Source organism: Paenibacillus ottowii (assembly GCF_006874425.1).
In the GTDB taxonomy this organism is placed as follows: domain Bacteria; phylum Bacillota; class Bacilli; order Paenibacillales; family Paenibacillaceae; genus Paenibacillus; species Paenibacillus ottowii.
Window position 1 is genome coordinate 57,672 of sequence record NZ_VIJZ01000004.1, and the last position, 115,343, is coordinate 173,014.

Consider the following 115,343-nt stretch of genomic DNA (forward strand, 5'->3'; position numbering starts at 1 on the left):
TTGAACTGGGTCAACGGCTTTGGGGTGGTCTGGGTACTTTTTGCGTTACTTGTCATCGGAGCGAACCTGCATTTTTTGCTGGGTGTGGATGAGGAAAAACGCAAAACGCTGGAGCGTGTGCGACGGGCCAAAATGCAGCAGTGGCAGATGAAATGGGATAATAAAGCTGATAAGGGAAATACGCTGTAAGATATTCTTTCAGTTTGCCTGAAGCTTATGCTCTTAAATTTCAAATCAACCTAGTTATGAAGCGGTCCCTTGTAACAAGAGGGGTCGCTTTTTTGCTATTTCCAAGCAAAAGATATCTTAATGACGAGGGTCTAAAACAAAGGGATTTTGTGGTATAATAGATACAGAATGATACAGATTGAACGTTGGGGGTGTAACAGAGTTGGACGGGCTAGATGAAACAGTTACGAAGCATGAGCAGTTATTGCGTCATATCGAGCAGTTGAAAATAGGCTCCAAAATTTCTGTACGCAGGTTGGCTAGAGAAATGAGCGTAAGCGAAGGCACGGCCTATCGGGCTGTGAAAGAAGCAGAAAATTTGGGAATTGTCATAACCAAGGAACGGATCGGAACAGTACGCGTGGAGAAGCGTCCACGCGGCTTGTCTGAGCAACTGACCTTTGCGGATGTAGTGAATATTGTAGAGGGACATGTGCTGGGCGGAAGCGAGGGACTGGAGAAACCGTTGCACAAGTATGTGATCGGGGCGATGCGTGAAGAAGCGATGGCTCGTTATATTGACGCAGGCAGTTTGCTGATCGTAGGTAACCGGGAGGATGCACATTCGCTTGCACTGGAGCAGGGAGCAGGTGTGCTGATTACCGGGGGGTTCGGTACGAGTCGGGAGGTTAAGCAGCTTGCAGACCAGATTAGTCTGCCGATTATTTCTTCGCGCCATGATACTTTTACGGTGGCTTCTATGATTAATAGAGCGATATTTGATCGCCTGATCAAAAAGAAGATTATGTTGGTTGAAGACATTGCGGCAAGCAAACCGAAGACGCTGACCTTGAAAATCAACAGCACGCTTACCGAATTTGAGGAGCTATCGGCGACTACTGGACATCATCATTTTGCCATAGTGGATGAATGGAATCGTTTGATAGGGATCGTCAGCCGTAAAGACGTGGAAGGGCTTCAACCTGAACATACGATGGATAAATGTATGATCCGTAACCCAATCACGGTCACTTACCAGACCTCGCTGGCTTCTGCCGCTCAAATGATGGCGTGGGAAGGTGTAGATTACTTGCCAGTCGTGGACCGCAACCGTAAGCTGCTCGGGTCCGTTACACGGCGTGAGGTGCTGGAAGCACTGCGTAACGCGCAAAAGCAGCCGCAGCTGGGCGAAACGTTCGACCAGTTGATCTGGAACGGATTTGCTGAGGAGCGCAATGAGGACGGATCATTATTCTTTCGCGGTTTTATCATTCCACAGATGGCTACTAATTTAGGGACGATCTCGGAAGGCGTACTGGTCAACGTGATGACACAAGCGGGTTACCGGGCAGCTAGAGATATGAGCGGCAAGGATTATGTGCTGGATAATTTGACGACTTATTTTATTCGACCGGTACAGATTGAGGATGCTGTCGTTCTTCGTCCATTGCTACTTGAGATGAGTCGCCGCACCTGCAAGCTGGAAATTGCGATTTCTCGGGAAAATCATTTGGTGTGCAAAGCTGTGATGACGCTTCAATCTATTGAACACGGTTAATCTACCTCTGGTTGAAGCAGGAAGTGAAGCTAAGTAAGATCGACTTAGTGGCTTTGAGGCAGTCTTTCTTTGGCCTCAAGCCAAATTTGCAGCACGCCTTCCATGACAAGCATCGTTTTGACCTGGATTGTATACTCCTTGTCACGAACGGTGTATTTTTTTTGGTTCAGCAGCATACGTACCAGCTTGCTGTCAGAATCAATCTCGAACATATCTCTGCCCCGCAGCACCTCCAGATCACGACTGACGCGGCGAAGAAGCTCTTTCAGGTTAATCGCATCAATTTTTTCAGCCGAAGCTTCCTCCGCGATCAGTTTAATCTCTTTGACAACCGTTTGACGCTTGCTGTATTTACGCAATGTTTTGTTGTCCTCTTCGGCTTGCTGAAGCTTAAATTGCAGGTCCTGGTTGTTCGTCCACAGCTGGTTAAAGCTGGCATGCCAGATCGCATTATAGATCATTCCTCCCGTAATCATACCGAGGACAAAAACGGAGGATAATTGCATAAAAGGGCGCAGGCGCTCAAAGGGGGGAACTCTCATAGTCGTTTCACCTCACGACCGTCCATTGCCGCATACCCACTTGACCAGCTCTGCACCCATATGAGCGCCTAAAAAAGCGAAAATCAAATACAATATCTGCTTGATGGCAGGTGACAAATTACCATCCAACATATTGCTCTCAATGACCCGGATCGGGTCCATCGTTCCCCCTACAGCGGCGGCAAGCGCCCATATTTTAATCCTGCCGGCAACCTCCAGCATCGTCTGGGTAGGTGGCTGAAGCGATACGACAGCTCCCATTCCTCCGAGCATGGCTCCTCCGAGCACGATGCCGAAGGCAATGAAGAAGTCGAGAATCGCTTTGGATATAAAAGTGCTCATGCTCTTTTCCTCCTTAAGTATACGAATCAGGACCGCGCTTGTCCGCCCGGGTCTGTACTTTTATTCTATGGGCGCTACTAACGCGGATATGATAAAATAGTTTGAAGAAAATCAAGCGGTGAAGGGAAGAGAAGCGCATGAGTTCATTTGTGCATTTGCATGTTCACAGCGAGTACAGCCTGCTGGACGGCGCGGCTCGTACCGCGGAATTGGTCAAACAGGCATCAGCTTACGGAATGAAGGCGCTGGCCCTTACAGATCATGGGGTCATGTACGGTGCCATTCCTTTTTATAGAGCATGTGTAGAGAACGGCATTAAGCCGATTATCGGGTGTGAGGCTTATATGACGGCAGGGTCGCGCAAGGAGCGTGGCAGCCGGAAGGATCAGCCCATATATCATTTAATTTTGCTCGCCAAAAATAAAACAGGCTATCAAAATCTGATGAAGCTGTGCTCCATGGGTCATTTGGAGGGCTTTCACTATAAGCCGCGCATCGACATGGACGCTTTGGCTGCCCATCATGAAGGCATCATATGCCTGAGCGCATGCTTGGGCGGTGAAGTGCCGCAGCTTTTGCTGCATGGACGGGAAGCCGAGGCACGACGTGCAGCGGAACGATACCGCAGCATTTTTGGCGATGATTTTTATCTGGAGCTTCAGGATCATGGTCTGTCGGAACAAAAACGCGTAAATCCTCAATTGATCGCATTGGCGAAGGAGCTGGATATTCCGCTAGTGGCGACGAATGACGTACATTACTTAACTGAGCCGGATGCTGACGTCCAAGATGTCCTGATCTGTATCGGGACAGGGAAAACCGTTGACGATGAGGAGCGCTTGCGGATACCAACACGCCAGTTGTATCTGAAAAATCAGGAGGAAATGGCTCGTTTATTTCCACATGTAGCAGAAGCCATCGCCAATACGGTGCGTATTGCTGAGAAATGCGAGCTGGAGCTGGAATTCGGTCAATCTATTTTGCCTGAATATCGCCCTTTGCCGGAAGGCATGACATCTTCGTCCTATTTGCGCAGTCTGTGCGTGCAAGGGCTGGAACATCGCTACAGAAGCGATCCTGCATGGGAGCAGCCGGAGGAGCGGGAAAGACTGGACCAGCGGCTGAGCTACGAATTGAATACGATTGACAGCATGGGCTTCAGCGATTACTTCCTGATTGTATGGGATTTTATTGCTTTTGCTCATAAGCATAAAATTGCAACAGGACCGGGGCGGGGGTCCTCAGCAGGGAGTTTGGTTGCCTATGTGCTTAATATCACGAATGTCGATCCGATGAAATACAATCTACTATTTGAACGGTTCCTCAACCCTGAACGGATCAGTATGCCGGATATAGATATTGATTTTAGCGATGAACGCCGCGATGAGGTTATCGACTATGTAGTACAGAAGTACGGAAATGAGCATGTAGCGCAAATTATTACCTTTGGTACGTTAGCAGCTAGAGCCGCAGTCCGGGATGTGGGCCGAGCATTGAATGTACCGTATGGCGAGGTGGACAAAGCGGCCAAGTTGATTCCAGCTCAGCTTGGCATTAATATCCGGCATGCGTTGGAGATCACCCCCGAGTTGAAGGCACTGTATGACACGAAGCCCAAGACACGTGAATTGCTGGATATGGCGATCAAAGTAGAAGGAATGCCTCGTCATGCTTCGACACATGCGGCAGGTGTCGTCATCTCGCGGACTCCATTGACTGATGCAGTTCCGCTGCAAGAGGGGAGTGAAGGGGTTCCTCTGACGCAATACTCGATGGAAAATCTGGAGCGCATTGGGTTGCTGAAAATGGATTTCCTCGGACTGCGTACACTCTCCATTATAGAACGGTGTATGCGCTGGATTGCAGAACAACATGGAGAAACACCTGATTTTGACTGTGTTCCCGATAATGACCCGCATACCTATGAATTACTGGGTAAAGGGGATACAGGAGGTGTGTTTCAGCTGGAGTCGGCTGGTATACGCCGGGTGCTCAAGGATTTGAAACCAAATGTTTTCGAAGATATCATTTCTGTCGTGGCTTTGTATCGTCCGGGTCCGATGGGCTTTATTCCTAACTTTATACAGGCGAAGCACGGACAGATCGAGATTTCTTATCCGCATCCTGATCTTGAACCGATCTTAAAGGACACCTACGGTATTATTGTGTACCAGGAGCAGATCATGCAGATTGCTTCACGTATGGCTGGCTTTTCCCTGGGAGAAGCTGATCTGCTGCGTCGCGCGGTGTCCAAGAAAAAGCGTGAGGTGCTGGATCGGGAACGTGGCCATTTTGTCGATGGCAGTATCAAGCAGGGCTACACGGAGGAGGAAGCTGGAAGGGTTTACGATATGATCGTCCGTTTTGCCGACTACGGTTTTCCGCGTGCCCATGCCGCTGCTTATGGTGTGCTAGCATTCCAGACGGCTTATCTTAAGGCTCACTATCCGGTACAATTCATGGCTTCCATGCTGACAGCCGTAATGGGAAGTCACCGAAAAGTGGCTGAATATGTTGTCGAATGCCGTCGCATGAATATTGCAGTGTTGCCGCCTGATGTGAATGAGAGTGGAGTGCTGTTTACCCCATTACAGCAGGGGGATATCCGTTTTGGACTAGCTGCAATTAAAAATGTTGGTACACAAGCAATGGAAAGCATTCTTACTGTTCGCAAAGAGCGCCCTTTTGACAGTTTGCTCGATTTTTGTCGACGCGTCGATTTGAGAGTATGCAATAAGAGAGTAATTGAATCGCTTATTCAGGCAGGGGCATTTGATTCATTGACAGGTCATCGGTCACAGCTGCTTGCTATGTTGGATGAGACGGTAGATGCAGCTGCCAAATGGCGTAAAGAACGTGACGATTTGCAAATTGATATGTTTGGGTTTGTAGAAATGCCCAATTGGGACATCGAATATCCGAATGTACCCCCATTTAGTTCCAGCCAGCAATTAGAGATGGAACGCGAATTGCTGGGACTGTATTTGTCCGGGCATCCGTTAGATGATTTTGAGTCGCTGCTGGAAAGCAGTCAGGCGGATCGTCTGATGGAGCTGAGCGATGTCCCAGATGAAACGGTTATTGTGACCGCAGGCATGGTGGTGTCACTCAAGACGATTACGACCAAGCAGGGAAAGGCCATGGCTTTCATTGAACTGGAGGATCAGATTGAGCGCTGTGAGGTTGTGCTGTTCCCTGAAGTTTGGAAGCGAAGCCAGCAGTGGATTGAAAAGGGAGCCTTGCTTGCACTTCGTGCCAAGATGCAGCAGCAGGACGAGCACTTCAAGCTGCTGGCAGATGAGGCAGCTCCGCTAGCGGAAGATACGCTGGCACGGCTCCTCCAGCGCCGGCGTGCCAGTGCGCGTTCATCCGCAGCCACTGGAGCTTCCGTGCCCGCTGCTGGCAGCCCAGGCGGCAGAGCACCGCGTGTGTCGCCCTCGGCTTCGGCAGTCGCTACATCAGTGTCGCCGCAGCAGAAGGCAGCTCGTCCTGTGTCGACTCCTTCCCAACGCGGAGGCGAAGCGGCTCATGTTGAGCAGGCTTCGTCCTCGCGCGGTTCGGAATCGCCCGCCCGTCAGCGGGTGTTTGTCAAAATCACCCGCCAAGCCGAGGAGGACGCCAGCTTGCTGGTCAGCCTCAAGGCGCTGCTGCAGGAGCACCCCGGTGCTGTGCCAACCGTACTCTTTTACGAGAGCAGCCAGCGACTGCTAGCGTTGAGCGATGCCTACAGCATTAAGCCCTCACCTCAGCTGTTTGACCAAATGGAGTCGATGTTAGGTATAGGCACGGTGAAAGTCAAATGATCGGGCCACAGCAATTGGCCCTTGTTGTAACGGTTTTATGAACATTTCCCTCCCCTTTCGCATACACTTGGAAAACTGGCGGAACAGGGGATTCAACACGTACCCTGCACCTTAAGGTCCCGCACGGTGGAAGAATAGAACTGCATGGTGAAAGCGGGGGGATATGATGTCCTATGAATATGCAGAAGCCTTGTTAAATCGCAGAGGCATCCGTATCGAGTCCATTGCGGACATTGTTTATCAGCTTCAGCTAAAATATTATCCTCGTTTGACTATGGAAGAATGTGTAGACAGTGTCAAAGCGGTTTTGCAAAAGCGTGAGGTTCAATATACGTTGCTCACAGGTATTGCACTTGATGAACTAGCCGAGAAGAAACTTCTCCCCCAGCCCCTGCAAGCTATCATGGAGGCAGACGAACCGTTGTACGGAGTAGACGAGACGATGGCTCTTGGCATTACGAGTGTGTACGGCATGATCGGCTTAACCAGCTTTGGGTATTTAGACAAGGAAAAGATTGGGATTATAGAAAAGTTGAACCAAAAAGGCAGTGGCATTCATGTGTTTTTAGATGATCTTGTCGCTGGACTGGCTGCCGCAGCTTCTTCGCGTATTGCTCATCGGAGCCTTCATGCCAAGCATTATCCTGCGTCATTGGATGCTTAATTGACCTATGTAACAGAGTTGAAGATTGTCTAGGCCCTCCGACGGAACTTGAATGATCAGGAGGGCTTTTGTTGCGGGAAAAAAGTAAGGTATGTTATCATGAGTCTATTATATGGGCTCAAAACTTGAGGCTTAGGGGGTAGAAACAAGGCATGTGGACGGTGATATATATTGCACCGACGGCCAGACTGGCTGACATGATTAAGCTCAAACTGTCTGAAGAAGGTTTTATGGTGCAGACCCGGGCCATCAGTGCATCCAAGCAACAGTTTGAGATACTTGTGCCTTCGGGTGAAGTCGAAGAAATACAGGAAGTGCTTAATTCGATTTTGCGCCCTTGAGTCCGGAACGGCGGAAGTGATACAACAGCATGAATGGAACAAAGGATGCACGATCGGCGGTAATGTTGTATGAACAGGCGTTGACGTGTGTATGAACATAATGCTTAGAGGTGCCGCATCGACGGCAGAGGAGCTTGTATCGGTTACGGCTGACAAATAAACGGCTGGAGAGGTGTAGTTGTGTTTAAAGATTTATTCCAAAAGAAGCGTAAATACGCGACCATCCCTTCGGAACGGGCGCTGAGCGGCGATCAAGCGGACATGCCGGATCGTCCCAAACGGGAAATTCCCGAAGGTCTTATGACCAAATGTGGCAAGTGCGGAAGCATTCAATACAGCAAAGAGTTGGAGAAAAATTTAAAAGTGTGTCCGGTGTGCGGATACCATATGCGTTTGAATGCGATGGATCGCATTCGCATGGTGCTCGACGAAGACACGTTTACGGAATATGATGCCGATATGATTTCGGTGGACCCGCTGGATTTTCCGGGATATGCAAGTAAGTTGGAGCAACAGACCCTGAAATCTGGCCTGCGCGAGGCTGTCGTTACGGGCGACGGCCTTATTCATGGGATTCCTGTTGTCGTAGCGGTGATGAGCTTTGACTTTTTTACAGGCAGCATGGGCTCGGTCGTAGGAGAGAAAATTACTCGCGCCATCGAGCAGGCGATTGAGAAGCGCTTGCCGCTTATTATCTTCTCTACATCCGGTGGAGCACGTATGCAGGAGAGTATTTTGAGCCTGATGCAGATGGCCAAAACAAGTGCTGCTCTCGCTCGCTTGGACGAGCAGGGATTACTTTATATTTCTGTGATCACTGATCCGACTACAGGTGGAGTCTCCGCCAGCTTTGCTATGCTTGGAGATATTATTATCGCAGAGCCAGGTGCTGTGTTCGGTTTTGCAGGGCGTATTGTAATTGAGCAGACCATCAGACAGAAGCTGCCGGATGATTTCCAAACTTCCGAATTTAATTTGCAGCACGGACAATTGGATATGGTTGTACACCGCAAGGAGCTGCGTGATACCCTTGGGCAATTGCTTGATCTGCACAGTGTGAAAGGGGAGGAATAAATGGCTGGCGAATTGCCTTATGAAAAGCCCCTGGTCGAGATGCGACAGAAGATCGAAGAACTCAAGCAATTCGGACAGGATAAGCAAATTGATTTTACAGATGAAATTAACCGCCTGGAAGAACGTTATCTCCAGATGGAAGAAGAGATATATACGAACATTACAGCATCGCAAAAGATGCATCTGGCCCGCCATCATCAAAGGCCAACATCCCTTGATTTGATCGAACAGGTGTTTACGGACTTTATTGAATTGCATGGCGACCGCTTGTTCGGTGACGATCTGGCGGTTGTAGGCGGGATTGCCAAGCTAAATGGTATTCCGGTGACCGTCATTGGCCAGCAGCGTGGTAAGGATACGAAAGATAATATTGCTCGTTTTTTTGGTAGTGCACATCCGGAAGGATTCCGTAAAGGCTTGCGTCTGATGCAGCAGGCTGAAAAATTTAAACGTCCTATTATTACATTTATTGATACGAAGGGCGCTTATCCGGGTAATACAGCAGAGGAGAGAGGTCAATCGGAAGCGATTGCCCGCAATTTGCGGGAGATGGCAAAGCTTTCGGTGCCTGTTATTTGTGTGGTCATCGGCGAGGGTGGAAGCGGCGGTGCGCTTGCATTTGCAGTGGGTAACCGTGTGCTGATGCTGGAACATGCCATTTATTCGGCCATTTCTCCAAACGGCGCAGCTTCAATTCTATGGAAAGATGCTTCCAAGGCGGATCAGGCGGCTGAAGCCATGAAAATCACCGCTAATGATCTCCTGCGCATGGAGATTATCGAGGATATTGTGCCAGAGCCGAAAGGGGGCGCACATCGTAACTATGAAGTGACTGCTGCCGCAATCAAGGAGTTACTGGAACGTCATTTGGCAGACCTGGCGAATATGAGCTGCGATGAATTGAGAGAAGACAGATATCAAAAATTCCGGAAAATAGGCCAATACACCTTATTAAAGCCCTCGGAATCTGAGCCTATGTTGTAATACGCTGGAAACGGGTAACAATAAATATGACGAACTTCCTATACAAATAGGAAAAAGTGTAGTAGATTTAATTGTTGGAAAAAGATATAAAGAGTAGCACCTTTGAAAACGGAGGAAAAACCCAAATGCGCAAAACTAAGATTGTATGTACCATCGGTCCTTCCAGTGAATCATTGGAAAATGTGAAGAAACTGATTATGGCTGGTATGAACGTAGCCCGCCTGAATTTCTCTCACGGTGATTTCGAGGAGCATGGCAACCGGATTAAAAACATCCGTCAAGCTTGTAAGGAGCTTAACAAAAATGTTGCTATTTTGCTCGATACGAAGGGGCCGGAAATCCGGACAGGAAAGCTCGAAGTTGAACCTATCGAGCTTGTTCAGGACGAGTTCATTACGCTGACAACGGAAGAAATTCTCGGTACGAAAGATCGTATCTCCATTACGTACAAGGATCTTCCCTCGGACGTGGAGCCCGGCTCCACCATTCTGATCGACGATGGTCTGATCGGACTCACCGTTATTGAAGTATCAGGCACTGAAATCAAATGCCGCATTGTCAATGGCGGAACGATCAAAAGCAAGAAGGGCGTTAACGTTCCAGGCGTTGCTATCTCATTGCCTGGTATTACGGAGAAAGATGCGAATGATATCATTTTTGGTATTGAGCAGGACATTGATTTCATCGCAGCTTCTTTTGTTCGTAAAGCAAGTGATGTACTGGAAATCCGTGAATTGTTGGCGAAGCACAATGCAAGTCACATTCAAATCATTTCCAAAATTGAAAATCAGCAAGGTGTTGACAACCTGGATGAGATTTTGGAGGCTTCCGATGGCCTGATGGTTGCCCGTGGTGACCTCGGTGTGGAAATTCCTGCTGAAGAAGTGCCTCTGGCGCAAAAATTGATGATTAACAAATGTAATGTAGCTGGCAAACCTGTTATTACGGCAACACAAATGCTGGATTCCATGCAACGTAACCCGCGTCCGACTCGTGCGGAAGCAAGTGACGTAGCCAATGCTATTTTCGACGGCACAGATGCAATTATGCTGTCTGGCGAAACTGCTGCGGGTAAATACCCGGTAGAATCTGTATTGACGATGTCCCGTATTGCAGAAAAAGCTGAATCTTCTCTGAACTACCGTGATTTGTTCAAAAAACAAAGAACGGCTCAAGAGATTAGTATTACAGAAGCAATCAGCCAATCCGTTTCTATTTCGGCACTTGATCTGCATGCCAAAGCAATCCTGACATCCACTCAAAGCGGTACAACGGCGCGTATGATTTCTAAATACCGTCCGGAAGCTCCGATTATCGCTGTGACAACACAGGAAAGAACTGTTCGCCGCTTGGCTCTAATCTGGGGCGTACATGCAGTGCAAGGCAGACCAATCGTTGATACAACAGACAGTCTGTTTGACAATGCGCTGGAAGGCGGTCGCAAATCTGGCCTCGTTAAAGAGGGCGATTTGGTTGTAATCACAGCAGGCGTACCTCTTGGTGATTCCGGTTCCACGAACCTGATCAAAATCAGTTGCGTTCCAGCACAAGCGTAATTGTAGTCCCCCCGAAGTAATACAGGGTCGGTATCTACTCGTTGCAATAAGTAAAAGAGCATTCAGGTCTTATAAGACTTGGATGCTCTTTTTTTGTTAGCTAATTCTCATTTCTCCTCGCCGTATAAAATCAAGGAATGCCTGTTGCATTTTGCTCATGTGCATATCTTGTGAGTACACCATGTTTATTTGATAGTGGCTCTTATTGCTGTCAGCTTCGGGATAAGGAAGCCATTCCACTGAGAGGGCAGTATGATCCTCGCTACGAATTCCGCAGGCAGGAAAGAAGGCAAGCGCTTCTCCGCCACCGACCACTTGCTTTACTACTTCCCAAGAATTGATTTCCAGATGGGAACTAACTAGCGAGGAATAGGAATCTACCACAGATGCTCCGCTATATTTTACCCACATGTGCTTGTCCAGCGTATCGGTCCCATTGATATCCAGCGACTTGGATGTCTTTGCTGATGCCGCTCGGATAATCCCCACCTGATCTGAAGCCACTGGTTCTGCGACCGTGTTCTCCAGGAGAGATTCTCGATCATCGAGAAAAGCAAAATCAATGTCTCCCTCTTTCAGTAGCTGCTTGATTACATCCGGAGATTGGATCTCTAGCTGAATACGACATTTTGGATACTGCTGAGCAAATTCAGCCACGATGGCCGGGAGAAGATACATGCCCGAAATCGACTCTGCACCCAAATGTAGTTGACCCTGTGATTGTTCTGTCAGCTCATCTACAGCTTGTCTGGCGTCTTGCTCTAGAGAGAGAATCTGCTTTGCGTATGGGAGCATTTTTTTACCAGCCTCGGTCAGCATAATTCTACCTTGTTGAAGAGAGAACAAAGTTGCACCCATTTCCTTTTCCAGACTTTTCATATGAAAGCTGACGGTGGGCTGTTTGATCTGCAAAGTTTCAGCTACTTCCGTCGCTTTATGAAACTTGTCGATCAGCACTAAGATGCGCAATTTTAATATATTCATAGAATTGAACAGCTCTCCTTATTTGATATTCATGCGTGAATTTACACTATAGATTAATTATATACCGAAAAATAATTTATCTATCAATATTTTATATTTGTTTTACAAAACCAAGTCGTTCGTCTAACATTCCAAGCCTACAATGTAAAAGTGTTGATGGTCATAAATAAAAAACCGTCACTTAAATAAGGGGAGGACAATAAAAAATGTTGAAAAAATGGCCGTTCATTCTGATGACTCTCACCATGGTATTTGCACTTGCAGCTTGCGGATCAGGTAACAATGCTGCACCACAAGGAGATGCTGCTGCAGGAACAGACAATAAAGCAGCTGCTGAACTGACAGGTAACATTCTGGCTGTTGGCTCCACTGCGCTTCAACCATTGGTAGAGCAAGCGGGACAAAAATTTATGGCTGTCGATAAATATAAAGGCATTGCAGTTCAAGTGCAGGGCGGCGGTAGCGGTACTGGCTTGACTCAGGTTTCCGGCGGACAAGCGGATATCGGTAACTCTGACGTGTTTGCAAAAGAAAAACTGGAGAGCGGCGCAGAAGAACTGGTCGATCACCAAGTAGCTGTTGTAGCTATGTCAGCGGTAGCGAATCCTAAAGTAGGCGTTACAGACCTGAAGAAAGATCAACTGGTCCAAATCTTTACAGGTAAAATTACGAACTGGAAAGAAGTTGGCGGTGCAGATCAAAAGATCGTAATTGTGAACCGTCCAAGCAGCTCCGGTACTCGTGCTACCTTTGAAAAATACGCACTGGGACAAAAAACAGAAGATCTGCCAGGCTCCATTCAAGAAGATTCCTCTGGTACTGTGAAAAAGCTGATTGCTGAAACACCTGGTGCGATTGGTTACCTGGCTTTGTCCTACATCGACAACACAGTTACTGCTTTGAAATACGACGGTGTGGAAGCTAACGTTGAAAATGTAGAACAAGGCAAATATCCAGTGTGGGCATATGAGCATATGTACACCAAGGGTGAGCCAAAAGAGCATGTAAAAGCATTTCTGGACTACATTCTGTCTGATGAAATCCAAAAAACAGACGTTGTAGATTTGGGATACATTCCAGTATCAGGTATGCAAGTGAAACGTGATGCTGACGGCAATATCACGAAATAAGGAGAGGTTAGCTCCTGTTCGGATGAACACAGCTAACGCGAGTATATTCACGAAGAAGAGGCGGACTAGCGTCCGGCCTCTATTCTTCGGTTAAAGGAGTTACAGTATGGAACCAATTGAAGGGAAGGCATACATGGAACAGAATAAACGATCCCGAGTTATGAAAGAAAGACATTACTGGGAAGAATGGACCGGCCGCATCTATACGTCGGTTTGTGTCGTTTTTTTAGTTGCAGTCATTGTCTCCATTGTATATTTTGTTGCCTCCAAAGGTGTAGCTACATTTGCGGTGAATGGAGTCAGTCTGCAAGAATTTTTCTTTGGTACCAAATGGAGCCCGGATGGCGAGCCCAATTCCTTCGGCGCGCTGCCGTTCATTACAGGTTCTTTTGCCGTAACCATATTAGCGGCCTTAATTGCCAGTCCGCTTAGCTTGTGCGCAGCTTTATTTATGACGGAAATCGTGCCGAAATCGGGTAAACGGATCCTTCAGCCTGCCATTGAATTATTATCCGGCATTCCATCGGTTGTTTATGGCTTTGTCGGTCTGACTGTAATCGTTCCGTTGCTGCGAAACGTGTTCGGGGGACAAGGCATCGGCATTCTCGCAGGTTGCCTGGTGCTGTCGGTTATGATTTTGCCGACGATTACGAGTATTATGGCAGATGCGTTGTCTTCCTTGCCAGGGGGTCTGCGTGAATCCTCTTATGCGTTGGGGGCTACCCGCTGGCAGACGATTGCCCGTGTTATTATTCCGACGCTGCTACCTGCTCTTTTAACAGGAGTTATTCTCGGTATGGCTCGTGCCTTCGGAGAAGCGTTGGCTGTACAGATGGTTATTGGGAATGCACCGCACATACCGCATTCCTTGCTGGAATCCGCTTCGACCTTGACCAGCGTCATTACACTTAGCATGGGCAATACAGCGATGGGCTCCATTCATAACAATGCACTCTGGAGCATGGCGCTTGTCCTTTTGCTTATGACATTTATTTTCGTACTGCTAGTAAGGCTGCTTGAAAGGAGAAACCGGGTTTGATAAAAGCTAAAACGACCGATAAGATCGCTACATTTGTAATCTGTTTCTTCGCCTTGTTCATTGTTGCACTTTTGGTAGGATTACTGGGCTTCATTTTGGCCCGCGGAGTCAGTCATATTTCTTTTGACTTTCTAACCAGTGCTCCCCAAACGTTACGCGCAGGTGGCGGGATTGGCCCGCAATTATTTAATTCTGTATTTTTGCTAATTTTAACTTTGATTATCACCATTCCAATCGGCTGGGGCGCTGGTATTTACATGGCGCAATATGCAAAGCCGGGGAAAATTACGGACTTCATCCGACTTGTCGTCGAGGTATTGTCCTCGTTCCCGTCGATTGTGATTGGATTGTTTGGACTATTACTTATCGTCAATACGTTTGATTTTGGTTTTTCCCTTTTGTCTGGGGCTCTGGCTTTGGCCGTATTCAATCTGCCGCTGATGGTTCGCACAACGGAGCAGGCTTTCCGTGCAGTGCCAAAAGAGCAAAAGGAAGCGGGACTTGCGCTTGGGTTGTCCAAATGGAAAATCATCACCTCCATTTTGTTGCCAGCTGCGCTGCCGAGCTTGATTACGGGGACCATCTTGGCCGCAGGCCGCATTTTCGGGGAAGCCGCCGCGTTGCTGTTTACAGCAGGGATGAGTACGCCGCCGCTTGATTTTACCGATTGGAATCCATTGCATGCCAGATCACCTATTAATCCGATGCGGCCTGCTGAAACATTGGCTGTTCATATTTGGAAGGTCAACAGTGAAGGTATTGCTCCTGACTCCAAGGATATCGCCGCAGGCGCTTCCGCAGTGTTGGTACTGCTCGTACTGGTCTTTAACCTGAGTGCAAGATGGTTCGGAAGAGTCGTCTATCGCCGTCTGACAGCAGCCAAACGTATGGACTAGAGAGGGGATGGAGAATAATGGAACATGTGATTACACGAACGGCAAAAACCGCCTCACCAGCAACATCCGTTCAGTCTACGCATTCAAAACAACTTGCGGAACAGCATCCGCACCCGTTTAGTACCGAGGATTTGAGTATTTATTACGGAAGCTTTGAGGCTGTGAAAAAAGTAAACTTAGCCTTTCCAGAGCAGACCGTGACCGCCTTGATTGGGCCCTCCGGCTGCGGTAAATCGACCTTTTTGCGTTCCCTTAACCGAATGAATGATGAAATTGCATCTTCATCAACAACCGGACATATTTGGATGGATGGACAGGATTTGACTGCGCCGGAGACAGACGTGATCAAGCTGCGTCAGCAAATTGGCATGGTATGGCAGCGGCCGAATCCTTTTTACAAATCGATTTATAATAACATTGCCTTTGGCCCCAAATATCGCGGAGTGCGCAAAAAGAAGCAGCTTGATGAAATCGTCGAAAGCAGCCTGCGCAAGGCGGCATTATGGGATGAGGTCAAGGATCGTCTTCACGATTCTGCTCTCGCTCTGTCTGGTGGGCAACAGCAACGGCTTTGTATTGCACGTGCCCTTTCCGTAGAGCCGAAAATTCTATTGCTTGACGAACCGGCTTCCGCGCTGGACCCTGTGTCTACAGGCAAGGTGGAAGAGCTTATTACCGAATTGAAAAAAGAGCTGCGAATTGTGATTGTAACGCACAATATGCAGCAGGCTGCACGGATTTCCGATTATACTGCTTATTTTTATGTCGGAAGCTTGGTTGAACATGGGAAAACGAACGATATATTCACAAATCCTGAAAACGAGCTGACTCAAGAGTACATCATGGGTCGCTTTGGATAAGCCGCACAGTTTGACGATTTGTTATAAATATGAAGCAGGATAAAACATCTTACTAAGCTAGTATTAGTAAGATGTTTTTTTATTAGTTTAATAAACTCTTATATTTGTATATAATAAAATATATTGATTATTTGGCTATATTTTCATATAATACATGTGTTTAATAGTTCTTGAATCACCACAATCCAATTAAAAGGAGAGACTTGGAATGAGGTTTAACGTTAAAAAAACTGTCAAATGGATCGCCTTTTCTGGCATGGCTATTACCTTAACATCGGGACTTATTAACCCTTCATGGGCAGCAGCAGAGCAGGATATGACTGATGCGGGCACTAGTGTTACCCAAGCCGTATATAACGATGCAAACGTTTACAAAAATGCTATTGTTCCAATGGCCACTGTGAATGTGAGTAGTTTGCTGGACAAGTATCGTGATTTTAGTAAATTTTCCACTGGGAATACATCCAAGGACACTACGCTTGCCTTGAATATTGTATCGTGGCAATTGCCGCATGGCGGATTTTTCAAAGCGATGGAAAAGAATTATAAATCCAAATGGGTTGGCAAGGCAGCGCGCTCTACATGGAAGAGCAAGGATGGTGTTGAACTTGGAACGTTTGATAACGAGGCCACGACAACTGAGATTCGCTTTTTAGCGGATGTATACAAAAAAACTAAAAATAAAGACATTAAGAATAGTGTTCAAAAGGCAATTGACTTCGTACTAACCTCTCAATATTCCTCGGGTGCTTGGCCACAGGTATACCCTAAACGCGGTAATTATTCTGATGCTGCAACCTACAACGATGATGCAATGGTTAGAGTGATGGTACTGGCAGATGACATTGTGAATAAAAGGCAGCCGTTTGATAGCGATATTCTTGATAATACATATCGCTCCAGACTCCAGCAGGCTCTGAATAAAGGTGTACAATATACACTTAAAGCTCAAATTGTAAACAATGGCACGCCAACGATTTGGGGAGCACAGCATGATCCGTTTACTTATGAATCTGTACCTGCGCGAGCATTCGAGCTTGCTTCCAAAACAACTACGGAATCGGTAGGTATTACGGCCTTCTTGATGTCTCAACCGCAGACAGCTGAGGTGAAAAAAGCAGCTCAGAGTGCCTTGAAATGGTTTGACACGAATCGGATCGACGGTATGAAATACAATCGTCAAGGTCCGGAGTTTTTCCAAAAGGATGCATCAAGCGTGATGTGGTATCGTTTCTACAATGTGGAGGACAATAAGTATTTCTTCTCGGACCGAGATGGCAAAAAGTATACGGACATTATGAAAATAAGTGAAGAAAGACGACTTGGTTATGCTTGGGCGGGAAGTCAGGCGAAGAGCTTGCTGAAACTGGCTTCGGAAAGTGGATATTACAAACTGTCCAAGCCGTTGCCGCAATAATAAAGTCATCATATTAATGTTATGTGAGGGTGGAACCGATTGGGTTCGGCCCTCTTTTTGTTCCCAGGCGGTAAATATGGTTTAATGGAGAGAGGGCAAAATAGAGATAAAGATGCACAAAGATAGGAGAGCTTGTATGACTCAAGAGGAGAAACAAACGCAATTACGATGGTATGGAGCGCCTCTACGTGTCCGTTATCAGGAAAGCGACCAGATGGGGGTCGTGTATCATGCGAATTACTTAAACTGGTTTGAGATCGGGCGTACGGAAATGATCCGACAGGCGGGTTTTAACTATCGGAGTATGGAAGATCGAGGCGTTATGCTGCCAGTTATTGAAATCAATGCGAAATATGCGAGTCCTGCTCGATATGATGATTTAATTACGGTTTATACTGCTATCACGGACTTCTCCAGACTACGTTTGAACTACACCTATGAGGTTCGACGGGTAACGGATGAGGAGCACCAAAGGAATGTGGGAAAGGTATGGACAGAGGGTGATACACTACCAGGAGAACTGCTGGTCACGGGAACGACACGACACGTGTGGCTGAACACCGACTGGAAGCCCGTTCGGCTCGATCAGGCACTGCCTGAGCTGTACACTGCGTTAAGGTCTGCTTTTACAGGCGGGGAGGGACAGGAGCCGTGATGATGCGTAAACGTCTGTGGCTGTTGCTGCTGCTCATTCCGTTGGCGGAGCTGTACGGGTTTATATGGGTAAGTCACTGGATCGGAGCGGGCAAGACCATTCTGCTCATTATTCTGACGACGTTGATTGGCGCTGCCATGATGCAATTTGAAGGGCGCAAGGTGATTGCCGATGCCAAAAATGAAATGAACCGGGGGCAAATGCCTGGCCGTAAAATGCTGGATGGATTATGTGTGTTTTTCGGCGGGAGTTTGCTGCTTATCCCCGGATTTTTAACAGATATTATTGGCTTTACATTGGTGTTTCCTTTGACACGAGTATTGTACCGTCGTTTCTTATTGAAATGGCTGGAGAAGAAAATGAAAAACGGCAGTATTACGTTTCGACGCTTTTAACTGCCGCCGCCGCTATCCCCAATCTCTGACCTAACGGACTCTTCCGGCAAGAATATAGTTGCGCAAGTCCTGAATGACATTCGCGCGATTCAGTGCATCAAGAACGATGAGTGATACAGGTCCAATAATGAGTCCTAAAACGCCAAACAGCTTGAGCCCGATGAACATCCCGATGAGGGTGGGAAGCGGGTTCAATCCCACGCTGCTGGCCAGCACCTTAGGCTCCACGATCTGCCGTCCAATCAATAGGATGGCGTATAGGATTGACAATCCAACCCCTAGTGCCAAATTACCTGACATATATGCATACAGTGTCCACGGAATCATCACAATGCCAACCCCTAAATAAGGTAACAAGTCCACCAGCCCGATCATCAAACCGATGGTAAAGGCTGATTCCACACGCAAAATGAACAACCCAATGATGACCGTTAATGCCGTTATGGAAATGACAATAAACTGGGCACGCAAATAGCCGTATAATGCTTTACGCAGATCGTGCCAAATATCTGACAACGGTTTGCGGATCGTATCAGGAACCGTATTCGAAAGTAATCGACTATGTCGGTCCCAATCCTTACTGATAAAAAAGGCCGCTAATACAATAACCATTAGCACCGCTCCCATATTAGGCAGAGAGGTTAGCAGATTCAAAACCCCATTAAAAAATTGACCGACTAGTGTAGTAACAGCCGAACTGACGGTTTGAGTCGTTTTATCAATATTGCTGTTAATGGTGTGTTGGTAATCTGGATTATCCCGAATAAAATGGTTGATTTCAATAATTATATTTTGGATCAAATCACTTTGAGTCCAATCTATGAACAGGCTTTTGAAACGCTCGATATGCCCGTCAAAAGTCATGGCCAGCTTAATCACTTCTCGAACTATGCGGGTGATTGCAGCAGACAGGATGATCGCGATTCCGCCTAAATATACAAATAATGAGACCGTGACAGCCGCCCAACGTGGCATCCGAGCCTTGTTGCGCAAAAAAACGACCAGTGGATTCATAGCATAGGCCACAAGCCAGGCGAATAGAAAAGGATAAACGAGAGGGAATAGCACATATATGCCCAGCAACAGAGCTACAATCACGATTACGACCCATAGAGCACGAAATATGCGATTCAGGATTAATCGGCTCAAGCTCCCACGCCTCCTTTCTTTTCGATGGTATCCCTTAAGATCTGTGCTCTACTATACTTATGCGGGAAGAGGGTAAGACAAGACCTGTGTAAAAAAGTGCAAATGAGCTCATATATTTTGTAAGGGGTTTCAAAAATTTCTTTATTGATGCGATAAAACATTTGAATGTGTTGGAATAGCCCTCAATGTTCACATAAACGACAAAATCCAGTATAGTGAAAGAAGGTTTAAATATTGACATATGGCGTTAACATTACTCAGCTATTTAAAAGGCATATCTTACTTTTGAAAATGTTTACATTGCAAGTCCGTTCACAATGTTTTTACAAAGGAGAGATGTAACGATGACAGCGACTAAAGGTCTGGAAGGGATCGTAGCGACCACTTCCTCCATAAGCTCTATCGTAGATGGCGTTCTCACGTACCGGGGTTATAACATTGATGATTTGGCTGTTAACGCCGATTTTGAAGAGGTAGCTTATTTGTTGTGGTTTGGGAAGTTACCTGACCAAGAGCAATTGCAGGAGCTTCGCAGCCAGTTAAGCGAATATGCTGCTATTCCGGATGAAATTATTACTCAGTTAAAGTTATACCCGAAAGAATTGAGCACGATGGCTGCCTTGAGATCAGCTGTATCGTCTCTAGCTTTGTATGACCCAGAGGCGGATGATATGTCAAGGGAGTCCAATGTGACAAAAACCGTCAAGCTTCAGGCGCAATTGCCCACAATTGTGGCAGCCATAGCACGTATACGTGAAGGCTTGGAACCAATTGCGCCTAAAAAAAATGTTTCCATTGCTGAAAACTTTCTGTATCAGCTGACTGGCAAGGATCCGGAGGAGACGGCTATTAAAGCGTTCAATCAAGCTCTCGTGCTGCATGCCGATCATGAATTGAATGCTTCGACCTTTGCTGCGCGTGTAACGGTAGCCACTTTATCAGATATTTATTCTGGGATCACATCTGCCATCGGGGCTTTAAAAGGACCGTTGCATGGTGGAGCCAATGAGGCTGTTGCCAAAACGCTGGAGGAGATTGGCGGTTTGGATCAGGTGGACTCTTATATTCAGGCCAAACTGGATAACCGCGAAAAAATCATGGGTTTCGGACATCGTGTTTATAAAAACGGTGATCCACGTGCCAAGCATTTGCACAAAATGTCTCGTGAGCTGGGAGAAATGAATGGCGACACTACGTTGTTTGATATGTCAGTTCGAATTGAAAGTATTGTAACAGGGCAAAAAGGCTTGAAACCGAATGTGGATTTTTATTCTGCTTCCGTGTATACCCAGCTGGGTGTTAAGAGAGATCTGTTTACTCCTATCTTTGCTATGAGCCGTGTATCGGGGTGGACTGCACACATTTTGGAGCAGTATGAAAATAACCGTTTGATTCGTCCGCGTGCCGAATACACAGGTCCAATAGATCAAAAATATGTGTCACCAGAGCTGCGCTAACCTTTGGAGGAAGATTGAGGTTGTATACCCTGAATTTAAAAAATAAGGTACAATAGAAGGGTCGGCGAGAGATGTACGTTTTTGTCTGTGATAAAGATCATGTCTTTCGCCCTGTACCCATTCATATCTGAGGAGGAAAAGGAACTTATGGCGAAATTTGAAAAGTTTGAGCTCCCAACTGAAGGCGAAAAAATTACGATTGATAACGGTCAACTGCAGGTTCCGAACCATCCGGTCATTCCGTTTATCGAAGGTGACGGCACAGGTCGCGATATCTGGAAAGCTTCCAAGCGCGTACTGGACGCGGCTGTAGAAAAAGCATATAACGGCACGAAAAAAATTGCCTGGTATGAAGTATTCGCTGGTGAGAAAGCTTTCAATACATACGGCGAGTGGCTCCCTAACGATACGTTGGAAGCCATCCGTGAGTATATTGTAGCCATTAAAGGTCCACTTACGACACCTATTGGCGGTGGTATCCGTTCATTGAATGTGGCATTGCGCCAGGAACTGGATTTATACGTGTGCCTGCGTCCTGTTCGTTACTTTAACGGTGTCCCATCTCCAGTAAAACGCCCTGAGCTGGTAGATATGGTCATTTTCCGTGAGAACACAGAAGATATCTATGCAGGGATCGAATATGCCGAAGGGTCCGAAGAGGTGAAAAAGGTGATTCAGTTCCTTCAGCAAGAGCTGGGCGTGAATAAAATCCGTTTCCCTGAAACTTCAGGAATTGGGATTAAGCCAGTCTCTTCCGAGGGTTCAAAGCGTCTGGTACGGGCAGCTATTCAGTATGCTGTTGACCACGGACGCAAGAGTGTAACGCTTGTACACAAAGGTAACATTATGAAATTTACCGAGGGTGCCTTCAAAAACTGGGGTTATGAAGTAGCCGAGCAGGAGTTTGCAGATAAAGTATTTACTTGGGCCCAGTACGATGTCATTAAGGAAAAAGAGGGTGAGGATGCGGCAAATGCAGCTCAAAAAGCAGCTGAAGATGCAGGCAAAATCATCATCAAGGATGCGATTGCTGATATTGCACTTCAGCAGGTGCTGACTCGTCCTTCTGAATTTGATGTCATTGCAACGCTGAACCTGAACGGGGATTATCTGTCCGATGCTCTTGCTGCTCAAGTTGGTGGAATTGGGATCGCGCCAGGTGCGAACATTAACTATGTAACCGGGCATGCTATCTTTGAAGCTACACATGGTACAGCTCCAAAATATGCCGACAAAGACGTGGTGAACCCTGGTTCCGTAATTCTGTCCGGCGTCATGCTGCTTGAACACTTGGGTTGGAAAGAAGCAGCTGACCTGATTTACAAAGGACTGGAGACGTCCATTAATAAAAAGATCGTAACTTATGACTTTGCCCGTCTGATGGATGGCGCTACACAGGTGAAATGCTCCGAGTTTGCGGACACCATTATTAGTAACCTGTAAGGAAGGGGAATACTACTTGACCATTCAACGCAAAAAAATATCCATTGTTGGCGCCGGTTTTACCGGTGCCACTACCGCATTGCTGCTGGCTCAAAAGGAGTTAGGTGATATCGTACTCATCGATATTCCGCAACTAGAGAATCCGACTAAAGGCAAAGCGCTTGACATTTTGGAAGCTGGTCCAGTGCAAGGGTTTGACACCCAAATCATGGGCACTTCTAATTATGAGGATGCAGCCAATTCGGATATCGTCATTATTACAGCCGGGATCGCGCGCAAGCCGGGGATGAGCCGTGATGATTTGGTCAACACGAACGCAGGAATTGTAAAATCCGTATGTGAGAATGTGAAGAAGTATGCGCCCGATTCAATCGTCATTATTCTGAGTAATCCGGTCGATGCTATGACCTATACTGCATACCAAACGCTTGATTTCCCGAAAAATCGGGTTATTGGTCAATCCGGTGTGCTGGATACGGCTCGCTACTGTACCTTTATTGCACAGGAACTGAATGTTTCGGTTGAAGACGTGCGCGGCTTCGTTATGGGAGGTCACGGTGATGATATGGTACCGCTCGTACGCTATTCCAGCGTAGGAGGCATACCTATTGAAAACCTGATTTCTCGAGAGCGTATTGAAGCGATTGTACAACGTACACGGGTAGGTGGCGGAGAGATCGTTAACCTACTGGGCAATGGCAGCGCATATTATGCTCCGGCAGCCTCGCTTGCGCAAATGACAGAAGCGATTGTAAAAGATAAAAAACGGATTATTCCAGTCATTGCTTATCTGGAAGGAGAGTATGGCTATCAGGACCTGTTCCTCGGCGTACCTACACTTCTTGGCGGTAATGGCATCGAAAAAGTGTTTGAGCTGGAATTAACAGCCGAGGAAAAAGCGGCGCTCGATCAATCCGCTGAAGCGGTTCGCAATGTGACCAAAATAGTCAACGTATAGATACGATTTTCTACTAATACGGTACTTTTACTTGAAGAGGTGTCCTCAAGCCATCACTATGGCTTGAGGACACCTCTTTTATTTACAGCGATGGTAGCAACGTTCTGTTCGCGAAGCCTCTCCCCAACACCACCCAAGTTGAAACATTCACGTCGTTTTCCTTTGCTTTGCCCCAATTCCCCGGTATAATAGAGTTCATATGCATTACTAGTTACATAGAAAAGCATGTCCCAAAACCTTGCAAAGATGCTAGTCATTCATTGGAATATGATCGTTCTATGGAAAAACGTTTTTGTATGAAAATGTAAGAAGACAAAGAATAGGAGGTTGTAAAAAATGTTCTTTATTCACATTATTGGGTCACTGGCGATGGGCTTTTATTTATTGCTTCCCTTCGTCGTAGGCAAAATCGACAAATTGGCTCCAAGCGCGCAGGAAGGGACGATATCAGCTGTGCAGCTATTGAACCGTTTGGCTCAATTTGCACTGATTCTTGTGCTTGTTAGCGGCGTCTATATGATCTTTGCTTGGGATTCTTATTCGGTAGCATGGATCGTTGTCGTGTTGGTGTTGTTTCTTGCCATTTCCGGTATCGCTGGGGCTATGGGTAAGCCATTACGGTTGTCACTGGAAGCGGTTCGCAACCAACAGCCGATTACGCAATACGCTGGGAAAATGCGGATGTTCAGTACGCTGCTGGCTGTCTTCATGATTTTAATTACGATTTTAATGGTATACAGCCATATTATTTAACGAACCACTTGAGTTAGCTGCAAATGAAATAATGGTAAACGCTAGGTTTGAATAAAGCGGTCTGTGCAGAAAAAGCACAGGCCGCTTTTTTGTATGCTCACATAGCTGGATTTTCCTTTTTTTCGTTTAACGGATAAGTTTGTGTGGTAAATCAGGAGTAGAGTGGATGCAAATGTTGCATCCTAAAAAATATCTGATTTTGAAGGGAGAATATATAATGGCTAAAAGCAACCAACCTCAGCAAACCTTACCCCCACAGCATCAGGAACAGCAACCGGGAATTGAGTCCAAAATGACACCTGCACCGCAATTTGAAAAACCAACTTACAAAGCGGCCGGCAAGCTCACTGGCAAAGTTGCTCTGATTACTGGTGGAGACAGTGGAATTGGACGGGCTGTAGCTGTCACATATGCCAAAGAAGGTGCGGATGTAGCCATCGTCTACTTGAATGAGCATAAGGATGCGGAAGAAACCAAACGTCAAGTCGAACAGGAAGGACGCAAATGCGTGTTGATTCCTGGTGATATCGGTGATGACCAATTTGCCAAAAAAGCGGTGCAACAGACGGTGAATGAATTGGGCAAGCTCGACATTCTCGTGAACAATGCAGCCGAGCAGCATCCACAGCAAAAGCTGGAGGATATCACGAAAGAACAGTTGGAGCGCACGTTCCGTACGAATATCTTCGGGATGTTTTTCCTGACACAAGCGGCATTGCCGCATTTGAAGAAAGGTAGTGCGATCGTCAATACAACGTCGATTACCGCGTACGCGGGGAATAAGACACTCATTGATTATTCCTCCACCAAAGGGGCAATCACATCATTCACACGCTCCCTTTCGCTCAATTTGGCGGAACAAGGGATTCGGGTGAACGCTGTTGCCCCAGGGCCGATCTGGACGCCGTTAATCCCATCCACATTTGATGCCAAGACGGTTAGCGAATTTGGAGGAACACAGCCTATGAAGCGCCCGGGTCAGCCGGAGGAATTGGCGCCAGCTTATGTATACCTTGCTTCAGACGATTCGTCTTATGTAAGCGGGCAGGTTATTCATATCAATGGCGGTGAAGTTGTAAACGGATAAGAGGCTGGAAAAGGTTGGGGCAGTATTACGCTCCAGCCTTTTTTCTTTTCACAGTGGAACATAATGCAGGTAGCCTGTAGAATGAACTTAACTTACATATAAGGATGGGCTTATTTTATGAAATCATTTCGTTTCAGGCTTACCCTGATCATGCTGATTTTGATTGGCGTATCTGTCCTGGCTGCCGGAATCACGATGGGACAAATTTTTAAAAATTCGAATATGAAGGTGCTAGAGGAGAACATGGGCCGAGAGATCGACCTGCTGCGCGCTACCTTCCCGTTTGTGAATGCTGATGCCCTATCCAGTACGGATTATGTCTCCTATTATTCTCAGAAGGCGAAGGAAATTGCCCGTTTGACCGATTCGCGAGTGACCTTCATTCGTAAGGACGGTACGGTGGTAGGGGATTCGTTAAGCGATCCACGCAAGATGGAAAACCATGCATCACGTGAAGAAATACGGCAAGCTGCGTCGGAGGGAATCGGTCGGACGATACGTTACAGCGAAACGTTGCAACGAAACATGCTATACGTCGCTGAGCCTGTCGTATCGGACAAGGGCTTTGACGGATATATCCGTTTGTCCATGAGTCTGAAAGCGGTGGAGGAAGGAATGCAGCGAGGCTGGACGGCGATCGGGATTGGTCTTGTGTTGCTCTTTATCGCGGCTGGTCTGGTGAGCTATCGTATTGCTCGCAGCCTTACCTCGCCCATTGAACATATCACAGGGGTAGCCAACCGTATTTCAGGTTTGGATTATGACGCAAGGGTCGGTATACAGCGTCGGGATGAGGTAGGGCAACTTGGTGAAGCCATTAATCGCATGGCCGACAGTCTCCAAAACCAAATGAAAACGATACGCGACAATGAGGATCTCCTTCAGAGTGTCATGAGTAATATGACAGGCGGGATTCTGATGATTGATGCTCGTGAGTGTATTGCGCTCGTAAACCGTGAGTCTGAACGAATGCTCGGCGTTGTAGGCAAGCGGGTGACGGACAAGCCGTACCATGAGCTGAAAAAGCACTATGAGCTCACAAAGCTAATTGAGGGCAGTATACAAAGCCGAGAAAGACTGCATGGTGAGGTGCATTTGTACAATCCTGAGGAACGACTCGTGTTGCTGGATGGTGTCCCTATGTATGAGGATGAAGGGGGATACCGGGGGATGTTGTTCCTTTTGCAGGATATTACAGCGATTCGGCGGCTGGAAAATATGCGAAGCGAATTTGTGGCAAACGTTTCTCATGAGTTAAAAACACCGATTGCCGCAGTCAAGGGTTTTGCCGAGACCTTGCTTGGTGGCGGGGTTAAAGATGAGGAAACAGCCCGTTCCTTTTTACAAATTATATATGATGAAAGCGAACGACTGAATCGACTGATCGGCGATATTTTGGAGCTTTCCAAAATCGAGTCCAAGCGGTCCCCGCTGGATTGCTCTCCGATTCATATCTCGTCTTTCATAGAATCGCTGCTGGAAAAACTGAACAATGTAGCTGCCAAAAAAAGAATTACCCTGCACATGGATATCCCGGATGAACTGTTTATGGAGGCAGATGAAGATAAGCTTCAGCAGATTTTCCTGAACCTTTTGTCGAATGGCATTAACTATACTCTTGATGGCGGTAAAGTAAAGATCAAAGTTATAACGTTGCAGCGGGACAATGAGACGGAAAAGGTCGTATTTACAGTCAGTGATACGGGCATTGGAATACCGAAGAAGGATTTGCCACGTATCTTTGAGCGCTTTTACCGGGTGGACAAAGGACGCTCTCGCAACTCGGGCGGAACGGGGTTGGGATTATCGATCGTCAAGCACTTGGTCGATTTGCATCATGGGACACTCTCAGTGGAAAGCGAGCTTGGTCTAGGCACTACATTTACAGTTGAATTACCGTTATTGCAACAGGAAGAATGAACTATAACATTTTTTACATTGTGTTAACAATGCCGTGATAAAATAAACGGGTATCGCATGAGTATGGAAAAGATTTGAGGATTTTGACCAATGCGCCTTTAACAGGTAAACAGGAGATGAAGTTATTAATGGGACAACGTTTGCTGGTTATTGAGGATGAACCCACGCTTGCCAGATTGCTATCTTACAATTTAATACAAGAAGGTTTCGAAGTGGATACCGAGGATCATGGCACTGCTGGATTTGAAAGAGCCTCCAGAGAATCCTACGATTTGATCCTGCTGGATCTGATGCTGCCGGGAATGAACGGACTGGACATTCTGAGCAGACTTCGCCATCAGGGTCTGACGACACCTATCATTATTCTAACCGCTAAAAACGGAGAGGCTGAGGTTGTCCAAGGCTTGAAGTCAGGTGCTGATGACTACATTACCAAACCTTTTGGCGTTTCTGAGCTGCTGGCCCGCGTAACGGCTGTGCTGCGAAGAACATCCGGAGGGGATGAGGGAGTGTTGACTGAACAGAAGGATGGCTCCAAAATCCAACTGGGCGAGCTGGAAATCTACCCTGAGAAATATGAAGTTATTCTTGGAGGTCAATCCATTAGCTTAAGACCGAAGGAATTTGAGGTATTACTTTATTTGTCCCGCAAGCCGGGTGTGGTCCTGACTCGGGATGATCTCATGAATGCCGTGTGGGGCTTTGACTACATTGGCGGTCAACGAACTGTGGATGTACACGTCAGTTCCTTACGCAAAAAACTGGAGCTTGATCCCGATTCAGTTCATATTGATTCGATCCGCGGAGTGGGATACAAGCTGGTTGTAAATAAAAAAAGAAGCGCTTCTCATTTGTTATAAATGAGGAGCGTTTTTCTTTTTCCCAGCAGTATCAGCGACTTTTATGTCCATTTTGTGATTTTACATTCTGTTAACGAAAATAACCGTTAAAATCAACAAATGACCGATATGATGTTCCCGTCACTTCAAGTAGTAAAAAAAAGGGGACTGCAGAACGATGATAACGGAACCAAAGACCCAGATGAGTTCCACTGCCGTGATTGAACGTGAAGCGTTCAAACCGATTACCACCTATGTGCCATATCGGGAGGTGCCGATCATTGGCACGGATATGTCTTGCAAAGAGCTGCTAGCGCTCATGAAAGCACAGGAAGATATCCCCTGTGTCATCGTCGTGGATAAAAATGATTTTCCTTTGGGCATTATCATGAGAGATGCATATAACCGTCATTTTACAGGCAGGTTTGCGGCGGCGTTGTTTTATGACAGACCGGCTTCCCTATTTGCCGATCCCAATACATTAATTGTGGATCTGAAAAGTCCGGCGGCGGAAATTGTGGAACAGGCGATGATGCGTGAAGATCAGCGTTTTTATGATTGTTTATTGATTAAGGAAGGGACAAGATTACTCGGTGTACTCACCATCCGGGATATCCTATCTGTTGTTCAGCGTATGCAAAGAGAAGCAGACGAAGACCGAACCGATGTAATTCGGCATAGCTATGACGGAGTTCAGCGCATTCGGACGACAGTTCTGGATGCAGCGAAAGAGGCTGATGACAGTATGCAGCTAACCCGCTCAATGAGTGAATTATCCCGCCGTGGTAAAGGGGAGCTGGAGGATGTTCTGCTTTCTTATCATGCAGTGACGGAACAAATGAAGCGCCAGCATGAGCAGATGACGGCGCTAACCCAATCGCTGAATGATATAGCGGGGATGGCTTCATCCATTCGTGCACTGGCGGATCACAGTGGACTGCTGGCGATCAACGCCTCCATTGAAGCGGCCCATGCTGGCGAACACGGGCGTAGTTTTCAGATTGTGTCTCAAGAAGTTCGAAATATGTCACTCCAGACGAAAGCTTTTTCTGTACAGATTACAAGCTTACTCACTCATATCGAGCAAATGCTGCGTGACACCGCTGAACTGACAGATACGAGTTTGCAGCAGATTCACATAGGCTCTAAATATATATCTGCTGGAACTCAAACATTTGCCAAGTTATTACAGGCAGTTGGCGAAATAGAGGCTAAGAACAGCGAAATGTCTCGTTCTGCAGCAGAAGCAGCCTTGAATGCAGCCGGAATTGCACAGGAGCTTGAGCTTATGCTGAGTTCTTGATCATTTTACATACCGTTTACAAATCCACCACACTGAATTTACACACAGCTTATATAATCTTCATATTGTGCAAATCAGGTGCAATGCTTGAGGACCATAACTGCAACACGAAGGAGATCATAAATCCATGAATGATTCCGTAATCCGGATTGATAAGCTGAATTTGTATTATGAAAAATTCCACGCGCTGAAACATATAAACCTGGATATTCCTGAAAAAACAGTAACAGCCTTCATCGGCCCCTCCGGCTGCGGCAAATCAACTTTGCTGCGTACCCTGAACCGGATGAATGACATGATACCGGGAACGCGTATTGAAGGCACTGTGAGCATCGCAGGTCAGGATATATATGGCGATACCATGGAAGTAGAAATGCTGCGTAAACAGGTGGGCATGGTCTTTCAACAGCCTAACCCGTTTCCCAAATCCATTTATGATAACGTGGCCTACGGCCCGCGTTTGCATGGAATTCGGCAAAAGGACAAGTTAGATGAGCTGGTGGAGCAAAGTCTGCGGCAAGCAGCACTGTGGGAAGAGGTTAAAAATTTCCTGAAGCGTTCTGCTCTCAGCTTGTCCGGCGGACAGCAACAACGACTATGCATTGCCCGGGCGCTTGCTGTACAGCCTGACATTTTACTTATGGACGAGGCGACATCTGCGCTGGACCCGATTTCAACAATGAAGATTGAAGAACTGGTTCAAGAATTAAGAGACACGTATACCATCGTTATGGTGACGCATAACATGCATCAGGCAGCGCGTGTGTCCGGTCGAACTGCGTTCTTTTTGAATGGGGTTGTAGTGGAGTCAGCGGATACAGAGACGATGTTTTCCACGCCACAAGACTCACGTACGGAAGATTATATTTCCGGCCGTTTTGGCTAAAGCCAACCTGATGATTATGAGGAGAAGGGGTGACTTCGAAATGATTCGTAGAAAAGGTTTTGATGAAGGATTAGAAGAACTGAGAGCCGTACTGCGCGAAATGGGTGCACACGTTTCGAAGGCGCTCGATCAGGCTATTGAATGTTTGCAAACCAAAAATACAGAAATGGCCCAGCAGGTGGTCAAAAATGATGCATCCCTTAATACAATGGAAGAAAATATTCTGGATATGGGCTCCAAGCTCATTATTACCCAGCAGCCAGTAGCGAAGGATTTACGCCGGATCATTGTTGCATTTAAAATTTCCAGTGATTTGGAACGTATGGGCGATCTGGCACTCGATATTGCCAAGGTCACACTTCGCTTGGAAGGACAGCAGATGATCAAGCCGCTGGTCGATATTCCACACATGGCTTCCATTGTTAAAGAAATGATTGACGATGCGATCAAATCCTATTTGGATGAAAATACGGATCTGGCTTACAAAATGGCCAAAGAGGATGATCGTGTGGATTCCATGTACAGCCATATGATCAGTGATCTATACGCTTTTATGGTAGAAAAGCCAGCAGAGGCTTCACAGGCCATGCTGCAATTGCTTGTAGGACGATACATTGAACGTATTGGCGACCATGCTACGAATATCGGTGAAAGCACTGTATATCTCGTGACCGGAGAGAGACCAGATTTAAACCAGTAGAGCTATGGGTATATAGCGGTTGTTTCCAACCCAGACTTGTCTTTGAGTAAAAGGCAAATTGGGCCAGGAAACAGCCGTTTTTTTCTGAAAAAGAGTCTTGTATGTTAAGATAGGAAGAGGAATGTGTAAAACGTAAGAACGTTACGAATGCATTGATGAACTTGCGAGGTGCGAAATGGATAAACTCATGCTTATAGATGGTAACAGTATTATATACCGGGCGTTTTTTGCTATGCCGCCGTTGACGAATTCAAGCGGACAACAGACGAACGCGGTGTATGGATTTACGACGATGTTATTACGGCTGTTGGAGGAGCACAAACCAACTCATATTTTGGTTGCCTTTGATGCTGGTAAAATTACGTTTCGCCATCAAGGATACGAGGATTACAAAGGTGGACGGGAGAAAACACCGCCGGAGCTGTCCCAGCAATTTCCGCTGCTGAAAGAGCTATTGACCGCCTTTGGTATTGCCCAATTTGAACTGGATGGCTATGAGGCAGACGATATTATAGGCACCCTGTCCAAAACAGCGGACGAAGCGGGCTTCAATGTGCTGGTTGTGACTGGCGACAAGGATATGCTTCAATTGGCTTCAGATCATGTCACGGTCGGCTTGACCCGCAAAGGGGTTACCGAGGTGGAAACGTATGGACCTGAACAAATTCAGGAACGTTACGGGTTGAAGCCGCTACAAATCATCGACCTTAAGGGTCTGATGGGCGATACGTCGGATAACATTCCTGGTATTCCGGGCGTGGGTGAGAAAACAGCGCTCAAGCTGCTGCATCAATATGGTTCAGTCGAAGAGGTGCTGGCGCACACGGATGAGCTGAAGGGTAAAATGAAAGAACGCGTGGAGACACATGCTGACGATGCGCGAATGAGCAAGGAATTGGCGACAATTTATCGGGATGTAACGTTGGACAAGCAGCTGAAAGATGTGGTCTTCAGCGGACTGCAGGCAGAGACGGCGGGACCTGCTCTGGCGAAGCTGGAGTTCAAATCCCTGCTGGATCGTTTATCCTTATCGGGCGAAGTCGGCAGTACTGGAGTCGGCGTAGAGGAAGCCGCAGCAGATGTGACTGTGCTGGATGAAGAGCGGATTAGCGAATTGGTAGAAGTGCTGAATAACGTAGATGTGCTGCATGTGGAGACGCATGGTGATAACCCGCATCATGCTGAAATTGTAGGTCTGGTATTTGCTGCAACGGGACGACAGTTTTTTATTACACTGGATGTTCTGCAAAGCGATGCAGCTATCCCAATTCGCGCATGGCTTGCAGATTCTGAACGCAAAAAACGCGGTCATGATCTGCATCGTACGGACTTGGCTTTACACTGGCATGGAATTGAGTTTGCGGGCGCCGAGTTTGATGTGCAATTGGCCGGATACTTACTCGACCCGACAGATGCGAATCAGACATTGAGTGGGCTGGCAGCCAAGTATGGCTTGTCTTCAATTCGTCCAGACGACGAAGTGTTCGGCAAAGGAGCTAAATATAAAGTTCCTGACGTGGATGTACTATCCGATCATGTAGCGCGTAAGGCAGCGGTGATCGAAGCATTGGTACCTGTGCAGCAGGCGGAGCTGGAAAAGACGGAAATGCACAAGCTGTTCCATGAGCTGGAGATGCCTTTATCCCGCATTCTGGCGGATATGGAGAAGCAGGGTATTTTGGTGAATGTAGAGGAACTGCGCGCTTTGGGTAAAGAATTCGAAGCCCAGATTGCAACCTTGGTGGGTGAGATTTACAGCATTGCAGGGGTAGAGTTCAATCTTAATTCGCCTAAGCAGTTGGGTGAGATTTTGTTCGATAAACTGGGTTTGCCTGTTATTAAAAAGACAAAAACCGGTTATTCGACTGATGCAGAGGTGCTGGAAAAGCTTGCTCCATATCATGATATTGTGCAAAACATTTTGCAGTACCGCACCATTGCCAAACTCCAATCGACGTATGTCGAAGGATTGCTTAAAGAAATCTCGGAAAAGACAGGTAAAGTGCATACGTATTTCCGGCAGACGGTTGCGGCCACTGGACGCTTGAGCAGTCAATTTCCAAATTTGCAGAATATCCCGATTCGCCTTGAAGAAGGACGAAAAATCCGTAAAGTATTTGTGCCCTCGGAACCAGGCTGGTCGATTTTGGCGGCAGACTATTCACAAATCGAGCTGCGTGTGCTGGCTGATATTTCGGATGATGAGCGTTTGAAAGAGGCTTTTGTCCATGACATGGACATCCATACCAAGACTGCATCCGATGTGTTTGGTGTACCGGCTGAAGAGGTAGACTCCAATATGCGACGCTCTGCCAAGGCGGTCAACTTTGGGATTGTTTACGGGATTAGCGACTATGGTCTATCGCAAAATTTGAATATTACGCGGAAGGAAGCAGCTCGCTTTATCGATCAGTATTTCGACGTGTTCCAAGGTGTGCGTCGTTACATGGATGATATCGTGAAGGATGCGAAGAGAGATGGATACGTAAAAACGCTGCTGGAGCGCAGACGATATTTGCCAGAGATTAACGCTAGCAATTTCAACCAGCGCTCGTTCGCCGAGCGTACTGCGATGAATACGCCGATTCAAGGAACCGCAGCCGATATTATCAAGTTGGCCATGGTGCAGATGGATGCAGCGCTGCGTGAACGCAATCTTCGAAGCCGTATGCTGCTGCAAGTGCATGATGAGCTTGTATTCGAGGTTCCGCCAGAGGAAATGGAAACGATGAAAGAACTTGTCCCGGCTACCATGGAGGCTGCATTAAAGCTGGCTGTGCCGCTTAAAGCGGAGGTAAGCTATGGCAGCAATTGGTATGAGGCCAAGTAAGATATTTCAATAAGCAGTTAGTCCCAATTTGACGTTGCTTCCGTTATAATATAGGGTGAGGTGAAGACATCATGCCGGAATTACCGGAAGTAGAAACTATTAAACGAACACTAAACGAGCTTATCGTAGATAAACATATAGATCATGTAACCGTAAATTTGCCGCGTATTATCCAACGTCCTGATGATATCAACGCTTTTGCAATGGAATTGGCTGGCCACCGGATTACGGGAGTGGAAAGACGCGGTAAGTTTCTGCGGATTTTGCTGGACGGGCTGGTGCTTGTCTCCCATCTTCGGATGGAAGGACGCTATGGATTGTATTCACAAGATGATCCTGTAGAAAAGCATACCCATGTCATCTTTCATTTTAAAGATGGTACAGAACTGCGCTATCAGGATGTACGCCAGTTTGGCACGATGCACTTATTTCCGGCAGGCCAGGATTTGCTGGAAAAGCCGCTGAACAAGCTCGGTTTGGAACCCATGGACGAGGCATTTACACCTGAAATGTTGCGTGCTGCTGTTGGTACTCGTTCGACTTCGATCAAGGCAGCGCTGTTAAACCAGTCATATGTGGTAGGCATCGGGAATATTTATGTAGATGAATCGTTATTTAAGGCAGGAATTCATCCTGCACAGCCAGCCAAAAGCCTAACGGAGAGTCAATTTAATGTACTGCATGAAGCTATTGTCTCCACGTTGGGCGCGTCGATTCAGGTTGGCGGCTCGTCTATCAAATCATTCGTTAATGGACAAGGTAAAACAGGCGACTTCCAGCACCAATTGCAAATCTATGGACGTAACGCGAAGCCTTGTATTAACTGTGGTACATTGATCGAAAAATCCGTCGTAGCCGGACGTGGCACACATCATTGCCCGATCTGCCAGCCTTTGCGCTAAACAGGCATAGTCACCCCAAGCCCATCCCTCTCATATATTGTACCAAGTACCAATACTGCGATGGGAGTCAGCTGCTGTAAGGCTCAGCCTTCGCAATGGGAGGGAATTGGAGTGGCTAATCATTGGGGAGCCCTGCTGTTATTAGCATTTGCACTAAGTTTGGACAGTTTCGGAGTCGGTGTTACATATGGTCTGCGCAAAATGAAAATTCCATTGTTGTCGATTGCGATCATCTCCGTTTGTTCAGGTTTGGTGATCGGCATATCTATGCAGCTCGGTGAATTACTATCCCGTGTCCTGTCTCCTGTATATACGACTGCTTTCGGTGCTGTTATTCTGATCTGCATCGGCTGCTACTCTTTAATTCAGGCTCTGTATCGCAAGGAAGATTTGACGGAAGAAGCAGCGGAAGTCCCTGGGAATCTGCGCTTTACGGAACAGGCTGATCCAGGGAATATATCTGCTCTTGCGGGGAAAAAAAGTGCTGAGGATGCGGATACAGAGTCTATACTCAGCTCTGGAAAAGGCCTATCGACAGAAACTTCTCTGGAGTTACAGCAGGAGGAGCGAACGTTATTTTCGCTGGAGTTCCGCAAATGGGGGCTTGTGATTCGGATTCTTCGAAGCCCGTCTGCAGCGGATATGGACCGTTCCGGCAGTATATCTGCAACCGAAGCGGTTTGGCTAGGTATTGCATTATCGGTCGATGCGTTTGGAGCGGGACTAGGTGCAGCCATGCTTGGTTTTCACCCTCTATATACTGCGCTGGCAATTACGTTGTTCAGTGGTGTATTTTTGATTGCTGGTATGAAGGCAGGGTTTTTCCTGTCAGCATTTCGATTTATGAAGGCGCTCGGTGTATTGCCGGCATTATTATTGATTATGATGGGCATATTGAAGCTGTTATGAGGTGAAAAGCATGAATATCGGATTAACCGGAGGGATCGCTACCGGAAAAAGCACCGTATCGGCTCTTTTGGTTGCCAAGGGTGCGCTGCTGATCGACGCAGATGCCATTGCCCGGGAAGTCATGCTTCCGGGGCATCCGGTGCTGGCGGCGGTCATACAGCATTTTGGACAAGCAATAGTGAATAATGACGGAACCCTGCACCGTAAAAAACTGGCAGATATTGTATTTGGAGATCCTGTACAGCGACAGGCACTTAACGATATTACACATCCTGCGATTCGTGAGGAAATGCGTCTGCGCATGGAAGCTTATGAACGGGAGCAGCCGGACAAGCTTGTTTTGGCCGATATCCCGTTAATGTATGAATCTGGACTGGAGAACCTGTACGAGGAAATTATGGTTGTATATGTTCCGCGTGATGTTCAGCTCCGGCGCCTGATGCTCAGAGATGGTTTAACAGAAGAGCAGGCCGAACTTCGCTTGTCGGCACAAATGGATATCGAGCAGAAAAAAAGTTTGGCTGATATTGTTATTGACAATAGCGGAACACAGGCTAAGACAAAGCGGCAAATTGATCAGTTTTGGCAACGAAAGGGACTTGCATGAACATTTTACGTAAGAAAAGAGTCCTGCTGACATTGTTTGTCGGATTTGTCCTGATTCTGTTCCTCAATTCCAATTGGATGTCATGGTTTTACCCGATTCAATATAAGGATGAGATTCGGCAGTATTCACAGACATATGAAGTGGACCCGTTTTTGGTGGCGTCTATTATCCGCGTAGAAACAAACTTTAAAACCAGCAAACAGTCACACAAGGGTGCGCTCGGGCTTATGCAGATTATGCCAAATACCGCTAATTGGATCATGGACAGTGCCCAGATTCAAAAGGTGCCGCTGGAAAGTGTCAAGCACGAGCCTGGCACCAACATTGAGCTGGGAACCTGGTATTTGCATAGCCTGTCTATGAAGTTTCAGGATAATCCTGTGGTCATCATAGCTGCTTATAATGCCGGTCCAGGTAAAGTTCAGGAATGGCTGGATCAGGGAGTGTGGGATGGCAAAGAAGAGTCCATCAAGCAAATCCCTTTTGGCGAGACGCGGCATTATGTACAGCGAGTCATCTACTACTACAGGCAATATACAAAAATTTATGGCCAGTTTTAGGTGACAAGTTAATGACAATATGAACCTTTTCGCATTAAAATGAAAAAAGCGCAGGACAGGCTGTTTTTAGCAGCCTATCCCTACACTTTTTCGTATTACTTCTGCATTATTACCGAGATTATTGATATTGACCTGCCAATTGTTGTTCGGCGATCGTTACGAGGCGTTTGGTGATGTAGCCCCCGATCGAACCGTTCTCATAGGAAGTCATGTTACCTTGGTATCCATCTTGAGGAATGCTGATACCCAGCTCTTGAGCGATTTCATATTTCATTTGCTCCAGAGCACCGGAGGATCTGCTGACTACCAGGTTGTTGGAGTTGCCATTGTTTCCTTGTGCCATTGTTGTTCACCTCCTCGCGACGTGGTAAACATATTATGATCCGTTTCGACAAAATTATTACTTAAAAGCTTCGGGAATTTATTGGAAAAAGGAAGTGATGAGATTATGAAATGTCCGTATTGTGCTTACAATGGCACGAAAGTGTTGGATTCGCGTCCAGCAAATGATAATAAGTCCATCCGACGTCGTCGTGAATGCGAACAGTGTGCCAGGCGCTTTACCACCTTTGAGATGGTGGAAGAGACTCCACTGATGGTCATCAAAAAAGATGGTAGCCGTGAAGAGTTTAGCCGTGATAAAATGCTGCGTGGTCTCATTCGAGCCTGTGAGAAGCGTCCAGTGTCTGTTGAGCAGCTCGATCTGATCGTATCCCAGGTGGAAAACGCCATCCGCAACACAGCGGCCACAGAGGTGGATAGCCAGCAGATCGGTGAGCTGGTCATGGAACAACTCTATCCTGTGGATGAAGTCGCCTACGTTCGCTTTGCGTCCGTCTATCGGCAATTCAAAGACATCAATATGTTTATGAAAGAGCTGAAAACACTGTTATCCAAAGATACAGACAGCGACTGATCGCTGACTGTATCTTTTAGGGCCGTGGTGAGAAAAAAATATATTTTTTTTATAAAACTATTGACACAGGGTCAAATATTTTATATGATATAGAAGTCGCTTGAAACGTTAAATAACTTGCTTGTGACGGGGCCTTAGCTCAGCTGGGAGAGCGCATCGCTGGCAGCGATGAGGTCAGGGGTTCGATCCCCCTAGGCTCCACCAAATTTTATTATGGACTCTTAGCTCAGTTGGTAGAGCAGTTGACTCTTAATCAATTGGTCCAGGGTTCGAGTCCCTGAGAGTCCATCCTTTAGAAAAAACGGCAGAGATGCCGTTTTTTTGTTGTTTATATATCTATTTTTGGTCTAACCAAGGACAGATATGGGTGAATGCGCGATTTGCTCATTCATCATAGAATGGTCGGCTTCCGGGATATGAATGACAGACAGCAGCTCTGAAGGGATCTTTTTGCGATATACTTGCTCGGTGTTTTACATCTACGTTAATATCTTTTCCCGCTAAAACTAAAAGTACAGGTGAATTAAGGTAGCTTAATTCTTCAGTAGAATCAGAACGAAAATTTTTGCCTATAAAGCTCCATCTTTCTGTGGGGATGATATCGTCAGGATCCGCTATGCTTAGGTATTCTTCATAGTAAGTCTGATTTTCATCTGTGTATAACGGATACAGGATAGATAATTGGAATAACTTCACTATAAACCTTAGGTCAGACCTAAGGTCAATAGAAAATATCCGCAGAGTTTACCTCTCGTTCATAACCCGTTATAATCATTAGATTAGTGAGCATAAACCAAATGTTCAGGATGAAGGTTAGAATGGGGAAATTATGTTGAAGACATTTAAAAAGGTATACATTGAGATCACAAGCATTTGCAATCTCGCCTGCAGTTTTTGCCCTCAGACACAACGGGTCAAAAAATTTATTGATCCGGAAGTCTTTCGGAATGTGCTTGATCAGGTCAAGCCGCATACGGATTACATTTATCTGCATGTCAAAGGAGAGCCTTTGCTCCATCCCAAAATTGACCTTTTGTTGGAGAGTGCGCATGAGAAAGGCTTAAAGGTCAACATTACGACCAATGGTACTTTGCTGCCGAAAACTGGGCATAAGCTGCTTGGTCAGCCGGCGTTACGGCAGATGAATTTTTCTCTTCATAGTTTTGATGGACATGAAGGTTCTGTGGATCGAGAAGGTTATTTGGGTCATATTTTTACGTTTGTCAGAGAAGCTGTGAAGCATAATGTCATTATTTCATTCCGTCTCTGGAACCTGAATCAAGATAATTTGACGAATGTGCAGCGTCAGCGCAACCGGGAGACACTGGAACAATTGGAGCAAGAGTTTGGACTGGACTATCGGATTGAAGAAAAAGTAATTCCGGGCAGTGGAGTTAAAATTGCTCCTAATGTATATTTGAATCAGGATTACGAATTTGAATGGCCTAGCCTGAGTGCTCCGGAAGATGACGGAAAAGGTTTTTGCCATGCGCTTCGTAGTCAGGCGGCGGTATTGGTGGACGGAACAGTGGTCCCTTGCTGTCTAGATGGAGAAGGCGTCATTAATTTAGGTAATGTACATGAGCAATCATTTTCCGAGATCGTGGAAGGTGAGCGTGCAAATCGTTTGTACTTTGGATTCTCCAAAAGAAAAGCAGTGGAAGAGTTGTGCCGAAAATGCGGGTATCGCAAACGGTTTGGAACCTAATACATAGAGGTGGAACTTCAAGCGACAACAGAATAGATTTCAAGAGAAATAGCCCTAGTCCTTTTATAGGGCTTTTTCTTATGTTTGGACAGGGGCTGAGCGCTACAGAATCAGTGAAATTTTTGACAAGCAGAGAAGAAGCTGAGCGATAGATGTCACATAGAAAAAATCCGCTTACACAAAGATTCCTAAGTGCTTGGCGGATTTTGTCATGTCTATATCTCTATTTCTCTGTATGTTTTGAAATACCGTTGAAATTCAGATTTCTGACTATCGTAATAATCAGCTCTCGTACAAAAAATAATTTGAGAGAATGAGTCGGTATGTTCAAAAAAGGTGATTAAATACATAATTTTTACTTTATCGTTCTCTACCCATACTTCGTATTGTAAACCTTTTCCAGCCCTTTTGAGTACTAATTGAGCTGAAAACTCAGCGTAATCTTTTAATGTAATCATTGAGGATTTCTCATACGGCAGTTCGGATTTCCAATCCTTGATGATCGCCATGTATGCATCGTTTTTTTCATACCAGGCTTGAATTAGCGCATCCGGATTAAGAATTAAACCAGTCTTCCATACATAAGGAAGACGGATTTGTTGCTGGGCATCTTCACTTTTAAAAGTTTTAAAAATAGTTGTCGAGCGAAGGTCTGACTTAACTTGTGAGTCGCTTAATATTTTCAAGGAGCTGGCTATAGTTGCAAATTCGTGATGTTTTTCTACTGCAAGAGCCTCCCCTTGAATAGATTAATACTTGAAAGTAGTGCTGTTTACTCTCTAACATGGCACTGAAGTAATAGACCTGTTGGCCATTGAATTTCCCACAATAATCGGCTGTTCTGGCTGTTGTGGAATCAATCTGGATTGGGGTAGTTTCCACAGCCCTAAAGTTTTCAAGGCCCAGTGTGGAGACTTCTTCGCGTTGCTGTACAAATTCATCAAGCGTCATGTTACTTGCATAGGCTGATTTGGGGATACGAAAAACTAGGCCTACATTCTTATTTCCTTTGTCAGCAACACTTAGCACTGCGTCCAGTTGTCCCTGTTTAAATTTGCGCCAGCCAGCAGGGATTGTAAGAGCCACAAGATCCTTTTCCGAGGTAACCGTATAAGCCTGTGACTGTGTGATGGGTAGGACAGTCCGACTTTTTTTATCTACACCCGTTGTATTACGAGTCGCATTGCCTACACTAGAATGTGTTTGGGCTGTAGTTGCTGGATTTTTAGAGGTGCAACTGGTAAGCATGAGCACTGCGATCAGTGCAAGAACATAAAATCGAAAATACACAAAACTGAATTGTATGTAAATAACTCCCTCTGTTTCATATTTATAAAGGGAATTTTAACCTTTTATAAAATCATAAAGAAGAAGCGTTTGTCCTGTTTGCATAGCTCAGGGCTTATGGTTGTTGTCACGGTGATGAAGAGGAGTCTTACGATTATTTCTTTTTGTCCAAGCTTCTTTGGGCCCGGCTGACTATTCGCCTCGTTTCCTTGGTGTCCGAAGTTTTCAGCCATGCATTACAAACTTGAAGCACCCATTCGGGGGTAGTTTTGCTGGCATCATTCAGCCAATTGCCCACGGAATCCTGAACATATTTGACCGGATCAGACTGAACAGCCTCCAAGAGAGGAAGGGCCAGCTCGGGATGTGTTTTTAACTCCGGGATGTGTTTGGCCCAAACGCCTTGTGGCCGGGTTATTTCAATGGCAAAACGACGTATGTTAGCATCCTCATCTCGTACCCAACTGTGCAACAGGGCAAGCCCTTCAAGCAGTTGCAAGGAGATGGATTCCCTCACAGCCATCCAGGCAATTTCACGTACTCCGAAATGGGAATCTGCTGCAAAGGGACGAATGCCAGCCAGTTTGTCTTCTACACTTAAATGGGGATCAATCCCCACGATATAGGCAGCCCAGCAGCGAATACTGTCTGAACGATGAGTACTCATCGCGTCAAAGAGTCGAGTGCGTTCTTGAGGTGCTTGTAGTTTCAATAGGTTCAGCCATGCTCGCGCAATGGCAGGGATTATTTTCATCGTCTTCTTTTCCTTCAAATGATCCAACTCGGACAGGAAAACATCGGATAATTGTTGCAAGTCAAGTTCAGTAAGAGCATAGTGCAGCAGTACAACATGATCAATTGCCAGCCATTCGGTGAGATTCACTGTCTCAAGCTGACCCTGTTGCAGTAGCAAAAGCACATCCTTAGGAATATCTGTTCCTTTGCGAGCTCCTTTGCGTTGTAATATCGAATCTGGCATTAGGATCGGACTTTTAGAGTCCATATACTTCCTCCTTTTTGTGTCTTTATGTATTCATGATGATTTTAGAGAGCGTAGAATCTGTAGTACCTCTGCAGGCTCCATTCGTTTTTGGTAGTCAGCATCAGCAAATCTTGCACGAATCATACCTTCTGAATCAATGACAAATGTAGCAGGTACAGGAAGCTCCCAAGCGTTGTCGCCATTAAATGTATCCAAGGATATGCCTAATGATCTGTAAATTTCATGTGCATATTCAGGAAGTCTAAATTTGAGGTTGTATTTTTCTGCTGTTTGATTATGTATATCACTTAGTACATGAAAGCTCAATTCATTTTTTTGCTGCATGTTTATTGATTTCGCGAATCGTTTTCTCAAATGTATCGAGTATCTCTTGGGGTAGCATTTTTTTCATATCAGTTCTGGCTGAATCCAGTTCATTTTGCAATCTTGAATTGTTCATCTCATTCACTCCATATCGTATATTTTTGGGTAGGTATACGATACTTCTTTTCTTTGGAATATAGATGTAATGTAGTTTACAACTGCTGTATTTGCTTTATAGGTCCCATACATTTCTAGCATCAGACAATAGTTTTTCACGATGGATATAAATGGTTTTAAAGCCGGTTCTAATGACTTTTTCTTTGACTAATTCCTGAAGAGCAGCTGTTACGGCTTCACGGGTGGCCCCGACCAGATTGGCAATTTCTTGATGGGAGAGAGGAAAATTGATTTTGTAATATTCATCATGGCTTTGGAGGACGAACTGATCGGACAATTTCAGCAGAACATACACAATTTTATCCTGTAAATTCCCCAAAGCCAGATGCTGGGCTAAGCTGCTCATTCCTGAGATTCTGTCACTTAATACCTGGATCATGTTCATCATAAACCGGGGATGCTGGATTAAAAAATGCTCAAATCGGTCTGTGTCCATCAAGCAGATATCGCATTCTTCAACCGTTTCTATATACAAGTCCCGTGTCCCCAGCGAAATCATGTCCATTTCACCGAATACATTTCCCTCATTGAGAATATCTAAAGTGAACTGCTTCCCATCGGCATTCAGCTTGTAGAGACGTACCTTTCCCCTTTTCACAAAATAAAGTCCCATGGAGAAGGTATCCGGGGTTTGAATAAATGTATTTTTTGGTATAGTCGTAATGGAGGTCATTTGATCCATTTCAATTAAATCTTCTGGTGAGAGACTATGTAGCAAATTAAATTGGGATAAGTATTGAATGCTATTCATATATTCTCCTCTTCGGTGCATGGAGTACGCAGAATCATAATACAATTATAGCTTCTGTAAGGCATTTTAACCTCTATTACTTATTTAGTTGCAGTAGGTGATTAGATGAATTATGGGGAATCAGGCGGGTTTTTGTAAAGGCAGCAATGGTATAAAATATATAAATAATAGATACATAGAATAGTGAGGGAATACGATGATCCAATTAAAAGATATTGGCAAATTTGACGCTCTTCCAGAAATCGCAATGTATATTGTAGAAGGCAATATATCAGCTTTGCACCAGGCACTGACCGAAGGCTGGGATATCGAACAAGAAATTAAACTCAGCAAAAATATAAGGATAAGTCCCTTAGACCTTGCGCTTATTTCACAGCGAATGGACGTGTTAAAGCTTTTGGTGGAAAAAGGGGTTCAACTCAATGCAAAAGATCGCCCTGCATTTTTAACAGCTGTTCGGTACTGCTCAGAAGAAATTGTCCGCTATGTGGTGGCCCATGGGGCCAAGCTGGACGGAAAAAATAAAGTCAAATCCGGTGCTTATGAGCAAGCCTATTATGGCAATAAAAAGAATATCCCGCTGATTCACGAACTTGGCCTCGATATAAAGCAGCATGGGGGAGCAACGCTGCGCAACGCAGTTAGTAACCATGACCTGAACACTGTAGCACTACTGTTGGAGCATGGTGCAGATATTAATTACAATGCCTCTGATATGGTGTATCCCTATAAAGCGACTCCTTTAACTGTAGCAGCACGAAATAATGATTTTGCGATGGTTAAGTACCTGGTAGAGCATGGGGCTGACGTGACACTGGCAGAAAAAGGTGGAGATCGGGCATATACGATTGCTGTTAGCAATAAGAACGTGGAAATGGCCGAATATCTAAAGTCTGTGGAACCGCCAGCGTTTCATAATCTGGAGAATAAACGACATGCCTTAAAAAGCTACAAGCTTCCGAAGGATCTTACAGCCTTTCTAATGGGGGATCAGCTCCGTGTAGACCTGCCAGAAAATGATTTAGGCATCCAATTTGTTGAGTTCTTCTCTTTCATTGATACGGTTGAGATGAAGGTAGGTCGGCAAAAGCTGTTGCGTTTGTCTCTAGAAGTAGATAACTATTCGGATATCCTTTTGGTGTGGAACCCCAAGTACAAGTGTCTGGGCTATTACGATGAGGAGCATCAGGAATATGCGGATGTATGCAGCTTTGCTGAGTTCTTTGCGCAGCCGGAAGATTATCTGGAGAAGATGATTGAGGGTGAATATTTATCATAACAAGGTGAGCCATGAATGCGGTATGCACGCAGTCATGGCTCTTGTTATTAAAAGAAGGCGCAAGTGTACACAGGTATCCCATGCTTATTAAGAATGATCGCGAATAAGCTGGATGAAATTCTGGGTAGCCGCTGACAGTGGCTCATTTTTGCGAGTACAAATAGCGATTGAATTGAGAAGCTGGACATCCTCCACATATACCCGACATAGCTCACCGCGTTCTACATATTCACGCACGACCAGTGAGGACACAAAGTTTGCACCATAACCGGCAATCACTGCGGTAATCGCCTCATGCAGCCCTGTGAAGTTAAGTGTGACTTTGGGGGCAGGGGCATTGTAGGTTCGACATAAGGAAAACAATCTCTCTCGTGTCGAGCTTCCCTTCTCACGCATAACAAAGGGCTCCTGCATCATTTCCAATAATGAAACCTGCTGATTCGCATACCGATGATCCGGCGCTACTACAAACCATAGCTCATCACGAAATAATTCTTCGGTCTGAATCGTATCGGAGTACTGCTCAGGCAGTCCTCCATAGATCGCCAAATCTACTTCGATATTCAATAGCTGCTGCAAGGCATCATTGGAGTTCGTGGTATGAATCGTCATTTCAACATGTTCATATTGCTGTTTGAATTTTGCGATCCAGGCCGGAATGAGGAAATGAGCCGGTAAATAAGTAGCAGCCAGCCGAATATGACCATGGGCTCCGTCACGATAATCCTGCGAAAATTGTTCGATTTGCTGCTCGACAGCAAAAAGCCGTTTGGCGAGAACAGCAAGCTTTTCACCAGCATCGGTCAAAGCAATGCCTCTTCCCAGCGGCATGAGCAGAGTGAGGGATATTTCTCTTTCGAATTTTTTAATCTGGGCTGTTATCGCAGGTTGGCTAATATTTAATAGCTCAGAGGCACGTGTCACACTCCCTGTAGAGGCGACCACGTGAAATAAGCGTAATGCATGCAGGTTCAAGGCCGGACTCCTTTCTGACAACTCATATATTTAAATTATGAATAGAGCAAAAACATATATTATTTTTATAATAGTAATTCATTTACAATCAAATTGTAAGTTAAAGCCAAAGGAGAGTGAGCAAATGCATTCAACGAATACGTGGGAACAAGTAGATCAGTATATCTCGAAGCGTCTTATTCCGCATGATGCTGTCTTGGAAAAGGTATTGGTTACTAACCAACAGGCAGGATTACCTCCGCATGATGTGTCGCCTAATCAGGGAAAGCTATTAAATATCTTAGCTCAAATGCAAGGCGCACGACGTGTGTTGGAGATTGGTACCTTGGGAGGCTACAGTACAATCTGGCTGGGTAGGGCGTTGCCGACAGATGGAAAAATAGTTACGCTGGAAGCCCATCCGGTTCATGCTAAAATCGCTCGGTCGAATATATCGTTGGCTCAGTTGGATAGAATGGTGGAACTTCGAGAGGGAGACGCATTGGAGCAGTTGACACAAATGAAGGAGGAGGGCGTTGCACCTTTTGATCTCATTTTTATTGATGCGGATAAACCCAATAATCCATTATATCTGGAGTGGGCACTTCGTTTTTCACGTTCTGGCACCGTTATTATCGGGGACAATGTTGTCCGTGAAGGGGAGATCATTCAAGCTTACAGCACAGATCCTCGTGTGCAGGGCGTAAGAAAGTTTTATGATTTGCTGGCTGAGGAATCGAGAATTACAGCTACAGCCATTCAGACCGTGGGGAGCAAGGGATATGATGGTTTCGTTATTGGAATCGTTAAGGACTGAGTGTCAGGGACGTTAAGCGTCCAAAGAGCTAAACACTGAGGAAGAAGTCCTGGTGTTTAGCTCTTTTCTAACTGAATAAGGCTGGGACGAATGGCACGTAGAATGGTAAAATAGTGCTGATTGAAGTGTCAGAACGTTTTTGAATGTTTACTGCTGAATTTCCATGTAAGAAGAATGAATTTACATAAAAGCAGATGAAATTTCTTTGAAATGTAAACGCAATCATGCTGATTAGAGCAGGAATTCACCATTTTGTAAAAAAATGAAGTTGGAATGAATTTTTTTGAATCTTTTTGAAGAAAAATGATTGTTTTTTGCTAGGTTTGTGGTACGATAAGAACAGTTGGGGGAATGAAGATGCTGACGGAAGAAAGATACAAGTTAATAATACAGCGCTTACAAGAGCGTGGTGTTGTAAAGTTGCAGGAATTGGCTGATCTCTTGGGAGCTTCTGAGTCAACAATTCGGCGTGATTTGATAGATCTTGAAGGCCGTCAGTTGTTAAAGCGGATTCATGGAGGGGCAACCTTGCTGAATCAGAAAAGTCAGGAACCCGGCATGGAAGAAAAAACGTTCAAAAACGTTCAACAAAAAAACGCAGTCGCCCGTATGGCAGCTAAAGAAATTTTAGATGGTGAATGTATCTATCTGGATGCGGGAACAACAACGATGGCGATGATTCCTTACATTGAGGCTAAAGACGTGACGGTCGTGACAAACGGTCTCTCCCACGTAGAAGCACTGGTAAGCAAACGAATTAGAAGCTATCTACTGGGAGGGATGATGAAAATTCATACCAAAGCCGTAATCGGGAGTATTGCCCTACAGAATCTGGACAATTTTCGATTCGACAAGTGCTTTCTGGGAACGAACGGGGTAGATGTGGAGATGGGGTATACGACTCCTGATCCAGAAGAGGCGCTGATCAAGCGGCGTGCCCATCAGCTGTCCGGCAAAACATATGTATTGGCCGACTCCAGCAAAATTGGAGAAGTCACGTTCGCCAAACTATTCGATCTCAAGGAAGCTGTCCTTATTACTGAATCGGTGCCAGAACGTTCACGCCGAACTATAGCTCAGAAAACTAAGATAATCGAGGGATAACAATGATATATACAGTAACACTGAACCCTTCCATTGATTATATCGTGGAAGTCGACGATTTGAAGCTCGGTGATTTGAACCGGATGAAACGTGATCTAAAACTGCCAGGAGGCAAGGGAATTAACGTATCACGTATATTGAACCAACTGGGAGCAGACAGCACGGCGATTGGTTTTCTCGGAGGTTTCACAGGCAGGTTTATCGACGATACATTGCGGGAAGAATCCATTAAAACTGATTTTGTAATGATCGAAGATGATACACGGATCAACATTAAGCTTAAGCATGGTGATGAAACAGAAATTAACGGTTTGGGACCTGCGATTCGTGAGCAAGAGGCCGATGCATTGGTACACAAGCTGGCAAGTCTCCAAAAGAATGACATTGTCGTCCTGTCGGGAAGTATCCCGCCATCCCTTGGAGGAGACTTCTACGAACGATTGATTCGCGTGTGTCAGGACACCGGGGCTGAATTCGTCATCGACACTACAGGTGAAGCGCTGATGAAGGCTTTGGTTCATAAGCCGTTGCTCATTAAGCCCAATCATCATGAGCTGGCTGAGTTGTTTGGCGTAACTATTCATTCAGAGGAGGAGATCGTCACTTACGGTCGTAAACTGCTGGAAGCAGGTGCAAAAAATGTACTCATTTCCATGGCAGGAGAAGGAGCTTTGTTCATTACAGCTGATGAAGTGTATCACGCAAATGTACCAGCAGGAACGGTGAAAAATTCTGTAGGCGCAGGTGACTCTATGATTGCTGGATTTGTAGGTACGCTGGCTCTTCATGGCGATCCGATCGAAGCCTTCCGCGCGGGAGTGGCTTCCGGAAGCGCAACTGCGTTCTCCGATGATCTGGCTACGAGAGAGAAAATTGAACAATTACGGCCGCAAGTCACAATTTCAAAACGGTAATCCGGCTGCATCATGAGCTTATTATGCGTGTGTATACACGCTGACCGAACTTAGGAGAGTGTGAACAATGAGAATAACAGACCTGATGATTAAAGAAACGATGATCATGGACCTGCAGGCAACGACAAAGGATGGGGCGATTGAGGAACTCATCGCCAGTCTCGAAGCAAGCGGGCGTATTAATGACCGGGCCTTGTTCAAAGAAATGATTTACAAACGCGAAGCCGAATCCAGCACTGGAATCGGCGGCGGTATTGCGATGCCGCATGCCAAGACCAAAGCTGTGAATGAAGCGACCGTTGTATTTGCCAAAAGCAGTAAAGGCGTAGAATTCGAATCGTTGGACGGCGAGCCAGCGAAAGTATTCTTTATGATTGCAGCTCCAGAGGGAGCAGCGAATACGCATCTTCGCACACTGGCTGCTCTTTCGCGGTTGCTCATTGATACCGATTTCATCGATAAACTGATGAACACGCAAACACCAGATGAAGTAACAGAGCTATTTGATACCAAACAGGCTGAAGAAGAAGCTGCCAAGAAAGCCAAAGAGGCCAAGAAAGAGGCAGCCAAAGCACAGCAAACACCGGAGGTAATCGTTGGCAACCCAGATTCTGACGAGTTTGTGGTTGCGGTGACCGCTTGTCCTACTGGGATTGCGCACACGTTTATGGCTGAAGACGCTCTCATTAAGAAAGCGAAAGAGATGGGTGTCAATATCCGGGTAGAAACGAACGGCTCGGAAGGCGCACAAAACGTGCTGACAGCGGATGAAATTCGCCGTGCCAAAGGTGTCATTGTTGCAGCTGACAAGAAGGTTGAAATGGCCAGATTTGACGGTAAACCTGTATTGCAAAGACCGGTAAGTGACGGTATCCGTAAATCTGAAGAATTGATTCGCAAAGCGCTGAACGGTGATGCGCCAATTTACCGTAGTGAAGGCAAAGGCAGCGCTGAAGACTCGAAAGCCGAGAAGACCAGCGTGGGCAGTAAAATTTATAAGGATTTAATGAACGGGATTTCTCATATGTTGCCATTCGTTGTCGGTGGGGGGATTTTGTTAGCGATTTCCTTCTTGATTGAACAAGTGGCAGGAGAAGATAATGTATTTTTCCAACTGCTGCAAACGATTGGCGGAGGAACAGGTGCATTCCACTTCCTGATTCCAATACTGGCCGGATTTATCGCAATGAGTATTGGAGACCGTCCGGCACTGATGCCAGGTATGGTCGGTGGTTTGATGGCTGTAAACTCCAATGCAGGCTTCCTCGGCGGTCTGGCAGCTGGTTTCATGGCCGGTTATGTAGTTATCTTCCTGCGTAAAGCTCTGGCGGGTCTGCCGAAAGCTCTGGATGGTTTAAAACCGATCTTGTTATACCCTGTATTTGGACTCCTAATTTCAGGCGCTATTATGTTCTACCTGTTTGATCCGATTTTCGGTGGTATTAATACGTGGCTTGTCAATGTTTTGAACAATTTGGGAACAGGTAATGCAGTTATTTTGGGTCTGATTCTGGGCGGAATGATGTCGATCGATATGGGTGGACCTTTCAACAAAGCAGCTTACGCATTTTCGATCGGTGTCTTTACTTCCAGCGGTAACACAAACGGGGCTATGATGGCAGCTGTTATGGCTGGCGGTATGGTACCACCACTGGCGATTGCACTGGCTTCGACGTTCTTCAAAAATAAGTTTACCGAGCAAGAACGCAAGTCTGGCTTGACAAACTATGTACTCGGATTGTCTTTCATTACGGAAGGTGCCATTCCATTCGCGGCTGCTGATCCTCTGCGTGTCCTGACCTCTTGTATTGTAGGTTCAGCGATCGCTGGTGGTCTGACGCAACTCTGGAAAATCAATCTTCCAGCTCCACATGGCGGGATTTTTGTAGCAGCTCTTGCCAATCATGCTTTGCTATTCTTGCTTGCAGTGGCGATTGGGGCCGTGATTTCTGCGCTCATTTTGGGACTGTGGAAAAAACCAGTCGAAGCGAAATAACGAGCATCACCATAGCATCACCAGAGTATCAAAAAAAAAGAGGAAAACATCTCCTTGGCCTTTCAAATAGTAAAGCCGCTAAACACAGGTTTCTGAGTGTTTAGCGGCTTTTTCTTTATGGTAAGGCGTCGCCTCTGCCCATATAAGCTTATTAGTGGTTATGGCATTGCTATAACCTACAAAGCTCCTTAACCAACTCCATAAACAGCCTTCTGGCCGAAGTCAGATATTGGGGTTGCTGATTGTTTTGTAACAGTCCAATGGGGATATTCGGGTCTGATAACTGGAGAGGGATGGTGACCAGTTCCTCCGGCAAAGGCATTGACGACAGAACCACTCCAACCGAAGGGATCGTACTTACGAATGAGGGAATAGACGAGATTTGACTGACGGTATAAAAAAATGGCATCGACCGGAAGCGGGAAAGCTCTTTCTCCAGCCGTATATGGTACAGGCAGTTCTTACCTCCAACGATAAGCGGGTACTCATACAGATCTTCGAGCTGAAGCCCATTTTTTGCCGCGAAGGGATGACTGCGGGACACGATAAAAGCAATTTGTTCGTGATATAAAGGTTCGAAATGTAAGGATGGAACCGAGTGAGGTTCTCCGGAAATTGCAAAATCGAGTGTGCCGTCCACCAAAGCTTTTGAGAGCGTATCCGTGTTCCCCACTGTAAAATGGCACGTAATATTCGGTTTATGCTCCCGAAATTGTCGTAGAATCAAAGGCAGTGCGGTAGTAGCCACAGTTTCAATCACGCCGATATGGAGCGTGCCAATCTCTTCTTTTTTCAGTGATTTCGCTTGGTCTATTACAAAATTCCAATGCTGAATAAGTCCGTCAACCTCTTCGGCATATATTTTTCCTGAGGCGGTTAATTCTGCATCCCAGCCTCTTTTAAAAAGCTGAAATCCCAGCTCTTTCTCCAGCCTTTGGATTTGGTTCGTGACTGTAGATTGTGCGTAGTTTAATTTGGCGGCAGCCTTGGAGAAGGTTCCTTCTTCAATAATAGTACGAAACGTAGTTAACTCTTTCAGATCCATGCGAACTCATTCCTATCGGTAAAATTGAATATATTTATGATTATTTTCAATTATACAGATAAAGATAAGGGGAGTACAATCATCTTATCCCAACGGATAGGAGAGAATGAATATGCCCTTTGTAAAAGTAAGCTACATGGAGCAGCAATACACAGAGCAAGAGCTGCCTGGCATTAGCCGCTGTATCATGAATGCTTTAATCGAACATTTTCAGGTCCCGCCCAAGGATTACTTTCAGGTTTTTCATGCCCATAGGGCGAGCGAGTTTTATTATAGTCCCGACTATTTGAATGTACCCAGAACAGGCAAGCTGCTGTACATCCAAATTACGATGGGATCGGGTAGAACTACCGAACAAAAAAAGAGTTTTTATCAAAGGTTAGCCGATCTCATCTCTATTGAATGTAAAGTTAGACCGGAGGATGTATTTGTGACACTGATAGAGACTGAATTAGAGGATTGGTCCTTTGGCAACGGACTTGCCCAAATGATCTTATGAAGCATAAATTAATCAAATCGAGTGTTCGGGAATCGATCGGTGATTTTGCACCTGCTTTTGTAAGCTATACGGAGGATGTTCTTTTTGGCGATGTATGGAAGAGAAGTGAGCTATCTCTCAGAGAACGGAGCCTCATTACAGTTGCCGCTCTGGTAGCGGGTGAGCATGTGAATCAACTTCCTTATCATCTGAAACTAGCCAAGGAAAACGGGATTTCGGAAGAAGAACTGGTTGAGGTCATTACCCAGCTAGCTTTTTACGTAGGATGGCCGCGGGCAGCCTCTGCAATTCAGGTGGCCAAAGATGTATTTTGCAAAGATAAAGAGCGATAAGCATGATCCTAAAAAACGCCGGGCACTAGAGACGGGATTGACTCCTTAACGTGACAGAAATCAAGACACCTTCAAGAGAATGCAACCATGTTGTAAGATATGGAGACAACATTGGGGGTGTTTCTATTCCCTTTTCCAGGAGGGTGATCATGTATTATATAATAGAAGAAACACAAGCGGAAAGGACATCATGCATTGACCCTACAACAATTAAAATATGTCATCGAGGTTGCCAATCGTGGCTCTATGAATGAGGCGGCGAAGCGGTTATTCATTTCCCAGCCCAGTCTGTCCAACGCGATTCGCGATCTGGAGGAAGAAATTCATATTACCATTTTTGAGCGTACCAATAAAGGTATCTCTTTATCCAAGGAAGGCGTGGAATTCCTCGGTTATGCGCGTCAGGTCGTTGAACAGGCGGAACTGCTGGAAAGTCGCTACCTGGATGCCAAGCCCTCACCACAGCATTTTGCTGTGTCCACCCAGCATTATGCTTTTGCCGTAAATGCATTCGTAAATCTGGTGAATCAATATGGACAGGATGAATATGAGCTGGCTTTGCGGGAGACCAAAACCCATGAAATCATACAGGACGTCAAAAGTCTACGTAGTGAGATCGGAATCCTGTATCTGAACGAATTTAATGCCAAGGTCATCAACAAGCTGCTAAAAGATGCAAATTTGCAATTCAACAGCCTGTTTACGGCCAAGCCGCATATTTTTATCAGTGCAAATAATCCGCTATCCCGGCAGTCTATCGTGACCATCGACCAGCTTTATCCTTATCCATATCTGTCCTTTGAACAAGGGGAATACAATTCTTTTCACTTTTCCGAGGAAATTCTAAGCACGTTGTCGCATCCCAAAAGCATTCGTGTCAATGATCGGGCAACCCTTTTTAATCTGCTTATTGGCTTGAACGGCTATACCATTTCTACTGGGGTGATCAGTGCGGACCTGAACGGTAACGAAATTATTTCCGTCCCTCTGGAATGTGATGAGTCTATTAATGTGGGCTGGATTTGTCATAAAAACGTCGCGCTCTCCAAGCTGGCTACGGTCTATGTAGAAGCCCTACATGAGGCGATCGGAGAACAATAAGTTTGATATAGCCTTAGGCTATAACTAGCTATAGTTTATTGGAGTTACCTTATAGCTGAAAATGTATGTTATCTTTCTTACAACAACTTCACTATAGAAGCGAAAAAGGAGATAACCCTAATGAGCAGCATCCTTGACAATGCATCCCAACGTAAAGTGACCCCGTTTAGACATGATATGGTCGGCAGCTTTTTGCGCCCGCAAGCGATTAAAGACGCTAGAATTCAATTTCAAAATAATGAAATCTCTGCGGATGAGCTGAGAAAGATTGAAGATGAAGAAATTATCAAGCTGGTAGAAAAGCAAAAATCCGTAGGTCTTCAAGCCGTAACGGACGGAGAATTTAGACGCTCTTGGTGGCATCTTGATTTTATGTGGGGACTGGACGGCGTGGAAAAGGTACAGCTTGCAAATGGCTACCAATTCCAAGGTGTGGAAACAAGGGCGGAAACCGCACGCTTGTCTGGTAAAATCGGACATTCCTATCATCCTTTCATTGAAGATTTCAAATTTTTGAAACAAGTCGCAGGAGAGGAAACAATCGCCCGCCAAACCATTCCTGCACCTGCGCAGTTCCTGGCTGAGCTGTTGCGTGGAGAAAATAAAGAAACAACCGATACGTATTACAGCAATCTGGATGAACTGGTGACAGACATCGCCAAAGCCTACAAATCTGTGATCCAAGCGCTGTATAATGAAGGCTGCCGTAGCTTGCAACTGGATGATTGCACATGGGGTATGCTCTGTGATAAAAACTACTGGGAAGCCAGACAGCATGCGGGTGAAAATGTGGAAGATACCAAAAAGCTGTTCGCTCGCGTGAATCAGGAAACGGTAAAGGATCTTCCAGCCGATTTGGTCGTTACAACCCACGTATGCCGTGGTAACTACCATTCCACTTGGGCATCTTCTGGCGGTTATGAGCCTGTAGCCGAAACCCTGTTTGGCATCGACAACATCGACGGCTACTATCTCGAATTCGATACCGACCGTGCAGGTGATTTCACCCCGCTTAAGCATCTGAAAGATGAAAAGCAGGTTGTATTAGGCCTCGTTTCCTCCAAAACGGGTGAGCTGGAAGACAAGCAGACGGTCATCAACCGTATTAAGGAAGCAACTCAATTCGTAGACATCAACCATATCTGCCTCAGCCCACAATGCGGTTTTGCTTCCACAGAAGAAGGCAATATTCTGACAGAAGAGCAGCAGTGGAAAAAGCTTGCATTCATTAAAGAGATTGCGGACGAGATTTGGAAGTAAGGGTTTAGGGGAATTGAATTGAAGAGACTCGTCATATTAAAACACGCCACTTGGGGGCGTGTTTTTGCATTTGAAAACCTACCTCCAGCACCTATAAAAAATGCACTATTCTCTAGTAGTCTAAACGTTTTATCACCACCATTTTGCTATAATAAATAAAAGTCTTAAACCGTTTGCATAATATCTATGATATTGCCTCATTGAGGAAACCGTATAGGCGATTAAGTGTATGATTTTATTGCTTCTAAAAGAACAGTAATTCTTGGGGGAACTGAGACGACTTATGTGAAACTTATCCTAAGCGTCTCCATTAAGGAGCAAAATATGATAATCATTGTATTTATAGTAGCTATGATTTTAATATTTGTTTTCATATTTATCATATTTTTTTTAATTGCGAAGCACCAGAATAATCAGAAAACAGAAATGGATGTTCTTAACTTTTTAATAGAAAATCCGAGTAAAGCTTCTTTATACATGATCAAAAATGGTATGGTGAAAATCAGCTACAATTCAGAAATTAAAATGCCGCTTGCCAGCACTGCAAAAGTGATCATTGCTATTGAGTTTGCTCGCCAAGTAGCGGCAAAATTATTAGACGAACATGAACTTGTGGCTTTAGAGGAACTAAATAAATTTTATATTCCTGGTTCGGATGGTAACGCTCATAATAACTGGATTAAATGGATTAAGTCAAACCTAAAGAGGTTCAAGGGAAAATTACGTTATTTGAAATTGCTAGCGGTATGTTAGCGTATAGTTCCAATGCAATACAGAATTTTTGATAGCGAGAATGGGATTAAGTGAGATAAATGATAATATAATAAAACTCTCGCTTTCCTCACATGATAAAATCTTTCCCTTTTCATCTGCGGGTTTAATGTCCTCCTATATACAAGAAACAGAAAAAATGTGCTTTAAAGAATCAATACAAAAAATAAGTGAAATGACCTACGAGGAATACATGAAAAAATCCATCGAAATACACCAAATATTAAATAGCGATGAGAGAATAGGATGTATTCAGAAATGGAACACCAAGCAGAATTATGCACGAAGGCTTCAAGTTCTAGAATCGCGAAGGCTTCCTCGTTCTACAACTAAGGAATATGCTCATATAATGAAGCTTATACACAAGGAGGAGCTAGTTCCTTCTTCTATAAATCCATATTTAAAACTGTTAGTTCAGCGACAAGTGGATAACTCCAAGCTAATAGAGTTTGGAAATAAAGGTGGATCTACCATTTCTGTTTTAACAGAGGCTTTATATTGCACAGATCGAGAAGGAAATGAATTTCAAATAGCCATGTTTATTCAAGATGAATCTGGGGTGGATCATATTTGGCTCAAGCAGAAGCTTGATTTGTTTTTTTACAAATTATTGACGGATACTGAATTTCAAGAAGAGGTAAGCAGCAAATTAACATATGATAAGGGAAGAAGTGATTGTTTTATTCAGTAAATCAGTAATATATTTGGTCTCTCATCATATTGGAGTGTGGAGACAACCGTAGTTGTAGAACCCACCTGTATTTAAGAAACAGGTGGGATTATACGGTTCTTATAATTTAGGAGATTACCAGCGAAGTTGACACCATCCGCAAAGTAGATATTATCAAATGGGAAATCTATTAATTACCTCATTGTATTCCTCCTGATCATTAGTGATTGCAGTTTAATAGACTTCTAATGACTTACGGCTTTCATGATCTGAATCCGGTTGGATGAGTTCATCATCAGTGCCTTACTTTTATAGCCAGGTTAAGAGAAAATGTCGCAGCTTTTGTGGAGACAGATTTTGAGTCATGCTGGCAGCTTCCGAAGATTTGGTTAGGATTTTGCAGACTCCCCAATCGGTGTATTTCTTCTTTTTGGAATCAGCATGCACGGTCAACATTTCCTTGAACGAATAAGGGAATGGTACAATACGATCCTTCTTCCCCTTGCCACTATTAATGCGGTCTGACAGTAACGGAAATCAACATCGACTAACTTGATATTAATCAGTTCACTGACCGAACGGCCGTGTACAGAATTCTCTTAACGATCATCATGCCTTGAAAATTCTTCGTCTGCCAGACAACATCATAAGATCGCTTTAGCTCCTCTTCTGTGGGTACTTAGGGGAGCTTCTTTGCTGCTTTGGGCACCTCGACTTCCAACTCTGCACGAAGGTGCTGGAAAAAGCTCTTCAGATAAGCATAGTTTGGGCGTTTTGATGTAAACCAAGCATTTCTGTTGCAAATTCGGATAAGCATCGGTCATGCCTGGTTACGGTCTAATAGCACAGGGGCGTTTTCCAATCAGTAATATTATAGATCGAAACGTTTGCAAAGTATCTAAATAGGTATAGTGAGTAAATTTTGATATGTATATGATTTTATTCTAAAAAATGGTATGATAAATTGCGGAAAGACCTATCCGATTCATCTGATTGCAGTAGTTCTCGTTTCATGAGTTGATTTTCTATATGTTCCTGATAAGGGGTGGTTATTTTTGTACAATACACCTACAGTTTCGGCAAAGTTTGATTATTATCTAAAACAAAATGATGTGACACTGGCTCAATTTGTGAATATTCAGTTGTCCATCAAAGAACACTTAGTATTGAATTATTCAGCATCGTTCTGTTTCCGTGCAGCAGCTTGATCGAATCACTGTGGCTATAGGTTTACCGGAAGGTCACTTTTACGATCTATACATAGAAAACTACATCATTGACCTCTCCCAAAACATGAGACGAATTGAACCATTGTTATATCGTTGTACGGAGCTGAGCAAGCTGGAAGCGATCCGTCGAATGATTGGACTTATGTACTTTCCCAGACTATATCAAATTGCAGAAACATTATTTCACAGCGACAATATGCTGCTGCACGGATGCTCTATTAGAATGTGGCAGAAGTGGAAAAATACCAGCACTCCGAGCGCTTAGCAGTCTGTCAGTACCGTATTTTCTCGATTCAGATTGGAGACAATCAAAGCCGAAATCCAATATTTGATGAAACATCAACAAGAAAGTCGAGGGCGTGATGATTCTGCCAAGAAGCTAAGTTGTCCCATGTTTGTGTACATCACCTATGCTGATCTATTGTGTGCTAGTGTCTGTGAAGCCCAAGGCGATTATCAACAAGCTCTACAATATACATATAACTACGCTGATTTAGATTGGGTCTTAGAGACTGATGAGGATACCCTACACTGGATTGGTTTGTTTCAACAATGGGCGGAAGGTAATACTTACACATTTAGGCTTTTATCAGAAGATATAAATGAACTACATGATTATGTTGAATATATCGCTGCAATATGAGGTAGTTCCAGCGTAGCTGATACCGCCTCTAGTAGATGAACGTATTTTTATGGGTAACATCTCTGGTGCTGTTGATTGTTGCATTTCAAGGAGGCCCATACGTTTAAGAAAACGTTGTCTAGTACCAAAAATCACAAAATGAACAGGAGGTACTTGCTGCGCTAAAAAATATACCTTTAGGTATGAGATTTGGGAATACTGCGTGGCTATTGCAAATTATGGGGGATATCGGTGTATTACATGTGGAGACTGATTCGGTATGGCGTGATTTAATCTGCAAATATGTGAAGCAGCAGCCAGATATGAAATATATCGCAGGTACAGCAACGGAGAAGGAAGCCATTCATTTTGCAGAACAGTATAAAGTTGATGTTATCGTGATGGATGTAACACTGACCTCTTCCCAGTACGATGGGTTGGATGCAGTGAGAGAGATTTTGATGAGAAAACATGTTAGCATTATTATTTTATCTTCAGAAGATAATTTGGAAGTAATTGCAGACTCCTTCAGCGTTGGAGCTGTCAATTATATTAAGAAGAAGAACTATACGGATATTGCTGCGGCTATTCGCGATGCGTATCATAATCGCGTAGCAATTCACCCCGACGCTGCTAGGGTGCTGCGCGATGAGTTCCGCAAACTAAGATTGGAAGAGCTTAAATGCTCCCTTACGCGGACCGAGCGACAAGTAATCGCGTATTTGCACGAAGGGTACTCTAAATCAAAAATAAGCGAAGTTCTGCATGTTGAACAGGAAACAATAAAAACACATGTGAAACATATACTCACAAAGCTAGATGTAGGTAGTTGCAAAGACGCAGTTAAAGTAGCAAGACGGCGAGGATTGTTTGACAACAATTAAGTTATGCGATAGGGGGGGAGAAAAATGTCACCCTAGTAAAAAAAATGAAATCTATAATATAATTTGTAATAGAGGAGTTGGATCGCGCTATCTGTATTGGCGCCGGTATAGATTGCTATCACTGCTTCTCTAATTGGGAATTTGTCTAGTTTGGTGAAATACCAAGAGACAATGAAAATCTTAGGAGGTAGTTATTATGGCTAATAATCAATTTGATCTTGATGTACAAGTAAGCAAAAATGTTGGCAAAATCGAGCCTCAAGTTACCAGTTGGTTTGCTTGCACTGGAGGATGTCTCACTGGGTCTAATTGTGGATCTAGTGAATGCGGAACTGTGCCTTGTGGTAAAACAACGTCGAAATATTGTTAATAAAAACCAAGTATGAACATATGTAGTCAGTAATGTTAACGTTCTGCAGGCTTCTGTCTAGTTGTTAGTCGTGTGGGCTAATGCAAGACAGAGGTCTGCACTTTTTTGTGGTGAAATTAAGAGAGAAATCAATATAGCATACAGAGGTGTGAACTGATGACCAAGCTGATTCTGGAAGTGGATCGTGTGACGAAGCGAATAGGTAATAAGACTCTTATTCAAGAGACGTCCTTTAAATTGGAAAAAGGTATGATCTACGGATTTATAGGCCCTAATGGAGCAGGAAAAACAACATTAATGCGATTAATGACAGGGCTTATCCAGCCAACAAGCGGAGCGATTCGCATTGGGACATATGATGTGCAAAAACAGAGAAAACAGGCACTAGCTAATGTAGGGGCGATTATAGAATCCCCCATCTTTTTTGAGTATATGACCGGAAGGCAGGTGCTTCGAAATTTATCTCGATTGCACTCTGAAATTCGCTCTGCAGATCGAGAAAAGCACATCGATCAGTTACTCCAGAGTGTGGAATTGCAGTCCCGAGCAGATGATAAAGTGAAGACTTATTCGTTAGGGATGAAGCAACGATTAGGTATTGCGCAAGCTATGTTAGGGTCCCCCGACCTGCTGCTTTTGGATGAGCCATCCAATGGACTTGATCCGCTAGGTATGCGGGAGCTTCGTAATCTGATCCTCCAACTGAGGGAATCACGAGGTTTATCATTCTTCGTATCCAGCCACCTTCTAGATGAGCTGCAACTCATGTGTGATCAACTTATTGTTATTCGAGCAGGGGTGGTCATATGGACGGGTAATGTGAATGATTTGATTGTGGATGGTCAGAGGCTAGAAGACGCATTCTTGGAGTTGATGTTGTCATGAAAGTGTTAATCAGGATTGAATTCGAGAAGTTGATCCACCAGAAATGGACATGGTTCATGTTAGTTTCTTGCATTCCATTTGCTTATGCATTGATAACATATTTTATGTGGGTTGATCAGCGGCATTTACCTGATAGCCCATTCTATGTAGCTGCGAGCATGTCGGCATCGAGAGGGATGAAAGAAAGTATATATTTATTTGGGAACTTAATGGTTGCGCTGTTGGCTGGTCTCTTATACACAGAAGAGTTTCAGGGTGGTAAATTGCGAATGTTTTTTTTAAGAAGCTATTCTCGGGGTCAAATCTTTGTTAGCAAATGGATGATAATGAATTTATTCATCCTATTAATGATGGCCATTTTAGGCGTATCGTTTACGATCTTTGGCGTAATGAAACTTCCATCTCCCCCAGAGGTAATGATATCAGGGAATAGGATTCCTTCCACAGATGCTGCAATACTATTCTATACTTTGAAACAATATGCACTTGATTTCGCTACATTGATCGGGGGGGGCGGTTTGTTTATTTGGATTGCTATGTACTGTAGGACTGCGGCTCGTACAATTGGTATTGCGACGATCTATATCATTATATCAATGTTTGCTACAAGTATTTTCGATCCGGGAAGTCCTTTAATAACGGAAAATGCATTCTTGCTTGCCTTGATTTATGCAGGGTTGATTCCAGGTATGCAGATTGTTGGTGTCGAAAAGGCATTGTCGGGCGATGAATATGCACAAATTTCAATAGCAGTGGGTTTAGTTATTTACTTTTTCGTATGTATTGTAGCTGCTCGTAGAAAATTTACGAGAGCAGATTATTTAAATTAGGAGTGTTGGCGTGTGAGCACTGGCTTGTGGATCAGTGAACTGGAACGGATATGGAAGGGGAAGCGGATTCGAACGTTTGGATGTGCTTATCTGCTCGCTCTATTGATCGATATTGGATTTTTACGTCTAACAGGCGGTATTCAAATTGACCTAAGCCGGTGGTTTTCGGTTGATGCACTAAATCTGCCCATATTTATTATGAAGGATATGTCGTTCTTGTTGCAATTGTTTGTGTTGCCAGGCTTATTTGTAGAGTCGCTTGCTGATGAGATACATTCGGGAGCGTATCGCATATATATGTTACGTTCGTTCGATCGCTATCAGCACTGGCTAGTTAAATTACTTACACAGATCGTTTTGATTGTCACGCTTATCTTTGGAACAACGCTGGTCTCGCTAGCGTGTGGATGGTTGTTCTTTTCTCATCCGCAATCGACAGAGGTGTACTTAGTGCCAGAATCGATTGGATATGCCGATGTATTGTGGCTGACGATCCAATACGATTTCCTTCTTGTGCTGACTAGCATTGCGGTGCTTGTGATATGCAGTGTTTTTTCTATCCTTATCACACGAGTTTCAATTGTGTATGCATGCACTATTTTAGGGTTGCTTGGCAGTTATGTCATCGTCTCTGAACTTCGTTTTCTGCATGATCCGTTTGTCAGTATTTTGAGAGTACTTTGCGGACAAGGAAGTATGATCTTCTGGGTGTATTTAACCGGGATTATTGTGATATGTCCAACCATCAGTTTCTGGATTTGGAGTAAGAGAGGAATGTAAAAGCATGCATATGAGACCATTAAATGAAAAGAAGAAGCCCCCACGAAAGGAAGACAGAAAAAAGATAATCCGCTGTTTGTTTTAGGGTGTAGTAAAGGTGGATGAATAGATTGGACACATAAAATTGAGAAGATTACACCGTGGGACGGTACACATGTTCACATTGGCTGGGCGTTAAGTACCGGATGGCAGAATGAATTCGTTTGCCATTATAGAAGCAGGTAATTACTCGAATATGCTCTTCATGGCTTGTACACGCATGATCGTAGCAATTGCCTTAGCTGCTCATGTTGCTTTTCATCCCGTATTTCTGCAATCGTGCTTGGTATTCCAGGAAGGCATATTGACTACCACGATCTGAATGGTGGAGAACTTCGTCGCGCGGTCCAGCATGTTTTCATGTACGGGGAAGTTACGCTTAGAGTTCGTAGTTGCTTTATACTTCTTGATGTTTCGCGATTTCAAGCCCAGTTCTTTCATGATGCGTCCTCAACGGTTTTTCCCGTCACATAAACGCCTTGCTGCTCTAGCGCTTCCTTGATTTTATCGGCTACCGTAAAGGCGACGCGAATCCAAAAAGTTTCGCCGTATGCGTTGCTCGAGCTCAGACATTTTTGGGTATTTACCCATTTTATTATAGGTAACATTGATCATCCTTCTATTTGATTCCCGCTGTTACGTGCTTTCAAAATTTAGGATTATAAAAGATTACGGGTATGTGTCGAATGTAAAGAGGTCTGCAAGTATTTAGACTCTATAACTACTCCCTAAATCTCTTATTTTCAGTCCGCTAAAACTAGGAGGAAAAATGACAAAAGAACCCAATATATATCGCGCACTGGATTTTTTTATGGTTCGCACGCCTGTTTTGCCGTTCAATTTGTTTATACAGTGTTTTCCTTCCGATTGGAAAGACCAAGAAGAGCTTAAGCGTTTTTCGCTAAACAAACTTGTCGAATTATCCAATGACTCGATTATTCGCGAAGCGATTGCGGTAGCGAGCCCGAGCTTGCTTGAGTCACTTTCTCATCTTGGCAATGACCAGAATGCACGAAAGAAAGCGCAGGCTATCAAAGGTTTTATGCGCTATCTGCTCCGCATGATGACGCGTCCCACACCATTTGGCCTGTTTTCCGGTGTGACTTATGGGCAATTCGCCGAACAGTCGCAGATGAACATAGAAGGCATCGCAACGTATCGCAAACGCGTGCGACCAGATATGGAATGGTTGTTAAAGATTGTTGATAAAATCGAGAAGCAACGTGAAGTTGTAGTTCAGCTTCGTATTCAGCGCAACTCTCTTATCTACCGGCAAGGCGAACGAGCAAAAATTCCTTATGTAGCTAGATATGGTGACCTCGGCGTCGGAGAAAGTGATAGCGTATCTGTACGAGCCTCTGCAGTATTCGATCTGGTGATGGAAGCTAGTATAAATCCAATTCCGTACCTAGAACTCGTATCCCGGATTAAGAGTGCTTTCATGGAGGCAGAATTAGATACGATTCATCACTACATTTGGCAGCTTTTTGAACAAGAATTTTTAATTTCGGAATTGCGACCTCCGACGACGAGTATAGAGCCCTTCGATCATATCCTGTCTGTGTTGGATGGGGTAGAGGGTATAGATGAATGGAAGGTTGCTCTCAATGAAATTCGTCGGAATATTCGCTCGTACAATAACCGATCAATTGGGCAGGGCGAAGAGCAATTACTTCAGTTGCGACAGATGATGAATGCTTTGGCTGAGGTGAAGACGACGGTACAGGTTGACTTGTCCTTGGAAGATCGATCCGTGACCTTGCCCTATCAGGTTCGTGAGGATGTTGAGAAAGTTGCACAATTGTTTAGTCGAATTTCTACACGTAAGTACCGACACCTGGAGGAATACTGCGATGAATTCATAGAGAAATACGGCTCGTATCGAGAGATACCAATTTTGGAGTTGCTGGATGAGGAGATTGGGCTAGGGCCACCGGCCACCTATCAAAATCCGAGTAGCGTTCATAGGCAGTTAAAAAATCCGAGTGTGCCATTCAGTACGAAGTGTGAACAATTACTCTTCAAGTGGTTCGTCTCGTGTATGCATCAGGGTGAACAAGAGATCGTTCTCACGAACGAAAGGATTCAACAGATCTTGGAGGATGAATCTGATAAAACCACCAGTGAGTTAATTCCTACTCCGTCAATGGAACTCTACTTTTTAATGGTAGTGCAGGATCGGGAAGCACTCAATCGCGGAGAGTACACGTTGGTACTTGGACCGAATCCTGGATCGAGTGGCGCGGGGAAAACGTTCGGACGATTTATTGATTTAATGGGTGTCTCGTTTAAAAACATGTTCAATGAGATTCATGAGGAAGAGCAACGCCTATCACCAGGTAAACTGCTTGCAGAGATTTCGTATTTACCCAGTGCAGCGAGATCGACGAATGTCGTTCTCACGGAAAATTTTCGCACTTATGAAATCGGAATTGGCACGAATCACACTGTACCAGAGGATCAACAGATTCATGTGTCCGATTTGATGGTTGGGGTGCGAGACGATAAATTTTATTTGAAGTCACGCAAGCACAATTGCGAAGTGATCCCGACAGCTGGGCATATGTTGAACTACCAGGGTGCGCCGAATGTGTACCGATTTCTGGTGGAAGTTAGTCAGGAAGGGTATCGACAATGGTCGACATTAGAATGGGGAGTAATGGATCAATCCCCCTTTACTCCGCGTTTAAGATATGGGAACATCGTGCTAAGTCCAGCGACATGGCGTATACAATTGAGTGGCAAGACATCTGAGCGCGAGAGCGAGGAGCAATTGGAGCTTCTGGTTAGGGAATTTAGTATGCAGTGGAAAGTACCTCGGTATGTGTATATGACTCAATTCGATAATCGTATCTTGTTCGATATGGAGCATCCTCTGCATGTGGAGGAGATCTGCAAAGACTTGAAGTCAAAAGGTCAAGTGACGCTGATCGAGCATATAGGGGGGTTCGAGGATATGCCGATCCAGCGGAGCGATGGGCCCTTGACGGCGGAATTTGTCTTCCCGCTCGTTAGACGCACGGAAGAGATGGATCTGACCCAAGCGGAAGTGGCGGTAAGTAAGGAGACAGAAATCTCTCGCCGGACTGTTGTTGATGCATCGCAGCGTGTACAGTTGCCGGGTGGATCGTGGTTCTATGCCAAGTTCTATGGGATAGACAGTCGCCAAGATGAGTTCATTGGTCGTCAGTGGGGAGATTTTGTTCAGAAATGCCGTGAGGCAGGTGTAATTGAACAAGCGTATTTCATTCGTTACTCCGACCCAACTCGTCATATTCGAGTACGGTTCAACATGCCAAGCGGTAATGACATATCTTCGTTCATCCCAATCTTCCATGAATGGACGACTATGTTACTTCAAGATGGAATGATAAATAAGGTTGTTGTGGACACGTATGAACCAGAGATCGAACGATATGGTGGACCTGAGCTTATGCGGTTAGCGGAACGTATGTTTGCTTGTGACAGCGATGTCACAGCGAATTTGGTTCGGTTGCTTCGATTTAAGCAGATCCAGCTAAGTCAGGAGGTCGTGGCGGTGTGTGGTGTGATACAATACATGACTCAGTTTGGTTACAACGAGCAGAAGGTTTACGAGCTCCTCAATGAGCGCTTCGATGTAAAAGAATATCTGGATGACTTCCGTAATGAACGACGTTTATTCCTGCAGTTGTTAGGGAGGGATTCCTCCGAATTAGCACCATTGCATCAAGAAGGTAAGCTGATTCATCAGATTGGTCAGCACAGGGAAGAGGCTGTCAAGCGGTATCAGCAAGTACTTCTTGAGCATGAGCGGCAGGGCACTCTTATGAACAACAAAGACAGTATCCTGTTCAGTGTGATTCATATGTACTTAAACCGCTTGATTGGGGTTGATCGAGATAAAGAACGTAAGGTAATGATTATGGCTCGTCATGCCCTTAATAGCTTGTTGCAATATTGGAGGAAGAGCTAATGAACTTTATTTGGAAGGGATGTCAGCATGAATTAGCTTCACTCTGGAAGACGGTTCGACATGGGCTGCAACTCTTCCGATTGATTTTCCGCATGAATAAGAAGTATATGATTCCAAGTATGATACTACACATCATTCAAGGCGCTGTGCCTGTGATGACATTAATGGTTACACAGAATTTGTTGAATAGTGTTTCCGTGGGATGGAAAGAAGGGGAATACAGGGTACTTTCTCATTTTGTTTGGTTCATCGTCATCTATGTTTTGAAGAATTTCATCGACGTCGCCCAAAGTTATGTGGAGGGGAACCTTCAGGCGGTCATTTCCAATTCGATGAATGTCATGATCTGTGAGAAATCAACCACGTTGGGATTGGCCGATTTTGAGAATGCTTCGATTAATGATCAATTAAAAAGGGTTTCACAAGAATCTACTTATCGCCCCTATCAATTGTATAGCCAGATGGCTGGCATAACTTCTGGAATCATTACACTTATTTCATCTGCTATCCTACTTGTTCTGTGGAAATGGTGGGTGGTGCTCGTGATTTTCATAATATCAACGTTTTCTATCTATTCGATTTTCAAAATCAATCGAGAACAGTTCCAAATCTACTTGGATCGTACTCCGAAGTATCGAGAATCGTGGTACATGACGTATCTCTTAACAAACGATAGTACATTTAAGGAAGTGAAAATATTCCAACTGGGTTCTTACTTGTTAAACCGATACCGCGATTTGTTGCATGGCTTCTTCCTTGTGGATCGTCGCATATTACTGAAGCGAATTCGAGTTACTTTTCTGTACGATATGTTAGAAATGGTAGCTTTGTTCTGGTTAATTGGGCTTGCAATTCACGAGACATTTATAGGAGTGATGATGATCGGGAGTTTGTATGGGTATATCCAGGCGATTATGCTCACGCAGAACCAGATGAATGGGGTTATTCAGGGGCTTGTCCAGTTCTCACAGAACAATCTTTACATGGAGCAGTTGCTCTTGTTCTTGCAATTGCCTACGTCGGATCCTGTTAATCGACAGAAACAGTTGCCCAGTGCAACAGAGCTATCGTGTCACGCAAATGCAAGTGTCCAGATTACACAGATTTCGTTCAATCAGGTATCTTTCGCTTATCCAGGACAAGATTCGGATACGATTCGAGAAGTGGATGTGACATTCAAGAAGGGGCAGACTGTGGCTATTGTAGGGAAGAATGGTTCGGGTAAGTCCACACTCATGAAGCTGTTAATGCAATTGTACAAGGATTATCGTGGTACCATCCAAGTCAATGGCCGTAATGTTCTCGACTACGATCTGCAAAAAGTCCAAGAACGTATGGGGGTTGTGTTTCAAGATTTTGTTCACTATGAAATGTCGGCTCGCCATAATATTGGCTTCGGCTCATTGGCTGAACTCGAGCAAGATGAGCGATTGATGGATGCAGCCAAAGTTGCAGCTATTGACCAAGTGATTGCGAATTTGCCAAACGGTCTAGATACACAACTTGGCAAATGGTTCGATGAAGGACATCAACTTTCGGGCGGACAGTGGCAACGTATTGCAATTGCAAGAGCCATTTTGCGAAGTGCGGATGTATATATTCTAGACGAGCCGAGCTCGTTCTTGGATCCATTGGCTGAACGAGACTTACTACAATTGTTCATGCATTTAATGAGAGACACGATAGGGATTTTCATTACACATCGTATCTCGTCAGCGCGTCTAGCCGATCAGATTTTAGTCATGGAGGACGGCCGGATCATTGAGCAGGGATCGCATGCTGAATTGATACGTTTAGGTGGGGTATATGCGCAGATGTATCAAGTGCAAGCAAGTTCATTTGCAGAAGAAGTTGCGGTGAATTAGAAGGAGATGATTGAGGATGAAAGCGGCAAGTGCGGTATCGACACAATGGATCCCCTTAAGTGGGGAAGTTAGGAAGCAAGTAGCACAAGTGTTGCAGGCGATTGTGCAGCGTTATAAGGATCCTGATCAGGTACGTGCCCAGATGAAGCAGGTTCCTGGGCAAGTGATTGAAGGAAAACAGGTGGCACGATGGTCAGACACAAGCTTCTCGGGTGGATTTACGGGTATTTGTGTATTAATGGGACAACTGGATCAGTTATATCCTGATAACGGTTGGGATATGGTAGGGCATAGTTACCTGCAAAAGATCCAACAGGTAATCGAACAGCAAGGTATTCATACTCTATCTCTATACAGTGGGTTAGCGGGTATTTTGCTAGGCGTTCGTGCTCTGTCACGAAAGAATACGCGCTACCAAGGCATGCTAGATACACTGGCAAGTTGGTTCGAGGAAGCTGTGTTAAATTATGTAGAGATATGCAAAAACCAGTGGAAAGAAGGGCAATTGCGTATTAGTCAGTACGATACAATCGAAGGTTTGACAGGAATTGCACGAGTTGTGTTGGCTTTCTCAGATCGACCGCAAATGAAGATTATCTGGCAACGGATTGTTGAAGTATTCCATATCTTCTGCGGGGAAAAAGATTATCAAGGACATCGAATCCCTGCTTGGCATATCCTGTCTGCGAATCAGTTCCTCGAACATGAAAAGGTGCAGTATCCAAATGGGAATTTTAACCTGGGCCTATCCCATGGTATCTCAGGACCGCTGGCTTTTCTGAGTCTATCGCAATTGCAGGGCATGACAACAGAAGCGATGCGTGCAGATCTGCGGCGGCTCACCGAGTGGATATGTCGATGGCGAGTGAGCGGTGAAGCAGGAACGTTATGGCCGGGGCGAGTCGCTGTTGAAGAGGTACTTCAGGGTGAATTGCATCCGAGCAGTATCCGAGACCCGTGGGACTCCTGGTGCTATGGGGTGCCTGGGATTGCACGATCCATCTGGCTAGCTGGGCAAGCGATGCATAATCAGGAATGGAGCGCAATTGGGTTGCAGGCGTATGTAGACATTGAGAATCGCATCCAGACCATGGGAGGACTCACCGCCTCTACCTTGTGTCACGGTATAGGAGGCCTGCTTCATATGGTTCAACGTATGTATTCGGATACGGGTCATGTGAAGCTTGGTGCGATTCGTGATGAACTAGTTGTGGCTGTGCTGGATAAGTATGCGGCAGAGTCGAAGTTTGGTTATTATGATGAATATTTTGTAAATGGCAAGTATGAGCAAGTGGATGAAGCGGGCTTTTTGACGGGTACCGCGGGCGTGGCACTTGTGCTAGCTTCTTTGCTTTGCGAGGAAAGCCCGGATTGGGATATGGCTTTGTTGATACGATAGGTTAACACCACACCACCGGACACCGCCAGGGCTGATGACAAAAGGGTCCGTGAAAAAATCTTCAGACCCTTTATGCATGTTCACAAACGATGTGATTCTTCATTGGTCTGGCTAGAGCTTCAAGCATTCGTAGAATGTTCAGGGACAACGTCGAGAAGAGGCAGTACTCTTGTACATTACGGACATTCCTCTTATGGGTTTTCACGAGATTATGGGCTAGTATTATGGTCCCGAAAGCTCCTTCGCATTAAATACTGAGAAGGCGCATATGTGTCGCCCAAAAATATCAGCCATCCCAAAACACTTTCGCTTTCTCAGGCGTTTCCTGCTTCCATAACTTCGAAAATGAGCTCAAGTGATACGCTTTCGCCGTTTTCAGATCTTCATCCTTGAGAATCTCAGCTTGTTTTAAAAGACAAACCCTAGTTCGATGAGCGAAGAAAAATGTGGTAGTGAATAAGACGTTTAGACTACTAGAGAATAGTGCATATTTTATAGGTGTTGTAGGTAGGTTTTCAAATCATAACCACCCGTCAGACGGGGGGGTTGCTCTGAGGCTATAAGCCTCTGGTTTTCCTGCTCTTGAATATACTTTCTAATGGTTGCCTCAAACATCCACTTGGTATGTGCCATGCCATCTCTGCTTTGTGCCACAAAAACCACCTTCTCCTTTCGTTATACATAGTAGCTTGAACACTCCTATTATAACGATTGCATCAGGTGGTTTTTTGTTTCGCACGCTTTGCGTACTCAACTGGCTAAAGCCACTAAAATTGACCAAATTCCCTTGTAGTTGCATTTCATCTTTGAGGGCTTTTATTTTAATAGCTAACGCTGTAATATCTTCTTAAAGGAACGTCAGATATTTTTTATTACAAGGGAAATATGGAGGGGAAATCAGTGAGTTACTTTTTATTAATTACTACACGAACAAACAAGTTCAATGCAGATGATATCGAAGGGCACTATGATCATCTGGAAAAGTTGAAGAAAGAGGGGCTTCTTGAAAAGTATGGTCCATTTAGCGATGGAACGGGAGGAGCCTATTTAATAAAAGCAGCGTCACTTGAGGAGGCGACAAAGATTGGAAATTTAGATCCGCTCATTCAAAATGGCTCTTCTACATTGACAATAAAGGAATGGCTGTTGCGTTAAATTCCATCTAACAAGGTCACGACAAAAAACTAATGTATCCTTTTGGTGTTAAATGGAAAATAAGGACTATGATTTTCTGAAAATGAAAAGTATGGTCCTTTTTTTATTTCCCAAGAGATTGCTCTCACAATTTTTGAGAATCTTCTTAGTTGATAATCTCCCGTATAACATTCCTCGCTAGACGTACCTTCTCTGGGCTCGATTTTTTGAGCATTGTAATAATTTCTATAATATCTTCATCAGACTCCACAATTTTGGGGTCCTCACTTACATAAGAAAACAACTGAACTAAGTTTACGTCTAGTGCTTTTGCGATTTTAGCTACATTTATCAAGGAAACATTCTTTTCTCCACGTTCGATCTGCCCAATGTATGTAAAATGAAATCCGCCTTTTTCCCCAAGTGCTTCTTGCGAGAGGCCTTTTTCTTTGCGTAAAACTCTTATTCTAGCCCCAACTAGCTTTAACACTTCTTTGTCCAGCATGCATCTACACCCCTTCATACTAAAAAGTGTAGACAAGATTTTCTTTGGCAAACATGAGATTAAGAATCGTATATTTGTTATTAATTATATCTATAAGTATTATTTTAGAGTATAATAAGACTATACTTGAAATTCTCTGGAGGAATAGATATGAAAGAAGCTCTTTCTACCTGTATTCCAAGTCCCACTCAACCATCCAGACCTGTACAACACCTACATCAGTCAATAACCGATTTCCACACGCTATCCCAATACCACATGAAACTAGCCCAAATATTGTACAAGCATAACCAACTCCAATGCTGCATTATCCTCTGCGACAGGGCGTTAACCTCCATGGTAAAAGCTCTATATATGAAAGAAACTAATAATATTTTCCCTCCGTGACTCTTGTCCATGGCGGATTTGTTGCACTTATTACATACTGACACCAACCCAGGATTGGATATTGTTGTATTTATAGGCACCACTCAATTTCTTTCATCCCAGCTAGAAACCTCGCTCATTCAAAAGATGAAGCAGAAGGATGTGAGCAGGCTGTTGCGCAGATCCGACGACATTCTCTGCCAGTTGTCATCCCGAGTCATAACTGATTCATCCGAAACGTACCAGTCCATTTTCTAAGAAGCTCCTCCATGGCAAATAAACTTGCCGATTCGCCCGGTCGTTATCCACTTTTCTACATACGATAAGAGTAAGCTTTAACGCAAGGAGGGATTTAGATATGGGTCAAGTAGGTTGCGGTGGAGCCTGGACATCCACAGGCGCGATTTTGGTATTGTTTATTTTGCTGGTGATTATCACCAAATCTTTTCTGATCTAACGTTAGGTTTGCATCGCTCAAATTCGTAAAGCAGCCCTCTTTTACAACAGCGTGAGAGAGGGCTTTTTTAATGCAGATGGATGGTGGCTCTAGTATGTTGTCTGGCCCTACAAGCATTGTTATACTTTACATAAAGGGATAATTCCCCTCAAATCTATAGCAATACGGATAGCGGAAGACGAAAAGGAAATTCGCTGACCATGATCAGGAGGATCGCATGATGAACATGGCAAATAGTCCATTTCAATTTACGACAGATACGGCGACTCTTTGCCTATTTGATACGCAAGCTCTAAAGCATCGTTTGAACGATGAACCGGATTGGTGGTCCATTGAAGCGGACGAGCTGGGGGAGTTGAATGCGGGAAATGCTGCTTTTTTGAATCTGGGAGCGGACGGGACGTATGAGGTTGTGATAACAGATCATATCGAGCAGCCTACGGTGCATCTATTTTTGAAGGTTCCCTCAGGGAATATATTTATTGGCGCAGGAGAGGAAGCGACAGGTGGCGAGTTGGAACCTGATTGTGTATGGGGAGGATCATTCCTGTCTGTGCAACCCGGGCTTTATGAATGCTTGGCAAGCAGAGGAGAAAACAACCGTATTTACCTTTCTTTTAAAAAAGGAAGCGAAGGCAGCAACAGCTTTACCAGCCTGATTCGATTGTAGATTGTAGGATCAAACTGTAACGGATCAGGCAAGCCGCTTCAACACAGGGAATCTATAATAACCGTGACTGGGAAAATGAAAAAGGCTATTGATACTTTACAATAATGGCGTTGCTGATTTGGCGGCCGGGGGTAGTGAGGTAAGAGCCGTTGTAGTACAATCCGCTGGAAGCACCGCCATCCAGATTCATGGCCTGATAAGCACTAGCCTGCTTCATTATCTGGGCGAGCTGCGGAATAGTCGCTCCGCTTGTAGTTAGGAGGATCAGTTTATGATCCCTCGTAATTCCAAGTGCGCTGCGGGCGCCGCCGCCTGTTAATATTTTAGGGTCCTTGAAGCCTTCAGCTTTGACATTAAGGGAAACCTGGCCGTTCGTGACCAGACGAGGTCCAGCTTGAAGAGCACCTTCGACGCTGCCTTGACTTAACTGTTGTTCAAAAGCAGAACCCGACATGAGCTTGGCTAAATGGTTAGTATCGTAGGTGAAGACGGTACGTTGATCGCCGGAGCTTTTTTTCAACATCTTGCCATGACTGACCAGATAGCCGTAAGGCGTTTTGTAGGAGCTTTTGGTATAGGCGTCAAAGAATGTGCCATTAATAGCTACAACCGCTTGATTGCGTTTGGCGAGACGATTCAAGTCCTCCACTTTACCAAGGGTATCGCCTGCCAGTGCTACGTCCAAACTCACCTTGGGATGGAGCATGGAGATGGTGACCATCTTGGCGGAAAAGGTACGAGATCCAATCTTAAAGTTCTTATGAGCTACCGTGATTGGGGGAGTATTTCCGGGTAGTATGCCGGTAAGTACTGGAAGTGTAACAGACGTCTTATCCTGCGTAATACGCACGGCTGAGGTTTCTTTTTGCCACAAGACTTGTAGATTTAGATGTTGGCTGACGAACTGCAAGGGTACATAGGTAGCGCCGTTATCGGTAAAAGGTGCATTTTGCATACGAACCGTTTGATCATTCACTTTAGCAGTAGCTTGTCCCATAAATAATGTAAGCCGGGTATTGCCTTGCGCTATTTCTATTTTTTTATCAGCCGGGTTTAGGTTGAGTATGATCCCTTCATAGCTGTTCAGGAGGCGAAGCGGGATGAAGGAGTGGTTGCTCTGATCCACATAAACCAGCATAGGTACTGGTGCAGCAGCGTAAATCGGGGTTACAAGTAATAGCATGGACAGAATAATAAGTGCGGTGATTCTTTTCATAAATAGATCAATCTCCTTAGGTAGTCTTAACAATTGACAAGGTGCTTGTACTTATATCGGGTTTTATCAGTTACAAATGTATGTTAAGCGAATTTTGAAGGCTCAGCTGATATAGAAACGGGGTGGCTGGAGATGAGCAGGTACGAGACAAGACTTAAGGATTACCTTCGCAGAGAGCGCCCGTCTTATCGTATATTTGAAGGATTGCAGGAATTGGTGCGCAGTGTGGGGCAACTGCATAATAACAGGTTATATGTGAATGTGGCTCAATGGGATCAGGACCCTGTTCACATACCGATTTATTATTTGGATGAGCATTGGCTGGAGGAATGTGCAGAGGACGGTACAGTCGCAACGAACGAGCAGGACGAGCATATTCCCGTATGGATATCAGATCGTCAGGTTCAAACCTGGTTTGAGCTAGCGACTTTTGAGAGTATTGTAGAAGTCCTTAAGGATACTGGACAGCCAGTGACACTTCAGATGGTGATTATGGCGGTCAAATATTATGAAAAGCATGATACCTATCTGGACTATGAGGAGGTAAAAGCAGTGATAGACCTGTGGTCTGTGTTGACGAAGGTGAGAAACCACCTAACAGAATGAATAAAGCCTATGGAACAAATAAGACATACATACACTGGATGGGGGAGCGGAATGAATTGGTTGAATCATGAAATGGCAGCGCAGTGGCGACAGGCGGGAAAAAGGTATGCCGCAGATGTGAACGAGTTTGTCAGAATCGGTATGGAAAGCCAATGGCAGCAGGAGCAGCCAGAGCCGAAGCAGGATGAACGTCCTAAGCTGGCCAAAGATATTTTTCGAATGATTCAGGAGGCAAATCAGGCTGGGGAAGTAGAGAAGTTACGTCAGGAGATTCCGGCTGCATCCTGGCCGCTTACACCGGCGTTTGAGGAGGCTTTGCAAGCCGTGAGGCCGGTGACTTTTATGAATGGAGGCAATGAAGTCGTTCTACATGCAGGCAATCCTCGGGAACGCGGAAAGATCTACATAGCGGGAAAAGATGAAATCAGATCAATTCCCGGATTGCATCGAGTAGGTTGTTCGCCGGACGGGATTTATTTTGCGTTGGTGGATGGGCAAGGGATTCGGATTGTTCGTCAACCGGATCGGAATCTGCAAGGGGAAGAGACAGCGTATTATCCGTGGAAGGATATACAAGCCCGTTTAAAAGCGTCTATTCCTGACTTGGAATGCTTGGCGGATGAGGAGCATCCTGAGGATATATTAGATGAAGTAATTCCGTTTGATGATGGACAACGTCTTCTGCTGGTGTGCGGTTATGGCGTTTATTTGCTGACTGCTGATCAGGTAGATTTGGTCCATCCCCAAGCGTCTGAACGTAGAGAACTAGAACTGAAAGACACGATTGTGGATATGGCGCATGGTGCTGTGTCGAAGGATGGACGCTGGATCGCTTATGGTAGCCAGATGAGTGAGCATTTGCTTATGGACTTAACCGATAAGACGGTGCACACATTGGAGCCAGGCTCCAGCTATCCGCACTATGCCCTATTTTCCAAAGATGGTCTGGATGTCTGGTTCAATGCCTGTCATTTCTACAACGGTGCCACCATTCAGGTGCCGATTGCCGAAGTGGAGCAGGGGCTTGCTCAGAATAAGGAAGAATGGCCGATAATGAATGAAGAAATGCGAGTATACGCTGCCGTAGCGCTGACACAAGGATCTATTCTAGGCGATGCTTATGGATATCTTCGTCTTATTGATAGAGAGGGGCGTGAGCTTTGGCGCTATTTTGTCGGTAGTACGATTTCCGGGCTGGCAGTTACACCCGATGAAGGCATGCTAGCGGTTGGAACGTATGGTGGTATGCTTCATTTAATTGATTTGCAGAGTGGCACCAAGGATGAATATAGCATTGGCACTGCTCCCATTCACGAGATAGGGCGTTGGTTGTTCTGGCGTAACTATGAGCCATTGCGCTGGTAATACTAATATTCTGCGAATGGTGAAAAAAGCAAGTTCTGATAAGCTGAACATATAAAGGGCAGTGGCATATAATTGCAATGATATTTTTATATAAATTCGCATTAGCATAATGGAAAATGCGAATAAGAAGGGAAGAGGTGTGAGGACATGGACAAGAAAGCGGATATTCGTTCATCCATGAAGGAGTTATTTGCACAGATGGATGAAGCCTTTTTTATGGATGTGGAAGAAAATGTACCGCTCGAAATGCGTGATGGGAACGTCGATGAGGAGGGATGGATCAAGTGGAAGCCCCTTCCTTCACAGATTACAGAACAAGAAGTTCGGGAGCTGGAGGAAAAATACCATTTTGAACTGCCGCCTCTGCTGAGGAATTTTATCATGTCCTACCATTATGTATCTTTACAATTCGATAATGAATCTATTCCGGGAGTATACTGGAGCGATTGCACGTTTGTAGAATTTCCACGTCTGCCAGTGGGTCAAGGCTTAAAGGCATTTTATGATTTGATCGATCAATGGTCACCTCTATTGTCAGCAGGCTATATTCCATTTGCGATTGCAGAAGACGATCAAGGTCCCGTATGTTTAAACGCAGGCAGCAGACATAAGGACGGGGATTATCCTATTGTCTGGTTCTATCATGAAGATCTAAGGCATTTGGATGGGGATGAGCTGCGGATCAGGAGTAATCTGCTTCCCCATGTTCAAGGGCTGTTTCCGTCCTCTGCCGAACTGTTTAACGTGATGTTTAAGCAGATCAGACACTAGCAGTTTCCTAAAATGGAATTTTACTGTGTAAGTTAACCAAGATATTGACATAAAAAATGAGGAATGTTATAAAAAAGGTAGGCTAGCACTCGAATGGTGGGAGTGCTAACAAAGCTGAATCGTTTGCATAGCTCTTATCCGCTGGCCTTACATAGGTGTATATTTGAAAGGAGATATTCGAATGGAGAAAAAACAGTTTCAGGCTGAGTCCAAGCGTCTGCTCGAAATGATGATTAACTCGATTTACACGCAAAAGGAAATTTTCCTAAGAGAGCTCATCTCCAACGCAAGTGATGCGATTGACAAAATCTACTACAAAGCACTGACAGACGATCAATTGGTTTTTGACAAAGAAAACTATTATATTAAAGTAACTCCCGATAAAGACAACAGAACGCTGACTTTGAGGGATACCGGAATTGGGATGACCAAGGAAGAGCTGGAAAATAACCTGGGCGTCATTGCTAAAAGCGGCTCACTGGCGTTCAAAAATGAAAATGAATCCAAGGATGGACATGACATCATTGGTCAATTCGGCGTTGGCTTCTATTCAGCTTTCATGGTAGCGGATCTGGTTACAGTAACGACCAAGGCTTTGGGAAGCGATACTGCTTATAAATGGGAATCCACAGGCGCTGATGGGTATACCATTGAGGAGGCTGAGAAGGACGAAGTCGGAACCGAGATTGTGCTTAAAATCAAGGCCAACACCGAGGAGGAGTCCTACGACGAATATTTGGACGAGTACCGTTTAAAAGCACTTATTAAAAAGTACTCCGACTTTATTCGCTACCCGATTAAAATGGACATTTCAGGCAAGCGTCTCAAAGAGGGAAGCGATAACGAGTTCGAGGATTACAAAGAAGAACAACGTATTAACAGCATGGTGCCCATCTGGAGAAAAAATAAAAGCGAGCTGACCGACGAGGATTATCAAAATTTCTACGCGGAAAAACGCTATGGTTACGACAAGCCGCTTCAGCATATCCATATCAGCGCAGACGGTGCGGTAGTGTACCAAGCGATTTTGTTTATTCCTGAAAATATTCCGTTCGATTTCTACTCCAAGGAATATGAAAAAGGGCTTGAGCTGTATGCCAACGGTGTGCTGATCATGGAAAAATCTCCTGACCTGCTGCCGGATTATTTTAGCTTCGTAAAAGGTATGGTTGACTCCGAAAGTCTGTCCCTCAACATTTCGAGAGAAATGCTGCAGCATGACCGTCAGTTGAAGCTGATTGCCAAAAATATCGAAAGCAAAATTAAAGGCCAGCTGTTGACTCTGCTCAAAAATGATCGGGAGAAATATGATCAATTCTACAAATCATTTGGCAGACAATTGAAATTTGGTGTCTACAATGATTACGGCAGACATAAGGAAACGCTCCAGGATCTGCTTATGTTCTACTCTTCGACAGAGAAGAAGCAGGTTACTTTGGACGAATATGTATCTCGTATGCCAGAGGATCAAAAGTATATTTATTATGCTTCCGGGGAGTCCAATGAGCGTATTGAAAAGCTGCCGCAAACTGAATTGGTGGCCGACAAAGGCTACGAAATTTTGTACTTCACGGATGATATTGATGAGTTCGCTATTAAAATGCTCATAAGCTATAAAGAGAAAGAATTCAAATCCGTCTCGAGTGGCGATCTCGGCATTGAGTCTGACGAAAATGAGAAAGAAACAGAAGCGGAACAAAACGACAACAAGGAGTTGTTTGAGTACATGAAGGGCTTGCTGGAAGGCAAAGTATCCAGTGTAAAAGCCTCCAAGCGCTTGAAGACACACCCGGTATGTTTGTCCGCTGACGGCGAAGTAACCATTGAGATGGAGAAAATTTTGAACGCCATGCCGAATAACGCTGATGTCAAAGCGAATAAAGTGCTGGAAATCAACGTAAACCATGCGGTGTTTAACTCTTTGAAAGAAGCTTTTGCTAAGGACAAGGAGAAGGTAAATCTCTATACGGCCTTACTGTATAATCAGGCCTTGCTGATCGAGGGCTTGCCGCTGCAAGATCCGGTTGAATTCACGAACGATATTTGCAAAATCATGGTTTAAAATGCATTATAACGATATGGAGCCGTTCCCGTACCGGGAGCGGTTTTATTTATTATGATACTTCTCAAGGCTCCACAATAGGTCGTATAGCGCTTACAGTAGAAGTGTAAGGTTCCACTATGTCGACTACAATTCATCCTAGGAGGGCGATTGTATGAGTCTGAACCGAGACCCATTGAAACATCAAAAGTTGAACCGAAGTGAGCTTATACAGTTAGTGGAAAAAATCATCAGCGGCGAGGGAACAGAAGAGGAACTCGACAACATGTTGAATGTAGTCATGCAAAATACACCACATCCGGAGATTAGTAATTTGATCTACTGGGATGACCGCGGTTTGAGTGCGGCAGAGATTGTAGATGAAGCTTTACGCTATCAGCCCATTATTTTACCATCTCATGAATCTTCGTCATAGACGTGGAGGGGTGGTCTTTTGTTCAAAAATAAGATAATATGATCTCTTTAAGGCATAAGCATTATATTCAAGAAAACGTCCGTTAAAGATGCGCTGGCTTCTCTGTAATGGATGGGGAAGGGCTTAATTTCTGCTCGCTTTCGGAAAATTTATGCCTAATTTTGGAATTTGTAAAATTTTTGTGACATGCTTCTGTGAATTTTGACACAGCAAATTATCGTTTTTCTTGATTATTTGGTGGGATGTCTTTATAATCATTTTGTTTGCAAGAATGATTAGCGATTAGCGTATGGAATAAGGAGGTTATTTATTTTGGGAAAAGCATTGATTATTGGCGCCGGTGGCGTGGCCAGCGTTGTGGTGCATAAATGTTGCCAAAACCCAGATGTATTTGAAGAAATTTGTATCGCAAGCAGAACTGTTGAGAAATGCGATGCGCTTAAAGAGAAGCTGGGTGGAGGTCGTACGAAGATCCAAACGGCTCAGCTTGATGCTGACAACACCGACATGGTCATTGACTTGATTCGAAGCTTTCAACCGGATGTAGTTATCAATGTGGCTCTCCCTTATCAGGATTTGACGATAATGGATGCTTGCCTTGAGACAGGTGTTCATTACGTTGATACGGCGAACTATGAACCGCCGGATACGCCGAAGTTTGAATACAGCTGGCAATGGGCCTACAAAGAAAGATTCGAAAAAGCAGGAATTACAGCTCTGCTGGGCAGCGGTTTTGATCCAGGTGTGACTGGAGTATTTACGGCCTATGCTCAAAAGCACTATTTTGATGAAATTCATACGATTGATATTGTGGACGCGAATGCAGGGGACCACGGATATCCTTTTGCAACTAACTTTAATCCGGAAATCAATATTCGTGAAATTACGGCGAAAGGCCGTTACTTTGAAAACGGAGAATGGATTGAAACTGAGCCACTTTCTGAGAAAAAAGTATACGATCTTCCTGAAATTGGACCGAAAAATATATATCTTTTGTACCATGAAGAACTGGAATCTCTTGCAGTGAATATTAAAGGCGTGAAAAAAATCCGTTTCTGGATGACATTCTCGGACAATTATCTGAATCATTTGAACGTACTTCAAAACGTAGGCATGACCTCGATCGAGCCTATTGATTATGAAGGCCAACAGATCATTCCACTGCAATTCCTGAAAGCTATTTTGCCGGACCCGGCTTCTCTGGGACCAAGAACAAAGGGCAAAACAAACATTGGTTGCATTATCCAAGGCATTAAAGATGGAAAGCCAAAAACCTATTATGTTTACAACGTTTGCGATCATGAGGAATGTTATGCAGAGGTTGGATCCCAAGCCATCTCTTACACAACAGGTGTTCCAGCTATGATCGGTGCAATGCTTATCATCAAAGGCCTTTGGAAAAAACCGGGCGTTTACAACGTTGAGGAATTTGATCCAGATCCATTCATGGAAGCACTAAATAAACACGGATTGCCATGGCAAGAGAACTTTGCGCCAACGTTGCTTGATTGAGGTCTGCGATGAATATTGATATTACCGGACTCCCATCACCTTGTTATCTTGTTGACGAAAGACTCCTTGTCAAAAACCTTGAGGTTTTGAATTCCGTTCAAGAGCGGACAGGTTGCAGTATTCTGCTCGCGCTTAAGGGATTTTCGATGTTTTCGACTTTTCCTCTGGTTGGCAAATATTTAAAAGGCGTAACCTCCAGTTCGTTGTTCGAGGCAAGACTCGGTCGCGAAAAAATGAACAAGGAGGTTCACGTCTACGCACCTGCTTATGTTGACAGTGAATTTGATGAGCTATTGGAGTATGTTGACCATATTGTTTTCAACTCCTTTGATCAACTGAAACGCTTCAAAAGCAAAGTGCAAGGCGTAACTTCCAAAAAAATCGACATCGGCATTCGAGTGAATCCGGAGTATTCGGAAATCGAAACGCCGTTGTACGATCCTTGCTACAACAACTCCAGAATGGGTGTGACTCTGGCTAACTTTAGACCCGAGGATCTGGACGGCGTGGATGGTATTCATTTTCATACGATGTGTGAACAGAATTCAGATACGCTGGAGCGTACCATTAAAGTCGTGGATGAGAAATTCGGGCCATACATTAAGCAAATGAAATGGCTCAATTTCGGCGGCGGTCACCATATTACCAGAGAAGACTACGATCTGGACACCCTGGTACGTTGTATTCAATACTTTCAGGATAAATACGGTGTGCAAGTTTATCTTGAGCCAGGCGAAGCTATCGCTCTGAACACCGGATATCTGGTTGCAACCGTGTTGGATACGATAAAAAATGGAATGGATATTGCCATTCTGGATACTTCAGCTGAATGTCATATGCCTGATGTGCTGGCAATGCCTTACCGCCCGAATATCATTGGTGCAGGTAAGCCTGGCGAGTATGAACATACTTACAGACTCGGTGGACTTACTTGCTTGGCTGGAGATATCATTGGTGACTATTCCTTTAAAGAGCCATTGAAGCCAGGAGACAAGCTTGTGTTCTGCGATATGGCTCATTACACCATGGTCAAAAATCACATGTTCAACGGTGTCAACCTGCCAGCCATCGCCAGCTACAACGACGAAGAAGGCATCAAGGTAATCCGTCAGTTCTCCTACGAGGACTTTAGCTCGCGTTTGTCGTAAGGAATAGGCAGAATTAAATGAACTGAGTTTAACGAAGGAATGACTCAACTACAAAAGCCTCGCCCCTTTAAGAAAGGGTGAGGCTTTTTGGTGTGTATAGGGATTTTTTAGTTTTTATATGTGCCTGTTACATGTATCCAATACGACGACAGGTATTAAATAACGATTCACAACTTGAAAAAGTTACATAAATTTGGTTAGTCTACCTTACAACTTCAGAAGAGACTTTATAGTCAAATATACGTCCTCCAAATTGAAGTCCTGGAAAAACCTCGACGGCGAGGTAGTATTCTTTACCTTTTTCAAGTTCTACATCTAAAAAATAACGACCGTCTCTTGAACGTTTGATTTTTGTTCCATTACTATCATAAACAGTCATTTGCAACCAGGAATCAGAAGTTCTGTCTCCCTGAATTGTAAAATGAACTTCTTGCGATTCAAAAGCCTTAAATTTATATACATCGTAGGCTTCCCAGACTCCAGGCACTCCCTCTGTACCAAGTCTTCCGATAACAGCATCACCTATAAAATAGTAATTAGCCTGTTCAAAACTATCATTTGGTTCCTGTTCATGATATTCAAGTACAGAGGAAGGAGTTAAGCCGTTTGTAGCGGGTGCTGCTTCTTGAGCAGATGCAACAGCGGTGGATGTGCTTAATAGAAGTGCTAAACCTAGTGTAGAAAAAACTGCCTTTTTCATTTAATCATCTCTTCCCTTCTTTTATTTTGGGATTTATATAATAAAAAAATTTGCTAATCCCATCCATTATTATATATTGTATTCCAATAAATTGGAATAAAAATGTAACAATAGACAAATAAATATATATTTTTGTCACAATTATGCGTTTTTACAAATTTATTTATTAAACATCAATTAAGAGTTAGCCAACTTACTGTATACTATAGAATTCCTTCTTAATATGCTTTCATGAAAAGGGGCATCCTATTTTAGGAGTAACACAAGCTATGTTATACTCCATAATTGGAGGTGAGAAAAATGTTCGACCCGACCGTTTTTGATAACTTAAAAGTAGCAATGGAAAATGCGGTTTACGATCTGGATAATCTAGACTCATGTATTAACATTACGCAGCGAATCGATAGATTGGAAATGTCGGTAATGGCGCGTGAATTTGGTGTACAGTTCAGTCTGAGAGAACAGCCGGATGTGACGGCAGAACTTCGACTAAAAATGGATTTAAACAATCTGGCTGCAGAAATTTTGGAGATGGAAGATCAAACTCCGGGGTGCAGCTTGCTGTTGTATTTTCATATGAAGATTCGGGAGATTGACACGCAATGCAGCCGGATTGAAAATATACTGACTGAGGTTTGGAAGCCCGATCTTCGCCCAGTACAGATGTTAAGTCAGATTTACGGAGAGAAGACATCTACATACCAAAACAGGATCGAACTCCGATTTTCCAGGCAAATTAACGAAGATCAGATGGAGGATATTCCAGAGTTGTTGGAACATATGCTGCTGACGCTAACGGAATTAAACAAGGTCTAACTGTGGTCTAAACATCCCTCTTTCTCTTTATGAAGACTGCCTGTCATTTGGGGGAATCAGAGGTAAAGGAGTAGGAATATATGATAAACGAACACGATTTTTCTGAAATATATGCGATTATGGAGTCTTCTTTTCCCGCATCAGAATGCAGGACGTTTGCGGGTCAAAAGGCTTTATTGAAGCATCCTAGCTATCGCATCATCACTGAAAAGAATGAGCAGGGCAACATAGTGGCCTTTTTGGCGGGCTGGGAATTTGAGCATTTTCGGTTTGTAGAGCACATTGCAGTAGATTCACGTATACGAGGTGGTGGATTAGGCAAAAAGCTCGTGAGTAGATTTATCTCACGGTCTGATCAGCCGGTAGTGCTGGAGGTTGAGCCGCCAGTGGATGAATGGTCACAGAGAAGGATCGGCTTTTACGAACGTTTGGGGTTTCATCTGAACCATTTTGAATATGTACAGCCCCCTTTAAGAGAAGGACAGGCTGATCTGCGGCTTCAGATTATGAGCTATCCAGATGCGTTGGCTGAATCGGCGTTTGCTCCGTTTAAAGAGATTTTATATACCGAGGTATATGGGCTTAAGTAAGAGAATGTTTTGTCCAAGCCATCACAAATTCCTTCTCATCCGTTTCGGTATCCACAGCTTCTGCTTGGATGATAAATCCGTTTTTAGTATAAAAGTTAAATGCTTTCGTGTTGGACTGGTATACCTTTAATTGAATTTCCTCATGCTGTTGCTTAACCCAATCTAATAGCAATTTGCCATAGCCTTTTCTTTGAGAATCAACACGTATAAACAGAGCAGCCAAGTATCCATCCAACATGGAAACAAAGCCGCCAATCGTAAGATCATCTTGTATGATAACGTAGTTTTGAGCGAGGGGAAGATACTTGTTCTCCATCTCGGCAGCTTGAGATTTCCAATACTGCGGAGCAATAAAATGGTGGGCTTCTATAGAAGCATCCAGCCAGATGGCTACTAGTTCCTTTAATTCTTCTACTTTCGCAGGTCTAATTGACATTGTAACGCCTCTTTTCACATTATGTAATCTTATCCTTAATAAGCTATGATGTTGAAATAAAAAAGGCCGTCCGTAGACGGCCTTTCTACCCGTGGCGCTTAATTAAAGCCTTGATCCGTATCCCGCGCTTCCGTCAACTCTGTATATTAGAGAATAACGGACCGGGTAAGGGATACGCTCAACATATGATTATTGATGTTGACGCACCTCCTTTCCTGATACATTCATCCTACCATATCTGGTTGGTGATATCCAGTGATTATCTTATATTTACTAGCATTATTCATAAAAAATATAATATAAAATGCCTTGCTTTTAAGGTTTATTCAAGATATAATCTTAATTACGGTAATTAATGATATTGCCATCAGTACATAGTATGCGGTCGTGGCGGAATTGGCAGACGCGCACGGTTCAGGTCCGTGTGGGCTAACCCCCCGTGGAGGTTCGAGTCCTCTCGACCGCATTATACCTAACATTTACAGGTTCTTGGATTGGCTGTATGCCACCAAGAGCCTGTTTTTATATGCTTGAAATGCTGCGTGTAAATAGCCATTTTATTTATACTGGAATATATACTTAATATAGTCCTTCGCACTCTGGTTAATGTTTTCATCACTTGCTTGAAACGAGGCTCCAAAGACAGCGAAATAGGGTAATGTCGTGGCGCCAACATGTACTGCGCTTGCTTTAAAAGGGGCTATGACTTCATCTACCGTAAATGTAACGGAACCTGTAGATAAGTAGTTTTCTTTTTTATCACCAATCGACATGGCGATCCCTAGCTTCTTTCCTTTTAATTTATCACCTTTTGAACCATAAGCCCATCCATGCGTAAAAACATCATCAAACCACTTTTTTAATAAAGGAGGGTAACTATACCAATATAAAGGGAATTGAAATATGATATTGTTGTGTGCTTCAATTAACTTTTGTTCTTTCAAAACATCAATGTTCCAGTTGGGATACTCTTTATAAATTTCATGAATTGTAATTTCATCGGTATATTGAAGTAATTGTTGTTTCCATCTTTGATTTACTCTGGAATCTTCAATATTCGGATGTGCTAAAATCACGAGAGTCTTCATTATAGATCACCTTTCTTACATAACGCTATAAAAAAAGTAAATACACACAATAAATAGAATAAAGATATGGGATTATAGAATTAATTAGGTCAACTAAGTTATTTTAGCGTTGAAGAGGTGGTCGTATGAAACAATATAATTTAGGGATAGAAGCAACACTTGAGATCATCGGGGGTAAGTGGAAATCTTTAATCATATGCTTACTAATGTCTGGTAGAAAGAGGACAAGTGAATTACAGCGCAGTATTCCAGGCGTTTCTCAAAAGGTTCTTATACAGCAGCTTCGTGAACTTGAGAAGGATGGCATCGTTGGCAGACATGTGTATAATCAAATGCCTCCAAAAGTGGAATATTATATAACAGAATATGGTATAACGGCAAATTAAATAATTGATTTAATGTGTACCTGGGGAAGAGCGAATATCAAAAAAAGACAACAGCAAGGAGAAGATGTGCGGTTGCTAGAAAGTGAGTCAAAATGAATAGTGAAGTAAAAGAGCGCTGTAGACTATGAGGTTTACGGCGATTTTCTTTTTTTCATAGATCGGTAGTTCGGAGATGTCTGTTGTCGTAGTATTGAACGGTTACCTTCAAGACTATGTTATATGTTGAGCCGCAAGCTGATTTGTAATATAGTTATGACTGGACAACCATTCCATCAATATTAAATGAATGCCAAAGTAGGGGGACCCTTGCAATGATTATTAAACCGAAAATTCGTGGTTTTATATGTACGACTGCGCATCCTGCAGGATGTGCGGCTCATGTTAATCGCCAAATCGACTACATCAAAGATAGCACGTCACTACAAGGAGCTAAAAAGGTACTCGTGATCGGAGCCTCCACAGGTTATGGACTGGCTTCCCGCATCGCTGCGAGCTTCGGTATGGGAGCTGACACTATAGGAGTATCCTTTGAACGTCCTGCTTCAGAGGGACGTACGGCTTCGGCAGGCTGGTACAATACAGTGGCCTTCGAAAAAGCAGCCAGAGCAGCTGGTTACATAGCGGAAAGCATGAATGGAGATGCTTTTTCCCATGAAATGAAGCAGGAGACGCTGAAGCTGGTCAAGGAAAAACTGGGCAAGGTAGACCTGATCGTGTATAGTGTAGCCTCACCTCGGCGGACTCATCCAGAAACAGGTGAAACTTTTAATTCCGTTCTCAAGCCGATCGGACAGCCGTTTACGAATAAAACGGTGAATACAAATACGGGCGTCGTATCGGAAATTACGTTGGAACCAGCTACACAAGAAGAAATTGAGAACACCATTACGGTCATGGGTGGCGAAGATTGGTCCTTATGGCTAAAAGCGTTGGAAGAAGCTGACCTGCTGGCTGAAGGAGTAACCACACTGGCTTACTCGTATATTGGTCCTGAAATTACAGAGGCTATCTATCGTAAAGGAACGATTGGCCAAGCTAAAAATGATTTGGAAGCCACAGCGCATACTTTAACAAAGCAACTGGAGCCTTATCATGGGAAGGCCTACGTTTCAGTGAATAAAGCTTTGGTTACCCAATCCAGTTCGGCTATCCCTGTAGTGCCTCTGTATATTTCCTTACTGTTTAAGGTCATGAAAGAAAAAGGACTGCATGAGGGATGTATTGAGCAGGCGCAACGTCTGTTCGAGACGTTATACAGTGGGTCCACTGTGGAAACGGACGAAGAAGGGCGCATTCGTCTGGACAACTGGGAAATGAGAGAGGATGTACAGCAAGCTGTTAAAGCGGCTTGGTCCGAGATCACTACCGAAAACGTATCCGAACTGGGTGATCTTGAACAATACCGTCTGGATTTCCTTCAATTGTTTGGATTCGGATTTGATGAAATTGATTATGAATTGGACGTTGACCCAGAAGTTTAAATAAATAGGTTCCAAATTAAAAACGGGTACTCACAAGCTGCAATGGCTTATGAGACCCGTTTTTTTATGTATGCAATCCAATTTAACTGGGCTGGTTTGCAACAAAATTCATCGAGAATTGGACGTAGAAAGCGATTTATGGTGCAATAAGCGAAAAACGGCAATGGTAATGAGAATCCCTGCAATGCCAAAGACCGTAACAGAAGTCAGTGCGCGATAAGCTTGCCAGCCGAACAAAAAAGCAATACCACTGCCAAACGTTGTACCTGCCAGTAACCCGAGTGCACAGGCAATATCTGTTCCAAATTTCATCATCATGTCCCTTTCGAATGGTTGGATTGAATAGTAACTTGTACGTTTTTTCTGGACTTGCACCTATACTTGTGCGTACAATTAAATAGTAATCGTTTTCAATCTGACTCTATTGATTAGTATAGATCTTTTTTGTACAAATTATTCCTTTTTCAGGAGGCTGATGAAATGAATATGAATGAGCAGATCAAGCTGTGGAATGAAGAGGCGCAGGCTAGTAACGCTAATCATCCTTACCGAAAGGTTGAATTGTTTATCAAGGTACGGGATGGAGCGCTTGAATCCATTGCTCCTTATCTAAATCAACAAAATTATCGGCATGTCACTCTGGTAGAAGATGAGCATACATCAGCGGCAGCAGGGAAAAAAGTAGCTGAATCAATCCGTGATGCAGGTTTGACAGTTGATGTCGTTCGGCTGCCTCCGAATGCTGTAGGGGATGTGATTGCTGATGAAGCTTATATTATGAAAGTTTTACTGGGGGTAGCGGATCAGAGTCAGGCTGTGCTTGCTGTTGGGTCAGGTACAATTCACGATCTGGTTCGCTTTGTGTGCTATAAAATGAATCGTCCGTTCTTATCAGTCCCAACGGCTGCATCTGTAGATGGTTTTACCTCCGCTGGTGCCCCGTTAATTGTGGGCGGCAGCAAGCAGACGTTCCAAGCTGTTCCGCCGGAAGCGATCTTCGCTGACTTGTCCGTACTGGCGAGTGCCCCTCAAACGATGACTGCCGCGGGTTTTGGCGATATGCTCGGTAAGTTCACCTCATTAGCAGACTGGCATGTGTCCAGAGATTTGGGAAACGAGCCGTATTCACCTGTGGCTAACCGAATTACCGAGGAGGCTTTACGTGCCTGTGTAGAGCATGTGGATGAGATTGCGGCAGGCAGCAAGGCAGGGGTCGAGGTGTTGATGAATGCGCTGGTTGCATCCGGTATTTCGATGTTGTTGATTGATCATTCCCGCCCGGCCTCAGGGGGAGAACATCATATTTCCCACCGAATTGAAATGGATTTTATTGCAGAGGGGCGCAAGCAAGTTTTGCATGGTGCCAAAGTGGGCGTTGCCTCTGCTTTGCTGTCTGACATGTATAGAGAATTGGCTGCCAATCAGGATGTGGAGGCTTTTAAAGTATATCGGACTTTGCCTACATCAGAACAGATGCGTGCATGGCTAGCTCAGGTTGGAGGGCCGTCTACCATTGCCGAGCTGGGGGTTACACAGGAACAGCTTGATCGCGCTTTGCGTACCGCACATACTTTGCGTGATCGCTATACCGGACTCAAGTATATGAATGAACACCAGTTGCTTCGTTCGTAAGGGTGCGTCTAAACCAGTTTTTTTAGCCCCTCAGTCTAAGCATAAGGAAGGGACTTGCGAGTAGTACGCCTTTGGCAGCCATACAACGATATCCTGCTCCTGTAACATTTATATGTACAAATGGACGATATGCTATAATCGGAATACGAATAGGTACATGATATGGCAAGTACGGAGGAAATTATGGCGCCCAAATATATACAAGTAAAACAGGAAATTTTATCATGGATTCATTCATCCAAACTGGAGCCGCAAAGCCAGCTGCCTTCTGAACACGAAATATCTGAAAAATTTGCAGTTAGTCGGCAAACGGTGCGTCAGGCGCTGGGTGAGCTGGTACAGGAAGGGTGGCTGTTTCGCAAACAGGGCAAGGGAACCTTTGTTGCAGCCCGGGATCATAAGCAACCCGAAGATCCACGAATGATTGGAGTCGTTACGACCTATATATCGGATTATATTTTTCCAACCATTGTACAGGGAATTGAATCCAAGCTAAGCCGTCAAGGCTACAAGCTGCTGCTATCAAGCACAGGCAATGATCCTGAGCAAGAACGTCAGTGCTTGGAAATGCTGCTGAGTCAACCACTGAGCGGAATTATTATTGAGCCGACCAAAAGTGGAGAACGTAATCCCAATTTGAACTATTATCTAACCGTAGAAAATCGCCAAATCCCTTATTTAATGATCAATGCGCGTTATGAGGAGATGGATGCACCTTGTCTGCGCTTGGATGATGAAAAGGGTGGTTTTTTGGCAGCAGAGCATTTGATCAAGCTGGGGCACCGGCGATTGGCCGGATTTTTCAAAACCGATGATATGCAAGGAATTTTGCGGATGAAGGGGTTTGTAGCTGCTCACCGTAAATATGGAGTGACGTTACATCCGAATGCAGTAACGACGTACCGGACTGAAGAAAAAAATGAACTCCCGTTACAACGCGCAACGGAGCTGTTGGCAATGGAGAAAGGGAAACGTCCGACTGGATGGGTGACCTACAATGATGAACTGGCGGTGCGTCTGCTGGATATTGTACGTTCGGCAGACCTGCGTATTCCCGCTGATCTATCATTAGTTGGATTTGATGATTCGTTTTTGGCGACAGCCACGGAAATCAAACTCACAACCATTCGGCATCCCAAGGAAGAATTGGGGTTACGTGCCGCCGATACGATGTTATCGATGATTGAAGAAAAAGGGTATCGTGAAGAAGAGCGTCAGTGGATTATACCGCCAGAGTTAATTGTACGTGAATCCACGGGACCGGCTCAGTGAATATCCGAAGGATCTTGAGATAGGGCTATTAATCGCTTGGTCTTGACGCTGAATTGTTGGTGGCATGCTACTCCCCGTACCGAACAGCCTGTTCTCTGGATTGCAGAAAATGGGCTGTTTTGTTATACATTTCTGAAATTATGTACATAAATCTATCGAAAATAGACACGAAAAGGTTTACTAAGTTGTACGTACAAGGGTAATGTGAGCATGGTACTAGAAATGAAAGTAAGAAAATGACCCATGAGGTTCTAATTTATAAGCAAGAAGCATTTAAATTTTTGTTATCTAAAAAGCACAGTGCGCCGAGAAACCGGCAGACTGTGCTTTTTTAATTTTATATTTCTGTGAATCACATGATGTGAAAGCCTTATGGTTGAAAGATGGTAATGTGTTCCTTTCAAAGACTTTCATGAAAATTTCAATCGTTTCGTTTTAAAGGACATTGTTACTTTTTCAGCATGGCATCAGCAAACAAAATGGATTTTGGAATACGGAAAAACTGTTCCGCCTGATCCTGGAAGGTTTGTGAAGGAACGGTACCCTGATGCAACCATTTCCGAAATGTACCCGGGTGAACGCCAATCCAATGACTGACATCGGTCACCGAAATATCATGTACCATGCACAAACCCGCCAAAATCCGGTTTTTAACCGGAGAACGGGTTACAGTCCGTTTCATAAAACGGGACGGTGATGGTTGACAAATGAGCGGTGAACGCCGGACAACCTCTTCATTAAATAGAATATGGTGCGGATAACCAAGTGTGTTACACGTCTTTTCCAGATTAGTGTTGCCGGGAATACGACCTTCATATACCCACGCGCTGACGCTGCGAGAGGAGATGGAAAGCTCCTCGGCAAGTTGGGACAGTTTAATGTCATTAGCCATCAAAACGGCAAGTAGAACGCGATTGCGTACTTGACAGCGTGTTGGTTTGCGAAAACGTTTGACACGCACGCCTTTTCCCAAATATTTGCGATTGATCAGAGACCACGCCTGAATGGAATGTTTGTCTTGTTGTTTAGGCATATATCCTCCGATTTTTTTTAAACACATACTACTATACCCGAAGGGGGCTTTGCAAGTGACTCCTCTCCTGATTTTCTTTTAATCCCATGGGCTTAACCGGATTATGGAAAATTGGGTCCATTCGACCTATAAAAATGGAAGTTTAAGGCGTCGATATATTAAAATGTAACATTTTTTATGGAAATGGAGGTAATATGTTCTTCTCCTATGATTGTAAGGTTTTACAGAGAAAAATAGAATTGCCTTGAAGGAGGTGGGTTTAAATAAAAGTGAAAAAAACATTGTTATTTCTAAGCATTCCGTTGTTGTTGGCATTTGCAATCATAGCGTTCATTGCTTTACCTTGGCTTCTAATATTTATAGGGATTCAATTAGAACCTAATCCTTCGCCTCCTGAAATCACATATGAAAAATTTCCATTTCGTTTGGAATATGAAATTAACGGGCAACGAAAGGTTATTCAAGATACTTTAATATGCGAATATGATGGAATTGGTTCAAATGAAGCTCGCGGCAAATATCGTAAGTGGAGGGAAAGATTAGCCGGCGGAGATAGATTACTACCAGTGCTAGAAGTCAATAGCAGAATAGAAATATCCTATGATCCAGGGATTGCAGAGTACTATATGGGTGATTTGGATAGCTCTGACGAGTATCAGCAAACCGTTGCTGACTCAATATTTATTGAACAAGAAGGTATTATCATTAAAAAAGATGGAAGGGTTTTTGAAAATGATGGAAGGACTATTAACACTCAATTTTCCAATTCAAATGAATTACTTGCTAAGTACCATATTAAACTGATAAGCTGGGACTCTACCCCGCCAATCAAGGATAATTTTCCTGATGCCAAGTAATAAGGAAAAACGCGTGTATATGATGTCATTATCAAAGCTACAAAGGACGACTGTACGAGTTACTTAAAACAAAATTATAAAGCACTTGAAATTCCTTATGGTGATTTCAGGTGCTTTTTTGCGTCCCGTATAACTCTATAAATCTGGCAATATAACTATGATATTTGAGGTATATAGCTTTTTCACAGGAGAAGGCATACCATCCATTCTATTTTTATTCTTCTAAACTCAGTCGATTTATTCACAACTTTGTAACTTATTTGGTAAGATGGATTGCGAGATTGTTTTCAAATTGTTCTACTATATTTACCTACTAGAGTCTGGTAATCTATTAATATGTATAGGGGGCCTAAAAGACGTCAGGTTCAGTCGGTTGAGATGCGTTTATGTTCTATATGTTGAGTGAATGTCTATATTGCCATGTCTATATCGTCATGTCTGTATAACTTCATAGACAAGCTAGAGATAGCTCCCGCACATTATAAAATACAGCACAGGATGGTGTAATGGATGAAGCTTTTAAAAGTAAAATGGATGGCTGTATGCTTGATGGCAATCTGTTGTTTGGGTTTGCTGGGTATACATACGAATACAGCGAGTGCACAAGCGAAGGCTCCTTTGCTTGGGGTCAATGATGTGTTGCTAGATTCGAATACGATTAAGCCTGTAATGGAAAATGATAAGTTGTATGTTCCGATCGTTACATTGGGGCAAAAGATGGGCATTTCTACTTCGGCCAATGGAAACACGTTGGTGCTGACTGGACATAATCGCAGCTTTACGCTGGAACTAAACAAAGGTGATGTGTTTGAGCGTGGAGGACATACGATGGTGCCGATTCGTACTTTGACCGATGCGTTTGGCTTCACTATTACGATTCCTTCGAGTAATGTGTATCGAATTCAGAATGCAAACGCTAGTTTGTCCGATGCTCAGTTTTTGAATACATTCGCAGCGGAAATTAAGCAATACGAATCTGTAAAGCCAGGCAAAGCTAGCAATACAGGCAATACGGGAAATGCCAAGCCTAACAGCCGCACTATTTATTTAAGCTTTGACGATGGTCCTACAGCGCATACGTCGCAGCTGCTGGATATTCTGGACAAATATAATGCCAAGGCTACGTTCTTCATGCTAGGGCCTGAAATTCGCCAACATAGCGCAGTGATGAAGAGAATGGTAGACGCGGGACATGGCTTGGGCCTCCATGGGATGACACACCAGGTGAAAAAGATCTATGCATCCCCGGCAGCAGCACTGGCAGAGATGAATCAGGATAATGAGATTTTGTTTAAGGCCACAGGAAAACGCACTTCTTTGATTCGTACACCTTATGGCAGCAAACCGTATTTGAAGAAAGCATACCGCGATCAACTGACGGGTGCAGGCTATCATATTTGGGACTGGAACATAGATTCCAATGATTGGCGTTATACTAAAAATCCGCAGCATTTTGTACAGACGGTCCTCAGTGATATTAAGAGACTGAAAAAGCAAGGCAGAACACCAGTTGTTCTGATGCATGATAAGCCATCTACAATCAAGGTGCTTCCACAAATTATGGCGGCTTTGCAGAAAGAAGGATATTCGTTCGAGCCGTTGAATGATAATCTGACTCCGCTTAATTTTTGGAACGACCACCGTTAATTGAATAAACTTGAAAGAAAAGCAGGCTACCCTACTTCAATTTTTTTGAGAGAGGGTGGCCTGTTTCTTTATTTTGCAGCTTATTTTATATGAATCTATGAATTCATATCTACGCACAGGTCATATGACTTTACGGGTAACCACGTCGCTGCATATATTACAATATCCGCCCCGAGAGGAGGAGCAGGTATGAATATTAATCCAAGTATGTTTAGTATGATTTGTGCCACTGCAGGAGCCATTATTACGTTTGCCTTTGGCGGCTGGAATCAGCTTATGGTGCTATTCACGGTTGCAATGGCTGTTGATTATGTAACAGGAGTCGCTGCCGCTGTGAAGACTGGGCAAGGGTTAAGCAGTAAAGCCGGCTTTTGGGGGTTGGCAAGAAAGGCTTTAATGCTTATGGTGATTTCTTTGGCGCATCATGTGGACCTCCTGATGGGTACGGAAATCATGAAAGGGGCGGCAACGTATTTTTATCTGTCCAACGAATTGATCTCGATTACGGAAAACTGTTCACGAATGGGTCTACCGCTTCCGCCGAAGCTTAAGAATTTTTTTGCCCTACTAAAGGACAAGGAGTCTGATGGTAAAAATGATGGAAAAGATCGCTAAGATCACAAAGTTTCTTTCCGTATGTGGGGCGTTATGATAAAATTTTCAAGAGAACATTTTTAAGATAAGGAGCCTATACGCATGATTAAACATATTGTTTTGTTCAAATTGAAAGATCGCTCCCCTGAAAGCATTGAACATACGGCATCTATTTTGCGCAGCATGAATGGCAAGATCAAAGAGCTGCTGTCGCTAGAAGTAGGCACAGATGTGATTCGTTCGGAACGCTCTTATGATATTTCCCTTACCGCTGTGGTCGAAACACTGGAAGACTTGCAAACGTATCAGGTACACCCCGTGCATCAGGAAATTATTGTACACATGAATGAAGTGAAGGATGTATCTATCGCAGTTGATTATGAAATCTAAAGCGGTTACTGGAGGTGCAGAACTTTGTATTATGTCAACCGGGAACAAATTGAGCTTCGACTAGGGGCCGTTCCCGACATTGTCGCCGGACTTCGCCAGACATCTGCCGCCTGGAACGGCGATCTGTTGCAGGGACTCGTGCAGGAACGTTGCCTTCATCTGGCCATTGAGACGATCACAGACGTAGGAAGCTATATCATCGACGGTTTTATTATGCGTGACGCCAGTAGCTATGAGGACATTATCGGTATCATTCATGAGGAAGGTGTATTGGATGATACCATATTTCATTCACTATTAGAACTGGTAGCCTTGCGCAAACCCTTAGTACAGGAGTATTTCCATTGGGACCGGACAAGCCTTCACCCACTTACACCTAAGCTGCCTGGGTTGCTGGAGCTTTTTGTATCCAACGTGCACGATTATTTAAATAAGGAATTGGGTCCTCAGCCCGAGGGAGTGTAAAGGCAAAAGTGACGGATAAGTATATCGTACCCGAAATGCCCACTAGGCGCATGATCTTGACACTGTTGAAAACCCAGGGACCTGTGGGCGTCGGAAGCTTGGCAGCTCAATTGGGCATTACTGAAATGGGGGTGCGTAGGCATCTCAAATTAATGGAGCAGGATGGTCTGATTGTGGCTACGATCCTGAGACAGGCGATGGGACGCCCGACGTTTTTGTACAGCCTGAGCGATCAGGGAAGCGAGCAGTTTCCTCGTAATTATGATCATCTATTACTGGAACTGTTAGAGGAGCTGGATGAAGAGCAGGGAATGGAAGCTGTTCACTCGTTGTTTGATGGGAGAAAACGTAAAATGCTGAAGCGATACGCCCCCCACATAGAGAGTGAGTCTACACTGGCTTCACGTGTGGAAAAGCTTTCGGGCATCCAGAACGCTTCGGGTTATATGGCAGAGTGGCGCGAGGAAGAGGATGGCAGTTACTCTATTATGGAGTACAATTGTCCGATCTCTCAGATCGCCAATCGTTACCGCAAGGCTTGTGAATGCGAACAGCAAATGTTTGAGGAGCTGCTGGATGCCGAGGTTGTCCGTGAGGATTGTTTGGCGGATGGAGGCCGTTGCTGCTTGTATCGTATCCGCTCCAAAAATAAGTAGAAATTTTCTGGCTTGTTCTCTGTATCATGACAGGCTCTCCATGCTTATAATGCATTAACAGATGGGCATTCGCCCGGGCATAAGGGAGAGATGAATATGAAAGAGAACTGCAAAAGCTTTATCCGTGGCGCGTTGATAGGCAGCATTGCTGGCTCGGTTGCTGCGTTGTTATTTGCTCCTAAGTCAGGTCGCGAGCTGCGTCAGGATATTACAGACCAGGCTCGTCACGTGAGTGATAAGGGACAGGAGCTTGCGGGGAAAATTTCAGATACCTCCATCGAGTATACTGACAAAATTAAGGAGGCAGCTTCAGCCGTCATTCATGAATTAGGTCATTGGCGTAAAAAAAGTGATATTGCTTCAAAGGTGGGCATTTCATCCGTGCCTGTTCAAGAGAATACGGAAGAAGATGCTCTGTAACTGTCTGTATATCGTAGGTGGAACAACCGACGATAGCTTGAGTTTGTGGCTTCCCCTGTTAGGGTGAAGCCTTTTTGTTGATCGCTTCCTTGTTTTAGGGTAATCTTTTGGGGTACCTTTTACGCCAATACGACATAAGGTATGTAGCAACGGATAGATTTTCCGAGATGAAATAACTCATATTTAACAAAAAAGGAAGCGGTGTGTACGTGCAGCAAGCGATTGCAATATTGGATTCCGGTGTAGGAGGTTTGACGGTTGTTAAAGAAGTCATGCGTCAGCTTCCGCGGGAAAAAATTATTTATTTTGGAGACACTGCGCGCACCCCGTATGGTCCCCGGCCATCGGAAGAGGTTAAAAAATTTACAGAGCAGATGGTTGATTTTCTGATTCAATTTAATCCGAAAGTCATTATTATTGCTTGTAACACAGCAACAGCTGCGGCATTGGAGTATATAAGCCAAAAGGTATCCATTCCGGTGATCGGAGTTATCCACCCTGGGGCTCGTGCTGCGATCAGCGCGACCGCTACCGGGTATGTCGGGGTGATTGGAACTGTCGGTACGATTCGAAGTGGAGCATATACAACTGCGCTCAAGCAGTTGTCTCCCTATGTAGACGTGGTCAGCCACGCCTGCCCTGCACTTGTGCCTTTGGTGGAACAAGGATTGTTCCGCTCCAAGACGACATCGCAGGTTGTGGAGGATTCATTGAGACCTATTCAAACGTATCCGATTGATTGTCTGATTCTTGGTTGTACGCATTATCCTTTTTTGAAGGAAACAATTCAGGAAGTCATGGGTCCTGCGGTGAAGCTTATTAGCTCGGCAGATGAAACAGCACGAGAAACAAGTACCATTTTGTATAACAAGGGCAAGTTGGAGGCCGGGGACGAAACGCCAGTGCATCAGCTTTTTTGTTCCGGCGATCCAAAGTTATTCCAGCGCATTGCCGCCCAGTGGCTTGGAGAGCAGATTCGGCAGACGCCTGTTGTCTGGCAGGTCACCCATCTGGATTAACAGGACAACCAACTTTTTTTGTCATGGGACAAAAGAAGTTGGTTGTTTTGCTTTTCGCTCATCAAGACACGCAGCGTCTGCATAACATGCAGTAAGGCAGATGGAAGGGGCGTAGTAAGATGAAGGAATATATCGTTCAAAAAGGAGATACATTGCACCGGGTCGCCTCGGCTTTTAAATTATCGGCGGATACTTTGATCGCAGATAATCCGTGGACCGCCACGCAACCCTATCTGATTTGTGGTCAATTGCTATATATTCGTCCGTCTATGGATCGTAAATACGTTATTCAGCCTGAAGAAAATGCACGACGGATTGCCAAACAGTTCGGTGTAGAGCTTGATGAGCTGCGGCTCGCCAATTCGGGGCTTGCAGAGTATGAATTTGTGGAAGGAAAGACAATTACCATTCCTGAAGATCATCAGGATCAGATTGTACGGTTACGTGGAGAGTATAGTTATGAAGATTTAAAGGAAGATCTGGGGGCATTGGCCCGCAAATATCCTTTTATTGAAGTTGGCAGCATTGGCACCAGTGTCATGGGGAAGGATATCCCTTATATACGGATGGGGCAGGGAACGCGGAAAATTCATGCCAACGCTTCTGTACATGCTAACGAATGGCTGACGACACCTTGTTTGCTGCGTTTTATAGAACAATATGCACAAGCGCTTAGTCTAACTGGAGAGCAGGGAGATGGGCAACTTCACGATGAGCGAAGAGAACCCGCTGGAACTCCTCAATGGGTGTATGGGGGCTCCCCGCAGGATTTCATGGAGCATACATCCTTATGGGTGGTACCGATGGTCAATCCGGATGGTGTAGAGCTGGTGCAACAGGGTGTACTCCCAACGCACCCCATGTATCATGAACTCAGCAAATGGAATGAAGGACGTGCTGATTATCGTGGCTGGAAGGCAAACATTCGCGGTGTCGACCTCAACGATCAGTTTCCGGCGTATTGGGAAGAGGAAGTGCGTAGACGCGGTAAGACTGGGCCGTCCCGACGAGACTATGCGGGACCTGCACCTTTGTCTGAGCCAGAGTCCAGGGCGCTTGCTGATCTAACGGAGCGCGAACAGTTCGACATGGTGCTATCCATACACAGCCAGGGACAGGAAATTTATTGGAATTATCGAGATCTAGAGCCTAAGGAGAGCCGAGATTGGGCATTACAGCTGGCTGCTGCGACAGGGTATCGGGCGGTAAAGCTGGGGGGAAGCGATGCAGGCTATAAGGATTGGTTTATACAACGGTTTGGTAAACCGGGATTTACCGTTGAAGTCGGTCTAGGCGTAAATCCACTGCCTATGCGTGATTATGACGATATTGCAGCAGAAGTTGGCATGTTAATGACGACGGTGCTGTCATGGTAGCAGATCGGGCCAGTTGAAACGTGTTGCATCATTTGCGCGTATTAAGGGGAGCACGTTTTTACAAGTGTTCCTCTTTATATATCCCTTCAATAGGGTATATATATTAGGAGCATTGGAAATGGAGTGAACAACCTATGAAGTGGAAAAGACTACTATCTCTCCGTCAGTGGTCACATGTATTTCGTCGTATGCCCCGATTGATTACCTCTTCGAGGATTCCTTTGGGTGAAAAATTACTTTTTGCAGTGCCTGTATTGCTCTATTGGATACTGCCTGATGTCATGCCGTTTGTGCCTATCGACGACATTGGTGTGACGTTATTGCTTATGAATTGGTTCGTCACCCGTGCTGAACGAAAGTATCCCGATTTGCTTGAAAAACAGCAGGCACGTGTCCGGTAAATATAAACTTGTGAATTTCGTGATTGCGATTTTTTACGATTTTCTTTATAATAGGAATATTGCCTTGTGCTATGCTGCACAACTTCTTTCTATTAAGGAGAAAGGCGAATTATTGGAATTGTTGATTTTACCCGCTAGGTTGTGTGGTGCGGATAGGTATCCATTGGACCACATTTCATTAATGAATATGAAGGAGATGAAGCTTAATGAACTGCAAAATTACTCGTAACGCAGCTAAAGTATTGAAGCTTGAACTGGATAAGGAAGAAAACCAAGGGAAGAGCTTGCGCGTTGTTATTACTCATGCTCATGGAGATCATGCTCATTACGGGCTGGATTTGGACACGCCTAAAGAAACAGATACAGTTGTATCTACGGATAAAGGTATTGATGTAATTTTGGAAAGCGGTCAGCCGTTGCTGGATGGTGTAAAAATCGATTACTTGTATTTCCCCGAAGAAGGATTTGTCATTACTAACCCTTCCCAAGGTAATCACGGCGACCACTAAGCCGGAGCTCGGAGGGATGACAGATGGCTAATGATATTCGCGTATGTGATGAGTGCAATCATATCCGCTTAAAGACGATCTTGCCTAAGCTGAAAAAGATGGCACCCGATGCCGAGATCAAAATCGGTTGCAAATCATATTGTGGTCCTTGTGGCAAACGGGCGTTTGTGTATGTGAACGGACGTTATGTGAGTGCGGCCACAGAGGATGAAGTATTAGAAAAGGCTGCACGCTTTATAAAATAGTTCGAGTGCGCATAGCTGGCACTTTTTGAATAGTTCTCCTCCTTCTGATCCATGCTAATAAATGTAGACCAGCCCAGAAGGAGGAGTGACCCATGGCCCAATATGATTCTAATCTCGACAATCACAGTGTCGAGGCTCAAACACAAAACTCAGTGGACAAGCTCCACAATGCCGTCTCTCAGGCATTGTCACATCCGGCTGAGCAACTGATTGAGCAGGCGGAGCAATCTCGCACTCATGCAGAGCATGCTATACTGCAGGCAAAGGATAGCCTTGGTAACGATGCAGTAGAAGTTGCTGAGGAAATGCTTGGTGAAGAGGTGCAACGTCTTGAGCAGGCTAAAAAAACGTTGCGTTCCTGAGTCTGGTTAATCGCGACGAGCGCAGTCCAATGACTGTCAATAACAAAAATCCCGATCCACAGCCCTTATAAGTTGCTGGATCGGGATTTTTGTTTATATATCAGTTAGTTATGAAATCGACATCCTTGTTACTTCTTTGCTTGTGTCTCCCATTCGCGAATAAGATCGTAAGTGATGACCTGATCGGATATGTTCAATCGATTGAGAGCTTCAGTATAGCCCGGCCCGCAGGCGTTCACATCTGTAGGTTGCCCTGTACTCAGATTGTAGCAAGTCCCTTTGGAGAATGTACCATCCTCAGATGGAATGTAGTACACTCGACCGTCCGTGAAAGCACCCGTGCGGAGCACAACCATACGCGGCTTTCCACTAAACAGATCGTTCCCCATAAAATGATAGGGCTTCGTAGAGATGCCGAGCAGATGCATCACAGAAGGAGTCAAATCCAGCTGTCCTGCCGGTTCTGTATACGTGCCTGCTTGGCTTCCGTCGGGAAGATGCACAAGTAATGGCACTTGATTCATGATTTTCTGCATGTCTAAATCGGTCAGTGGCTTGCCTAAAAACTTTTCATACAGTGCTTTGTCTTTAATGGAATTGTCATGATCCCCGTAGAACATCAGGATCGTATTATCCCACAGTCCGTCTTTCTTCATCTGATCTACCAATTCACCCAAAGCCTCATCCACATAATGGACGGATTTCAGATAGTCTCCAAACATTGTACCTTCAAACTCGCCAACATCCAAATCTACAGCGTCAGGTGATAGGTTATATGGATGATGGCTCGAAATACCGACCATATAGGCGTAGAACGGCTGCTTCACTTCGGTTGTGAGATCGTTGAGCGTTTGTCTGAAAAAGGATTTGTCTCCCAGAGACCAGCCGAGGGGCTCATCTATTTTAAAATCTTTTTTACTATAGAACTTGTCATAGTTCATCGCCTTATACATCGTGTAACGGTTCCAGAAGCTGCTGTCGTACACGTGAAACGCATTAGGACTATAACCTGTATCCTTCAAAATGGAAGGCAGTGTGTCGAATTTATGGTCCGCATAACGGATAAATACCGAACCCGTAGGGAGCGGATGCAACGAAGCGTGGGTAGAGAAGTCCGCGTCCGAAGTACGTCCCTGCGCAGTTTGATGGAAATAATTATTAAAATACATGCTTTCCTTCATCAATTTATCAAAGTTAGGCGTTATTGCTTGACCGTTGATCTGTTTGCCGATAAAAAAGTTCATGAACGCTTCAGCTTGAATGACCATTACATTTTTGCCCTTATACTTGCCATAGAGGTCATTTTTCACCTGAAGTAACTTCTGGTGTTGATTGAACCATTCTTTATCCTTATCGGATTCCGCCTGAGCCAATGTAGGCTGGGGTCCTAGATGATCCTGGCTGTAGCGATAGATATCGTACCCATGAAATCCGATCAATCCAGTTACGTTGTACAAGGCCATCGACCACCAGTTGCCGACAAATATGCCTGTTGCCCAAGTAGAGGTATATATTTTGATCGGCCCAAAGGTCAAAACATAGCCAATCAGGAAAGCCAATGCCCCCTTGGAGAAGCGAAGCAGAAATCTTTTCGTGAGAGAGCTACGGGATTCTTCAAAATAATTATCACTCGTTGTAAACCGACGTCTCAAGGAAGCCACGAATATGACATATGGGATGAATAAAATCCAGTCTGCAAAAAATAAAATATCCCACCAGTACATCAGAGATGCGATACTTCCACCCAGAGAATCAACTTGTCCAGCTTGAAGCAAAACGGGAATCGTAATGAAATCCTGGAAATACCGATAATAAACCATGTCGGAATAAATGAGCGCGGTGAGCAATATATCGAGCACCACAAGAGCAATCAAACGTCCGCGACGTGGCAGCCACAAAGTCCAGAAGCTTACAAGCAATAAGGAACCAATAGCAATGACATAATCCAGCGGATTCATGTCAATATTTTGGGCATGCAGGTTATAATGAATCAGTACGAGCTTGCCAATCATGAGTACAAAAAACAAAGCTAATCCGAAATATTGAGACAGCAGTAGCCTGCTGAACATGTTACCAGTGCGTCTTGCACTGGTCGTGCGAATAACCAACACTTTACCCCCTCTGGCAGAAATGTTCGGCTAGTATAAACTATACATTAACGTAATGTTAAAACCGAAATGCCTTTAATTATTATAGCGCTCATCCTGCGCATTTCAATGATTAAGTAAAGGAAATGCAGCACAAATCAGGCCAGGAAACGAACAAAGGGTTCGTTTCCTGGCCTATATAGCTCGATCATTTAGGACTGCAGCGGCGAAGAATCTTTGCGGCGCGGAGGCAGGGGGCCCAGATACTGATAGTATTGGCATTCGATTCGGCCGTTAAACAGCTTGCGGCGTTTGTCGGCTTTACGGCCCCAATAATGCTCAAATTGCTTGGTGGAGCTAATAGCAAAGAAGGACCAAGTCTTCATTTCGGCTGCCGTACGTGCGAGTGTACGAATCAGCTTTTCCACCTCAGCTTGCTCACTGAGTCTTTCTCCGTAAGGGGGATTAGTAATCATCACACCATACTGGCCCTCAAGTCTGACCTTGCTGGCAGGCAGTACCTTCAGTGAAATATCTTTAGCAAAGCCGGCTGCTTTTACAGCCGCTTCAGCAACTTGTATGGCATTAGGATCGATATCGCTACCTGCAATCTCAAAAGGAATATCATCACGGGTCAGATCCATCGCCTCGTCGCGAGCCTGATTCCATAATTCTCTACCAATGACAGGCCATTCTTCCGAGTTAAAGGTGCGTCTCAGACCTGGCGCAATGTTCCAGGCTTGCATAGCTGCTTCGACTAATAATGTACCGGAACCGCAGCATGGGTCATAGAAGGGGCGATCCGGGCTCCAGCGACTAAGCTGAATAAGAGCGGAAGCCATTGTTTCTTTGAGGGGCGCCTCTGTTACGAGCTTGCGATAGCCTCGTTTGTGCAGCCCTGGACCGGTTGTGTCCAGGGTTATCAGTGCACGGTCATTTAATAGAATGACCTCAATAACGTAGCGAGGACCATCTTCAGCAAACCAGTCTGTATGGTAGGTTTCCTTGAGCTTTTCTACAATCGCTTTCTTGACGATTCCCTGACAGGCTGGTACGCTACTAAGCTGTGATTTGTGTGAACGTCCCTCTACGGGAAATTCACCATCTACAGGAATCCAATCCTGCCAAGGCAATGCTTTGGTACCCTCAAATAGCTCGTCGAAGGTAGTTGCAGCAAACTCGCCCATTTTAATAAGAACGCGGTCTGATGTGCGAAGCCACAGGTTGCATCGGCATATATCCTTATAATCTCCAGAAAAAACGACGCGGCCATTCTCGACGGTCAGATCCTTGTATCCTAGTTCTCTGAGTTCCCGGGCCACGACGGCTTCAAGTCCCATCGGCGCAGTTGCAATTAGTTGCAGTTGAGTCATTAAACGTATTCACTCCGTCTCATAATCATGTAAGCTTGGTTCAATCCTTATAGTATAGGTCATTGTACTCGAAGAGACAAATCGTTAAGGTAAATAATTTACGAAGGACATCGCGTCCGACCTGCGTTATGATAGAAGAAGAAGGAGAGATGAAACGTGGAAATTACACCCAATATGACGCCTGAACAATATGTAGACCAGCTGGTACAAGAGGATGAGGCGTTGCGCGGCATTAGGGAGGCTATTGTTGAAAAAGGTATGCCTGAAGTCTCGGTTGCCCATCCCTATGGGAAGCTATTGACCTTTCTAATCGAAGTTTCTGGGGCACAGCAGGTACTGGAGATCGGAGCATTGGGCGGATACAGTGGAGTATGTCTGGCCCGTGGGCTGGGAGAGAAGGGGCGCATTGTGTCCCTGGAGCTAAAAGAGGCCTACGCAGCGCTGGCACATCAACATATGACAAACAACGGCTACGGTGATTGTGTCGAGTATCGTATCGGACACGCAGCAGACAGCCTGAAGAAACTTCAGGAAGAGGGAAGAACTTTTGATTTTTTCTTCATTGATGCGGATAAGGAAAATTACCCGGTGTATCTGGAATATGCGATCGCACTGGCCAATCCAGGTGCTATTATTGCTGGAGATAATTGTTTTCTGCGGGGACGGACACTAAACATAGACAAGAATGGACCTGCCGTACAGGCTGTGAGACGTTTTAACGAAACGATAGCAACGGACCCGCGGTTGGTCAGCACGCTTTTGCCAGCTTATGATGGTTTGGCGTTGGCGCGAGTAAAGTGACGAGAGTCTCTAAAGTGTATCTATACCAAAAGAACCTCCTTATCCACAGTAGCGTGGAGCGGAGGTTCTTGTCTGTTAAGGCGGCTATCCTACCCAAAGGTTGTCTTACCTGAAATGAGGCGTAGCCTTACGATCGTAAAGCTTCATACGTACCCAGATTATGTTGACGATCAGCAGAACACCAGACATGATGAACAGTCCTTCGATGCCGATAAATCCGGAAAGCACTCCGCCAATGACCGCACCCAGCATATTTCCGAGCGCCAGCGAACTCGTATTGAATCCGAAAGAGCGGCTTTCCATTCCTTCCGGTGTATACGTGCGAATCAGCGCATTTACGCTGGGTAGCAAACCGCCCATAAATACACCCATAAAAAAACGAATAATGACAAGCTGCCATACTTCATTGACAAAAGCCTGCGGAATGAGCATAACCGCCGTTCCGAGCAGTGAGATGGTCAAAATTTTGTGTGCCCCTATTTTGTCACTTAATCGTCCGAGAAGTGGTGCGGCTACCATATTGGATACGCCTGTAATAGCGGTAACGAACCCTGCAACCAGTGCGATTCCTTCTGCGGAGCCATATAGCTTTTGCACGTACAAAGGTAGCAAAGAAACTGTACTGATCATGGCAAATTGGAGTAAGAACGTCACGGTGAACAAAGCCGGAAGCTGAGGCGTATGGCTTAGCTCCTTTAATCCGGCAAGAACCGAAATTTGTGGAGTCCGTGCGGCTTCCGCTTTGCTGAAATTCTCCTTAACCAAAAACATTGCCATGAGAGAGGCTAGAAAAATAAGAGATCCTGTAATGTAAAAGATCGGTCTGAATCCGACCCAGTCAGCCAAAAATCCGCCTAGCAGTGGGCCGAGAATTGTGCCAGCCATTTGACCGGATTGCATAATCCCCATAGCAAATCCGGTTCGCTCTTTGGGAGTGGTGCCCGAAACTAGGGAAATAGATGCCGGATTGAAACCCGATATTGTACCGTTTAGCAGGCGAAGCGCCAGCAATTGCCATGGATGGGTGACCAAACCCATACACCCGACGACCAGAGCCATGCCGAAGCCTGAGCGAAGCAGCATGACTTTGCGTCCATATCGGTCGGCCAGCTTGCCCCATAATGGCTGGAATATAAACGAGGTCAAAAAGTTAGCAGCAAAAATAACTCCTGCCCACAGACCTATATCGTGCTCGCCCTTCACATGGAGGTCCTGAGCCAGATACAGAGCAAGGAACGGAGTAATCATTGTAATACCCGCATTGACCAGAAACTGACCAAACCAAAGCACAATGAGATTGATTTTCCACGTCTCCCACGTTTTCAATGTGCTTTCACTTCCTTTCTGCCATTCTCATCCTGTTGTAAAGGTACTTATTAATGTATAACTTTCCCGGAGCTTTAAAAAAGCCATTTCTCTAGTATAGCACACTTCATCGAAACTTTATCCAAATGTCATGGGTTTGTCATGGTTTGTTTGAGAGCGGCGGTTGTTACGACTCTTGAAAAAGGGCATAATTAAAATATAGTATTTATGATTCGAACTGGAGGCTGAAGTCATGACCTACAATGATACTTTTATCCGCGCTTGCCGCAAGCAGGCTGTGGATCATATTCCCGTATGGTACATGCGGCAGGCCGGAAGGTATGACCCTGAGTATCGCAAAATTAAAGAAAAATACACGCTGCTTGAAATATGTCGTCAGCCCGAGTTGGCCGCAGAAGTGACGTTGATGCCCGTGCGCAAGCTGGGGGTAGACGCTGCAATTTTATATTCCGATATTATGAATCCGGTAGCCTCGCTAGGGGTTGATTTTGATATTGTCAAAAATATTGGCCCGGTTATTGATAATCCGATCCGTTCAGCGGCAGACGTAGACAACTTGCGTCCGATTGATGTGGAACGTGATTTGGGTCATATTTTAGAAACGATCCGTATTTTAGACCGTGAGCTGAACGTACCATTGATCACATTTGCTGGAGCGCCTTTTACTATTGCCAGCTATTTAATAGAAGGAAGACCCTCCAAGGGATATATTCGTACCAAAGCGATGATGTATGGAGAGCCTGAACTGTGGCATCGTCTGATGGGTAAATTGGGAGATATGGTTATTACATATGTACGGGCCCATATCGCTAACGGTGGTAAAGCTTTTCAATTGTTTGATAGCTGGGTAGGTGCACTTTCGCCTTATGATTTTCAAACTTTTGTATTGCCGACTATTGTGCGTATTTTCCATGAGTTATCTGATCTGAATGTGCCTAAAATTTATTTTCCGGGTGTAAGCTCCGGTGAATTGCTTCCGCATTTGAGCGGGGTAAAAGCCGATGTGATTGGACTGGACTGGCGGGTAAGTATTCCTGAAGGCCGTCGTCGCCTGGGGAACCGTTTTGGTGTGCAGGGGAACCTGGACCCGTATGTGCTTACTGCCCCGATGGATGTGATCAAGCAGTATGCAAAAACGATCGTAGATGAAGGCATTCTGGAGCCTGGCTACATTTTTAATCTCGGTCACGGTTTATTTCCGGAAGCCTCGCTAGATAAGCTAAGAGAGCTTACCCATTATGTACACGAGTATTCTCGTTCTGTTTTGTCAAAAAATTAATACAACTAGAAAAGATAAGAGGGATCTGCTAATGAAAACCAAAGTGGGTGTACTGGTCATGTCCTACGGGACGCCGGAGAGTCTGGATCAGGTTGAAGCGTATTATACACATATTCGCCGTGGTCATGCTCCCTCACCGGAGCAGTTAAAGGAACTAAAAGATCGCTACGAAGCCATTGTGGGCGGCGTGTTTCCATTGCGTCAAAATACAGATCGACAGGTTCACAACCTGCAGGAAACCTTGAATCGGGAAAATCGCAACCCGGACATAGAATTTGTCTGTTATCAGGGGCTCAAACACGCCAAGCCGTTTATTGAGGACGGTGTCGCAGCAATGGTACAAGACGGCATTCGTACGGCAGTGGGTGTTGTGCTGGCTCCGCATTATTCCGTTATGAGTGTAGGTACTTATATCAAGCGTGCGCAGGCTAAGGCACAGGAATTGGGTCTGGCGATATCATTTGTGGAGAGCTATCATCTCCATCCAAAGCTGATCAAGACGCTGACTGAGCGTGTAAACGCAAAACTGGCGCTTTTCGAAGAAGCTGGAGCCAAGCGGGACGAGGTTCGTGTTCTGTTCAGCGCGCACAGCTTGCCTGAGCGGATTTTGGCTATGGGCGATCCTTATGTGGAGCAATTAATGGCTACTTCGCAGGCTGTTGCGGATAAGGCGGGAATTACCAACTGGCAGTTTACGTGGCAAAGTGCCGGTCGCACAGCAGAGCCATGGCTGGGACCAGATATTTTGGATACCATGCATAGTCTTAAGGAAGAGCAAGTGGAGTATGTGCTGGCTGCGCCAGTCGGCTTTGTTTCTGATCACTTAGAGGTGTTATACGATCTGGATATTGAAGCACAGGCTTTGGCGAACGAATTGGATATGCGTTTTCAGCGTATTGATTCACTTAACAGTGACCCACTTTATATGGAGACGCTTAGTGATGTCATCATAGACCAATTGAAAAAGGGATGAGGACATAATGGAGCAAAAAGTACGAAATATTGTAATTGTAGGCGGAGGCCTGACCGGGCTTAGCACTGCTTTTTATGCACGGAAAATGTATAAAGAAGCCGGCTATACACCTCGAATTACGCTGGTGGAGAAAGCCCCTGTACTGGGCGGCAAAATTGAAACATTGCACAAAGATGGCTTTGTCATTGAAAAGGGGCCAGATTCTTTTCTGGCCCGTAAAACGGCCATGATTGACCTGGCCAAAGAGCTGGAGCTGGATCATGAACTGGTAAGCACAAACCCTGAGGCTAAAAAGACATATATTTTGCATGAAGGTCAGCTTCATCCGATGCCTCCTGGGCTGGTGCTGGGCATTCCAACAGAGCTGAAACCATTTTTACGTAGTGGTTTAATCTCTTTAGGTGGAAAAATGCGGGCTATGATGGATTTTGTTATTCCGCCTCGACGTGAACCTGGAGATGAGGCGCTGGGTGATTTTATTGAACGCCGACTGGGCAAAGAAGTGCTGGAAAATGTAACTGAGCCACTGCTGGCGGGAATCTATGCTGCCAACATGAAGACGCTAAGTTTGCAGGCTACTTTTCCACAGTTTGCTGAGGTGGAGCAGCAATACGGAAGCCTCATTCACGGGATGAGGACAGGGCGGAAGCCAACTGAAACGCATACAGGTACGAAGAAAAGCGCCTTTTTGACTTTCCGTCAAGGCTTGCAAAGTTTGGTGCATGCATTGCTGAATGACTTGTATGACTGTGATTTACGCACCGGAATTGCTGTTACACAATTCACAAAGACGGCGGGACGTGAAGAAAGTCCCTATCGTGTGATGTTGGACAACGGGGAGACGCTGGAGGCAGACGATATTTTTATAACGACTCCTAACTTCGCTGCTGCCCCGCTATTGCGAGAGCATATAAATGTGGCTGCACTGGAAGCTGTAAAATATGTATCCGTAGCGAACGTAGTCATGGCCTTTGATAAAACAGATATTGAGAACGTTTTTGATGGCTCCGGTTTTCTGGTTCCTCGCAAGGAAGGTCGCAGCGTGACCGCATGTACGTGGACGTCCGCCAAGTGGCTACATACCAGCCCGGACGATAAGGTACTGTTGCGTTGTTATGTAGGGCGTGCAGGAGCTGAGGAAACAGTAGAATTACCGGATAATGAGCTGATTGCGGTGGTACGTAAGGATTTGAAAGAGATGATGGGAGTTACAGCAACTCCGCTGTTCACGGAGATTACCCGTCTTCGTAACTCCATGCCGCAATATCCGGTGGGGCACCCTCAGGCTATAGCTGATCTGCGGGAAGAGCTACGCAGTGCGATGCCAGGGGTGTACGTTTTAGGCGCTGGCTATGATGCGATCGGTTTGCCGGACTGCATTCGTCAGGCCAAGGAATGGGCCTCCAATGCTGTTCAAGCGGCACAGCAGGAAGCCGTCAAGGTACAGGTGTAAATCTTAAGTGATGAACCCTTCGCGATTCAGGCGAGGGGTTCTATTTAGATTGAAATCTGATATATAATGGAGAAGGTGTAAAATTCGCCAGCTAATAAGGAATGCATGCATATGGAAAAGCATAGAAGGAGTGAAGAATGTACCCTCCCAGGTCACAGAGAAATGAAGGTCGGAAGAGAACAAGAAAACCAAAAATAGGCAAGGCATGGATCATTACGAATCTGGTCCTGCTGTTCATGATTGTAGGTCTTTTCGGTTATTATTACATATTTGAACGCGATAGTAGTGGTTCTCTTGCGGACAACGCCGAGTATTCGCAAACTAAAAAGAACACCCATACGGAATCTGCTAATGATGATAAGAACTCTATTCCCTTAGTTAGTGAAAATGTGAATGAAACGAAGCAATCGACTATTCCAGACACAAACAGTCGTCCTGTGACTACCCCCGACACGAATGCCTCTGAAGGTAGCTCTTTAGAAACAAACTCATCACCGGAAAAAGAGGGGCACGCACAGGAGAATTCGTCCAATAAGGATGTAAACAACGATGATGATACACCCGTCGAGAAGAGAGGAGCGGAGGACGTCAAACCACCGAACACGGACGATGCAAAATCCCCAGCAGTTACACTTCACTTCATAGGTGATGTGCAGTTTTCAGGTAAGGTTGAGCAGAGGCTTGAGCAGAAGGGATATGATTTTCCATACCAATATCTCGGGAGTATGTTTCATAAAGACGATCTGACGATTGCCAATCTGGAAACACCGGTGACTACTAATGGCGTCAGTGCGTTAAATAAAACGTATGTGTATAAATCTTCGCCTAAGGCGCTAACTGCAATGGCGGCGGCAGGGATCGATGCTGTAAATTTGGCCAACAATCATATTTTGGATCAGGGGACGAGCGGATTACTGGATACCCTGAAATATTTGGATGAAAAAGGTATAGCTCATGCTGGAGCCGGACGCAATGCACAAGAAGCGTATGCACCGCATTATTTTGAACGCAATGGGATTAAAATTGCGTTGTTAGGGGCTACACGTGTTATGCCTGAAGCCAACTGGAATGCGGGTGCCAAACAGCCTGGTGTAGCAGGGGCCTATGATTCGACCGCTATCGTAAATTCCATTCGAGAGGCACGAAATCAGGCTGATTTGGTCATTGTGATTGCCCATTGGGGCAAGGAGCGGGCTACGGCGCTTGAACCTCATCAAACCGAGTTATCACACGCTTTTATTGACGCCGGGGCCGATCTTGTCGTTGGCGGGCATCCTCATGTGCTGCAAGGGATGGAGCACTATAAAGGCAAATGGATTGCATACAGCACAGGCAATTTCATTTTTTCTAAATCAACGGTACCAGCCACTTGGGATACAGCGATATTTCAGGCCACCTGTACCCGCAACGGGGCTTGTAAGATGAAGCTAACCCCTTACCGAGCGGAGCTAGGTCAGCCGATCCCATTGAAAGATGCAGAGGCCAGCAAAATCTTGCAGAGAGTAGCGGCACTGTCACCAAAACATATCTCGGTAGGTGTGGATGGGACGGTAAGCACTCAGTAGATGTAAGCAAGCAATGGTTAATAGGAGTATGGACAAAACGATCGTATAAGATACTCCTTTGTGGAGGGAGGTCATAGCGGGATGGATCATTTGTGCGTGGCACACCGTGGTTTCTCAGGGGTTGCTCCTGAAAACACGATAGCAGCCTTTAAGCTTGCGCTGGAGCAGCCTTTTGTGCACTGGATTGAACTGGATGTACAGCTATCAAAGGACGGTGTTCCGGTGGTCATTCATGACTTTACCCTGGAGCGAACGACGAACGGTATGGGACGAGTAAAGGATACAGATTGGAAAGACTTGCAACGACTTGACGCAGGTAGCTGGAAACATGAACAATATCACGGGGAACCTGTTCCTTCCCTCGCCCAAGTGCTTGATTTATGCAAGGGACGTGTATCGCTCAATATTGAGCTTAAAACTGCTGGTGATATGTATCCGGGACTAGAAAAAGCCGTCCTTCGTGAAATTGTGATGAGAGGGATGGAGGGCGAGGTGGTCTTAACCTCTTTTGAGCGTACGGCACTGCGCCGAGCAAAAGAGCTGGCACCTGACATCCGTACTGGACTGATTATTGATGCGCGTCCAGACGATTTGGCAAAGCAATTAGAAAATCTGCAATGTTCTTTTTTATCTATGGGCTATCCACGGTTGGACCGAAAGCTTTTGAAAGATTTAGCCTCACGCGGTATTACGGTCATGGCGTGGACGGTGGATGACCGGCGTATCATGCGGAGATTGTCCTCATTGCATCCTGAATTGATGATTTGTACCAACTGGCCGGATCGCTGGGAGCAGGTTTTTTTGCTTTCCAAGCCCCGGATATGGCACTATATACGTAAACTTATTCGTTAATCAATTGGACTACATACGCGGAAGGGTGACGGATCATAATGAGCGTGGAAATTCGTAATGTTTATTGTGTCGGACGCAACTATAGGTTGCATGCAGAGGAACTGGGAAATGATGTTCCCACGGAACCGATGATTTTCTTGAAGCCATCTCATGCAGTTGTGCCGCTGGATGGTGCTACGCTGGAGCTTCCTCAAGGTAAGGGAGATATTCATTTTGAAACTGAACTGGTTGTCGCTGTGGGACGTAACTACGAACCAGGCATGACCGCAGATGCGTGTCTGAACGCTTTTGCATTGGGGATTGATTTTACCCTGCGGGATGTACAAAGTACGCTTAAGAAAAAAGGTCATCCATGGACTGCTGCCAAAGGCTTTAAATCGTCTGCACCTGTGACACCGTTCTTGCCTTTAGAGAGCTTGGACATGCTGGAACAGCAGGATTTTTCCTTGTTCAAAAATGGACAAGAGGTGCAGCGTGGGCATGTCAAAGATATGATCTTCTCCATCCAGCACATCGTTGAATATATAGCGACTCATTATGGACTGGGTGAGGGGGATATTATTTTTACAGGCACTCCAGCGGGTGTAGGGCCTACTGCGAGCGGGGACCACTTTGAGCTTTATTGGGGGAGTGACCGTCAGGGGAGCTTTACCATCGGCTAAATCTACAGCCGGCATTAACGAAGAGGATTTAAAAAACATGTTCTTGGTGGTTGGAGGTATAAGTAACTCCCGCAGGCAAGCCTTGTGAAGGCCGTGTTCTGTGCGAAAGCATGGGACACGGCTTTTATATAAGCGTACAGCATTGTACAATGTTATACAGAACGATAAGCGAAAAATAGAGATTCATCTCAAAAGCGGGGGTATATCATGGATTGGATCATCGGATTGCTTTCTGCTGCTGTGGTGGCGGGGGCTGCATTTTATAAAAAATCCTTAACCTTATCCGGCTTTGCTGCAGCTGTACTGATGGGAACGGTGTATTATGGAGCGGGCAACCTGTTTTGGTTTGGAACATTGCTCTTATTTTTTATCACATCCACCTTATTGTCGAAGTTCAAAAAGGAGCGCAAGGCTGAGCTCGAAAAATCGTATGCCAAAACAGGCAATCGAGATGCAGGGCAAGTGTGGGCCAATGGAGGATTAGGCATGCTGCTATGCCTAGGTTATGCGATATGGCCTCATGTTGCCTGGCAACTGGCATTTGTCGGTGTTATGGCTACGGTCACATCCGATACGTGGGCAACGGAATTTGGAAGCCTGAGTCGTAAGCCGCCCCGTTCAGTGCTTACCGGGAAGGTACTGGTACCAGGAACCTCAGGAGGAGTATCTGTATTGGGAACGGCTGCGGCCCTGGTCGGTGGCATACTGATCGGAATAGGCGCCTGGGGCTTTGGACACGCCGTAGAAATGCCGGCATTGCCGTTATGGCTGTGGGCACTGATTGGGGGAATATCCGGCGTTGCCGGAGCCTTTGCCGATTCCTATCTTGGTGCTACGGTGCAATTGATGCGCTTCTGCCCAGTTTGCAAACGGGAAGTTGAAGTAGACTCGCATTGTGGACAAACGACAGTCTATCTGCGAGGCTGGCATTGGATGAGCAATGATCGGGTGAATAGCATTAGCTCTATTTTCGGAGGATTGGTCGCTCTTGTAGGCATTTTCTTTATACTCTGAACATGGGCTTGAAGATCTGTTTTAGGAAATAACTGCGTGCTTCAATCATGGTTTCAGGAGGTGCAAAGATGGGGGATATGCACGGAGATAAATATGAAGCTATTATAGACGCCGCTTACACTGTCTTCGGCACCAAAGGTTTTTATGAAAGCAAAATTTCCGAAATTGCAGAACAAGCGGGTGTGGCTAAAGGCACGGTATATTTGTACTTTAAAAGTAAAGAGCAGCTATTTACAGCAGTCACTCGTAGAGATTGCGAACAATATCTATCCGAAATGCAAGGTGCATTGGTCAATCGTACTTTGGGAGAGGGACTGCTGCGAATGGCCCATTTGCATCTTCATTATTATTACCAACGCAAGCAGCATACTAAATTATTTTTTATGACTCCCAATAGTGACCCTGATCTCATGGAGTTCATGCGGGGATTTATTCAAGATTATACCGATCTGGTCAAAAATAAACTGGCGTCAGCGGGTGTGCCGCAGCCCGAATTTCATGCAAAGGCATTCATTGGTATGCTCGAACGCTTAAAAATGGATATTTTGTTGAATCCAGATTTCCGTGAAGGTGACGTCGATCAGACAGCTGCATTGGCAGCTAACTTATTTATGCATGGCTGTGAAGCCGGAATCCAAAAATCATGACATGTTGTTCCTAAAAACCGTACTGGCTTGTTCAGCTAACGGTTTTTTTAATCATTGGCTGTGTCTGTGTTAAAATAAACAAGATGCATCACAAATTCGGGGAAGAGTAGGGAATCTGTAATGAATATTATGACCGTTGAACATATAACAAAAAGCTATGGCGAGAAAATGTTGTTCGAGGATGTTTCCTTTGGTATGGATGAGCGTGACAAAATAGGGGTTGTTGGAGTAAATGGTACCGGAAAATCGACGTTTTTACGTGTAATCTCCGGCTTGGAGCCACCAGACGATGGCAATATTGCAGTAAACAACGATGTGCGAATTCAGTATCTGGCACAAAATCCGGAGTTTGATCCCGAGATGAAGGTACTCCAGCATATTTTCCATGGCAACCAGCCTGAAATGAAAGCAGTGCGAGAATATACGGAAACCATGGAATTACTGGAATTGAATCCGGGGAGCGAGGAGCTCCAAAGCCGCCTGTTGCGAGCAAGTCAGCAGATGGATACGTTCCAAGCATGGCAGCTGGAGAGTGAGGCTAAAAATATACTAACCCGACTGGGGATCACCCAGTTTGAGTCTCGTATGGGCGTTCTCTCCGGGGGACAGCGTAAACGGGTTGCTTTGGCTGCGGCTCTGATCCAGCCCTGTGAGCTGCTCATTCTGGACGAGCCTACCAACCATATTGATAATGAGTCCGTTGCGTGGTTGGAGCAATATTTGCAAAAAAGACGCGGTGCGTTGTTAATGATCACGCATGATCGCTATTTTCTAGATAGAGTTGCTAATGTCATGTTAGAGCTGGATCATGGTCGCCTGTTCCGTTATGAGGCTAACTATACTCGGTTTCTGGAACTGAAGGCAGAACGCGAGGAACGGGAAGCGTCTTCGGAGCAGAAAAGGAAGAACCTGCTGCGTAATGAGCTGGCCTGGATTCGCCGAGGAGCAAAGGCTCGTTCGACCAAGCAGAAAGCGCGTATTGATCGATATGAGCAGCTTAAGGATCAGCAACCGGAAGCTCGTTCTGGATCTGTAGATATGTCCGTCGCTTCCACACGTCTGGGTAAAAAGATATTGGAGATTGAGCACCTGTCCAAATCGGTAGATGCCCGTCAGCTGATTCAGGATTTGAGTTACATTGCGGTTCCTGGTGATCGCGTGGGCATTCTGGGGCCTAACGGTAGTGGAAAATCCACTCTGCTTCAAATGATTGCCCAGCGTGTAGAACCCGATTCCGGGAGTGTTGTACTGGGACCGACTGTGAAGCTTGGTTACTTTACTCAAGAACATCAGGAAATGAACGAATCCTTGCGTGTCATTGAATATATTAAGGAAGAAGCCGAAGTGATTCGTACGGCCGACGGATCGACGATTACAGCTGCGCAGATGCTGGAGCGTTTTCTGTTTGCTCCAAGCGCGCAATGGACGGTTATTTCTCGGCTGTCCGGGGGCGAGAAACGCCGCTTATACCTGCTACGTGTCTTAATGTCCGCACCGAATGTACTCTTACTGGATGAACCGACAAATGATCTTGATATTCAGACCCTGTCTGTTTTGGAAGATTATCTGGATGACTTCCCGGGCGTAGTTTTTATCGTTTCGCATGATCGTTATTTCCTGGATCGGACTGTGGACAAAATACTCGCATTCGAAGGGAATGGGCAGGTACGTATACATGTGGGCGACTATAGCGAGTATGCAGAATGGATCAGTAAAAATGCTCCATCTTCTGCAAATGCATCTGACTCGACGGGTACGACTTTCTCGAATCGCTCTTCTACATTTAAGTCTGCGGGTTCTTCCGAATCAGTCAAGGGGACAGGTAAAACCAAGCTTAAATTTACCTTTAAGGAACAGCGGGAATATGAGCAGATTGATGAGCTGATTGAACAAGCCGAACAGAAATTGGCTGACATTCAACGACAGATGGAGGAATCTTTCAGCGATTCGGCACGGTTGCAGGAGCTTATGGCTGAGCAAGCGCAGGCCGAACAGCATCTGGAGTACCAAATGGAACGTTGGACTTATTTGAATGAGCTAGCCGAGCAAATTGAACAAAGTAAATCTTAACCATACAAAAGCAAGTCTCCATTTAGAATGGAGGCTTGCTTTTTTGTAGAAGTATGTGTACCTGTTTTCCATGCAGCGTAAAGTGATTAGGCTGTGACATAAGCCGCGAGCAGACGGGCAGTGTTCACTACGGCCAGCTTATGCGTGCGCTCCATTGCGTGAGAGGCGTGTACGCCAGGCCCA

Annotated in this window: 115 protein-coding genes, 3 tRNA genes and 2 pseudogenes (2 of these 120 cut by a window edge); 94 read left to right on the top strand and 26 right to left on the bottom strand. The window is 44.9% G+C overall.

The annotated features are described in order from the left end of the window. Positions 1–189: the 3' portion of a hypothetical protein gene (locus FKV70_RS10315; RefSeq protein WP_064796231.1), read on the top strand. It extends 96 nt beyond the left edge of the window; 189 of the gene's 285 nt are visible here — the last part of the coding sequence; the start codon falls outside the window, past its left edge; the stop codon is at positions 187–189. Positions 190–391: 202 nt separating this feature from the next. Next, a complete protein-coding gene (locus FKV70_RS10320) occupies positions 392–1,726 on the top strand; it encodes a DRTGG domain-containing protein (protein ID WP_063213125.1) in 1,335 nt (444 codons plus the stop codon). Positions 1,727–1,770: 44 nt separating this feature from the next. On the opposite strand, the gene FKV70_RS10325 is transcribed toward FKV70_RS10320, so the two are convergent. Beyond that, positions 1,771–2,268 (bottom strand): sporulation membrane protein YtrI, encoded by a 498-nt coding sequence (locus FKV70_RS10325; protein ID WP_063213124.1) that lies wholly within the window; start codon positions 2,266–2,268, stop codon positions 1,771–1,773. Between the two features lie 12 nt (positions 2,269–2,280). Then, positions 2,281–2,610: a YtrH family sporulation protein gene (locus FKV70_RS10330; RefSeq protein WP_063213123.1), complete on the bottom strand. Its 330-nt coding sequence runs from the start codon at positions 2,608–2,610 to the stop codon at positions 2,281–2,283. Positions 2,611–2,747: 137 nt separating this feature from the next. Between FKV70_RS10330 and FKV70_RS10335 the strand changes: the two genes are divergently transcribed. From FKV70_RS10335 to pyk, 6 genes are all read left to right on the top strand, one after another. Beyond that, on the top strand, positions 2,748–6,413 hold the full coding sequence (locus tag FKV70_RS10335; RefSeq protein ID WP_142612786.1) for a DNA polymerase III subunit alpha: 3,666 nt from the start codon (positions 2,748–2,750) through the stop codon (positions 6,411–6,413). A 166-nt stretch (positions 6,414–6,579) separates the two neighbouring features. Next, positions 6,580–7,077, top strand: a complete 498-nt coding sequence (locus FKV70_RS10340) for a phosphatidylglycerophosphatase A family protein (protein WP_063213121.1) — start codon at positions 6,580–6,582, stop codon at positions 7,075–7,077. A gap of 152 nt (positions 7,078–7,229) precedes the next feature. Further along, positions 7,230–7,418: a hypothetical protein gene (locus FKV70_RS10345; protein WP_007429680.1), complete on the top strand. Its 189-nt coding sequence runs from the start codon at positions 7,230–7,232 to the stop codon at positions 7,416–7,418. A 180-nt stretch (positions 7,419–7,598) separates the two neighbouring features. Next, complete coding sequence (gene accD, locus FKV70_RS10350; protein WP_063213120.1) at positions 7,599–8,492, top strand: acetyl-CoA carboxylase, carboxyltransferase subunit beta; 894 nt, start codon at positions 7,599–7,601, stop codon at positions 8,490–8,492. After that, positions 8,493–9,476 carry an acetyl-CoA carboxylase carboxyltransferase subunit alpha gene (locus FKV70_RS10355; protein ID WP_142612787.1) on the top strand — a complete coding sequence of 328 codons (984 nt, stop codon included), beginning with the start codon at positions 8,493–8,495 and terminating at the stop codon, positions 9,474–9,476. A gap of 125 nt (positions 9,477–9,601) precedes the next feature. After that, complete coding sequence (pyk, locus tag FKV70_RS10360; RefSeq protein WP_063213118.1) at positions 9,602–11,032, top strand: pyruvate kinase; 1,431 nt, start codon at positions 9,602–9,604, stop codon at positions 11,030–11,032. Between the two features lie 96 nt (positions 11,033–11,128). Here pyk and FKV70_RS10365 read toward each other — a convergent pair whose 3' ends face one another. Further along, on the bottom strand, positions 11,129–12,016 hold the full coding sequence (locus FKV70_RS10365) for a LysR family transcriptional regulator (RefSeq protein ID WP_142612788.1): 888 nt from the start codon (positions 12,014–12,016) through the stop codon (positions 11,129–11,131). 206 nt (positions 12,017–12,222) lie between these two features. On the opposite strand from FKV70_RS10365, the gene FKV70_RS10370 reads away from it, so the two are divergent. The 7 genes from FKV70_RS10370 (at position 12,223) to FKV70_RS10400 (ending at position 18,408) form a co-directional block, all read left to right on the top strand. Next, on the top strand, positions 12,223–13,146 hold the full coding sequence (locus FKV70_RS10370; RefSeq protein WP_013370342.1) for a phosphate ABC transporter substrate-binding protein: 924 nt from the start codon (positions 12,223–12,225) through the stop codon (positions 13,144–13,146). A gap of 106 nt (positions 13,147–13,252) precedes the next feature. Continuing rightward, positions 13,253–14,185, top strand: coding sequence for a phosphate ABC transporter permease subunit PstC (gene pstC / locus FKV70_RS10375; protein ID WP_142612789.1), 933 nt, complete (start codon positions 13,253–13,255; stop codon positions 14,183–14,185). Then, positions 14,185–15,081 (top strand): phosphate ABC transporter permease PstA, encoded by an 897-nt coding sequence (gene pstA / locus FKV70_RS10380; RefSeq protein WP_013309592.1) that lies wholly within the window; start codon positions 14,185–14,187, stop codon positions 15,079–15,081. Before pstC ends, pstA begins: the two co-directional genes overlap by 1 nt. A 17-nt stretch (positions 15,082–15,098) precedes the next feature. Next, positions 15,099–15,941: a phosphate ABC transporter ATP-binding protein PstB gene (pstB, locus tag FKV70_RS10385; protein ID WP_063213115.1), complete on the top strand. Its 843-nt coding sequence runs from the start codon at positions 15,099–15,101 to the stop codon at positions 15,939–15,941. 208 nt (positions 15,942–16,149) lie between these two features. After that, complete coding sequence (pelA, locus tag FKV70_RS10390) at positions 16,150–17,358, top strand: pectate lyase (RefSeq protein ID WP_142612790.1); 1,209 nt, start codon at positions 16,150–16,152, stop codon at positions 17,356–17,358. Between the two features lie 136 nt (positions 17,359–17,494). Beyond that, complete coding sequence (locus FKV70_RS10395) at positions 17,495–18,013, top strand: acyl-CoA thioesterase (protein WP_063213113.1); 519 nt, start codon at positions 17,495–17,497, stop codon at positions 18,011–18,013. Beyond that, positions 18,010–18,408 (top strand): FxsA family protein, encoded by a 399-nt coding sequence (locus tag FKV70_RS10400; RefSeq protein ID WP_081276763.1) that lies wholly within the window; start codon positions 18,010–18,012, stop codon positions 18,406–18,408. Before FKV70_RS10395 ends, FKV70_RS10400 begins: the two co-directional genes overlap by 4 nt. 30 nt (positions 18,409–18,438) lie before the next feature. Here FKV70_RS10400 and ytvI read toward each other — a convergent pair whose 3' ends face one another. After that, positions 18,439–19,557, bottom strand: coding sequence for a sporulation integral membrane protein YtvI (gene ytvI, locus FKV70_RS10405; protein WP_142612791.1), 1,119 nt, complete (start codon positions 19,555–19,557; stop codon positions 18,439–18,441). Positions 19,558–19,901: 344 nt separating this feature from the next. Here ytvI and citZ point away from each other — a divergent pair, with 344 nt between their 5' ends. The 15 genes from citZ (at position 19,902) to FKV70_RS10480 (ending at position 36,711) form a co-directional block, all read left to right on the top strand. Next, positions 19,902–21,014: a citrate synthase gene (gene citZ, locus FKV70_RS10410; protein ID WP_142612792.1), complete on the top strand. Its 1,113-nt coding sequence runs from the start codon at positions 19,902–19,904 to the stop codon at positions 21,012–21,014. A gap of 147 nt (positions 21,015–21,161) precedes the next feature. Further along, positions 21,162–22,457, top strand: a complete 1,296-nt coding sequence (gene icd, locus FKV70_RS10415) for an NADP-dependent isocitrate dehydrogenase (RefSeq protein WP_142612793.1) — start codon at positions 21,162–21,164, stop codon at positions 22,455–22,457. A gap of 16 nt (positions 22,458–22,473) precedes the next feature. Next, positions 22,474–23,415: a malate dehydrogenase gene (gene mdh, locus FKV70_RS10420; protein ID WP_064796223.1), complete on the top strand. Its 942-nt coding sequence runs from the start codon at positions 22,474–22,476 to the stop codon at positions 23,413–23,415. 336 nt (positions 23,416–23,751) lie between these two features. Further along, positions 23,752–24,168, top strand: a complete 417-nt coding sequence (locus FKV70_RS10425) for a hypothetical protein (RefSeq protein WP_063213109.1) — start codon at positions 23,752–23,754, stop codon at positions 24,166–24,168. A gap of 217 nt (positions 24,169–24,385) precedes the next feature. Beyond that, positions 24,386–25,255: an SDR family oxidoreductase gene (locus FKV70_RS10430; protein WP_063213168.1), complete on the top strand. Its 870-nt coding sequence runs from the start codon at positions 24,386–24,388 to the stop codon at positions 25,253–25,255. 117 nt (positions 25,256–25,372) lie between these two features. After that, positions 25,373–27,175: a two-component system histidine kinase PnpS gene (gene pnpS, locus FKV70_RS10435; RefSeq protein ID WP_064796222.1), complete on the top strand. Its 1,803-nt coding sequence runs from the start codon at positions 25,373–25,375 to the stop codon at positions 27,173–27,175. Positions 27,176–27,303: 128 nt separating this feature from the next. Continuing rightward, complete coding sequence (locus tag FKV70_RS10440) at positions 27,304–28,035, top strand: response regulator transcription factor (RefSeq protein ID WP_063213107.1); 732 nt, start codon at positions 27,304–27,306, stop codon at positions 28,033–28,035. A gap of 157 nt (positions 28,036–28,192) precedes the next feature. Then, positions 28,193–29,317: a methyl-accepting chemotaxis protein gene (locus FKV70_RS10445; RefSeq protein ID WP_142612794.1), complete on the top strand. Its 1,125-nt coding sequence runs from the start codon at positions 28,193–28,195 to the stop codon at positions 29,315–29,317. 127 nt (positions 29,318–29,444) lie between these two features. Then, positions 29,445–30,203, top strand: a complete 759-nt coding sequence (gene pstB, locus FKV70_RS10450) for a phosphate ABC transporter ATP-binding protein PstB (protein ID WP_142612795.1) — start codon at positions 29,445–29,447, stop codon at positions 30,201–30,203. Positions 30,204–30,243: 40 nt separating this feature from the next. Further along, positions 30,244–30,903, top strand: coding sequence for a phosphate signaling complex protein PhoU (gene phoU / locus FKV70_RS10455; protein ID WP_142612796.1), 660 nt, complete (start codon positions 30,244–30,246; stop codon positions 30,901–30,903). 175 nt (positions 30,904–31,078) lie between these two features. Then, on the top strand, positions 31,079–33,733 hold the full coding sequence (gene polA, locus FKV70_RS10460) for a DNA polymerase I (RefSeq protein WP_142612797.1): 2,655 nt from the start codon (positions 31,079–31,081) through the stop codon (positions 33,731–33,733). Between the two features lie 71 nt (positions 33,734–33,804). After that, positions 33,805–34,635 (top strand): DNA-formamidopyrimidine glycosylase, encoded by an 831-nt coding sequence (mutM, locus tag FKV70_RS10465; RefSeq protein WP_063213103.1) that lies wholly within the window; start codon positions 33,805–33,807, stop codon positions 34,633–34,635. A gap of 111 nt (positions 34,636–34,746) precedes the next feature. Continuing rightward, a complete protein-coding gene (locus FKV70_RS10470; protein ID WP_142612798.1) occupies positions 34,747–35,544 on the top strand; it encodes an MntP/YtaF family protein in 798 nt (265 codons plus the stop codon). Between the two features lie 10 nt (positions 35,545–35,554). Beyond that, the gene (gene coaE / locus FKV70_RS10475) at positions 35,555–36,151 is read left to right on the top strand and encodes a dephospho-CoA kinase (protein ID WP_142612799.1); all 597 of its coding nucleotides are present in this window, start codon (positions 35,555–35,557) and stop codon (positions 36,149–36,151) included. Continuing rightward, positions 36,148–36,711 carry a lytic transglycosylase domain-containing protein gene (locus FKV70_RS10480; RefSeq protein ID WP_063213100.1) on the top strand — a complete coding sequence of 188 codons (564 nt, stop codon included), beginning with the start codon at positions 36,148–36,150 and terminating at the stop codon, positions 36,709–36,711. Before coaE ends, FKV70_RS10480 begins: the two co-directional genes overlap by 4 nt. A gap of 118 nt (positions 36,712–36,829) precedes the next feature. Here the strand turns inward: FKV70_RS10480 and FKV70_RS10485 are convergent, their stop codons facing one another. Next, positions 36,830–37,054, bottom strand: a complete 225-nt coding sequence (locus tag FKV70_RS10485) for an alpha/beta-type small acid-soluble spore protein (protein WP_013309613.1) — start codon at positions 37,052–37,054, stop codon at positions 36,830–36,832. Positions 37,055–37,159: 105 nt separating this feature from the next. Between FKV70_RS10485 and nrdR the strand changes: the two genes are divergently transcribed. The 4 genes from nrdR to FKV70_RS10510 all read left to right on the top strand — a co-directional run bounded on the left by nrdR (position 37,160) and on the right by FKV70_RS10510 (position 39,335). Then, complete coding sequence (nrdR, locus tag FKV70_RS10490; RefSeq protein ID WP_013370366.1) at positions 37,160–37,627, top strand: transcriptional regulator NrdR; 468 nt, start codon at positions 37,160–37,162, stop codon at positions 37,625–37,627. Between the two features lie 128 nt (positions 37,628–37,755). Beyond that, a tRNA-Ala gene (locus FKV70_RS10495) sits at positions 37,756–37,831 on the top strand. Positions 37,832–37,842: 11 nt separating this feature from the next. Next, positions 37,843–37,915 (top strand) — tRNA-Lys (locus FKV70_RS10500). Between the two features lie 541 nt (positions 37,916–38,456). Beyond that, entirely contained in the window at positions 38,457–39,335 is an 879-nt protein-coding gene (locus FKV70_RS10510; protein ID WP_142612800.1) for a radical SAM/SPASM domain-containing protein, read from the top strand. Positions 39,336–39,550: 215 nt separating this feature from the next. Here the strand turns inward: FKV70_RS10510 and FKV70_RS26540 are convergent, their stop codons facing one another. The 6 genes from FKV70_RS26540 to FKV70_RS10530 form a co-directional block, all read right to left on the bottom strand. After that, on the bottom strand, positions 39,551–40,021 hold the full coding sequence (locus FKV70_RS26540; RefSeq protein WP_244310709.1) for a hypothetical protein: 471 nt from the start codon (positions 40,019–40,021) through the stop codon (positions 39,551–39,553). Then, entirely contained in the window at positions 39,993–40,625 is a 633-nt protein-coding gene (locus FKV70_RS26545; RefSeq protein WP_244310710.1) for a DcrB/PsbP domain-containing protein, read from the bottom strand. Before FKV70_RS26545 ends, FKV70_RS26540 begins: the two co-directional genes overlap by 29 nt. 151 nt (positions 40,626–40,776) lie before the next feature. After that, positions 40,777–41,589, bottom strand: coding sequence for a DNA alkylation repair protein (locus FKV70_RS10520; RefSeq protein WP_081276765.1), 813 nt, complete (start codon positions 41,587–41,589; stop codon positions 40,777–40,779). A 66-nt stretch (positions 41,590–41,655) separates the two neighbouring features. Next, positions 41,656–41,949 (bottom strand): redoxin domain-containing protein, encoded by a 294-nt coding sequence (locus FKV70_RS10525; RefSeq protein WP_244310711.1) that lies wholly within the window; start codon positions 41,947–41,949, stop codon positions 41,656–41,658. Then, positions 41,933–42,064 (bottom strand): hypothetical protein, encoded by a 132-nt coding sequence (locus tag FKV70_RS26895; protein WP_269203187.1) that lies wholly within the window; start codon positions 42,062–42,064, stop codon positions 41,933–41,935. The genes FKV70_RS10525 and FKV70_RS26895 overlap by 17 nt, the downstream gene beginning before the upstream one ends. Positions 42,065–42,160: 96 nt before the next feature. Further along, positions 42,161–42,856 (bottom strand): Crp/Fnr family transcriptional regulator, encoded by a 696-nt coding sequence (locus FKV70_RS10530; RefSeq protein WP_142612801.1) that lies wholly within the window; start codon positions 42,854–42,856, stop codon positions 42,161–42,163. Between the two features lie 196 nt (positions 42,857–43,052). Here FKV70_RS10530 and FKV70_RS10535 point away from each other — a divergent pair, with 196 nt between their 5' ends. After that, on the top strand, positions 43,053–44,135 hold the full coding sequence (locus tag FKV70_RS10535) for an ankyrin repeat domain-containing protein (RefSeq protein WP_142612802.1): 1,083 nt from the start codon (positions 43,053–43,055) through the stop codon (positions 44,133–44,135). Positions 44,136–44,222: 87 nt separating this feature from the next. Here the strand turns inward: FKV70_RS10535 and FKV70_RS10540 are convergent, their stop codons facing one another. Further along, the gene (locus FKV70_RS10540; RefSeq protein ID WP_142612803.1) at positions 44,223–45,110 is read right to left on the bottom strand and encodes a LysR family transcriptional regulator; all 888 of its coding nucleotides are present in this window, start codon (positions 45,108–45,110) and stop codon (positions 44,223–44,225) included. A gap of 124 nt (positions 45,111–45,234) precedes the next feature. On the opposite strand from FKV70_RS10540, the gene FKV70_RS10545 reads away from it, so the two are divergent. The 4 genes from FKV70_RS10545 (at position 45,235) to FKV70_RS10560 (ending at position 49,920) form a co-directional block, all read left to right on the top strand. Continuing rightward, positions 45,235–45,906: an O-methyltransferase gene (locus tag FKV70_RS10545; protein ID WP_063213092.1), complete on the top strand. Its 672-nt coding sequence runs from the start codon at positions 45,235–45,237 to the stop codon at positions 45,904–45,906. A gap of 357 nt (positions 45,907–46,263) precedes the next feature. Further along, complete coding sequence (locus tag FKV70_RS10550) at positions 46,264–47,010, top strand: DeoR/GlpR family DNA-binding transcription regulator (RefSeq protein ID WP_142612804.1); 747 nt, start codon at positions 46,264–46,266, stop codon at positions 47,008–47,010. 2 nt (positions 47,011–47,012) lie between these two features. Beyond that, entirely contained in the window at positions 47,013–47,924 is a 912-nt protein-coding gene (gene pfkB / locus FKV70_RS10555) for a 1-phosphofructokinase (RefSeq protein WP_142612805.1), read from the top strand. A gap of 67 nt (positions 47,925–47,991) precedes the next feature. After that, positions 47,992–49,920, top strand: coding sequence for a PTS fructose transporter subunit IIABC (locus FKV70_RS10560; protein WP_064796208.1), 1,929 nt, complete (start codon positions 47,992–47,994; stop codon positions 49,918–49,920). A 169-nt stretch (positions 49,921–50,089) separates the two neighbouring features. Here the strand turns inward: FKV70_RS10560 and FKV70_RS10565 are convergent, their stop codons facing one another. Further along, positions 50,090–50,965 (bottom strand): LysR family transcriptional regulator, encoded by an 876-nt coding sequence (locus tag FKV70_RS10565; RefSeq protein ID WP_142612806.1) that lies wholly within the window; start codon positions 50,963–50,965, stop codon positions 50,090–50,092. A 112-nt stretch (positions 50,966–51,077) separates the two neighbouring features. Between FKV70_RS10565 and FKV70_RS10570 the strand changes: the two genes are divergently transcribed. From FKV70_RS10570 to FKV70_RS10625, 12 genes and pseudogenes are all read left to right on the top strand, one after another. Then, on the top strand, positions 51,078–51,464 hold the full coding sequence (locus FKV70_RS10570) for a tautomerase family protein (protein WP_142612807.1): 387 nt from the start codon (positions 51,078–51,080) through the stop codon (positions 51,462–51,464). Then, entirely contained in the window at positions 51,461–51,796 is a 336-nt protein-coding gene (locus tag FKV70_RS10575; protein ID WP_142612808.1) for a carboxymuconolactone decarboxylase family protein, read from the top strand. Before FKV70_RS10570 ends, FKV70_RS10575 begins: the two co-directional genes overlap by 4 nt. Before the next feature lie 195 nt (positions 51,797–51,991). Further along, positions 51,992–52,897, top strand: a complete 906-nt coding sequence (locus FKV70_RS10580; RefSeq protein WP_142612809.1) for a LysR family transcriptional regulator — start codon at positions 51,992–51,994, stop codon at positions 52,895–52,897. A 120-nt stretch (positions 52,898–53,017) separates the two neighbouring features. Continuing rightward, the gene (locus FKV70_RS10585; RefSeq protein WP_142612810.1) at positions 53,018–54,157 is read left to right on the top strand and encodes a 5-methyltetrahydropteroyltriglutamate--homocysteine S-methyltransferase; all 1,140 of its coding nucleotides are present in this window, start codon (positions 53,018–53,020) and stop codon (positions 54,155–54,157) included. A 324-nt stretch (positions 54,158–54,481) separates the two neighbouring features. Further along, a complete protein-coding gene (locus FKV70_RS26550; protein WP_244310712.1) occupies positions 54,482–54,910 on the top strand; it encodes a serine hydrolase in 429 nt (142 codons plus the stop codon). A gap of 211 nt (positions 54,911–55,121) precedes the next feature. Continuing rightward, entirely contained in the window at positions 55,122–55,619 is a 498-nt protein-coding gene (locus tag FKV70_RS26555; protein ID WP_244310713.1) for a hypothetical protein, read from the top strand. A gap of 1,034 nt (positions 55,620–56,653) precedes the next feature. Next, positions 56,654–57,464 (top strand): annotated as a pseudogene (locus FKV70_RS26560) (transcriptional regulator); the annotation flags it as partial. 224 nt (positions 57,465–57,688) lie between these two features. Beyond that, entirely contained in the window at positions 57,689–58,333 is a 645-nt protein-coding gene (locus FKV70_RS10605) for a response regulator transcription factor (protein WP_244310727.1), read from the top strand. 196 nt (positions 58,334–58,529) lie between these two features. Next, complete coding sequence (locus FKV70_RS10610; RefSeq protein WP_142612812.1) at positions 58,530–58,703, top strand: gallidermin/nisin family lantibiotic; 174 nt, start codon at positions 58,530–58,532, stop codon at positions 58,701–58,703. A gap of 156 nt (positions 58,704–58,859) precedes the next feature. After that, positions 58,860–59,588, top strand: coding sequence for an ABC transporter ATP-binding protein (locus FKV70_RS10615; RefSeq protein WP_058712047.1), 729 nt, complete (start codon positions 58,860–58,862; stop codon positions 59,586–59,588). After that, positions 59,585–60,418 carry an ABC transporter permease gene (locus FKV70_RS10620; protein ID WP_058712046.1) on the top strand — a complete coding sequence of 278 codons (834 nt, stop codon included), beginning with the start codon at positions 59,585–59,587 and terminating at the stop codon, positions 60,416–60,418. The genes FKV70_RS10615 and FKV70_RS10620 overlap by 4 nt, the downstream gene beginning before the upstream one ends. A 12-nt stretch (positions 60,419–60,430) precedes the next feature. After that, on the top strand, positions 60,431–61,198 hold the full coding sequence (locus FKV70_RS10625) for a hypothetical protein (protein WP_142612813.1): 768 nt from the start codon (positions 60,431–60,433) through the stop codon (positions 61,196–61,198). 476 nt (positions 61,199–61,674) lie between these two features. Here FKV70_RS10625 and FKV70_RS25885 read toward each other — a convergent pair whose 3' ends face one another. Further along, complete coding sequence (locus FKV70_RS25885; protein ID WP_162305666.1) at positions 61,675–61,845, bottom strand: hypothetical protein; 171 nt, start codon at positions 61,843–61,845, stop codon at positions 61,675–61,677. A gap of 161 nt (positions 61,846–62,006) precedes the next feature. On the opposite strand from FKV70_RS25885, the gene FKV70_RS10630 reads away from it, so the two are divergent. From FKV70_RS10630 to FKV70_RS10640, 3 genes are read left to right on the top strand one after another with little or no spacing between them, the layout of a single operon-like run. Then, positions 62,007–65,192, top strand: coding sequence for a lantibiotic dehydratase (locus FKV70_RS10630; protein WP_142612814.1), 3,186 nt, complete (start codon positions 62,007–62,009; stop codon positions 65,190–65,192). After that, the gene (locus FKV70_RS10635) at positions 65,192–67,057 is read left to right on the top strand and encodes an ABC transporter ATP-binding protein (protein ID WP_142612815.1); all 1,866 of its coding nucleotides are present in this window, start codon (positions 65,192–65,194) and stop codon (positions 67,055–67,057) included. The genes FKV70_RS10630 and FKV70_RS10635 overlap by 1 nt, the downstream gene beginning before the upstream one ends. Before the next feature lie 16 nt (positions 67,058–67,073). Next, entirely contained in the window at positions 67,074–68,456 is a 1,383-nt protein-coding gene (locus tag FKV70_RS10640) for a lanthionine synthetase C family protein (RefSeq protein WP_142612816.1), read from the top strand. Positions 68,457–68,948: 492 nt separating this feature from the next. Here the strand turns inward: FKV70_RS10640 and FKV70_RS25890 are convergent, their stop codons facing one another. Further along, the gene (locus tag FKV70_RS25890) at positions 68,949–69,110 is read right to left on the bottom strand and encodes a hypothetical protein (protein ID WP_162305667.1); all 162 of its coding nucleotides are present in this window, start codon (positions 69,108–69,110) and stop codon (positions 68,949–68,951) included. Between the two features lie 231 nt (positions 69,111–69,341). Here FKV70_RS25890 and FKV70_RS10645 point away from each other — a divergent pair, with 231 nt between their 5' ends. Further along, the gene (locus tag FKV70_RS10645; RefSeq protein ID WP_425280349.1) at positions 69,342–69,611 is read left to right on the top strand and encodes a YciI family protein; all 270 of its coding nucleotides are present in this window, start codon (positions 69,342–69,344) and stop codon (positions 69,609–69,611) included. A 145-nt stretch (positions 69,612–69,756) separates the two neighbouring features. On the opposite strand, the gene FKV70_RS10650 is transcribed toward FKV70_RS10645, so the two are convergent. Further along, positions 69,757–70,095 (bottom strand): helix-turn-helix domain-containing protein, encoded by a 339-nt coding sequence (locus FKV70_RS10650; protein ID WP_058712638.1) that lies wholly within the window; start codon positions 70,093–70,095, stop codon positions 69,757–69,759. A 724-nt stretch (positions 70,096–70,819) separates the two neighbouring features. Between FKV70_RS10650 and FKV70_RS26245 the strand changes: the two genes are divergently transcribed. After that, positions 70,820–70,918 carry a YjcZ family sporulation protein gene (locus tag FKV70_RS26245; protein ID WP_208738401.1) on the top strand — a complete coding sequence of 33 codons (99 nt, stop codon included), beginning with the start codon at positions 70,820–70,822 and terminating at the stop codon, positions 70,916–70,918. Positions 70,919–71,135: 217 nt separating this feature from the next. Next, the gene (locus FKV70_RS10660) at positions 71,136–71,588 is read left to right on the top strand and encodes a DUF6386 family protein (protein ID WP_142612817.1); all 453 of its coding nucleotides are present in this window, start codon (positions 71,136–71,138) and stop codon (positions 71,586–71,588) included. Positions 71,589–71,673: 85 nt separating this feature from the next. Here the strand turns inward: FKV70_RS10660 and FKV70_RS10665 are convergent, their stop codons facing one another. After that, positions 71,674–72,804: a phosphodiester glycosidase family protein gene (locus FKV70_RS10665; RefSeq protein ID WP_142612818.1), complete on the bottom strand. Its 1,131-nt coding sequence runs from the start codon at positions 72,802–72,804 to the stop codon at positions 71,674–71,676. A gap of 132 nt (positions 72,805–72,936) precedes the next feature. On the opposite strand from FKV70_RS10665, the gene FKV70_RS10670 reads away from it, so the two are divergent. The 7 genes from FKV70_RS10670 to nspC all read left to right on the top strand — a co-directional run bounded on the left by FKV70_RS10670 (position 72,937) and on the right by nspC (position 80,683). Next, on the top strand, positions 72,937–73,410 hold the full coding sequence (locus FKV70_RS10670; RefSeq protein ID WP_142612819.1) for a DUF7716 domain-containing protein: 474 nt from the start codon (positions 72,937–72,939) through the stop codon (positions 73,408–73,410). 51 nt (positions 73,411–73,461) lie between these two features. Beyond that, positions 73,462–74,775, top strand: coding sequence for a WD40 repeat domain-containing protein (locus FKV70_RS10675; RefSeq protein WP_142612820.1), 1,314 nt, complete (start codon positions 73,462–73,464; stop codon positions 74,773–74,775). 147 nt (positions 74,776–74,922) lie between these two features. Further along, on the top strand, positions 74,923–75,546 hold the full coding sequence (locus FKV70_RS10680) for an SMI1/KNR4 family protein (RefSeq protein WP_063213069.1): 624 nt from the start codon (positions 74,923–74,925) through the stop codon (positions 75,544–75,546). Positions 75,547–75,727: 181 nt separating this feature from the next. After that, the gene (gene htpG / locus FKV70_RS10685) at positions 75,728–77,608 is read left to right on the top strand and encodes a molecular chaperone HtpG (RefSeq protein WP_063213068.1); all 1,881 of its coding nucleotides are present in this window, start codon (positions 75,728–75,730) and stop codon (positions 77,606–77,608) included. 154 nt (positions 77,609–77,762) lie between these two features. Beyond that, complete coding sequence (locus tag FKV70_RS10690) at positions 77,763–78,023, top strand: bacteriocin immunity protein (RefSeq protein WP_142612821.1); 261 nt, start codon at positions 77,763–77,765, stop codon at positions 78,021–78,023. A 312-nt stretch (positions 78,024–78,335) separates the two neighbouring features. Further along, positions 78,336–79,535 (top strand): saccharopine dehydrogenase family protein, encoded by a 1,200-nt coding sequence (locus FKV70_RS10695; protein ID WP_142612822.1) that lies wholly within the window; start codon positions 78,336–78,338, stop codon positions 79,533–79,535. A gap of 8 nt (positions 79,536–79,543) precedes the next feature. Further along, positions 79,544–80,683, top strand: a complete 1,140-nt coding sequence (gene nspC / locus FKV70_RS10700; RefSeq protein WP_142612823.1) for a carboxynorspermidine decarboxylase — start codon at positions 79,544–79,546, stop codon at positions 80,681–80,683. A gap of 202 nt (positions 80,684–80,885) precedes the next feature. Here the strand turns inward: nspC and FKV70_RS10705 are convergent, their stop codons facing one another. Then, the gene (locus FKV70_RS10705; protein ID WP_142612824.1) at positions 80,886–81,383 is read right to left on the bottom strand and encodes a hypothetical protein; all 498 of its coding nucleotides are present in this window, start codon (positions 81,381–81,383) and stop codon (positions 80,886–80,888) included. A 300-nt stretch (positions 81,384–81,683) separates the two neighbouring features. Between FKV70_RS10705 and FKV70_RS10710 the strand changes: the two genes are divergently transcribed. Next, entirely contained in the window at positions 81,684–82,199 is a 516-nt protein-coding gene (locus FKV70_RS10710) for a hypothetical protein (protein WP_142612825.1), read from the top strand. Between the two features lie 80 nt (positions 82,200–82,279). Next, positions 82,280–82,789 (top strand): GNAT family N-acetyltransferase, encoded by a 510-nt coding sequence (locus FKV70_RS10715; RefSeq protein ID WP_142612826.1) that lies wholly within the window; start codon positions 82,280–82,282, stop codon positions 82,787–82,789. On the opposite strand, the gene FKV70_RS10720 is transcribed toward FKV70_RS10715, so the two are convergent. Then, positions 82,782–83,225: an N-acetyltransferase gene (locus FKV70_RS10720; protein ID WP_142612827.1), complete on the bottom strand. Its 444-nt coding sequence runs from the start codon at positions 83,223–83,225 to the stop codon at positions 82,782–82,784. The two genes, FKV70_RS10715 and FKV70_RS10720, sit on opposite strands and share 8 nt — an antisense overlap. Before the next feature lie 381 nt (positions 83,226–83,606). Between FKV70_RS10720 and FKV70_RS10725 the strand changes: the two genes are divergently transcribed. Then, positions 83,607–83,691 (top strand) — tRNA-Leu (locus tag FKV70_RS10725). A gap of 91 nt (positions 83,692–83,782) precedes the next feature. Here the strand turns inward: FKV70_RS10725 and FKV70_RS10730 are convergent. Next, positions 83,783–84,313: an NAD(P)H-dependent oxidoreductase gene (locus FKV70_RS10730; RefSeq protein WP_142612828.1), complete on the bottom strand. Its 531-nt coding sequence runs from the start codon at positions 84,311–84,313 to the stop codon at positions 83,783–83,785. A gap of 125 nt (positions 84,314–84,438) precedes the next feature. Here FKV70_RS10730 and FKV70_RS10735 point away from each other — a divergent pair. Both FKV70_RS10735 and fabV read left to right on the top strand, forming a co-directional pair. Beyond that, positions 84,439–84,696 (top strand): annotated as a pseudogene (locus FKV70_RS10735) (winged helix-turn-helix transcriptional regulator); the annotation flags it as partial. A 314-nt stretch (positions 84,697–85,010) separates the two neighbouring features. After that, on the top strand, positions 85,011–86,180 hold the full coding sequence (gene fabV, locus FKV70_RS10740) for an enoyl-ACP reductase FabV (protein WP_142612829.1): 1,170 nt from the start codon (positions 85,011–85,013) through the stop codon (positions 86,178–86,180). A 108-nt stretch (positions 86,181–86,288) separates the two neighbouring features. Here the strand turns inward: fabV and FKV70_RS10745 are convergent, their stop codons facing one another. Continuing rightward, the gene (locus FKV70_RS10745; protein WP_142612830.1) at positions 86,289–86,492 is read right to left on the bottom strand and encodes a hypothetical protein; all 204 of its coding nucleotides are present in this window, start codon (positions 86,490–86,492) and stop codon (positions 86,289–86,291) included. 168 nt (positions 86,493–86,660) lie between these two features. Here FKV70_RS10745 and FKV70_RS10750 point away from each other — a divergent pair, with 168 nt between their 5' ends. Together FKV70_RS10750 and FKV70_RS10755 are read left to right on the top strand one after the other, a co-directional pair. After that, positions 86,661–87,812: a sn-glycerol-1-phosphate dehydrogenase gene (locus FKV70_RS10750; protein WP_142612831.1), complete on the top strand. Its 1,152-nt coding sequence runs from the start codon at positions 86,661–86,663 to the stop codon at positions 87,810–87,812. A gap of 183 nt (positions 87,813–87,995) precedes the next feature. Beyond that, the gene (locus FKV70_RS10755) at positions 87,996–89,084 is read left to right on the top strand and encodes a GntR family transcriptional regulator (protein WP_142612832.1); all 1,089 of its coding nucleotides are present in this window, start codon (positions 87,996–87,998) and stop codon (positions 89,082–89,084) included. Between the two features lie 448 nt (positions 89,085–89,532). Here the strand turns inward: FKV70_RS10755 and FKV70_RS10760 are convergent, their stop codons facing one another. Further along, positions 89,533–90,117 (bottom strand): helix-turn-helix domain-containing protein, encoded by a 585-nt coding sequence (locus tag FKV70_RS10760; RefSeq protein ID WP_013370447.1) that lies wholly within the window; start codon positions 90,115–90,117, stop codon positions 89,533–89,535. A 263-nt stretch (positions 90,118–90,380) separates the two neighbouring features. Here FKV70_RS10760 and FKV70_RS10765 point away from each other — a divergent pair, with 263 nt between their 5' ends. From FKV70_RS10765 to FKV70_RS10825, 13 genes are all read left to right on the top strand, one after another. Then, complete coding sequence (locus FKV70_RS10765; protein WP_142612833.1) at positions 90,381–90,974, top strand: hypothetical protein; 594 nt, start codon at positions 90,381–90,383, stop codon at positions 90,972–90,974. A 510-nt stretch (positions 90,975–91,484) separates the two neighbouring features. Then, positions 91,485–92,621, top strand: coding sequence for a polysaccharide deacetylase family protein (locus tag FKV70_RS10770; protein ID WP_142612834.1), 1,137 nt, complete (start codon positions 91,485–91,487; stop codon positions 92,619–92,621). Between the two features lie 189 nt (positions 92,622–92,810). Beyond that, positions 92,811–93,236 (top strand): phage holin family protein, encoded by a 426-nt coding sequence (locus FKV70_RS10775; RefSeq protein ID WP_142612835.1) that lies wholly within the window; start codon positions 92,811–92,813, stop codon positions 93,234–93,236. 81 nt (positions 93,237–93,317) lie between these two features. Next, entirely contained in the window at positions 93,318–93,605 is a 288-nt protein-coding gene (locus FKV70_RS10780) for a Dabb family protein (protein WP_013309679.1), read from the top strand. Between the two features lie 24 nt (positions 93,606–93,629). Continuing rightward, positions 93,630–94,070 (top strand): DUF86 domain-containing protein, encoded by a 441-nt coding sequence (locus FKV70_RS10785; RefSeq protein ID WP_142612836.1) that lies wholly within the window; start codon positions 93,630–93,632, stop codon positions 94,068–94,070. A gap of 8 nt (positions 94,071–94,078) precedes the next feature. Beyond that, entirely contained in the window at positions 94,079–94,726 is a 648-nt protein-coding gene (locus FKV70_RS10790; RefSeq protein ID WP_063213052.1) for a helix-turn-helix transcriptional regulator, read from the top strand. A 96-nt stretch (positions 94,727–94,822) separates the two neighbouring features. Next, positions 94,823–95,146, top strand: a complete 324-nt coding sequence (locus FKV70_RS10795; protein WP_142612837.1) for a YtxH domain-containing protein — start codon at positions 94,823–94,825, stop codon at positions 95,144–95,146. A gap of 209 nt (positions 95,147–95,355) precedes the next feature. After that, positions 95,356–96,165: a glutamate racemase gene (racE, locus tag FKV70_RS10800; protein WP_063213050.1), complete on the top strand. Its 810-nt coding sequence runs from the start codon at positions 95,356–95,358 to the stop codon at positions 96,163–96,165. A 119-nt stretch (positions 96,166–96,284) separates the two neighbouring features. Continuing rightward, positions 96,285–97,541 (top strand): M14 family metallopeptidase, encoded by a 1,257-nt coding sequence (locus FKV70_RS10805; protein ID WP_142612838.1) that lies wholly within the window; start codon positions 96,285–96,287, stop codon positions 97,539–97,541. 134 nt (positions 97,542–97,675) lie between these two features. Then, positions 97,676–97,942 carry a hypothetical protein gene (locus FKV70_RS10810; RefSeq protein WP_063213048.1) on the top strand — a complete coding sequence of 89 codons (267 nt, stop codon included), beginning with the start codon at positions 97,676–97,678 and terminating at the stop codon, positions 97,940–97,942. Between the two features lie 206 nt (positions 97,943–98,148). Further along, entirely contained in the window at positions 98,149–98,451 is a 303-nt protein-coding gene (locus FKV70_RS10815; RefSeq protein ID WP_013370462.1) for an iron-sulfur cluster assembly accessory protein, read from the top strand. Between the two features lie 23 nt (positions 98,452–98,474). Further along, the gene (locus FKV70_RS10820) at positions 98,475–98,696 is read left to right on the top strand and encodes a YuzB family protein (RefSeq protein ID WP_013370463.1); all 222 of its coding nucleotides are present in this window, start codon (positions 98,475–98,477) and stop codon (positions 98,694–98,696) included. Between the two features lie 92 nt (positions 98,697–98,788). Beyond that, complete coding sequence (locus FKV70_RS10825) at positions 98,789–99,058, top strand: hypothetical protein (protein WP_142612839.1); 270 nt, start codon at positions 98,789–98,791, stop codon at positions 99,056–99,058. A gap of 128 nt (positions 99,059–99,186) precedes the next feature. On the opposite strand, the gene FKV70_RS10830 is transcribed toward FKV70_RS10825, so the two are convergent. After that, complete coding sequence (locus tag FKV70_RS10830) at positions 99,187–101,169, bottom strand: LTA synthase family protein (RefSeq protein ID WP_142612840.1); 1,983 nt, start codon at positions 101,167–101,169, stop codon at positions 99,187–99,189. Between the two features lie 188 nt (positions 101,170–101,357). Further along, complete coding sequence (locus FKV70_RS10835) at positions 101,358–102,518, bottom strand: THUMP domain-containing class I SAM-dependent RNA methyltransferase (RefSeq protein WP_064796167.1); 1,161 nt, start codon at positions 102,516–102,518, stop codon at positions 101,358–101,360. Between the two features lie 156 nt (positions 102,519–102,674). Between FKV70_RS10835 and FKV70_RS10840 the strand changes: the two genes are divergently transcribed. Then, the gene (locus FKV70_RS10840) at positions 102,675–103,319 is read left to right on the top strand and encodes an O-methyltransferase (RefSeq protein WP_142612841.1); all 645 of its coding nucleotides are present in this window, start codon (positions 102,675–102,677) and stop codon (positions 103,317–103,319) included. A gap of 105 nt (positions 103,320–103,424) precedes the next feature. On the opposite strand, the gene FKV70_RS10845 is transcribed toward FKV70_RS10840, so the two are convergent. Then, positions 103,425–104,645: an MFS transporter gene (locus tag FKV70_RS10845; protein ID WP_063213045.1), complete on the bottom strand. Its 1,221-nt coding sequence runs from the start codon at positions 104,643–104,645 to the stop codon at positions 103,425–103,427. A gap of 232 nt (positions 104,646–104,877) precedes the next feature. On the opposite strand from FKV70_RS10845, the gene hemE reads away from it, so the two are divergent. The 9 genes from hemE (at position 104,878) to FKV70_RS10890 (ending at position 115,160) form a co-directional block, all read left to right on the top strand. Then, on the top strand, positions 104,878–105,924 hold the full coding sequence (gene hemE / locus FKV70_RS10850) for a uroporphyrinogen decarboxylase (protein ID WP_142612842.1): 1,047 nt from the start codon (positions 104,878–104,880) through the stop codon (positions 105,922–105,924). A gap of 31 nt (positions 105,925–105,955) precedes the next feature. After that, positions 105,956–106,897 (top strand): ferrochelatase, encoded by a 942-nt coding sequence (gene hemH, locus FKV70_RS10855; protein WP_063213043.1) that lies wholly within the window; start codon positions 105,956–105,958, stop codon positions 106,895–106,897. A 7-nt stretch (positions 106,898–106,904) separates the two neighbouring features. After that, the gene (gene hemY / locus FKV70_RS10860) at positions 106,905–108,350 is read left to right on the top strand and encodes a protoporphyrinogen oxidase (RefSeq protein ID WP_142612843.1); all 1,446 of its coding nucleotides are present in this window, start codon (positions 106,905–106,907) and stop codon (positions 108,348–108,350) included. A 137-nt stretch (positions 108,351–108,487) separates the two neighbouring features. After that, positions 108,488–109,915 carry a CapA family protein gene (locus FKV70_RS10865; protein WP_142612844.1) on the top strand — a complete coding sequence of 476 codons (1,428 nt, stop codon included), beginning with the start codon at positions 108,488–108,490 and terminating at the stop codon, positions 109,913–109,915. Between the two features lie 81 nt (positions 109,916–109,996). Then, positions 109,997–110,767, top strand: a complete 771-nt coding sequence (locus FKV70_RS10870) for a glycerophosphodiester phosphodiesterase (protein ID WP_064796162.1) — start codon at positions 109,997–109,999, stop codon at positions 110,765–110,767. 38 nt (positions 110,768–110,805) lie between these two features. Continuing rightward, the gene (locus tag FKV70_RS10875; protein ID WP_142612845.1) at positions 110,806–111,429 is read left to right on the top strand and encodes a fumarylacetoacetate hydrolase family protein; all 624 of its coding nucleotides are present in this window, start codon (positions 110,806–110,808) and stop codon (positions 111,427–111,429) included. A 207-nt stretch (positions 111,430–111,636) separates the two neighbouring features. Continuing rightward, complete coding sequence (locus FKV70_RS10880; protein ID WP_142612846.1) at positions 111,637–112,443, top strand: DUF92 domain-containing protein; 807 nt, start codon at positions 111,637–111,639, stop codon at positions 112,441–112,443. Positions 112,444–112,511: 68 nt separating this feature from the next. Further along, positions 112,512–113,090, top strand: a complete 579-nt coding sequence (locus tag FKV70_RS10885; RefSeq protein WP_142612847.1) for a TetR/AcrR family transcriptional regulator — start codon at positions 112,512–112,514, stop codon at positions 113,088–113,090. A gap of 120 nt (positions 113,091–113,210) precedes the next feature. Then, entirely contained in the window at positions 113,211–115,160 is a 1,950-nt protein-coding gene (locus tag FKV70_RS10890; RefSeq protein ID WP_142612848.1) for an ABC-F family ATP-binding cassette domain-containing protein, read from the top strand. A gap of 86 nt (positions 115,161–115,246) precedes the next feature. Here the strand turns inward: FKV70_RS10890 and FKV70_RS10895 are convergent, their stop codons facing one another. Further along, positions 115,247–115,343, bottom strand: partial view of a M42 family metallopeptidase gene (locus FKV70_RS10895; RefSeq protein WP_142612849.1) — the end only. Its footprint extends 941 nt past the window's final position; 97 of the gene's 1,038 nt are visible here — the last part of the coding sequence; the start codon falls outside the window, past its right edge; its stop codon occupies positions 115,247–115,249.

Coding starts and splice junctions, on each gene's coding strand:
- FKV70_RS10325 (WP_063213124.1), bottom strand. CDS start 2,268: ATGAGAGTTCCCCCCTTTGAGCGCCTGCGCCCTTTTATGCAATTATCC.
- FKV70_RS10330 (WP_063213123.1), bottom strand. CDS start 2,610: ATGAGCACTTTTATATCCAAAGCGATTCTCGACTTCTTCATTGCCTTC.
- FKV70_RS10335 (WP_142612786.1), top strand. CDS start 2,748: ATGAGTTCATTTGTGCATTTGCATGTTCACAGCGAGTACAGCCTGCTG.
- FKV70_RS10340 (WP_063213121.1), top strand. CDS start 6,580: ATGTCCTATGAATATGCAGAAGCCTTGTTAAATCGCAGAGGCATCCGT.
- FKV70_RS10345 (WP_007429680.1), top strand. CDS start 7,230: ATGTGGACGGTGATATATATTGCACCGACGGCCAGACTGGCTGACATG.
- FKV70_RS10355 (WP_142612787.1), top strand. CDS start 8,493: ATGGCTGGCGAATTGCCTTATGAAAAGCCCCTGGTCGAGATGCGACAG.
- pyk (WP_063213118.1), top strand. CDS start 9,602: ATGCGCAAAACTAAGATTGTATGTACCATCGGTCCTTCCAGTGAATCA.
- FKV70_RS10365 (WP_142612788.1), bottom strand. CDS start 12,016: ATGAATATATTAAAATTGCGCATCTTAGTGCTGATCGACAAGTTTCAT.
- FKV70_RS10370 (WP_013370342.1), top strand. CDS start 12,223: ATGTTGAAAAAATGGCCGTTCATTCTGATGACTCTCACCATGGTATTT.
- pstC (WP_142612789.1), top strand. CDS start 13,253: ATGGAACCAATTGAAGGGAAGGCATACATGGAACAGAATAAACGATCC.
- pstB (WP_063213115.1), top strand. CDS start 15,099: ATGGAACATGTGATTACACGAACGGCAAAAACCGCCTCACCAGCAACA.
- pelA (WP_142612790.1), top strand. CDS start 16,150: ATGAGGTTTAACGTTAAAAAAACTGTCAAATGGATCGCCTTTTCTGGC.
- FKV70_RS10395 (WP_063213113.1), top strand. CDS start 17,495: ATGACTCAAGAGGAGAAACAAACGCAATTACGATGGTATGGAGCGCCT.
- citZ (WP_142612792.1), top strand. CDS start 19,902: ATGACAGCGACTAAAGGTCTGGAAGGGATCGTAGCGACCACTTCCTCC.
- icd (WP_142612793.1), top strand. CDS start 21,162: ATGGCGAAATTTGAAAAGTTTGAGCTCCCAACTGAAGGCGAAAAAATT.
- FKV70_RS10425 (WP_063213109.1), top strand. CDS start 23,752: ATGTTCTTTATTCACATTATTGGGTCACTGGCGATGGGCTTTTATTTA.
- FKV70_RS10430 (WP_063213168.1), top strand. CDS start 24,386: ATGGCTAAAAGCAACCAACCTCAGCAAACCTTACCCCCACAGCATCAG.
- pnpS (WP_064796222.1), top strand. CDS start 25,373: ATGAAATCATTTCGTTTCAGGCTTACCCTGATCATGCTGATTTTGATT.
- FKV70_RS10440 (WP_063213107.1), top strand. CDS start 27,304: ATGGGACAACGTTTGCTGGTTATTGAGGATGAACCCACGCTTGCCAGA.
- FKV70_RS10445 (WP_142612794.1), top strand. CDS start 28,193: ATGATAACGGAACCAAAGACCCAGATGAGTTCCACTGCCGTGATTGAA.
- pstB (WP_142612795.1), top strand. CDS start 29,445: ATGAATGATTCCGTAATCCGGATTGATAAGCTGAATTTGTATTATGAA.
- phoU (WP_142612796.1), top strand. CDS start 30,244: ATGATTCGTAGAAAAGGTTTTGATGAAGGATTAGAAGAACTGAGAGCC.
- polA (WP_142612797.1), top strand. CDS start 31,079: ATGGATAAACTCATGCTTATAGATGGTAACAGTATTATATACCGGGCG.
- mutM (WP_063213103.1), top strand. CDS start 33,805: ATGCCGGAATTACCGGAAGTAGAAACTATTAAACGAACACTAAACGAG.
- coaE (WP_142612799.1), top strand. CDS start 35,555: ATGAATATCGGATTAACCGGAGGGATCGCTACCGGAAAAAGCACCGTA.
- FKV70_RS10480 (WP_063213100.1), top strand. CDS start 36,148: ATGAACATTTTACGTAAGAAAAGAGTCCTGCTGACATTGTTTGTCGGA.
- FKV70_RS10485 (WP_013309613.1), bottom strand. CDS start 37,054: ATGGCACAAGGAAACAATGGCAACTCCAACAACCTGGTAGTCAGCAGA.
- nrdR (WP_013370366.1), top strand. CDS start 37,160: ATGAAATGTCCGTATTGTGCTTACAATGGCACGAAAGTGTTGGATTCG.
- FKV70_RS10510 (WP_142612800.1), top strand. CDS start 38,457: ATGTTGAAGACATTTAAAAAGGTATACATTGAGATCACAAGCATTTGC.
- FKV70_RS10525 (WP_244310711.1), bottom strand. CDS start 41,949: ATGCAGCAAAAAAATGAATTGAGCTTTCATGTACTAAGTGATATACAT.
- FKV70_RS26895 (WP_269203187.1), bottom strand. CDS start 42,064: ATGAACAATTCAAGATTGCAAAATGAACTGGATTCAGCCAGAACTGAT.
- FKV70_RS10530 (WP_142612801.1), bottom strand. CDS start 42,856: ATGAATAGCATTCAATACTTATCCCAATTTAATTTGCTACATAGTCTC.
- FKV70_RS10535 (WP_142612802.1), top strand. CDS start 43,053: ATGATCCAATTAAAAGATATTGGCAAATTTGACGCTCTTCCAGAAATC.
- FKV70_RS10545 (WP_063213092.1), top strand. CDS start 45,235: ATGCATTCAACGAATACGTGGGAACAAGTAGATCAGTATATCTCGAAG.
- FKV70_RS10550 (WP_142612804.1), top strand. CDS start 46,264: ATGCTGACGGAAGAAAGATACAAGTTAATAATACAGCGCTTACAAGAG.
- pfkB (WP_142612805.1), top strand. CDS start 47,013: ATGATATATACAGTAACACTGAACCCTTCCATTGATTATATCGTGGAA.
- FKV70_RS10560 (WP_064796208.1), top strand. CDS start 47,992: ATGAGAATAACAGACCTGATGATTAAAGAAACGATGATCATGGACCTG.
- FKV70_RS10565 (WP_142612806.1), bottom strand. CDS start 50,965: ATGGATCTGAAAGAGTTAACTACGTTTCGTACTATTATTGAAGAAGGA.
- FKV70_RS10570 (WP_142612807.1), top strand. CDS start 51,078: ATGCCCTTTGTAAAAGTAAGCTACATGGAGCAGCAATACACAGAGCAA.
- FKV70_RS10575 (WP_142612808.1), top strand. CDS start 51,461: ATGAAGCATAAATTAATCAAATCGAGTGTTCGGGAATCGATCGGTGAT.
- FKV70_RS10585 (WP_142612810.1), top strand. CDS start 53,018: ATGAGCAGCATCCTTGACAATGCATCCCAACGTAAAGTGACCCCGTTT.
- FKV70_RS26550 (WP_244310712.1), top strand. CDS start 54,482: ATGATAATCATTGTATTTATAGTAGCTATGATTTTAATATTTGTTTTC.
- FKV70_RS26555 (WP_244310713.1), top strand. CDS start 55,122: ATGAAAAAATCCATCGAAATACACCAAATATTAAATAGCGATGAGAGA.
- FKV70_RS10605 (WP_244310727.1), top strand. CDS start 57,689: ATGGGGGATATCGGTGTATTACATGTGGAGACTGATTCGGTATGGCGT.
- FKV70_RS10610 (WP_142612812.1), top strand. CDS start 58,530: ATGGCTAATAATCAATTTGATCTTGATGTACAAGTAAGCAAAAATGTT.
- FKV70_RS10615 (WP_058712047.1), top strand. CDS start 58,860: ATGACCAAGCTGATTCTGGAAGTGGATCGTGTGACGAAGCGAATAGGT.
- FKV70_RS10620 (WP_058712046.1), top strand. CDS start 59,585: ATGAAAGTGTTAATCAGGATTGAATTCGAGAAGTTGATCCACCAGAAA.
- FKV70_RS25885 (WP_162305666.1), bottom strand. CDS start 61,845: ATGTTACCTATAATAAAATGGGTAAATACCCAAAAATGTCTGAGCTCG.
- FKV70_RS10630 (WP_142612814.1), top strand. CDS start 62,007: ATGACAAAAGAACCCAATATATATCGCGCACTGGATTTTTTTATGGTT.
- FKV70_RS10635 (WP_142612815.1), top strand. CDS start 65,192: ATGAACTTTATTTGGAAGGGATGTCAGCATGAATTAGCTTCACTCTGG.
- FKV70_RS10640 (WP_142612816.1), top strand. CDS start 67,074: ATGAAAGCGGCAAGTGCGGTATCGACACAATGGATCCCCTTAAGTGGG.
- FKV70_RS10645 (WP_425280349.1), top strand. CDS start 69,342: ATGGAGGGGAAATCAGTGAGTTACTTTTTATTAATTACTACACGAACA.
- FKV70_RS10650 (WP_058712638.1), bottom strand. CDS start 70,095: ATGCTGGACAAAGAAGTGTTAAAGCTAGTTGGGGCTAGAATAAGAGTT.
- FKV70_RS26245 (WP_208738401.1), top strand. CDS start 70,820: ATGGGTCAAGTAGGTTGCGGTGGAGCCTGGACATCCACAGGCGCGATT.
- FKV70_RS10660 (WP_142612817.1), top strand. CDS start 71,136: ATGATGAACATGGCAAATAGTCCATTTCAATTTACGACAGATACGGCG.
- FKV70_RS10665 (WP_142612818.1), bottom strand. CDS start 72,804: ATGAAAAGAATCACCGCACTTATTATTCTGTCCATGCTATTACTTGTA.
- FKV70_RS10670 (WP_142612819.1), top strand. CDS start 72,937: ATGAGCAGGTACGAGACAAGACTTAAGGATTACCTTCGCAGAGAGCGC.
- FKV70_RS10675 (WP_142612820.1), top strand. CDS start 73,462: ATGAATTGGTTGAATCATGAAATGGCAGCGCAGTGGCGACAGGCGGGA.
- FKV70_RS10680 (WP_063213069.1), top strand. CDS start 74,923: ATGGACAAGAAAGCGGATATTCGTTCATCCATGAAGGAGTTATTTGCA.
- htpG (WP_063213068.1), top strand. CDS start 75,728: ATGGAGAAAAAACAGTTTCAGGCTGAGTCCAAGCGTCTGCTCGAAATG.
- FKV70_RS10690 (WP_142612821.1), top strand. CDS start 77,763: ATGAGTCTGAACCGAGACCCATTGAAACATCAAAAGTTGAACCGAAGT.
- nspC (WP_142612823.1), top strand. CDS start 79,544: ATGAATATTGATATTACCGGACTCCCATCACCTTGTTATCTTGTTGAC.
- FKV70_RS10705 (WP_142612824.1), bottom strand. CDS start 81,383: ATGAAAAAGGCAGTTTTTTCTACACTAGGTTTAGCACTTCTATTAAGC.
- FKV70_RS10710 (WP_142612825.1), top strand. CDS start 81,684: ATGTTCGACCCGACCGTTTTTGATAACTTAAAAGTAGCAATGGAAAAT.
- FKV70_RS10715 (WP_142612826.1), top strand. CDS start 82,280: ATGATAAACGAACACGATTTTTCTGAAATATATGCGATTATGGAGTCT.
- FKV70_RS10720 (WP_142612827.1), bottom strand. CDS start 83,225: ATGTCAATTAGACCTGCGAAAGTAGAAGAATTAAAGGAACTAGTAGCC.
- FKV70_RS10730 (WP_142612828.1), bottom strand. CDS start 84,313: ATGAAGACTCTCGTGATTTTAGCACATCCGAATATTGAAGATTCCAGA.
- fabV (WP_142612829.1), top strand. CDS start 85,011: ATGATTATTAAACCGAAAATTCGTGGTTTTATATGTACGACTGCGCAT.
- FKV70_RS10745 (WP_142612830.1), bottom strand. CDS start 86,492: ATGAAATTTGGAACAGATATTGCCTGTGCACTCGGGTTACTGGCAGGT.
- FKV70_RS10750 (WP_142612831.1), top strand. CDS start 86,661: ATGAATATGAATGAGCAGATCAAGCTGTGGAATGAAGAGGCGCAGGCT.
- FKV70_RS10755 (WP_142612832.1), top strand. CDS start 87,996: ATGGCGCCCAAATATATACAAGTAAAACAGGAAATTTTATCATGGATT.
- FKV70_RS10760 (WP_013370447.1), bottom strand. CDS start 90,117: ATGCCTAAACAACAAGACAAACATTCCATTCAGGCGTGGTCTCTGATC.
- FKV70_RS10770 (WP_142612834.1), top strand. CDS start 91,485: ATGAAGCTTTTAAAAGTAAAATGGATGGCTGTATGCTTGATGGCAATC.
- FKV70_RS10775 (WP_142612835.1), top strand. CDS start 92,811: ATGAATATTAATCCAAGTATGTTTAGTATGATTTGTGCCACTGCAGGA.
- FKV70_RS10780 (WP_013309679.1), top strand. CDS start 93,318: ATGATTAAACATATTGTTTTGTTCAAATTGAAAGATCGCTCCCCTGAA.
- FKV70_RS10795 (WP_142612837.1), top strand. CDS start 94,823: ATGAAAGAGAACTGCAAAAGCTTTATCCGTGGCGCGTTGATAGGCAGC.
- FKV70_RS10805 (WP_142612838.1), top strand. CDS start 96,285: ATGAAGGAATATATCGTTCAAAAAGGAGATACATTGCACCGGGTCGCC.
- FKV70_RS10810 (WP_063213048.1), top strand. CDS start 97,676: ATGAAGTGGAAAAGACTACTATCTCTCCGTCAGTGGTCACATGTATTT.
- FKV70_RS10815 (WP_013370462.1), top strand. CDS start 98,149: ATGAACTGCAAAATTACTCGTAACGCAGCTAAAGTATTGAAGCTTGAA.
- FKV70_RS10820 (WP_013370463.1), top strand. CDS start 98,475: ATGGCTAATGATATTCGCGTATGTGATGAGTGCAATCATATCCGCTTA.
- FKV70_RS10825 (WP_142612839.1), top strand. CDS start 98,789: ATGGCCCAATATGATTCTAATCTCGACAATCACAGTGTCGAGGCTCAA.
- FKV70_RS10835 (WP_064796167.1), bottom strand. CDS start 102,518: ATGACTCAACTGCAACTAATTGCAACTGCGCCGATGGGACTTGAAGCC.
- hemE (WP_142612842.1), top strand. CDS start 104,878: ATGACCTACAATGATACTTTTATCCGCGCTTGCCGCAAGCAGGCTGTG.
- hemH (WP_063213043.1), top strand. CDS start 105,956: ATGAAAACCAAAGTGGGTGTACTGGTCATGTCCTACGGGACGCCGGAG.
- hemY (WP_142612843.1), top strand. CDS start 106,905: ATGGAGCAAAAAGTACGAAATATTGTAATTGTAGGCGGAGGCCTGACC.
- FKV70_RS10865 (WP_142612844.1), top strand. CDS start 108,488: ATGTACCCTCCCAGGTCACAGAGAAATGAAGGTCGGAAGAGAACAAGA.
- FKV70_RS10870 (WP_064796162.1), top strand. CDS start 109,997: ATGGATCATTTGTGCGTGGCACACCGTGGTTTCTCAGGGGTTGCTCCT.
- FKV70_RS10875 (WP_142612845.1), top strand. CDS start 110,806: ATGAGCGTGGAAATTCGTAATGTTTATTGTGTCGGACGCAACTATAGG.
- FKV70_RS10880 (WP_142612846.1), top strand. CDS start 111,637: ATGGATTGGATCATCGGATTGCTTTCTGCTGCTGTGGTGGCGGGGGCT.
- FKV70_RS10885 (WP_142612847.1), top strand. CDS start 112,512: ATGGGGGATATGCACGGAGATAAATATGAAGCTATTATAGACGCCGCT.
- FKV70_RS10890 (WP_142612848.1), top strand. CDS start 113,211: ATGAATATTATGACCGTTGAACATATAACAAAAAGCTATGGCGAGAAA.